Here is a 92,546-nt window from a genome sequence, read left to right as displayed (position 1 = left end):
ACCTCGCCCTGCTCGCCGTGCTCGAGCACTCGAGGCCCAGCCGGCGCCCCGGAGCTCGGCTCGAGGCGGCCTGGGTAGATCCGAGAGTGCACCTTCCGGTCCTTGACGCCCGTTCCCCGCGCTCCCCGTGCTCGCCGAGGCCGCGGCCGCCCGGCGCCTGGCCCCGGCCCGCGACGCGGTCGTCGCTCGGCTGGCCGACCGCGAGCGCTCTGCGTCCGCGCGGGCCCTGCTCTCGGGCACCTTCCCCGAGCTGCTCGGGCGCCTCGGCGAGCTCGGCCACCAAGGCGGCGAGGGCTACCGCAGCCCCGCGCGCGTCCCCCGGAGCCTCGTCTCCCTCGACTCCCAGCGCGCCCCCGAGCCGATCCGCGCCCTGGTTGCGAGCCACCGCGCGGGGACCCGAGCGCAGCGCTTTGGCGCCCTCGCCCAGCTCGGCGCCGCGCCAGCGACCGTCGCCGCCACGGCCCTGCTCGGCAGCTGGGCCGGGCTCGCGGTGCTTCTCGGCGGCCTCTCGGTGCTCGCCGTGCAGCGCCGGCTCCGGGCGCGCTGCGTGGTCGCCATGCCCTTCGGCCCGACCCCCGCGTGGGTCCGCGAGATCGCCGACAGCCCCGACGCGCCCCTGCCCCTCGGCGATCGCTCGGCCCCGCTGAGCCCCGAGGCCCTCGAGCTCTACCTGTGCTGCGTCCGCGCCGAGCAGGCCCTCGCCCGCGCCGAGCTCGACGAGGCCTGGGCGCAGATCGAGTGGTGGTTCGTGCACCGGGACTACCGCAAGCCGCCCAAGCTCTCCCTCGAGCCCGTGGCCTCGGCCCTGCTCCGGGTCGCCGCGCTCAGCAACCACGCCGCCGACGCCCGCGCCCTCGCCGAGGTCCTGCGCGCCCAGCCGCGCCAGGCCAAGCCGCCCCGTCGGCTGACCCGACGCACGGTCCACGGCGACGCGCCCCGGGCCCTCGCCCTGTCGACGGCCATCGTCTACGCCCGCGTGGGCGCGTGGTCCGAGGCCGCCCGCGCCCTCGCCGAGGCCGAGGGCACCCGCGGCATCATCACCTCCGAGCGCGACGACGTCCTCCATGCCCTCGTCGCTCAGCGCGTGCGCGCGATGATGCCGAGCGTCGATCCGCGGCTGTGCGCCATCGCCCCGCGGACCATCGAGCGCGTGCGTCCGTGGCTCGTGCGCGTGTGGCCGCAGCTCGTCCCACGATCTGGCGACTGAGCGGGTGACCGCAGTCCCTCTCTCGGCCAGAGCGGCAACCAGCCCCGCTGGTGCGCGCGGACGCCCCAAACGCGCGGCTGCCGCAAGCTTCAAATCCAGCTCGGTCCGCCCAAAACATGCAGTTCGCTCGTAGCCCGCTCCACCCAGCTTTCAACACGCTCCACGGCGTCGAAAGGATCGCTACCGTAGATGGGTTGTGGACGGTCAGGATGGCAAGCTGAGCGCGGACGTGGGTGCGACCGTCCGCGGGCATCGCATCGTCTTGGTGGCCTGGATCCTCACCGCCGTCGCCCTCGTCGCGCTCGGCTCCCGGGGCGTGCCCGCCGGCATGCTCACCATCGTCCCCGTCGTCGCTACCTCGTGGTTTCTGGGCCTGCGCGCGTCGGCCTACGCCGGCCTCGCCTCCCTGCCCTTCACCGCGGCCATGCTCGCCCTCGGCGGCTACCCCCCGGCCGACTTCCTGTTCGAGCCGTCGACGGTCTTCGGTCACCTCGCCACGGCGGGCATCGGACTGCTGTTCGGCTACTCCAGCGACCTGCGGCGACGCCTCGTGCTCGAGACCCAACGCCGGGCCCAGAGCGAGCGCGCCGCGGTCCAGGCCGAGATGGAGGCCCAGCTGCTGCGCACCAATCGGCTCGCCACCGTGGGCACCCTGGCCGCGGGCGTCGCCCACGAGATCAACAACCCGCTGACCTTCGTGCTCGGCAACCTCGAGCTCGCCAGCGAGGACCTCGACGAGCTCACCCGCAGCGGGCCCAAGGACGCCAACGCCGAGGCCCTCGACGCCGTCGCCGGCTCCCTGCGCGAGGCCATCGAGGGCGCCGAGCGCATCAAGGACATCGTCTCGGAGCTCAAGCTCTTCGTCCGCCAGCCTCGCTCCCAGGACAGCCTCCAGGGCATGCGCCTGAGCCAGGTCCCCGTCGACCTCGCCGAGGTCCTGCGCTCGGCCCTCAAGCTCTCGCGCCACGAGCTCGCCGAGCACCTGACCCTCGAGTGCCGCCTCGACGAGGTCCCGCCGGTGCGCGGCGACGCGGGCAAGCTCGCCCAGGTCTTCGTCAACCTGATCGTCAACGCCGCCCAGGCCATGCCGCCCGAGCGCGGCCCCGGCAACATCACCCTCGAGCTCAGCGCCGAGGGCGATCAGGTGATCGCCAGCGTCATCGACGACGGCCCCGGCATGAGCGAGGCGCTGCGCGCCCAGGTGTTCGAGCCCTTCTTCACCACCAAGGACGTCGGCGTGGGCACGGGCCTGGGCCTGGCGGTGTGCGAGAGCATCACCCGCGAGCACGGCGGGCGCCTCGAGCTCGACACCCGAGAGGGCGAGGGCACGATCTTCCGGTTGGTCCTGCCCGCCGCAGACGACACCTCCCTGCCCTCGACCATGAGCCTCGCCCCGAGCGTCGAGGGCTCCCTGCGCGTGCTCGTCCTCGACGACGACGACGGCGTGCGTCGAACCCTGACCCGCCTGCTCGAGCCCGAGCACGAGATCCTCGCCCACGGCGATCCCCGGGCGGCCCTCGCCGTGCTCACCGACCCCGAGCGCGACTTCGATCTGGTGCTCTGCGACTTGATGATGCCGCAACTCACCGGTGATCAGGTGCACGCCGAGGTCGCCGGAGTTCGCCCCGAGCTGGCCGAGAAATTCTGGTTCGTCACCGGCGGCGCCCTCAACCACGCGACCGAGTCCTTCCTCCGGACCCACCGCCGCCGTCGCATCGACAAGCCCCTGACCCGCGACAGCCTGGCCGTCGCCCTGCGCTGGGCCGAGAGCCACCGCCAGCGCCTCGCCACCAACGCTCGGCTGTCAGCTTGAGCCATCGGAATTGCGGCCCTCCCAACCTCGCGGTGTGGTAGAGCCGATGAATGGCATCGACGACGCGGGCGCTAGCGAGCTGCCCCTCGTTCGTCGCCGCGGGGGTCCTGGTCGCGCTGTGCGGCTGCCCTGCCGGCGGCGGTGAGGGGGGCGGTGACGACGAGATCGGCCAGGACACCAGCTCCGAAGACGAGGACACCGGCGACGAGACCGAGGGCGGCGAGGACGAGGGCGAGGGCGAGCCCTCGGGCAACGCCCTCGACCAGGACCAGCTGTTCACCTGCGTCGACGCCCCGGCCATGTCGCCCGCCGACCTGCGGCTCATCGACCGCTACTCGTGGACGCGCAACGTCGGCAGCTGGCACGGCACCGACCTCGACCGCAACCCGCTCTACGCCCGCCCCGAGCACCGCTACTCGAGCTACGCCGAGGACGAGACCCTCGACCCCAGCGTGCTCTCCCTCTACCTCGACAGCGTCGCCGGCATCGGCCTGCCCTGGGCGCAGACGGCCAGCTGGCAAGAGAACGCGATCACCACCGTCACCGGCGACCCCGAGCTGCACTGCTTCATCGGCGACGCGGCCCCCAGCCCCGAGTGCACCCAGTACTACGTCGAGCGCCTGCTCGAGCGCGGGGCCCACTACCGCCCGCCCACGGACGAGCAGGTCGACCGCCTGGTCGAGTTCGCCCAGGCCGCCCTGGCCATGGAGGCCGACCCCGCGGCGCGGACCGAGACCATCGGCTCCATCGTGACCGCCTCCTACGTCACCGTCGACGCCCTGTTCCGCAGCGAGCTCGGCGACGGCCGGGACAACGCCGCGGGCGACCAGCTCGAGGTCGACGCGCACGGCCGGCTCCGCCTGAGCCCCCACGAGCTCGCCCAAGCCATGGCCTACGCCATCGCCAAGACCGCCCCCAACGCGCCCAGCGTCCGGCGCAAGCACATGTTCCAGTCCAAGGGCGACGTCGACGGCTACCTCGCCGGCTTCACCGACGCGGCCCTCGACGGCTCCCTGTCCGATCCCGCCGTCGTCGACGAGCTCGTCCGCGAGTACCTCGGCGGCGTCGACGAGCTGCGCCAGGACCTCTACCTCGAGCGCGCCGACGATCGCCACTGGGACAACCGCAGCGAGTACTGGATGGGCATGGGCGTGCGCGCCTTCTTCCGCGAGTGGCTCGACTACGGCGATCTCGCCGCCAAGCCGCCCAAGGTCGAGGTCGCCCACACCTCCGCCTACGAGGGCGTTGGTTCCGTCGAGAAGAGCTACCAAAACCAGGTCGACCCCTTCTACGGCTACGAGAACTCCTTCGTCGAGCACCTCGACGACATGATCGCGCGCATCCTCGAGTCCGACACCGCGATCTTCGAGCAGCTGCTGACCTCGCGCATGTTCTATACGCCCGCGACCGCCGGCTACCAGCAGGGCGAGTCGACCATCTGGCAGTCGACGGCGGACATGAACAAGGCCTACAACGTCGCCGGGGTCACCGAGGCCACCCGCGAGGCCCGGTGGATCGAGCTGCCCGCCAACGAGCGCGCCGGCGTGCTCACCCACCCCGCCTGGCTCGGGGCCCACGGCCTGTCCTTCGAGAACGACCCCAACCTGGTCCACCGCGGCAAGTGGATCCGCGAGGAGCTGCTGTGCCAGGACATCCCCGACCTCCCGCTCAACGTCGACGCGGCGCTGAGCGAGGAGTCCAAGGAGCTCTCGGCCCGCGAGCGCATCTCGACGCAGATCGACGCAGACCCCTACTGCTGGAGCTGCCACTCGCTCATGAACCCCCTGGGCTACCCCTTCGAGATCTACAACCACGCGGGCTTTTTGCGCGTCGACGACCACGGCTCGGCGCCCGACGGCTCCAGCGAGCTGACCGCCATGCCCTCCCCCGAGCTCGACGGGCCGGTGAGCTCCGCCATCGACTTCAACGAGCGCCTCGCCGCCTCCCCCTACGCCAAGCGCTGCTTCCTGCGCCAGGTGTTCCGCTACTTCGTCGGCCGCGAAGAGACCCTCGCCGACGCCTGCACCCTGGTCGCCATGGAGCAGGCCTACGTCGACAGCGAGGGCTCCTTCGCCGCCGTGCTCACCGCCCTCTTCACCAGCGACAGCTTCCAGCTGCGCGTCCAGGACTGAACCGACCATGAAGCGACGCGACTTCCTGACCACCTCGAGCCTGCTCGCGGGCACGGCGATCTTCACTGGCGCGACCCTGGGTAAGCGCGGCGGCCCCCGCCGCCAGCCCCACCTCGACGACTGCCCCAAGCGCTTCGTCATCTTCCTCGAGGGCAACGGGACCCGGCCCAAGTGCATGCGCGACCCCGAGACCCTCGCGACCTTGGAGGGCATCGCCGGGACCCCCGTCGAGTCCAACCGCGACTACGCCCACGAGGACCCCGTGCTCGTGCCCGCGGCCCCGCTGAGCGAGGCCATCGCCCTGAGCGCGCTCGCGGGCGACCAGGACGCGGTCTCCCTCGTCGACCGGGCGGCGCTGGTCCTCGGCCTGTCCGCGACCAACCTCGGCGGCGGACACTCCACGGACCACGGGGCCCTGAGCGCGAGCAAGTCCTCGGGCGGCCCCACGGGCCCGACCATCGAGAGCGTGCTCAGCCAGATCCCCGGGGTCCGCGGCGCGACCCCCTTCGACGCCGTGCGCGTGGGCACCGGGGCCGGGACCTCGCCGCTCAACTACTCGAGCTGCGCGTTCGCGGCCGGCAAGCCCGCGCCCGTGCTGCTCGAGCCCTCGGCCTCGTTCAGCACCCTGTTCGGCTCGGTCTCCGCCGGCCAGGCCGCGGCCGACTTCCAGGCCCGCAAGCAGCTCCTGGCCTTCGCCCTCGAGGACGTGCAGGCCGAGCTCGCCGCGGGCGTGCCGTCTTCGCGCGGGCGCGTGAAGCTCGAGACCTACGAGACCTCCGTGCTCGAGCAGATCGCCCGGGATGAGCAGCTCGAGGCCATGCAGGACGCCCTGAGCGCGGCCAAGCCGGCCGAGCCCGGCGAGCTCGACCCCGACCCCTACAGCTCCGACTCGCCCCTGGCCAAGCTCGGCATGCAGGTCGACATCGCCATCGCCTCGCTGCTCGCGGGGCTGACCAACGTCGTCGTCGTGACCATGGGCGCGGGCGCCTACTATTGGAGCCAGGAGTACCCCTCGCTCGTCGACCTCTACCCCGGCGGCCAGATGCTCGCCGGCCACGACCTGCGCCACGGCGAGGGCGAGGCCTACTACCAGGTGCTCTACGCGCTCAGCAACCGCTACGTCGGCGAGATGTGCCGGGTCGCGCGGGCCCTCGAGGCCGTCCCCGAAGAGGGCGGCACCATGCTCGACAACACCCTGCTGCTCTACCTCAGCGACACCGGCGAGAAGCACCACTCCAACGCCGAGGAGTTCGCCATGCTCCTGCTCGGGGGCAACAACATGGGCTTTCAAACCGACGGGCGCAGCGTCAGCTACCCCAAGGCCGGCCACGCCAACAACCGCCAGCTGTCCAACCTCTACAACACCATGTTGCACGCCGCGGGCCAGCCCACCGACGACTTCGGCCACGCCAACCCGGCCTCGCGCGTGGCCGAGGGGCCCCTGAGCGAGCTGTGGCTCGCGCCCTAGTCAGCTAGCCCTCCTTCGCCCGGCGCTCCGCGATGCGCTCGACGCAGTCGCGGGTGAGCGTGAAGCTCCCAGACAGCGGACCCCCGGAGATGGCCATGACCCCCGCGACGCCGTCGAGCTGGCTGCGGAAGACACACGGCAGCCCGAGCACGTCCATGCGGTACTCCGCCCGGGTCGAGCACGGCTCGACGTGGCCCGCGTAGGGTCCGAGGGGTCGGGCGAAGCCCAGGCGCGGCGACCAGTACTGCTGCCCCTCCACCGTCAGGCTTGAGCCGTCCTCACCCAGGTGCATCCGCTCCTCGCTGCGAAACAGGGTCACCCCGGCCTTGGTCATCACCGTCAAGTGCCCGACCGTCGGGGCGTCGTCGTCGTAGTCGACCCGGGTCCACAGCCGCGCGTCGCCGAGCACGGCCTGGCTGACCAACATCCCACGCAGGCGCCACTTGTTGGCCGCGGGCAGCTCAACCGAGCCCAGGTCGCGCGCCTCGAAGTGCACCCGCCAGGTCCACTCGCCCCGGTTTCGATGGAAGTAGCGGCGGTGAGCGGGGCGGTCCATACCCCGAGTCTAGACCCGGAGGTTGGGCTGGGGCACAGTACGGGGAGACATGGCCAACCCCATCGCCGAGAGCACCGCGCAGTTCCTGGCCACGCTCGACGCCGCCGAGCGCGAGCACGCCGAGCACGTCATGCTGCGCGACTCCGTCCGCCCCGAGGGGGTGGCCATGGATCTCGCCGACGAGATCAACCTCGCCAAGGCGATCAAGACCGTCGCCGGCGCGGACGGGCTGAGCCGCGAGGAGCTCACCGGCCTCAAGTTCCTGCTGATCATCTCGGGCCTGCCGCCCTCGGCCCAGCGCCACGTCCTCGACTACGACGCCTCGACATCCCGTGTCGACGACGTCGCGGCGCTGTTCCCCCCCGCCAGCCGCAAGGCCTGCTACGTGCTCTCGGGTACGACCACCGTCGCCGCCCTCGACGGCCTGTCCGAGGACGAGCGGACCACCTGCCTCGAGCTCGGCGCCAGCCTCGGCCTGTCCCCCGCCCTCGTCGAGCTGCTCATCGCCGAGGCCCGCGCCACCGGCCTGGCCATGCACGAGGGCAACCAGGCCATCGTCAACGAGCTCCTGCGCATGCGCGAAGCGCTGTACGATTTCGCGTTCGAGAAATAAGTCGAGCCCGACCTCAGTCTCGGGTTCGCTCGCCCTCACGAGACACCATGTCGGTCAATCCCTACGCCGCCCCGAGCCCCCCGCCCACCTCCGACGACGCCGCGGCCCCGCCCGAGCAGTTCACCGGCCGCCTGAGCGCCTGGGAGGCCATGCGCTTCGGCGTCGGCGAGGTCGGCATGGTCAACCTGCTGATCGCCCTGGTCCTGATGATGATCCCCATCGTCGGCCCCATCGCGCTCATGGGCTGGCTGTCCGACATCCACCGCCGCCTGGCCCGGCGCGAGTCTCCCGCGGTCGAGCGCATCGGCTTTGACGACCCCATGGAGCCCCTGCGCGCGGGCCTGGTGCCCTTCGTCGCGCAGATGGTCGCGAGCATGGTCATCAGCCTGCCCGCCACGGCCCTGACCCTGGCCGTCGTGTTCCCCTTGGCGGCCCTCGACGACCCCGGGGCCGCCGTGCTGATCGTCTTTGGCCTGGCGTTCACCCTGCTCATGGTCGTCGCCTTCATCTTCGGCGCGCTGATCATGAACCCGGTGATGATCATCGCCGAGCTCACCGGCAGCTTCTCAAAGACCTTCGACCTCGACCTGGTGTGGCGCATGGGCAAGGCGACCTGGCTCCCGGCCCTGCTCGCGTCCCTGGTGTTCATGGCCCTGGCGATGGTGCTGATGATGCTGGGCGTGGTCGCCTTCTTCGTCGGCATCTACATCGCGGCCATGATGCTGCAGTTCGCCAGCGCCCACCTGCGCTGGCAGATCTACGAGCTGTGGCTCGCCCAGGGCGGCGAGGCCCTGGACATCGAGCCGGGTAAGGGCGCCTCGCTCTGAGCCCTCCTGACAGCCGCTGACTTCTGACATCGACCGCGCGGGTGTACACTCGCGCGGTGCCGGAGCAGACTCCCGAGCAAGAGCGCTGGGCAGAGGTCTATGAGCGCTTTGATCCGCTCCAGCCAGCCGACAACCCCGGCTGGCGCGTCGAGCGGAAGTACAGCCCCGCGAACGCGATCGTGCGAGAGCTGAATCGGCCGATGGGCGGGCACAAGCGCTTCATGATCCTGGGAGGGATCGGCAGCGGCAAGTCCACGGAGCTGCTCGCCATCGCCGCGCAGCGGAGCAAGCAGGGTCCGGTCGTGTTCATCGACCTGGTCAACCACTTCGAGAAACGAGTCGGCGATGCCGCCGCGCTCGATCGCATCCAGCCATGGGAAGTGGTCCTCCTCGTCGGGCTTGGCATCTACAAAGCGGCACAAGCCCACTTCGGCCACAGCTGGGAGCGACGCGAGACGAAGTCGCTCGAGAAGGCGGCCAAGGCCTTCATCGACGAGGAGGACAGCCCGACCTTCGACCTCGCCAAGCTCGCGTCGACGGTCGCCGTGCTCGCTGGCGGGGCCATCGGTGGGGTTGTCGCTGGACCCGCCGGAGCCTTCGCAGGCGCGAGCCTCGCAGCTGTTGGTGAGACGGGCAAGTCGATCCAGTGGCGCTTTCCGCTCGGCATTCCAGGCCGGGCTCTGCGCAGCGATCAAGATCAGCGAGTTCAGCAACTACTCGGCGCCGTCAACGGGCTCATCGGCACGCTCCAGAGCGAGTACGAGACCAAGCTCAGCGTGTTCATCGACGGCCTCGACCGCATCAAGGACCGCGCCCGCACCAAGGCCTTGTTCGTCGAGTCCTCCCTGCTCGGCAGCCTCGAGTGCGACGTCGTGTCCACGGGCCCCATCGCGCTCCACTGGGGCTCGCTACGCAAGCACGTCCGCAAGTTCACGACCAAGACCCTCGCCAACGCGCCGGTCATCGATCGTACGACACCTGAGAGCTGGGAGCCCGGAGGCCCAGGCATCGATCTATGCATCGAGGTGTTCCGCCGGCGCACAGCCGACCTCGATCCCGGCGGGGCCCTCATCCCCGAACCCGCGCTGCGCAAGCTCGCATACTACTCGGGCGGTCGCATCCGCGAGTTTGTCCGGTTGATCCGTGAGCTCTCCGGGCCCGCGTGGGACGACAGCCTGAGCAGCGCGACCGATGCGATCGTCGATCAAGCCATCGACAGCCTCCGCGCCGAGACCGAGGCCGGGTTGACCCGCGGCCACATCGGGATCTTGCGAGCGCTCATCGAAGAACCAGGCGAGCTCCCAGACGACGAGCTCGTCTCGGAGATGCTCGACGTGTGCCTGATCCTCCCTTACCCCAACGAGAGCGAATGGTTCTTCCCCCACCCTCTGCTCCTGAAGGTCAAGCTCGCGGACGCGATCGCTGGCTGAAGGATATCCGTCGCTGGCTGCACCTCGGGCACGACGGGGTACTGATCGCCGTCCGAGACGCGAAGCTGTGGGGCCTTCGCTCGCTGGCGCGGACGCTCTCCGAGGTCGATCCAGACCGGCGCTTGCTGCTCGACGCGCAGGAGCTCACCACGCTCGAGCCCGGCGCGCTCGCCCTGCTCATCGTCCGCGCCGAGGATCTCGACTGGCTGAACCTGAACCGACCAATCTTTGCCCAGCAGAAGCTACGCGTCGTCCTTTGGGTCGAAGAAGCACTTGGTATCCCCTTCAAATTCCAGAGCCCCGACCTGCACGACTGGGTATCGCACTTCGTCCCCTGCCCCGACGGCGTACCTGACTTCGCGTTAGAGGGGCTTCGGGTCGGGTCGACTTGGTGGCCCGGCGTCGCATGGACTGGCCCTGGGCTAGACCTTGCTCTCACAACCCTTGAAACACAAGCGCAAGTACTCGACCCTGCGCAGAACTACGACAGCCTCGTTCAGCACCTCAAACAAGACGTCCAGGGTACGATCCGCTGGATAAACATAGACTCAGTACGTGCTCTATGGCGTGTCCGTTGGGCAGTTGCAGAGGCCAGGCACCGAGGCCTTGGTGTTCTCGACAACGCAACACTATATACGCCGGGGTGGTTTCCTGTCACTGCCCAACAAGGTCCTCTGCACACCGCTCTCGTACTCACCCGGGGGGACATCGACAGGGCCATCGACGCGGAGTTCGAACGTGCAGCGCTCGCATCCCCGGACTCGACTGTGCTCAGCCACCAGCACCTTCCTCGCGTCGGCCTGTTGCGAGAGCCCGGTCCACATACTCGGAAGTTCCACCACTCCCCAATTATTTGGAACTGGCGAAAGTCTCTCATGCGGAGGATGACGAAAGAACGAGGCACTCTTTGGTCATGGCCAGAACTAGCTCTCTTCGCGTCCCTAGCACGAGATCGAGTCATCTGGCCCTTCAAAAATCTTCAGACGGCAATCTATTTCAACAATGAGCACGGCCTGCGGACCATCGCACCCGACAATTATCCCGACGTGCTTGGTGTTGCCGCTGCATATCTTGGCGACACGGAGCTGGTTGACCGTTGGGGTTTCCCTGATGCTCAGGGTGACTTGACTCCCGAATCGATCATCAGTCATCTTTTCGGCTCCCAAGATGAAGACTACTGGCAGGGCGTTACAATCGAACATGTAATAGAGACCGGAAGCAACTTTGGATGGCACACGCCATACATAATTCGCGCGGCCTCCCGAGCAGTCCTCAACGCACCAGATGTAGCCTGGGACAACAACAGTCCAGCCTGGAAGATTGTCAGTCGGGCCGAACTCGACCTTGGACGTGACCACTCAAACGTGGTCCAACTACACTCGATTGCGGCGAGTGCCATGGCGCTAACCCACAGTTCATTCGAAGCACGCACTCACTATCTTTACTTGACATCAACCGCCTTGGGAGAAACACATAACCACCTTCAACATGAACTCGCAGCCATCGATCTTCTATGTAGTCTTTTCGGATCCGCAGCGGAAATTTTCCAACGCTCCCCTGTCGAGCGAGAATCCCCTGAGTTCCACCTCTACATCGCCGCCCTCCGAGCCGCTGGCGAGCACGCCAAAGTCAAAGAAGTCCTCGGCGACGACGCCGAGGACTTCCCCATCGAAGACCCGCAGGACCTCGCCCGCGAGTACCTCATCGAGCGCCTGCGCGCCCGTTAGCCAACCACCGTGCCGGGCGTCCCGCCCAGGCAGGTCCACCGGAAGTTGTCCAACAACACCGCCGAATCCACGATGTTGTCCTGGATGTCGAAGATCGCAAAGATCACCTCGATGGTCTCCCCAGAGGTCACGCCCACGTTGGTCTCGAGCCACTTCGTCGCGCCGCGGCCCTCGAGCCCGGTGCCCTGGAGCTCGGGCGCGTCGCAGGGCAGCGGGCAGTCGATGAAGTTCGGCGCGTCCTTGTAGTCGAGGAAGCCGGCGTTGAGGGACAGGGGCTTGCCCTGCTCGTCGAAGGTGATGTTGCCGGTCCAGTTCTCGGACTGCAGCCAGGCGACGTACATGTCGTTGTAGTCCCAGCCGTAGAAGTCCGGGTACTCGAAGGACATGAACGCGACGTTGTAGGCCATGCCGCTGACGGCGATGGGGACCTCGATGCTAAAGCGCATCTCGGCGTAGTCGAAGGCGCCGGAGGTGCCCTCGAACTGGGCCTGGATGGTGTTCGAGCAGTCGCCCATGCCGATCAGGGCGGGGTTCATCTCGCAGTCCTCGGTGTCCGAGACGTTGTCCGAGCTCATCGGCGCGGGCAGGTTGCCCGGGTCGTTGCCTGGCAGCGAGGTGTCGCCGTCGCCGTTGCCCGGGGCGACGACGTCGAAGGCGTCGCCGGTCGAGAGGATCACCATCTTCTCGCCCTCGAGCACGGGGTAGGTCGGCGGGTCGTAGGTGCCCAGCTGCCCCTCCTGGACCATGAGCGCGAGGTAGTGGCCGTTGTAGTCGATGTCGGCCTGGAACTCGCCGGGGCAGTTGAGGCCGAGGGCGCGCCAGGCCTCCTGCTCCTCGTTGGGGTAGTCGAGGTGGTCGCAGGGGACGTGGTCCGGGACGACGCAGATGTCCGGCGAGTCGGGCATGGTCGCGACGTCGAACTTGGGATCGGGGATCGGGCCCTCGTCGTCGCCCTCGGTGGTCGACTCGCCCTCGCCCGAGGTCGACTCGCCGTCCTCGGTGGTGTCGTCCATGGACTCGGTGGTGGCCTCGTCGCCCGAGGTCGACTCGGGGATGCCCTCGCCGCCCACGTCCGTGTCTCGACCGCTGCCGTCGTCGGAGCACGCCGCGGTGCCGAGGGAGGTCGCGGCCAACAGGCCCATCAACAGGGGAGCCCCGAAGGAACCCAGGGGGGTGCGAAGGTCAGCAAGAGTAAGGCGCATGGGCTCGGCGATCGTCACGTGATCCGCGGGTCAAATTCAAGCGCTCAGGCAACTTTCTCTCGCGCCAGACCCGCATCGTGCCCGCGGAGTGAAGCGCTCCGGCGCGCGCCTTGGACCCAGGCGCGGTGACGACCAGGCTACACTCCAGCTCCCTTCCCTCGCCCCACCGGGCGACGGGCTCCGACGGCCATGAAGTACCGCACCCTCCCCGGCACGGATCTCCAGCTCTCCGCCATCGGCATGGGCTGCTGGGCGATCGGCGGCAAGTGGTGGGGCAAGGTCGACGATCGCCAGTCCCTCGCGGCGATCCACGCCGCCCTCGACCACGGCATCAACTGGTTCGACACCGCGCCCCTGTACGGCCACGGCCACGCGGACGAGCTCCTGGTCGAGGCCCTGGGCAACCGGCGCCACGACGTGATCATCGCAACCAAGGTCGGTGTGCGCTGGCGTGGGCTCGAGGGGCACGCTTACAGCGATCTGACCCCGGACCACATCATCGAGGACTGCGAGGCCAGCTTGCGCCGTCTTCGCCTCGACACCATCCCCCTGCTCCAGGTCCACTGGCCGTGCGAGCGCGACACCCCCCTCGAGGCGACCCTCGAGGCGCTCATGGCCCTGCGCGATGGCGGGAAGATCCGCCACTTCGGGCTGTGCAACTACGGCAGCCAGCCCCTGCTCCAGGCCCTCGCCTACGCCCCCGAGCTGGCCAGCTTGCAGACGCCCTACTCGATGCTGCGCCGGGAATTCGAGTACGCGCTGCGCCAGGTCACCGCCCCGGACGAGGTCCCGCGGCTGGGCGTGCTGGTCTACGAGACCCTGTGTCGGGGGCTGCTGACCGGCAAATTCCCCAGCCTGCCCCGCTTCCCCGAGTCCGACCTGCGCCACCGCGACGACCGCTTCCGCGAGCCAGGCTTCTCCCGCTCCAAGCCCCTCGTCGACGCCCTGCGCGTGGTCGGCAACAAGCTCAACGTGCCCCCAGCCGCCCTGGCCGCCGCGTGGGCCCTGCGCCAGCCCGGGGTCAGCGTGGCCATCGTCGGCGCCAAGCGACCCGAGCAGATCGCGGACAACGTCCAGGCTCTGGACGTATTGTTCCGCGAGAAGGTGTGGAAGGCCCTCGCGCCCCACATCGCCCGCGTGCGGCTATAGTCAGGCCGTGTCCCCGCCCCTGCGCATCGCCCTGATCGGGCACTCGAGCGTCGACGAGGACTTCACCTACGCCTTCGGCCTGTACCGCATCCAGGCCTACCTGCTGAGCCTCGAGGGCGTGCGCGAAGCCGGGCATCGCGTCGAGATCCTCGATCGCAAGGTCACCTCGGACGAAGCCGAAGATCTCGAGCTCGTGCTGGCGACCCAGGCCGACATCGTCGGGCTCTCGGCCTACCTGTGGAACCTGCCCCGGGTCGTCCGCCTGGTCAGCGCGCTCCGAGCCCGGCGCCCCGAGCTGCTCATCGTCGTCGGGGGGCCCAGCTCCAAGGGCTACGAGGACCTCGCCGTCGACGACAGCCGCCCGGACTTTTTGGTCGTCGGCCCGGGCGAGCAGACCTTCGCCAACATCGTCGAGCGCTTCGCCGCCGGGACCCTCGACGCGCACATCCCCGAGCTGGGCAACCTGCTCAGCTACCGCGGCGTCGAGCCCGGGGAGCCGCCAACCACGCACACGCCCACGACCCGGCCCAAGTCCCTCGACTTCCTGCCCTCGCCCTACCTCATGGGTCTGGTCGAGGTCGACACCAAGACCCTCTACGTCGAGACCGACCGGGGCTGCCCCTACTCGTGCGCCTTTTGTGTCGAGAGCACGGCCCCCAACAAGGTCGCCGAGTTCTCCATGGACCGGGTCGAGGCCGAGCTGCGCTGGGCCCTCGCGCGAGACTTCGAGCACATCGAGATGTGCAGCGCGATCTTCAACCGCGACACGGCGTGGATGGAGCAGTTCATCGAGCTCGTCGAGCGCCTCGACCCCGACAAGACCCTGAGCTTCTCGGCGGCGCTCTACAGCACCTACATCAACGAGCGCCAGGCCGCCCTGCTCGCCCGCTTGAACCTGCGCTCGGCCCTGTTTGGGCTCAACTCGGTCAACAGCGAGACCTTCAAGTCGGTGCGCCGGGTCGTCCGCCTCGAGCGCTTCAAGCAGCGCATGGAGCTGCTCAAGGAGGTCCTGCGCCCGGAGGTCTCGCTGATCATGGGCCTGCCCGGGGACACGCCCGCGGGCTTCGCCAAGACCCTGGACTACGTCGCGACCTTGGACGTCAACGTGATGGTGTTCCGGTTCATGGTCCTGCCGGCGACCATCTACTACGAGCAGCGCGAGCGCTACCAGCTCGAGATCGACTTCGCCAACGACAACCGCATCCTGAGCACGCACAGCTACTCCGCCGAGGACTTCGCCCAGATGGAGGCCATCGCCGAGGCCGCGGGCTACGTGCAGGTCAACCCGGGGCAGTGGTCCAAGCGCCGGGACGAGGGCTTCGTCGCCCCCAAGATGGACCAGCGGACCTGGAACTTCCTGTACCTGAGCCTGCGCGAGATCGGCCTCGACAGCCTCGCGCTCCCGGCCAGCTGGCGCTTCGACAAGGTCGTGCTCGAGCTGCGCTCCCACGTCCAGCTAGTGTTCCTCGACAACGACAACGACAGCGACAGCCCAGGCGCCGAGCGCCCCTCGGGCCTCGACGTGTTCGTGTCGATCCGCGACGACGACAGCCCGCGCTTTTCCCACTCGCGCTACTTCAACGTCGCCTACCGCGAGCACGAGCGCCGCAGCGCAGACGAAGACGCCAGCGCCAAGGCGCGGCGCTCCGAGGGCTACCGGCCCCTGCTCGAGCAGATCACCGCGGCCCTCGCCGCCGCCGAGCGCAGCGTCTTGACCCGGCGCAAGCGCGGCGGGGCAGGAAGCGCCAAAGCTTCGCCTTGACCTCGGCGAGGTCCGGGCGACAATCCAAGCCATGACCGTGACCGCGCCGAGCCCGATCACGCCCCGGGAGCAGCTCTCCTTGCCCTACCGCTTCGAGTTCGCCGCCGACGAGCACGGGGCCATCCTCGACTGCTTCCGCGAGCACGGCTTTGCGCTCATCCGCCAGATGGCCCCGCCCGAGGTCGTCGCCGACCTGCGCGACGCCGTGTGGGAGGTGCTCGGCGCCGACGATCCGCCGGCCCACGGCCACAACCGCACCTCCCCGGAGTTCGTCGAGCACAGCCCCAAGGCCATCCGCCTGCTCGACGCGAGCGCCTACGTCGAGCTCAACCGGACCCTGTTCGGCACCGACGCCCTGACCATCCACCGCTCCTTCGCCGTGCTCAAGAACGCCGGCTCGCCCCCGGTGGGCTGGCACCGCGACTACCACCACACCGTCTACGACGCGCCGAGCGAGCCCGACGAGTTCCTCGACGCGGGCGACCACGGCTTCCGGGCGCTGTGGTACCTCGACGGCTCCTACCCCGACAACGGCGGCCTGTGGCTGATCCCCGACTCGCACCGGGACGACTGGGCGGGCCTCGAGGGCTTCGTCTTCACCGAGGGGCGCAAGTCCTTCCACCGCGTCGGCGAGCCCGTGGGCGACTACGAGGGCTTCGACGACCCCCAGATGCTGCCCCTCTACGTCGACCCCGGCGATCTGGTGCTCTACGACCTCAAGACCTACCACGCGGCCGCGGCCCAGACCCACAGCCTGCGCCGGGCCTGCGCCCTCATCCTGCGCCCGAGCGAGCCGGCCATCGCCGTGCCGTGGGCGCAGACCGAGACCACCCGCCGCTTCCTCGAGCGGACCCCGGAGCGCTTCGCCTCCTTCCTGCGCAACTACGTGGGCATCGACTACGGGTGGGAGATCGACGCCGCGGGCGAGCGCATCGCTCCTGGGCCCGGCCCGGCGGGCGGCCAGCGGGGCACCCCGCTGCGCGGCAGCTGACGAGCGCGAGCGGAGAAGCGCGAGCGGGCGGGGTGGGCGACCCAGGGCGACCCACATGGTCATCTGCTCCCGTATGTCCCGGCTCGCCAGCCAGCGCCCAGCGATTTCGCGCCCACGCACCCACCTCGGACCCCGTCCGCGCCAAGGCGAGCTTGGGGACGACCAGCCGGGGAGGTCGCGTGATTGTGGCGATTTTGCCTGAGCCTCTGTACCCTGGTTCCCGTCCGCGCCGCGACGGAACTCCATGGCTCAAGTCAATCTGCACCAGCTTCTCAAGGCCATGCTCGAGCAGGGAGCGACCGACCTGCACGTCACGATGAACTCGCCGCCGATGCTGCGCCTCGACGGCCGCCTCGTCCCGCTGCGCACGCCCCCGTTCAGCGCCGACGACTCCCGCACGCTCTGCTACTCCATCCTCTCGGACAAGCAAAAGCACCGCTTCGAGGAGAGCCTCGAGCTCGACCTCTCGTTTGGTGTCAAGGGTCTGGCCCGCTTCCGCGCCAACCTCTACATGCAAAAGGGCGCCGTCGCGGGCGCGTTCCGGTTGATCCCCTACGAGATTCGGACCTTCGAGACCCTCGGCCTGCCCGAGATCGTCCGCGAGCTCGCCCGCAAGCCCCGCGGGCTCGTGCTGGTCACCGGGCCCACGGGCTCGGGCAAGAGCACGACCCTCGCGGCCATGCTCGACATGATCAACAAGACGCGGCGCGAGCACATCATCACCCTCGAAGACCCGATCGAGTACATCCACAACCACCAAAAGTGCCTCGTCAACCAGCGCGAGATCGGGGCCGACTCGGACAGCTTCTCCAACGCGCTCAAGTCGATCCTGCGTCAGGACCCCGACGTCGTGCTGATCGGCGAGATGCGGGATCCCGAGACCATCTCGGCGGCGCTGACCGTGGCCGAGACGGGCCACCTGACCTTCGGCACGCTGCACACCAACAGCGCGCTGCAGACCATCAACCGCATCATCGACGTGTTCCCGCCGCACCAGCAGAGCCAGATCCGCGCCCAGCTGAGCTTCGTGCTCGAGGGCGTGCTGTGTCAGGCCCTGCTGCCCAAAAAGGGCGGCGGTCGAGCCCTCTCCCTCGAGGTCATGGTGCCCACCCCGGCCATCCGCAACCTCATGCGCGAGGACAAGGTCCACCAGATCTACTCGCAGATGCAGGTCGGCCAGGGCGAGCACGGCATGCAGACCTTCAACCAGTCCCTCGCCGAGCTGGTGCTCAACGGCACCATCGAGCGGGACATCGCGCTCAAGCGCTCCAGCCAGCCCCAAGAGCTCATCTCGATGCTCAAGTCGGGCAAGGGGCTGTCTCAAGTCCAACGCAAGAAGCGCGACTACTAGCGGCCTCCAGGACCACCAAGGACCACCAACATGGCAGCATACATCTGGGAAGCGACGACCCGAGGCGGCGAGCACCGCTCGGGCACCATGGAAGCCGACAACGAGGCCGCCGTCCGCGACCGCCTCACGGCTCAGGGCCTGGTCGTCAACAACGTCAAGAAGAAGCCCATGGAGCTCCGGCTGCCGACCATCGGCTCCGGGGTGGCGCTCAAGGACCTGGTCGTGTTCACGCGGACCTTCTCGACCATGGTCGACGCGGGCCTGCCCCTGGTCCAGTGCCTCGACATGCTCAGCTCCCAGGCGGAGAACCCCCGCTTCGGCGAGATGCTGGGCAAGATCAAGGCCGAGGTCGAGACCGGCAAGTCCCTGTCGGAGGCCATGGGCCTGTACCCCAAGGTCTTCGACGACCTGTTCCGCAACCTGGTCGCCGCCGGCGAGGCCGGCGGTATCCTCGACCTCATCTTCCGGCGCATGGCGACTTACCTCGAGAAGTCGGCCAAGCTGCGCCGCCAGGTCAAGGGCGCGCTGGTCTACCCCGTGGCCATCATCGTGGTCGGCCTGCTCGTCATGGTCATCATGATGACCTTCGTGCTCCCGACCTTCGAGGACATGTTCAAGGATCTGGGCGCCGGCTCCCTGCCCGGCCCGACCCGGATCGTGCTGGCCATCAGCCACTTCATCACGGGCCACTTCCTGCTCCTGACCATCGTCGGCATCGCCCTCGGCGTGGGCTTCTCGGCGGCCATCAAGACGCCCCAAGGCCTGCTGATCTTCGACACGATCAAGCTCAAGCTGCCCGTGATCGGCAACGTGGTCCGCAAGGGCTCGGTCGCCCGCTTCACCCGGACCCTGGGCACCCTGCTCGCCTCGGGCGTGCCCATCCTCGACGCCATGGACATCGTGGCCAAGACCTCGGGCAACGTCGTGATCCAAAACGGCATCCTCTACGCCCGCGAGAAGGTCGCCGAGGGCAAGGACATCGCCTCGCCCCTGCTCGAGACCGGCATCTTCCCGCCCATGGTCGTGCAGATGATCGGCGTCGGTGAGCAGACCGGCGCGATGGACGACATGCTCCAGAAGATCGCCGACTTCTACGAAGAAGAGGTCGACGCGGCCGTCGCGGCCATGAGCGCCATGCTCGAGCCGCTGATCCTCGTGTTCCTCGGCGTCGGCGTCGGCGGCATGCTGATCGCCATGTACCTGCCCATCTTCGACGTCGCCGGCGGCATCAAGTAGGGGCTCTCCCCACCCCAACGCGAGGGCTGCAGCCATGGCCGAGACGGAGCAGCCCCCCTCGCTCGGCGGAGACCTCAGCGTCGACATGCTGCGGCCCGCAGGGGTGCGCACGCGCCTGCCCGACCCCAACGTCGAGGCGCACCGACGGCGCATCAGCTACTTCATGCTGCTGCGCTTGTTGCTGCTGGCGGCCTTCTTGCTGTTCACGGTGACGACGGTGTGGTTCGACGCCGAGCACGACATCGCCGTCCGCGACACGGTCATCTGGGTCATCATCGGCGGCGGCTTTTTGTTGACCATCACCTCGGGCTGGATGCTGCGTCAGCGCGAGGGGGTCCCGCTGCGCCGCAAGCAGCTCGACCGCATCGCGGCCCTCCAGAGCGCCGCCGACGTCGTCTTCGTCTCGACCGCGGTGTGGCTGACCGGGGGCGTGCTCTCGGGGCTCGTGTTCCTGTTCCCGATCGCCGTGCTGGGCGCGGCGATGATGGGCGACCGCCGCCAGATCTGGCTGACCGCCGCGACCTGCGGCGCCTTCTTCGGCCTCGTCAGCCTGGCCCAGTTCCTCGACTGGATCCACCTGGGCCTCGGCGCGGGCGAGGCCGTCACGCCCCAGACCCTGCTCATCGCCCTCCTGCGCGCGACCGGGGCCATCGGCGCCATCGCCCTGCTGTCCTCCCGGCTCAACACCCAGCTGCTCGTGTCCGAGTCCCACGTCGAGGGCCTGCTGACCCTCAACGAGAACATCGTGCGCTCTTTGACCTCGGGGCTGCTGACCGTGGACCACACCGGCCGGGTGCTGTTCATCAACCCCACGGGCCGCGAGCTGCTGCTGCGCAACGACGTCCTCGCCGGCCTCGACTGCGAGGAGGTCCTCCCGGGCCTGGCCAAGCACCTCGCCGACTCCGGCGTCCACGACCACCGCTTCGAGCTCAGCCACGAGCGCCCCGACGGCCGGACCATCAACATCGGCCTCAGCTGCAGCCCCCTGCTCGACGAGGAGGGCAGCTTCCTGGGCCACGTCGTGAACTTCCGCGACGTCACCGAGCTGCGCGAGATGGAGCGGGTCCTGCGTCGAAGCGAGCGCCTCGCCGCCCTCGGGGGCCTGGCCGCGTCCGTCGCCCACGAGGTCCGCAACCCCCTCGCCGCGATCTCCGGCTGCGCCGAGCTCCTCGACACCCTCGACGCCAACGACGAGGACCGCCGGCTGATCCGGGTGATCCGCCGCGAGTCCGTGCGCCTCAACGAGATCGTCACCGAGCTCCTCGACTACACCCGCCCGCGCAAGCTCGAGCGAGCCCCCGTGGACCTGTGCCAGGCCCTGCGCGAGCTCGCCGAGGCCTTCGAGGCCGACCCCCAAAACGCCGCCATCGACCTGGCCCTCGAGCTGCCCCCGACCCCCGTCCACGCCGAGCTCGACAGCTCGCAGATCACCCAGGTGCTGTGGAACCTGGTCCGCAACGGCGCCCAGGCCATGGCCCACGAGGGCCGGCTCGAGCTCGGCGTCGTCGCCAGCCTCGAGTTCGTCCACATCCACGTCCGCGACCAGGGCCGGGGCATCCCCGACAAGGACCTCGAGCACATCTTCGAGCCCTTCTTCTCCACCAAGGACGGCGGCTCGGGCATCGGCCTGGCCCTGGTTCAGCGCATCGTCGAGGACCACGGGGGGGACATCGAGGTCTACTCCAGGGTCGGCGAGGGGACGCGCTTCATGGTCAACCTGCCGAAGTTGGGGTGAGATCCCCCCGGGCAGCTCACTCGCACTCCCCCAAGTAGACCCGCCAATAGCTCTCCCCGAGCTCGGTCTGACTGTCACAGTCACCGGTCACGACGAGATCGACGAGGCCGTCCCCGTCCAGGTCCCTCACCCCATAGATGTAGGGGTCGCAGGTGGACCCCGCGATCGATCCCGCGTGGACTACGGCTGGCGTCGACCAGATGGTCGGGGGGTTGGCGAAGCCGGATCCCGTGTTGTCGTAGACCCACCACTCTCCGTCGCCGAGGGGGCTTTGGGTGTCGCAGTCGCCGGTGACCACGAGCTCAAGCTCTCCGTCGCCGTCGATGTCGAGGACCGCGTCGGTGTAGGGATCGCAGTAGCCGCTGTTCAACGCTCCCACGTCCGCGGGGGTCGACCAGGCCGAGGCCAACGGCGCGAAGCCGCTGCCCGTATTTTTGTAGCTCCACCACTCGCCCTCACCGAGCGGGGCAGGCTCATCGCAGTCGCTGACCGCCACGAGGTCGAGCAGGCCGTCGCCGTCGAGGTCCATGAGCGTGTCGGCGTAGGGGTCGCAGTAGCCGATGTTGAGCGCTCCGACGTTCGGGGGGGTGGGCCAGCTCATGGGGCTCGGAGCGAAGCCAGTGCCAGTGTTTTCGTAGATCCACCACTCCCCCTCGCCGAGGGCTTCGGGGCCGCCACAGTCGGTCACGGCGACGAGTTCGGGCAGCTCGTCGCCGTTCATGTCCATGACCATGTCGGCGTAGGGATCGCAATAGCCGAGGTTGAGCGCCCCAGCGCTCGTGGGGGTCGTCCAGATCGTGGGGGTCGGCGCGAAGCCCTCGCCGGTGTTCTCCCACACCAGCCACTGACCCGCCCCCATCATTGTCCCGTTCACGCAATCGTCCACAGCGGCGAGGTCGAGCAGACCGTCTCCGTTGAGGTCGAGGAGCACGTCGGCGTAGGGGGTGCAGTAGCCGACGTTTGGCGTGCCCGTGCTCGGGGGCGTCGCCCAGATCGTCGGGATCGGTGCGAAGCCGTCGCCGGTGTTCTCGTAGACCCACCATTGGCCCTCTCCCAGCGAGGTCTGGTCATCGCAGTTGTCGGTCGCCACGAGCTCGATCGAGCCATCTCCGTCGAGATCTAGGGTCATGTAGCTGTAGGGAGCGCACAGTCCACTGCCGAAGGAGGCCGGTTTGACCGAAGGGGGGATGTCCCAGATCACGGGCAGGGCAGCAAAGCCCGTCGCAGTACAGGCGGGCTCGCCGGTGCTCTCATCGCCCTCGCTGCTCCCATCCTCGCTCGTGCTCCCGTCGCCGCTCGTGCTCCCGTCGCCGCTCGTGCTCCCGTCGCCGCTCGTGCTCCCGTCGCCGCTCGTGCTCCCGTCGCCGCTCGTGCTCCCGTCGCCGCTCGTGCTCCCGTCGCCGCTCGTGCTCCCGTCGCCGCTCGTGCTCCCGTCGCCGCTCGTGCTCCCCGTGTCGCCAAGTTCGTCGGCGCCGTCGCCATCTGCTTCGGTGCAAGCGACTCCCAGAGCGATCAACATGAGCCAGGGAGCTACTCTATGGGGAACGAGGGGTACCGGCTTGGTGTTCATGCTCGGAGTCTACAAGAGACCTCTCCCCTCGGCCGCCCTAGCGAGCTCTAGAGACCCCCTAGCAAAGCGGGGCAATTGACTCGGCGGGAATGAAGTCGCCCTCACCCCCGCCGAACAGCCCCAAAGGGGCGACTCCAGGATCCCTAGAAGGTGATCGCCGGGCCCAGGTTGATGTCGAACAGCAAGCTCGACGAGTTGGGGAAGTAGCCCCCGACGTGCAGCTCGCCGAACAGGGCGAAGTTCTTGTGCAGCTGGTAGTTGAAGCCGACCAGCGCGCCGAGGAAGCCGGGGCCGATGCGCACGACGTCGATGCGGTTGGCCGCGCCGTCGGCCCCCTGCGCGACCTGGAGCGCGAGCACGTTGTCGCCCTCGGTCGGGCCCTGGTCGCAGGCCGAGTTGTAGGGCCACACGGGGAAGCAGCCCTGCCCGTTGAGGTCGGTGTCCTGGCCGATCTCGACGTCGTCCGGGATGCTGTTGCCGTTGCGGTCGTTGGCGAAGCCCATGTCCACGCGCAGGCGCGCGTTGCCGTAGCCCGCGAAGGCGCCGACGTAGGGGCGCAGCTTCCACTGCTCCTTGCCCAGGAAGTACTGGAACTTGGCCCCGACCGTCCACGAGAACGCGATCTTTTGCTGCACGCCGCTCGGGGTCGCCGAGCGGATGTCCTCGTTGAAGGAGGTCGCCACGTCCTTGTTGGGATCGTCGCGGAACACCTGGGCGCCGGTCACGACCTGCAGCCGGGAGAACACGCCCAGAGAGATCCGCTCGCCCAGGCGGAAGGAGAACTCCGGGGCGATGTGGAAGGGCGCGGGGGCCAGGCCCGTGGACACGGGGTGGCGCTCGGAGCAGGCGTTGACGTTGTAGGCGTTCTTCATCGCCTCGGTCTGGCCGGCGGGGCCGAACTGCATGAACGCCGCCTCGAGCTCGTCCGCGCCGACCTCGCTGACGTCGCGGTTGCCGGCGACCCAGCGGGCGATGGCGCAGCCGGCCTCGGCCGCGCCGTAGGCCTGGGAGCCGCGGGGGAAGAACTGGCGGTAGGTGTTCTCGGCCGAGCCGCTGGCGATGCCAAAGCCCGTGCCGAGGCCGACCTTGATCCAGCCCTTGGGCAGCAAGGTCGTGGGCTTGGGCGGCTCCTCGATCACCTCCTCGACCACCTCCTCCTCGGGCTCGCAGCTTTGCTCGAACACCTGGGGCTGTTCTTGGAGGCCGAGGTTGGCGACGGGGTTTTGGGCCGCGTCGAAGCCGTAGATGAAGAACTCGATGTTGGCGTCGCCGTGCTCGGCCGCCGGGATGTCGACCTCGGCGACGTTCGAGAAGGCCGGCATGTCCGCGCCGGTGAACTCGCCCTCGTCGCCTTGCTTGCGCCAATAAAGCGCCGCCGCGCCGCCGTCGGGCACGCTCAGCAGCACCTCGAAGTGCAGGTCAGCCCCGCACGCGGGCTCCGGGTCGCGCAGGGTGATCGGCTGCGGCGCCGACATCCCCGAGTTCGCCCGCGCCTCTTGCATGTAGGCCGCGAGCTCGTCGGAGCGCATCTCCACGGGCACGACGACGTAGTAGTTGAGGATGACCGCGCCCTTGAGGTCCGCGATGATCCGGTCCTTGGCGGCGTCGCCCTCGGCGGAGAAGGTCAGCGCGGCGCGCAGCATGTACAGCGACGCGAGCACCGGGTCGTCCCCGCGCTCGGCGTTGATCGCCGCGGTGATGGCGTTGTTGATGGTGGACAGCGCCGCGTCGTACTCGAGGTTGTTGAACTGCTCGAGCGCCTGGGCGTAGGCGGTCTTCATGTCGTCGCGAGGACCGGCCCACGCCTGCGAGGGCGCGAGGCTGATCAGCGTCGCTAGAGCGCCCGCCGACAGGAGGCCGGCGGTGCGGAACCGAGCCTTTTGAACGATCAGAGAAAGCATGGGGAAACGTTGCGCTCCTCTCGGAGCTGGAGCTCCGCGGATTCCCCGCTCTTCCTCTTGGGGGGGCAATGGAGGGGGGAAGGTGATGCAGACCGGGCGCCGACCGAAGCGGGCGCCCGGGCGGGTCACTTCTGGTTGTTGCACTCGGGGTTGTCGGTCCGGAGAATTTCCACGCGGCGGTTGTTCTCGCGGCCTTCCTTCGTGCGGTTGGTGTCGACGGGGACGTCCTCACCGTAACCCTTGAAGGTGATCCGGGACCCATCGATGCCCTTGTCGACCAGGTACTCGCGCACGCTCTTGACGCGGTTCTCGGACAGCCGCTGGTTGCTCCGGCTCGAGCCCTTGCTGTCGGTGTGGCCGCCGATCTCGATGGTGATGTCCGGGTTGGTGTTGAGCACCGTGTAGACGTCGTCGAGCAGCTTGGAGTTCGAGTCGGCGAACTTGCGGCTCTTGAGGTCGTACTTGCCCGAGTCGAACATGATCTTGCCGTCGAGCTTGATGGCGCAGGGATCGACCTTGACGGCCAGGTCCGGGCAGCCGTCCTCGTCCTCTTCGCCGTCGATGTCCTCGGGGTCGAGGGGGCACTGGTCGTCGACGTCGAGGATGCCGTCCTTGTCGTTGTCGAGCTCGGGGCAGCCGTCCTCGTCCTCGAACTGATCGATGTCCTCGGGGTCGATCGGGCACTTGTCGTCGACGTCGAGGATGCCGTCCTGATCGTTGTCCGGATCCGGGCAGCCGTCCTCGTCCTCGAACTCGTCGATGTCCTCGGGGTCGTTGCGGCAGTCGACGCCGTCTTTTTGGTCGTTGTTGGTCCAGACGCCGTTCTCGAACTCGGCGGCGTCGAGGACACCGTCCTTGTCGTTGTCGCGGTCCGGGCAGCCGTCCTCGTCCTCGAAGGCGTCGAAGTCCTCGGCCTCGTCGGGGCAGCTGTCGACGTCGTCGTCGTAGCCGTCACCGTCGCGGTCGCCGGCCTTGGGCTCGGCGGCGGCGACGACCTGGCCGGGCGCGTGGCAGCGCACCGGGTCGGTCTTGAGCTCGGCGATCTCGGTGTACTTGGCCGCGAGCTGGACGTGCTCCTTGCCGCGGTAGTACTCGCCCATGCGCAGGGCTTCCTCGGCGAACTTGACGTTGGCCTCGGCGAGCGCCGTCTCCTTGGGCGCGCAGCCGATGGTCTTGGAGCCGTCGGCGATCGCGTCTTGCAGGCGGGTCTGGGTGCCGAGGACGTCGCCCTCGAGCTTTTGACCGGCGCACGAGGGCAGGAGCAGGAGCAGCGCCAGCGAGGGCACCGCCAGGTTGGCAAAGCGCTCGCGCATCACTTGTCTCCTCCGACCTTGAGGCTGCCGCCGACGGAGCCCTCGGCTTTACCGTCTCCGGCGTCGCCTTCGGCCTTGGCGTCCTTCTCGGCCTTGGTGTCGGCCTCGTCGGTGGCCTCGTCCAAGGTCTCGGCCTTGTTGCCTTCGGAGTCGATCATGTCCGTGGGCGCGGCGACGTCTTCGTCACGGACGACGGAGCCGCCCTTCTTGACGCGCTGGGCCTTGACCTTGGCCTCGTTGGCGAGGTCCTTGGCGCGTTGACCGAAGTCGAACGAGCGCTCGTACTCGCTGTAGCCCATGAGCACTTTCGCCTGCTCGAGATAAGCGACCGCTCCCCAGTATTCGTAGGGGGCGTACTCCTCGGCTCCGGCCGCTTCGGCTTCGGCGACGGCGCGGGTCGCATCCGTCGCCACCTTCTTGAGGTATCCAAAGGGGCCGCAACCCGCGCAAGCGACGACGGCCACGAGCGCGATGAGTCGGGAACTGAGTCGGGCAGTGGAACGGGGCACCGATGACTCCTTCGTGCCGGGTTGCTTGGCTCAATCACCGCGCAACCTGGCGAATTCGGCGGCGAAGATACCAGGGCCGCGCGCGCAGGGTCAACAACTCGGCGCAGCTGGCAACATGCGGATGTGTGACGAGATCCTGGACAAACGGCTTTCCGGCTCCACGCGCCCACCGCGCTGGTGGTGCCCTGCGGGGCCTGATAGGGTGCGAGGGTGACGGTCCACGGGCGGATCTTCGAGCGGAAGGCTCGACCCCTCGAAGGGGTCCAAGGGCCCCCTGGGACCCGGTCTCAGCGTCGGCAACGCCGACTTCGCCGCCGCGCGCCGAGCCGTCTCGCGCTGTTCACGCTGAGTTTCGTGGCCGCGATCTCGGGGGCCTGCGCGGAGCTCGGAGACGAGGTCCGCTTCGAGCCGAGCGCGGAACCCGTGGAGATCACTTCCTCGGTCCCGGCGGCCGGCTCCCTGGCCGTCGACCCCGGGGCGCGCTTCGACTTGTGCCTCTCGACGGAGATCGATCCCCAGATCCCGGACGACTTCGACCTGAACCTGCGCTCGTCGACGCTGACTTTTGACACCGAGCTCTCAGTTCAAATGTTCAGCTGGCGCGCCCCCGGCCAGCAGGACGCGATCGCCGCCGAGCGCTGGTGCCCCGGCTCGGTGCTCTCGATCACGCCAAAGTCTCCCCTGCAGCCGGGCATCACCTACCGGGCCCGCCTGCGCGCCATCGACGGGCTCGGCTGGCGCGGACAGGGCATGGACCTGAGCGCGCCCGGGTGGACCGCCGACGAGGAGGGCAACGTCACCCGATGGTTCGACTTCACCGTCGCCGGGGACATCGGCGACCCCGCCCCCGAGGAGGTCCCGACCCTCGAGCCCGGGCCGACCCTCGCCGAGCTGTTCACCGACGACGCCGTGTTCGACCCCGAGCGCGGCGCGTGCAGCTGCCACCAGGGCAGCGACGAGCTCGCCCTCGCCCGCCTCGACCTGCGCACCGCCGAGCTCGCCTTCGAGTCCCTCGTGCTCCGCGACGGCCTCGAGCCCACCGGCGTGCCCATGGTCACCCCCGGGCGTCCGAGCGAGAGCTACCTGCTGCACAAGCTCCACCGCACGGCGAGCGGCGAGGCCCTGCACGGCATCGCGGGCGCGGCCATGCCTCCGGGGGAGCCCCTGCCCTTCGCGGACTGGGTGGCCGTAGCTCGCTGGATCGCCGACGGCGCTCAGCCGTGAATGGGCACTCGCTGAACGAAGAGCGCTCCGCCCGTCCAAAAGGTGGCGAAGTCCTCGATGGAGATCGTCAGGGGCTGGTGCTCGCGGGCCGACCAGGGGTCCAGGAATTCAAAGCCGCGACCTGTCCGGCCAACGAGGCAGATGGCGTGATAGGGCAAGGGGCCTGGGGACAGCTCTCCGTGCGGAGACCGTGCTTCGAGCCGACGCAGCGCTGCTCCGAAGGGACCCGACATGCACTCGACGATCGCCCATCGATCATCCGAGACCTCGGCAGCGAGCAGCTCCGAGCTGTCGGGGTCGTCCACGGAAAAGTACCGCCACTGGCCCACGCGCCCGTCGAGGGCTCTCAGTGAGCACAGGCCGTTGGAGGCGAACTTCGAGAACAGCTGCTCTTGCCGTCGATCCGTGTCGACGCTCGAGGCTCCTCGCCAGCGCTCGACCATGACGATGCAGGCCGGCACACAATAGCTGTGCCTCAGCTGCGAGACATGTCGCTCCACTCGGCGACGACTCCTCAGGCAGACACCAGCTCAAAGCCGGCAGAGACTTCGACGTCGCGCTGAACCACCGAGGAGCCTCGCCGCCCCTCGATGGTCACCGTCCACCCTGCCGGGGTCTTCATGGCGCTGACGGACCGGCACGAACCCATCCCAAGGGTCCAGCCGTGCGCCTCGGCGCGGGCGCGCGCGAGGCTCTCGGGCTCGAGCAGCGCGGCACCGCGGGCTCCCAACGCCGCGATCTCCTCGGACATGGGCACGCGGAGGATCGAGCGTGCTTGCACCGTGTCGAGCACCCCCACCTCGACGGCCTCGACGACCCGTCGGCTCAGGAACTCCCCAGGCAAGCCCGGCGAGAGCGCGGCGTCTGGGTGCGGCCTGACATCGGGGCTGCGGCTCCACGTCTCGAGCAGCTCGGCCTTGTCCTGCTCGGACAACCCAAACTCGTGGCCCAAGCGGTGCACTGCCATCGTCCTGCCGACGCCGAAGACACGACAAACTTCATCAACGATGGTGCCCGTCACGGCGTTCGCTCCCACGAGGGCCCTCAGCGACTGACGCGGGACGAGGAAGTAGGCCGCGAACGCGTTCGCCCGACTCTCGAGCTCCGCGAAACGCTCGACCAGCGACCAGTCCCCGCGGTCCTTGAGGCTGCCCTCGGGGCTCAACAGATAGGGCCGAGCGCGCGTGTCGAACAAGACGTGGCACATCTCGTGGGCCAAGCTCGCGCGCGTCCGCCACCAGCTCTCGCGCCCGCCCACGAGGTTGATGAGCAGCCCGGGTCCAGGCGCCGCCGTCGAGGCGCCCTCCACCGTCGAGGACAGCTCGTCGGGGGTCACGAAAAACACCGACCACCCCAGGCGCTCTCGGAGCAGCGCGAGCATGGAGGGGATCGGCGCGTCGCCAAGCCCGAGCTCCCGCCGAACGTACTCGGCGCACGCTCGGCCGCGGACCCAGGGAAGCTCTTCGCCGCGGGAGGGGTCGTCGAGCTCCAGCTTGGGGCGGCCTCGACCCATCGCCACCTCGAGCTCATGGGCATCCGCGACGCACGAGAGGAAGCGGCCGAGCACCCGAAGGTCCGACGGACCCAACGCCTGGGACAAGTCTCCGCCCTGCTCGAACGCGGAGCGAAACAGCAAGGCAGACGGCGCATTCACCGCCCCGTCGCGCAAGAAGCGTTCGACTCGACTGCCGAAGACCGTCGCGTAGGCACGCACGGTGGATGTCGGCGGCCAGCGAGCCTCCTCCTCAAAGCTCCGAATCGCATCTGCAGGCACACCTACGAGGGCCCCCATGGCCTCCAGGCTCAAACCCGCCTCTGCGCGGGCCTCTCGCAGTCGCTGTGCGATGACCGACATCCATGGCAGTCTAACACTCGCGTCGAGACCCCCTGTGCACGCCATGCCGCGTCGCCGACGCCCCGAGCTCATCCCATGCGTCGCCCTCTCCCCTGGACTCGCCTCGCCCCTGCCCTCCTCGCCCTCGCGCTGACCAGCGCCTGCATGGAGAACGGCAACGACTACTACGCCGAGGGCCTGCGCTTGCTCGGCGAGGCCGAGCGGGGCGCCTGCGACCTGGGCTTCGACGCCGCCTCGGGCCAGGCGGTGATCAACGCGAGCCGCATCTCGACCTGCCTCGAGAAGACCAAGGAGGGCCTGGCCCAGCTCGAGAAGGCCAAGGAGCTCGGCGTGGACCACCGCGAGTCCAACGAGCTGCTCGAGAAGACCCGGGCAGAGGTCGCGCAGATGGAGTCCATGCTCAAGATGGTCTCGCGCATGGAGAACACCCAGCACCTCGACTGACGCGCGCCGCCCAAACGCGAACGAGCGAGCTCATGGCGTCGCATGCATTGGCGATCGAGTGCGCTGAACCGAACGGAATCGATCCAAACCCCATCGCGCGTCACAGCTTCGCCTGCGCCCGAGCCTCGCACTCGCCGTCGCCCTGGGCCTGACACACCTGCAGCAGGCGCGACCAGTTCGAGCGCTTGTCGGCCGCGAGCTCGACGGCCAGCTCGGCCAGCTCGCGCGCCTGTTCGAGGCCGCCCTCGTCGCGCGACAGATAGAGCGCCAAGTTGGCGGCGGCCGTCGAGCGCTCGGGGTCGAGCTCGAGGGCCCGGCGGGTGAGCTCGATGGCGCGGCGGGTCTCGCCAAAGCGATCCTCGGCGGCGGCCAGGCCGATCAGCGAGCGCGGGTGGTCGGGGTCGACCTCGTCGAGGATCAGCCCGTAGCCGTCCCGGGCCTCGAGCCAGCGCACGGGCGAGTCCGGCGAGCGGGCGAAGCGACCGTGGACGGCGAGGGCGAGGGCGTCGGCGAGGCGCTGGCGATCGACGGGGTTGTCGAGGCGCCCCGACCAGCGCGCGAGGGTGGCCCGCAGGGGCGCGAGGGGGTCCTCGCCGGGGGCCCGCGCGGTGGCCGGGAGGGCGTCGCGCGGCGGCGGGAGCAGGCTGACGGCCAGAGGCAAGCGCGCCGCGTCGCCCGGCAAGGCGGGCAGGGCCACGCCCCCGAGCGCGCCGGTGGTCGGGGACTCGAGGACCACGTAGCCCTGCCACGCGTCGAAGGCCGCGAGCACCCGGCCGCGCTCGCCCTGGCCCTGCCAGCGGCTCGACTCGACCTGCTCGGCGGCCATCCACACCGAGGCGCGGCGAGGCTCGGCGAGCTGCCAGGGCGTGGGCTCGCGGTAGAGGTGCTGGGCCGGCGCGGTGACCAGATCGGGGCGCGCCCCCTCGAGGGCCCGGGCCGCCGCCAGGCCAGCGCTCAGATCGTCGCTCTGGCTGAGCAGCAGGGCGTCCTGGGGCGCGTCGGCCAGGGCCGCGCGGGTCCAGGCGTGGGGCGCCCACGAGCGCGTGACGAGCAGGTCCGAGGCGCTCTCGTAGGCCGGCGGCAGCCACAAAAACAGCGCGAGGACGCCGAGACCAAACAGCCGGCGCTTGCGGGGGCCGGGCGCCTCGCTGGCCCGGGGACCGCGGGCGCCGTGCTCGAGCCAGCGGTGCAGCGCCAGGCCCAGGGCGACGGTCAGCACCACGGCGAGGGCCAGCCCGGTCTGGCGATCGCGCCCGCCCATGGGGTTGATGGCCACGGCGTAGACGAGCTCGACGAGGGCCAGCCAGCCGAGCCAGCGCGCGAGGCCGTGGTCGGCGTCGAGGAACTCGCGCAGCGGCCGAGCGTCGCGGCTCTCGGCCTTGGCCAGCTCGCGCTCGCGGGCGTGGGCGGACAGCGGGCGGGTCAAGCCCAGGGCCAGGGCGCCCACGGACGCGAGCAGGCCGACCGGGCCCAGGTCCTCGGTCAGGCGCAGCAAGCTCTGGCGCGCGTGCAGGCCCCAGGCGCGCGAGCCCATGCCGGCGAGCTTGACCGCGAAGCTGTCGCGGATCGCCGTGGCCTGGACGTGGGCCCAGACCGAGGCCGCGTCGACCGGGTGCCCCCAGTCCGCCGCGGGGCCGCGGGCCGCCGCGAAGGGCAAGGTCAGGACCACCGTCGACGCCAACGCCACGACCAGCGGGGCCCAGCGCGTCCACGCCTCGCCCCGGCGCCACGCGAGGATCCACGCGAGCACCACGGCCGGCACCAGGGCCAGGCGCAGGTCGCCAAAGCCCCAGGTCGCGACCACGGCCGCGAGCACGCCCACGCTCCTTCGCGCGTCCCGGCGCGCGTCGGCGACCGCCGGGTCGAAGCCCCACAGCGCCGCAGCCAGGAGCAGGGCCGCGAAGGCGTAGATCTCGACGACCCGCGCGTTGCGGGCCAGGGTCAGGCCCAGCGGCATCCACAGGCCGAGGGCCCACACGAGGCCCCAGTGCGCGCCGCGGCGCTCGAAGATCGCCAGCACCAGGGCGATCGCGCCGGCCATGCACAGGCTCGAGCACAGGGCCATGCGAAAGCCGAGGCTGCCGACGGGCAGCGCGGTGGCCACGTGCAGCAGCGGGATGTAGCCGGGCACGCCCGTGGGGTGCATGACGCCGAGCTCGGCCCCGGCGGCGGCGATCTCTCCGGAGTCCAACCAAAAGTGCGCGGGGGAAGCCCCGATCATCAGGAAGACGAAGGCGATCCACGCCACCGCGAGCACGTGCCGCACCGGCGGAGCATAGCCTGGGCGCCCGCGCGGGCCGCCGACCAGCGCCAAGAGCGCGGCCCGTCGAGGCCGCCGCCCCGGGCGATCGGCCCATCTAGGCGCTGCCCGAGGCGCCTGCTAGGTTGCGCCTGCCTCAGCCGCATGCGCGTCCTCGACCTCTCGTCCGCCCCCACGCCGCCGGACTCCCCGACCCCGCCCACGCCCGGAGCCCTCCCGGCCGACACCGCCGTGTGCCTGGGCACCTTCGACGGCATGCACCGCGGGCACCAGGGCCTGATCGCTCGGGCGCGCAGCCTCGCCGGTCGCGTCGCCGTGGTCACCTTCGAGCCCCGCCCCGCCGACGTGCTCGCCCCCGGCAAGGCCGCGCCCCGGCTCCAGACCCCCGCGCAGCGCGTCCGCGTGTGCCGTGAGCTCGGCGTGGACGAGCTGGTGATGCTGCGCTTCGATCCCTCGGTCTCGACCATGAGCCCCCAGGCCTTCGTCCAGGCCTTCCTGCTCGACGGCCTCGCCCCCGCGGCGGTGATCGTCGGCTACGACTTTCGCTTCGGCGCTCGCCGGGCCGGCGGGCCCGAGGAGCTCCGCGCCCTGCTCGAGCCGGCGGGCGTGCGCGTGTCCGTGGTCGAGAAGATCGAAGGCCGCGGCGAGCTGGCCGGCGAGAAGCTCGGATCCACGGCGATCCGCCGCTACGTCAGCGAGGGCCAGGTCGAGCGCGCCGCTCGGGTGCTCGGGCGCCTCTACGCCGTGGAGGGCGAGGTGGTCCACGGAGACGCCCGCGGCCGCGGGCTCGGCTTCCCCACCGCCAACGTCGCCGCCGCGTCCTTGCTGCCGAGCTCCGGGGTCTACGCCTGCTTCCTGACCGACCTGAGCGATGGCGACGCCGGGGACAGCTGGGCCGCCGTCGCCAACCTCGGCACCAACCCGACCTTCACCGGCGCGCGCGAGGACGCCCCGCTGCGCCTCGAGGTCCACGCCCTCGACGTCGACCTGGGCGCGCGCCTCTACGGCCGGCGCGTCGAGGTGGCCTTCGTCGACTACATCCGGGGTGAGCAGCGCTTCGACGGGCCCCAGGCCCTGCGCGAGGCCATCGCCGCCGACATCGCCCGCGCCCGCCCCCTCCTCGACGCCGCCGCCGAGGCCCGCCGCCACGCTCGGCCCGTGGCCGCCGACGCGGCCCTTCCCCCCTTCGAACAGGCCGAACGCAGCGAGGTCCAGCCGTGAGTGAGCCCCTGGCCAGCCCCACCCTTGCGCTCCTCTACCTCGCCCAGGGCCACCCCGAGCGCGCCCGCGCGACCCTCGACGAGGTGCTCGCTGGCGACCCCACCAACGGCCACGCCCTCGCCCTCGTCGAGCGCCTGCGCGTGCGGCCGCAAGCTCGGTTCAGCGCCCGCTTCGTCGCCGGCGCGGTCGCCAGCGCTGGCGAGATCGAGCTGCGCTGGGAGGTCCCCGAGGCCCTGCTCGACGAGCTCTCCCCCCTCGACGACGAGGCCAGCCCGCTCCGCCTCCACGCGATCCTCGGGACGACCCGGCTCCACGACCCGCGGGTCAGCGCGGGGCTGCGCTACAGCTCCGTGCGCTGCGAGGCCCTCGCCGGCTCGCGGCGCATCAGCGCGCCCCTGGGCCCGGCGTCGGCGGCCGTCGCCCTGGTCCACTCCGTGCCGCGCGGCCCTTTGAGCCTGATCGCCGTCGCCGAGGCGCTGAGCTGGTAAAGCCGCCCGCGTTTGAGCCGTCCTCGACCGTGAGTTAGTGTCCCGCAACGATGTCGGACACGGCCAAGATCTTCCGCGGCGTCTTCACGGCCCTGATCACCCCCATGGACGCGGAGGGCCGCGTCGACGACGACGCCCTCGCCAAGCTGGTCGAGGCTCAGATCGCCGGCGGCATCCACGGCCTGGTCCCCTGCGGGACCACGGGCGAGGCCGCGACCTTGTCCCACGCCGAGCACATCCACGTCGTCGAGGTCGTCAACCGCGTCGCGGACGGGCGCGTGCCCGTGCTCGCCGGCGCCGGCTCCAACTCCACCCGCGAGGCCATCGAGCTGGCCCGGGCGTGCAAGGAGCTCGGGGTCACCGCGACCATGCAGGTCGTCCCCTACTACAACAAGCCCCCGCAGTCCGGCATGGTCCGCCACTTCACGGCGATCGCCGACGCCGTCGACCTGCCGATGGTCGTCTACAACGTGCCCGGGCGGACCGTCGCCGACATCCAGGCCGAGACCCTCGGCGAGCTCGCCCGCCACCCCAACATCGTGGGCGTCAAGGAAGCCACGGCGGACATGTACCGCGCGGCCCAGGTCCGCGAGCAGTGCGGCGAGGCCTTTTGCCTGATGTCCGGCGACGACTTCACCATGCTGCCCTTCTTCGCCGTGGGCGGCGACGGGGTCATCTCGGTGGTCTCCAACGTCGCGCCCAAGCTCATCGTCGACCTCTACGAGGCCTTCGCCGCTGGCCGCCTCGACGCGGCCCGGAGCCTCCACTACCAGCAGCTGCGGCTGACCCGCCTGCTGTTCGCCACGGCCAACCCGATCCCGGCCAAGGCCGCCCTCCACCAGCTCGGGCTGTCGAGCCTCACGCTCCGCTCGCCCCTCCACGACATGTCCGTGGACGACCCCCTCTACGCTCAGCTCGGCGCGTGCATGCGCGAGCTCGGACTGCTCGGCTGAGCCCCATCCGTCCCCGCTTTCCACAGGATTGCCACCATGAACACCCGCATGATCTCGATTCTCGTCGTCGGCGCCCGCGGCCGCATGGGCACCGCCCTCATCCGCGAAGTGATGGACTCCGAGGACCTCACCCTCGGCGCCTGCGTCGACCGCTCGGGCGGCCCCGGCATCGGTCAGGACGCCGGCCGCCTCGTCAACCGCCCGGAGCTCGGCGTGCTCGTCAACGACGAGCTCCGCCCCCGCCGGGGCAGCGTGGTCGTCGACTTCTCCCTGCCCAAGGCGACGGAGACCAACGTCAACCGCTGCGTCGAGGCGGGCGTGCCCCTGGTCATCGGGACCACCGGGCTGAGCGGAGAGCAAGAGCAGCTGCTGATCGACGCCGGCACCAAGATCCCCGTGGTCTACGCCGCCAACTTCTCCGTGGGCGTGACCTTGATGCAGCGCCTCGCGGCCGTCGCCGCCCAGGCCCTCGGGCCCCACTGGGAGGCCGAGATCGTCGAGCTGCACCACCGCCACAAGCGCGACGCGCCCTCGGGCACGGCCCTGCGCATCGCCCAGGCCGTGGCCAAGTCCCGGGAGCAGGTGTTCTCCGACGTGGCGATCACCGATCGCTCGAGCCGTCGGGAGGTTCGCCAGGAGGAAGAGATCGGCGTCTACGGCATGCGCGGCGGCGACTCGGCCGGCGAGCACACCTTGATGTTCTTCGGCGAGGGCGAGCGCATCGAGCTCATCCACCGCGCCGGCGACCGGGCCATCTTCGCCCGCGGGGCCCTGCGGGCCGCTCGCTGGGCCGCCAACGCCGAGCCCGGCGTCTACGACATGTTCGACGTCCTCGGGCTGTGATGCGCGCGCGCCAGTGCCTGTGCGCGGCGGGCCTCGTGCTCCTGGCCGGCTGCGCCCATGGAAGCTCGAGCTCGGCCAAGGCCAGCGCGCGCCAGGCCGTGGTCGAGGCCAAGTTGCCCGAGCTGCAGAGCTGCTGGTCCGAGCTCCCCGCCGACCAGCGCACCCGCGCGGGCTCGCTGCTGTTCGCCGTCGACATCCGCCGCAACGGCGCCGTCGACTGGGTCACCCTCGAGGTCGACGAGCTCGGCGTGCCGGCCCTGTCGGCCTGCGCGGTGCGTCGAATCAAGCGCTGGCGCTTCCCCGAGGATCGCCGCCAGACCATCCAGTTCGGCGTCGGCTTCGCGCCCTGACGACTACCCTGGCGACTGCCCCGGGGACTGGCTCCGCAGCCAGGCCGCGCAGCGACCCGAGCGCGCCTCGAAGGCGGCGGACAGCGCGATGTCGAAGGCGCGCACCCTCGCCGGCATGTAGCGGCGGCTCGGGAACAGGGCGTGGATCGGCATGGGCCCGCTCGAGTACGCCGGCAACACGCGGACGAGGCGGCCCGACTCGAGGTCGTCGATCACGTCGAACAAGCTCTTGAGCGCGACGCCTCGCCCCTCGCTCGCCCACCGACGGGTCAGGTAGCCGTCGCCGCACAGGTTGCTCTCGATCTCGAGCTGGCGCGGCCCCGCCTCCGAGCGCAGCGACCAGCTTCGGTTGGGGATGCTCGAGAGCTGAAGGGTGAGCAGTCGGTGGTCGGCGAGCTGTTCGGGCCGCTCGGGCTGTCCGTGCTGCTCGAGGTAGGCGGGAGACGCCACCAGGACGCCCGGCCACTGCGCGAGCTTTCGCGCCGTCAGGGCGCTGTCTTGCAGGGGGCCGTAGCGGATCGCCATGTCGATGGCGTCTCGGTGGAGGTGGTGCACCGCGTCGCTGGAGTGGACGACGATGTCGAGCTTGGGGTGGGCCGCGGCCACCTCGACGGCGACCGGCGCGAGGACCTGGTAGCTCGTGTCCGCGGGCGCCGAGACGTGGATGCTGCCCGCGAGCTCCCGCTCGGCGCCGCGGATGCCTTCGAGGGCCTGCTGCCACCGCTCGACGACGTCCTGGCAGCCTTCGAGCACGAGCAGCCCCTCGTCCGTGGGCTGCACGGAGCGGGTCGTGCGATCGAAGACCCGAACCCCGAGCTCGGCCTCGAGCCGCTTCACGGAGGCGCTGACCGCCGCGGGGGTTCGGTTCATCTGGCGGGCCGCCAGGGTCATGGACCCCGTCTCGGCGACGCGCAGGAGGAGCTCCATCTCGTCTAGCCTCATAGATTGTCAATCAAAAATTGAAAGTGATGTGAACGTTCTTTGTTTCTCAGGCGCCGGGAGCGACTCCATCATGCCTTCGGAGGCCGCACAGAGCAACACTGTCCAGTCGGCGCCCCGTCACCTGTAACCTAGATTTGTCGAACCGAGGAAGTCCCCATGTCCGTCGCCAGGCCCACCCGAGCCCCAGCCGAGCCGAGCGCCTTCGACCGCATCAATCGCGGCTACGCCTCGGTGTTCCAGCCCGAGCGCCTGACCCTCGGCCTGGTCGTGCCCATCGAGCGCTACGCCCAGGGCCCCGTGCCGACCATGGCCGACCACCTCGAGCGGGTGCGTCTGGCCGAGGCCCTCGGCTTCGCGGCGGTCTGGCTGCGGGACGTCCCCTTCAACGTGCCGAGCTTTGGTGACGCGGGCCAGCTCTTCGACCCCTTCGTCTACCTGGGCCTGCTCGCGGGCGCGACCGAGTCCATCGCCCTCGGCGTGGCCAGCGTGGTGCTCCCCCTTCGCCACCCCGCGCACGTCGCAAAGGCGGCGGCGAGCGCCGACGTGCTCAGCGGCGGTCGCGTCCTGCTCGGGGTGGCCTCCGGTGACCGGCCCGAGGAGTACCCGGCGCTCAACCTGCCCTACAACGATCGAGGCGAGCGCTTCCGGGACAGCTTCGAGTACATCCGGCAGATGGGCGACGCCCGGGCCGCGTTTCAGAGCGCCCACGGCAGCCCGGGCGGGGGCCTCGACATGCTCCCGAAGCCCTCGGGCGGCAAGCTCCCCCTGCTGCTCACCGGCGGGAGTCAGCAGGGGCCCGAGTGGCACGCCCGGCACGGCGACGGGTGGATGATCTACCCGCGCTCGGCGAGCGCTCAGGCGAGGATCGTCGGCGACTGGCGTCGGCGAAGGCTCGAGGCCGGGCGCGCGCAAAAGCCCGCCATGCAGCCGCTCTACGTCGACCTGCTCGAGGACCCCGACGCCCCGCCGAGCCCCATCCACCTCGGGCTCCGAGTCGGCGTGAAGGGCCTGCAGCGCTACCTCGAGTCCCTGCGCCACGCCGGCCTCAACCACGTCGCGCTCAACCTCCGCTTCAACGCCGCCGAGATCCCCCCCACCCTCGAACGGCTCTCCCGCGAGCTCCTGCCCGCATTCCACGACTGAAACGACCCGACCATGTCCAAGACCATTCTCATCACGGGGGCGACCTCCGGCATCGGCTTCGAAACCGCCAAGGCCCTGGCGGCGCGGGGGCATCACCTCCTCGTACACGGGCGCAGCCGCGCCAAGCTCGACGAGCTCGAGGCCCTGCTCCGGGTCCTGCCCGGCGCCGGACCGGTCCAGGGCTACGTCGCCGACCTGTCCCGCTTCGACGCCGTCGAGGCCTTCGCGGCCGCCGTCGTGAGCGACCACGCGCGGCTGGACGTGCTCATCAACAACGCGGGGGTGTTCAAGACCTCCCGGCCCATCACCGACAGCGGCCACGACCTGCGCTTCGTCGTCAACACCCTCGCGCCGCTGCACCTGACCCAGCGGCTGCTGCCCCTCCTCCCCCCGAGCGGACGGATCGTCAACCTCTCGTCGGCGGCGCAAAACCCCGTCAGCCTCGACGCGCTCGCCGGGCGCAGGCGGCTCGCGGAGTTCGACGCCTACGCCCAGAGCAAGCTGGCGATCACGGCCTGGTCGCGGTGGCTGGCGAAGTCCCTGCCCGAGGGGCCGGTCGTGGTCGCGGTCAACCCGGGCTCGCTGCTCGCGACCAACATGGTCCGCGAGGGCTTTGGGGTCGCGGGCAACGACGTGCGCGTCGGCGCCGACATCTTGATGCGGGCGGCGCTGAGCGAGGCCTTCGCGGACGCCTCGGGCAAGTACTTCGACAACGACGCCCACCGCTTTGGGCCGCCGCACCCCGACGCCCTCGACGACGCGAAGGTCCAACGCATCGTCGACGCGCTCGAGCGCGAGCTCGACAACTGGGGCCGACCCTCTGCGCCCCTCGGGTAGACTCGCCTCGCTTTGATCGACCAGATCATCGACGAGGCCGCGCAGCTCGACGAGGCCAGCGTGTTCGCCGACGAGCTCCTCGCCCGCGGCGACCCCCGCGGGGAGCTCCTCGCCCTCGAGCTCGCCTCGGTCCGCGCCGCGACCCCCGAGCAGGCCCGGGAGCTCAACGAGCAAGCGCGCGAGCTGGCGACCGAGAGCCAGTTTTGGCCCTCGTCCTTCGCCCCCGCCCTGGCCAAGATGCGGGCGGGCTTCGTGGTCGACTATTCGGGCGCCGCCGAGGGCCAGCTCAAGGCCTGCGCGCCCATGCCGGCGCTGCGCGGGCTGTGGAAGCTGGAGGGCTCGCGCATGGACGAGCTCGAGCACGAGTTCGCCCGGGTCAACCCGGCGTGCGTGTCGACGACGCTCAACCGCACCACCGCCGACTGGGACGACCTCGGCGTGTTGATGAAGCTGCGCCGGCTCGTGCACCTGAAGCTGCAGGTCCACGGCGGGGTCCACCTCGACGCGGCCCTCGAGCAGCTCCTCACCCTCCCCCAGCTGCGCGGCCTCAGCCTCCCGCACCACACCCAGCCTGGGCTCGAGCGGCTCCGGGGCGCGCCCTTGACCCACCTCCAGCTCGGCTCGCTCCAGATCCGGGAGCTCCCCGCCCTCGCCGAGCTGCCCCAGCTGCGCCACCTCCACGCGTGGTTCAGGACCGCCGAGGCCCTGGGCACGCTGACCAAGCTCCGGCTCGACTCGCTCAGCCTTCAGCTCGAGGCCGGGCCCCAGGAGTGGGCCGAGGTCCTGTCCGAGCTGAGCCTGCGCCACCTCCAGGTCGAGCCCATGGGGATCCGCGCAGCCCCCGTCATGCGCTGGCGAGAGGCCCACGCCCAGCTCGACGATCGCCTCGAGAGCCTCGAGATCCCGCTGCGCCACCTCGACGTCGCGGACACCTTCGCCTGGCCGGCGCTGCGTCGGCTCGTGCTGTGGGGTGAGGGCCCCGTCGAGGCCCTGCCCCGCCTCGAGCACCTGGGCCTGAGCGCGACCACCCTCGCGAGCCTGCGCGAGCTGCCGAGCCCCTCGCTGGCCGTCCTCGACGACGGCCTCGACATCGTCGACTGGCAGCACCTCGCGTCGATCCAGCGCGCCGTCCCCCTGCGCGTCCTCGACCTGCGGCTCCTCGGCCTCGAGCCCGAGCCCCCCGACGCGGCCCTGCGCGCCCTCGAGCAGCTCGAGCACTTGCTCCTCCCGGAGGTCCCCAACTCGGCTCAGGTTCGGCTCCTCGAGGCGCTCCCCTGCCTGCGCCGGCTGACCGTGATGGACATGCGCCCTGGCCACCACCGCGAGCTCCGCGGCCGCTTGCGCGAGGTCCTGGTCGAGTCCACGCCCCACTGGCCGCGCATCCCCGCCGCCGCTTCGACGAGCTGACCCTCCCGGTCAGCAGATCCGCGGGAGCTGCTCAGACGAGAGCAGGTCGAGGATCCGCCGCCCGCCCAGGGCTGACTCGGCGAACACCAGCGGGTCCGCGCTCGCGGGCCCGAGCGCGCCGATGTGCGCGGCCTGTTCGCAGCCGCTGCGGCGCAGACACGCGAGCGCGTCGTCCACCTGGGCCGCGGGCACGAAGGCCACGAAGCGGCCCTCGCAGGCGACGTAGAGGGGGTCGAGGCCGAGCAGCTCGCAGGTGTCGGCGACGGCCGGGCGCACGGGAACATCAGCCTCGCGGATGTGCATGCTCGAGCCGCTCGCCGTGGCCAGCTCGGCGAGCACCGAGGCCAGGCCCCCGCGGGTCGGATCGCGCAGGCAGTGGACCTCGCAGGCCTCGACCAGGGCGAGGGCCGCCGCGTGGACCGGGCCCGCGTCGCTGACCAGGGGCGGCTCGAGGCTCAGGCCCTCGCGCGCGGCGAGGACCGCCACGCCGTGCTCGCCGATCGGTCCGCTGACCACGATCGCGTCCCCGGGGGCGAGGCGCTCTGGCCCCGGGGGCGGGTCGACGAGCAGCTCGCCCACCCCCGTGGTCGTGATGAACACCCCGTCTCCCTTGCCGCGCTCGACGACCTTGGTGTCGCCGGTCACGACCTCGACCCCGCAGCTGCGCGCGGCCGCGGCCATGTGCTCGACGAGGGTCGCCAGCTCGCGCAGCTCGAGGCCCTCTTCCAGGATGAAGCTGGCCGTGAGCGCCAGCGGCCGGGCGCCGCACATCGCCAGGTCGTTGACCGTGCCGTGGACCGCGAGGCTGCCCAGGTCGCCGCCGGGGAAGGTGCGCGGGCTGACGGTGAAAGCGTCGGTGGTCACCGCGATGGGCCCGCGCGGCCGCAGCACCGCCCCGTCGTGGCCGCGCTCGAGCGCCGCCCCGCCAAAGGCCGCGACGAACAGGTCGCGGATCAGCCGCTGCATCACCCGCCCGCCGCCGCCGTGGGCGAGCACGACCCGCTCGTAGTCGGAGAAGGGCAAGGGGCAGGACGGGCCCTCCTCAATATCGGTATCAGGCATGACGCGCTCGGTGGCGGTAGTAGGCGGCGCAGGCTCCCTCGCTCGAGACCATGGGCGCGCCCAGGGGTCGTTCGGGGGTGCAGCCGCGGCCAAACTCGGGGCAGGCCAGGGGTTTGAGGCGACCGCGGAGGACATCGGCCGCGCGGCAGCTCCCCTGCCCACCTTCGGCCGCCACACCCCGCTCATCCGGGCGCAGCTCGAAGCGCCGCAGGGCGTCGTGGGCCGCGAACTCCGGGCGGATCGCCAGGCCCCCCTGGGGCACCTCGCCCAGGCCGCGCCAGGGCGCGTCGACGACCTCGAACACCCGCTCGAGGGCCGCTCGCGCGACCGGATTGCCCTCGGGACGGACCGCCCGGCGGTACTGCACCTCCAGCCTCGGCCGCCCGGCTTCGAGGGCACGCACGCAGCGGAGCACGCCCGCGAGCAGGTCGAGGGGCTCGAAGCCCGTGACCACGATCGGCGCCCCGTAGCGCTCGACCAGGGGCGGATAGTCCTCGGTCCCGACCACGGCGCACACGTGACCCGCGGCCAAGAAGCCCTGCACGCGGTTGTCCTCGCCTGCGAGGATCATCGCCATCGCCGGAGCCACGCGCACGTGGCTGGCGAGCACCGAGAAGTTGGCGACGCCGCCCCGCGCGGCCGCCTCGATCGCCGCCGCGCTCGCGGGCGCGGTGGTCTCGAAGCCCACGGCGAGCATGACGACCTCGCGCTCGGGGTGGGCCTGCGCCAGGCGCAGGGCGTCGAGGGGCGAGGCGACGGCGCGCACGTCCGCCCCTGCGGCCCGAGCCGCGAGCAGGTCCCCGGTGCGCCGCTGCCCCGGCACGCGCAGCATGTCGGCGTAGGTCGCCAGGATCACCCCGCCCTCGACGGCCAGGTCGCGCGCGGCGTCGAGGACCTCCCCCGGGGTCACGCACACCGGACAGCCCGGGCCGTGGACGAGCTCGAGCTCCGGCGGCAGGAGCTCGTGCAGGGACCAGCGCACGATCGCGTGGGTCTGCCCGCCGCAGACCTCCATGATCGTCCACGGCTGGGTGATCGCCTCGGCGATCGCCGCGCTCGCGGCCCGGATCGCCGCCGGATCCCGGAACTCCTCGACCCACTTCACGACTCGCCGCCCTCCTGCTCGGCCATCTCCAACCCGATCTCCAACCAGTAGCCGAGGGCCTCGCGGGCCGCCGCCTCGTCGAGGATCTGGATCGCAAAGCCAACGTGCACGATGAGGAAGTCGCCGACCTGGGCCTCGGGCGTATAGGCCAGGCACACCTCGCGGCGGACCGCGCCAAAGGCCACGCGCCCATGGGCCAGACCCGTCGCGTCCGACCAGCGCTCGAGCAGGCGACCGGGGACCGCTAGGCACATGCGCCGACCTCCTCCGATCGAGTGGCGACCCAGGCTTGTCCCAGGGCGAGGCCGCCGTCACCCGGGGGCAGGCGCTCGGGGCTGAGCACCTCGACCCCCCCGCCGCGCAGGGCCTCGCTCGCGCCCGCGAGCAGCAGCGCGTTGGCGAAGCAGCCCCCCGACAGCGCGACGGTGCGCGGGCGGTGGCGGGCGACGACGGCCAGGATCATCGAAATCAAGGTCGCGTGGACCCGGGCGGCGACCAGGCCAGGGCGCGCGCGCTCATCGATGGCGCCGACCAGCGCGGGCCGCCAGTCCAGGCGCGCGCCGTCGAAGCCAAAGGGGTAGGCCGGCGCGGGGCCGTGGGCGGCCGCGGCGTGCTCGAGGGCGCAGGCGGCCTCGGCCTGATAGCGGCTGCGGCGACGCAGGCCCACGAGCGCCGCGAAGGCGTCGAAGAGCCGACCGACCGCGCTGCTCGACGGGCTCAAGCGAGGGCGACGCGCGATGGACAGGAAGCGGGCGAGGGCCTCGTCCTGCTCGCCGCCCAAACGCGGCGCGGGCAACTCGGCGGCCGCGAGCATGCCCGCGAGCACGCGCAGGCCGTCGCGGGCGGCCGCGTCTGCGCCGGGCAGCGGGAAGGGGCGAAGGTGGGCCAGCCGTCGGAAGCGGGCGCCCTCGACGAGCAAGAACTCGCCGCCCCAGCTGCTGCGATCCGTGCCCAGCCCCGCGCCGTCCCAGCTCACCCCGAGGGCCGCCGCCCGACCGTGCTCGGCGAGCACCGCCGCGACGTGGGCGTGGTGGTGCCAGACCCGATCCACGCGCAAGCTCGGGTCGCGGCGCTGGGCGGCCTCGGCCCAGCGCGTGGTCGCGTAGTCCGGGTGGGCGTCGCAGACCACCCGGGTCGGCGCGCGCCCGATCGTCGCGCACAAGTCCGCGAGGCCCTCGCCCATGGCGACGCGGGTCTCGGCCTCGTCGAGGTCGCCGACGTAGGGCCAGACCAGCGCCAGGCCCTCGCCCGCGTAGGCCGGGGTGTGCTGCAGGTGTCCGCCCAGGGCCAGGAGCGACGCGTCGGCGCTGCCCGGGAGCTCGAAGCGCGCCGGGGCCAGGCCGCGGCCGAGGCGGAGCGCTCGCGGCCGGCCCTCGACGACCTGCACCACGGAGTCGTCGCAGCGCCGGAGGATCGCCCGGTCGTGGACCAGCAGAGCGTCCGCGACCCCGGTCAGCTGCGCCCGCGCCTCGTCGAGGGTCCGAGCCATGGGCCGCCCGTGCACGTTGCCCGAGGTCGCCACGATCGGACCGCCAAAGGCAGCGAGCAAGCGCGCGTGCGCGGCCGTGGTCGGGAGCATGAGGCCCAGCCGGGGCTGCCCGGGCGCGACCCCTTCCGCGGCTTGGGGGCCCCTCCGCGGGAGCAGCACGATCGGCCCCGCCGGGCTGTCCAGAGCCGCTGCCGCGGGCCCCGTGAGGTCGACCAGCTCCGCCGCCGCCCGCAAGTCCGCGACCATCACCGCGAGCGCCTTGTGCGGTCGACGCTTGCGCGCGCGCAGGGTCTCGACCGCCGCCTCCGAGCGCGCGTCGACGAGGAGCTGAAAGCCTCCGACGCCCTTCAACCCGAGGACCTGCCCGCGCCGCAGGAGCTCCGCCGCAGACTCGATCGCCCCCTCGGGACCGGCCAGGCCTCGACCGTCGAGGGCCTCGAGGCGCAGGCGCGGGCCACAGTCGGGGCACGCGATGGCCTCGGCGTGCCAGCGGCGATCTTCGGGATCCTCGAACTCCCCCTGGCAGGCGGGGCAGGCAGGAAAGCTGGCCATCGCGCTGTCGGCCCGGGCCCAGGGCGAGCGCGCCGTGATCGTCAGCCGCGGGCCGCAGGCCGTGCACGCGTTGAGCCCGTAGCCAAAGCGGCGATCCTCGGGGTCGCCGACCTCGGCCAGGCAAGCCTCGCACACGCGCAGGTCGGGGCCGATCGCCAGCACGCCTTCGCCCCGAGCCTCGCTCGCCCGAATCACGAAGCCGTCGCCGAGCCCTCCCTCGACCTCCATCCAACGCGCCGCCTCGATCTGCGCCGCTTCGGGGGCCTCCTCGGGCAGGCGCGCCGCGAAGGCGTCGAGGGCCGCCGCGCTGCCTTCGATGGCCACGATCACCTCGCCCCCACGGTTCTCGACGTGACCGCGCAGGCCGAGCCCACGAGCCAACCCCGCGACGAAGGGCCGAAAGCCCACGCCCTGAACGATGCCCCGAATCTGCCCGCGCCGCGCCGCCATGGTTCAACCCAGCCGCAGCTCAGGGCGCGGACTTTGCCAAGGGCCGCAGCGACAACCCGGTGATCTCGATACCGCCGGGGTAGTCGGGCTCGGCGCGGATGTCGAGCTCGACCCCCGCGAGCCCCCGCCGCGCGCACTCGTGCTCGAAGTGCTCGCGCAGGTGCGCCGGCGAGCCCCCAGCGAGGACCCCCAGGCGCAGCTCGATGCCGACGAGCTGCGCCCGCCGGGTCGCGGCCTCGGCCTCGGCGGTGTCGATGAGCGCTTGGATCAGACCCGATTCGTGCATGACGCTCTCTCCTGCTCGAGCTGCTCGAGGGCATCGCTGGCCGCGGCTGCAAAGCGGACACAGGCCGCGCGCATCGCCGGCGAGGGCTCGGCCCCGAGCTCGAAGCGCTCGCCCTCGAGGCCCACGAAGGTCCCCCGCGGCAGGACGCGACCCAGGACCCGACCGAGCTCGAGGGCCTCCCCCGGGCCAAAGCCATGAGACGAGACCTGCTCCTCGGCCAGGCTCCGCGACTCGAGCTCGGCGAGCGGAACTCGATGGACCGTCCCCGGCGACGCGGCGCTGCGGACCACGTCGAGGAGCAGCACCGGCGCCGCCGTCTCGAGCAGGTCGAGCAGGCCCGGCCCCGGGCGCCCGGCCAGGCGCAGCTCGACGCGCTCGCCGTAGCGCTCGCCCAAGCTGGCCCCGAGCTCGAGGGCCAGGGCATCGTCCCCGCCGTGGGGGCTGCCGAGGGCGATGACGCGGACGGCCATCAGCCCCGCTCGATCTCCAGCTTCAGGAAGTGGGTCGCGCACGAGATGCACGGGTCGTAGGCGCGGATCAGCTGCTCGCAGCGCCGGGTCGCGGCGCCGTGGTCCATGGCCAGCAGCTGCGGCGCCAGGCCGACCAGGTCGCGCTCGATCCGGGCCTGGTTTTGCGAGGTCGGCGGGACGATGCGCGCGTCGACGATCAGCCCCTCGGCGTCGGTCTCGTAGCGGTGCCAGCACAGCCCCCGGGGCGCCTCGGTGCCCCCGCTGGCCCGCCCTGCGCGCGCCCCCGCGGGCGGCAGCTCGACGAAGGCCGGCTCGACGCGGCGGGTGTAGTTCGTGACGATGTCCAGGGCCGTGGCGAAGGCGTGCACGACCTCGACGGCGCGCACGATGATCGACTGGTAGGGGTTGCGCACGGGCAGGGCCAGGCCGCTGCGCTCGAGGGCCCGCGCGGCCCGGGGGTGGAGGCGATCGGCGAACAGGTTGAGCCGCGCCATGGGCCCGACCAGGTAGGGCGTGCCGTCGCGCAGCCGGCACTGCAGGGCGTTGGAGTGGGCGACGTGGTCCTCGACGAAGTGGTCGAGAAATTCATCGACGTCGACCCGCTCGTCCCGGCCGCGCCCGCGCACGAGCACCTCGTCGCCGAACTCGATGGGGTAGTCCTCGCTGGCCAGGGACACGAACACATAGTCGAGCTCGAGCGCCGGCATGGGCAGGCCCGCGCTCCACTCGACGACCGCCTCGGCCTCCTCGAGCGCGGCCTCGAGGCGCGGGCGCAGGGCCGCGAGCTCGGCCACCGTCGGCGTGCGGCTAAAGCCACCCACCTTCGGCGAGACCGGGTGGATGGCCCGGCCGCCGAGGACCTCGATGATCGCGTTGCCGACCTTCTTGAGGCGCAGGCCCTGCTCGACCCGGGCGCGGTGGTCGGCGGCCATCTCGATGGCGCTCTCGTAGCCGAGGAAGTCCGGGGCGTGGAGCATGAACACGTGCAGCACGTGGCTCTCGATCCACTCGCCGCAGTAGAGCAGGCGCCGCAGGCTGCGGATCCCGGGGCTCGGCGGATCCACGCCCAAGATCCGCTCGAGGGCCCGCACGGCGCCCATCTGGTAGGCCACGGGGCAGATCCCGCAGATCCGCGCGACGATGTCGGGGACCTCCTCGAGGTCTCGGCCGCGCAGGAAAGCCTCGAAAAAGCGCGGCGCCTCGAAGATCGCCAGCTTGGCGTCGGCGACCTCCCCGGCGGCGTCGAGGCGCAGCCAAAAGCGCCCCTCGCCCTCGACCCGCGCGAGCATCTCGACCTTGTAGACGCGCTCGTCCGCGCCGAGCTCGACCGCGCTCGGGGGCTGCTTGTGGTCGCGCTCCTCCTCAGTCGTCATGGCGCTCGCTCTCCGCTCGAAAGGCCTCGGACCAGCCCGTGAACAGCCGAAAGCGACGCACCAGCGAAGCCGCGCTCACGCCCTCGGCCTGCATGTGGTCGGCGAGGGCCTCGGTGTTGGCCCGCTCCCTGGGCCCGTAGCAGCCAAAGCAGCCCCGGGAAAAACGTGGACACAGGGCCCCGCAGCCCGCGTGGGTCACGGGCCCGAGGCAGGGCTGGCCGTGGGCCACGGTCACGCACACCTGACCCGCGCGCTTGCAGGCCATGCACACGCTCTCGTCGGCGATGTCCGGGCGGCGCCCGACGAGCGTCGCCGAGATCAGCTCGAGCAGCTGGCCCTTGTCGATGGGGCAGCCGCGCAGCTCGAAGTCCACGCGCACGTGGGCGGCGATCGGCGTCACCTGGGCCAGGGTCTCGATGTAGGCCGGCGTGGCGTAGACCGCCCGGACGTACTCGCGGTGATCGGCGAAGTTGCGCAGGGCCTGGACCCCGCCCGCGGTCGCGCACGCCCCGATCGCCACGAGGGTCCGCGACTGGGCGCGGATCGCCCGGAGCTCGTCGAGCTGCGCGGGCGTCGAGACCGAGCCCTCGACGAGGGTCAGGTCGAAGCGCCCGTGGGGGTCCATGTCCGAGCTGGCCTCGGGGAAGTGGACGATGTCGACGGCCGCGGCGATGGCCAGCAGCTCGTCCTCGAGGTCGAGGAGGGTCAGCTGGCAGCCGTCGCAGGACGCCAGCTTGAACACGCCCAGGCGCGGTCGGGCGGCCATCAAAAGCCCTCCCGGCCGAGCAGCCCCGCGATCGCGTCCCAGCGGAACACCGGCCCGTCCTTGCAGATGAAGTGCGGCCCGTACTGGCAGCGCCCGCACATGCCCACGGCGCACTTCATGTTGCGCTCCATGGACAGCCACACCTGGTCCTGGGCCACGCCGATGGTCTCGAGCTCGCGGAGCACGAAGCGTATCATGATCTCGGGGCCGCAGACCAGGTAGCGGGCGTGGGCGGACAAGGGCTTGCGGCGCATGAGCTTGGTGACCACGCCGACGTGGCCGGTCCAGCCCGGGGCCGCGCCGTCGACGGTCACGTGGACCTTGACGTGGCCGGACTCGAGCACCGCCGGGGCGGTCGTGGGCGCGAAGCGGATGCTGCGATCCCAGCTGAGGATCTCGTCGGCGAACAACAGCTCCTCCGGGGACCGGGCGCCGTAGAGCAGGCGCACCGAGGGGTAGCGCTCGGGGTGGGCGACCATCTCGCGCAGCGCCCCGCGCAGGGGCGCCAGGCCCAGGCCGCCCGCGATGACCACGACGTTGTGCCCGCGCAGCTCGGCCAGCGGCCACGCGCTGCCGAAGGGCCCGCGCAGGGTCAGCCGGTCCCCAGCCTCGAGCGCGACGAGGGCCCGGGAGGCCGCCCCGACGGCGCGGATCGTGTGCAGCAGCTCGCCCCCCGCCTGGCCCGAGATCGAGATCGGGACCTCGCCGACGTCCGGGAGGCCGAGCATGTTGAACTGCCCGGGCGCGTGGCTGAACACGCCGACGGGCTCGACCGCCAGGGTCACGACCTCGCGCAGCTCCTCGCGCACGGACACGACCCGGGCCAGCTGCGGGTGCATGGGGTCGCCGGCGAGGGCGGGGACGGTGGTGGCGGGGGGGAGCGCGACCGGCTCGGCGTCGTCGGGGGCCACCGGCGCGGCCCGGATCGCCGCGACCTCCTCGGTGATGTCGATGCCCACGGGGCACCAGGCGATGCAGCGCCCGCAGCCCACGCAGCCGCTGGTCCCGAACTGGCTGACCCAGGCCCCGAGCTTGTGGGTCATCCACTGCCGGTAGCGCTCGCGGATCTGCGGACGAAACTGGGCCCCGTGAATGCGCGAGTGCTCGTCGGTGAAGCACGAGTCCCAGTGGCGCACCCGCTCGCTCGTCGGCGCGTCGAGGGGCGCGCGCTCCTCGACGCGGTGGCAAAAGCAGGTCGGGCACACCAACGTGCAGCTGCCGCAGCTGAGGCAGCGCGCCGCCAGCTCGTCCCAGCGCGGGTGGTCGAGGTTGGCGAACAGCAGCTCGGGCAGGCCGTCGAGGTCGAGCTGGCGTTCGCGCCCGTGCAGCTCCATGGCCGCCGCGAGCACGCCCTGGGTGCGGGCCGCGAACAGCTGCGCGGTCGAGGGCTCGGCCAGCTCGCCCAGGCCATCGATCAGCGCCTGGCCGCGCTCGCTGCCGACCTCGACCAAAAATTCCTCGCCGAGCTCGGTCAGGCGCAGGTCGAAGCTCGCGCCCGCCTCGACCCCCGGGCCCGTGTTCGTGGACACGCAAAAGCACAGCTCGCCCGGCTCGAGGCAGTCCACCGCGATGATCAGCGCCCGCTCGCGCCGTCGGGCGTAGCGGGGATCCACGAAGGGGCCGCCGGTCCACACGGCGTCCTGCACCGCCATCGCCGCGAGCTCGCAGGCCCGCAGCCCGATCAGCGCCAGCGGCTCGCCGTCCTCGTCCGCGGCCTCGACCCCCTCGGGCGTACGCGGCCCCTGCTCCCGGCGCGGGCCCAGGCGGATGCGCACGAGGGTCTCGACGGGGGGCGTGAGCTGGCGGCGCGGACCCTGGGGCCCGAGGACGTAGCCAAAGTGCGCCCGGTCCCCGCGCTCGCGCAGGCGGTAGCGCCCGGGGGCCTGCTCGTCGGTCCACCCGATCGGCAGGTCGTCGGCGCCGGCGATCGGCCCGTAGACGATCGCCCCGTCGGAGATCGTCGGGCCGACCAGGGCGTAGCCCGCCTCGCGGACCTGCTCGAGCAGGCGGCGGAAGCCGTCGTGGGTCAGGCGCGCGCTCACGGATCAGCAACCCTGGCCGTACATGTCCACCAGGCGCACCCGGCAGTCCGACAGGTCCCTGGCGACCCGATCGAAGGCGTGGCTCATGACCCGGTAGCCCAGCTCGTGGTCGAGCTCGCAAAGCTCGCGCAGCGCCGCGCCCGAGCAGCGCAGGCACTGCGTCGCCTTGCTCGCCACCGCCGTGATGTCCCGGCGCGAGTCCACGCGCAGCGCCTCCCAGCCAAACAGGTCGCCGCGGCTGAGCGAGGCGACGATGGTCGGCGCCCGGCCGGGCACCTGCAAGGTCAGGCTGACCCGGCCCGAGACCACGGCGTAGAACCACTGGGCCTCGTCGCCGGGGCGAAACAGGGTCGTCTCGGCGGCGTAGTCCTCCTGGCTGGCGATCTGCGCGAGCAGCTCGAGGTGGCTGGGCTCGAACACCTCTGCGAGGGGCAGCTGCTCGAGCTTCGCGAGATGCGGGGACTTGCCCGGCGGCGGCGCGACCATGTTGGCGAAGCTAGCAGCCTCGCTCCGAGCGCTCCGCGAAAAATCTGCTCACCGCTGTCGTTCACCGATCCCTGCGGTCGTTCACCGAAGCGAGCTGGGCCCGACCCCGAGCCGACACCACACTCGGCCCATGACCCGACTCTTGCCCGCGCTCCTCGTGGCCTCCCCCTCCCTCCTGGCCTGCGTCAGCCCGGCGCCGCAGGCCGCCTCCGACGTCGAGCACTGGCGCTCCCAGGGCTACGGCTACGTCCTCGAGGTCGAGGACGGCGCGGCCTCGGTGCTGCACGTGACGGCGCAGACTTGCGTCCGCGACGAGGCCCTCGCCGGCGCGGACGTGTCCCTCGCCGAGCTGGGCGTCACCCCCCAGGCGGACGCGCTGATCTACACGGACTCGACCACGCAGATCACCTTCGAGCGCGCGCCGGAGCTGCCGCCCCCGTGCGCCCCCGACCGCATCCTCGACGGCGCCGCCGATCCGCGGGCCACCTTCGACCTCGTGTGGCACACCGTCGACGAGCACTTCCCCTACTTCGACGTGGTCGGCGTGGACTGGGACGAGGCCCGCGACGCCCGGGCGCAGGTCACCGACGCGGGCAGCTTGTACGCGACCCTCGTCGAGCTCCTCGCGCCGCTGCGCGACGGACACATGCTGCTCAGCGACGGGGTCGAGTCCTTCGACGGCGCGAGCGCGACCCTGCGCGCGCGCCTGGGCCCGCAGTTCGAGGCCCAGAGTCACACCCAGGACTTTGGCGAGTACGTCGAGCTCGCGGCCCAGCTCAACGCCGAGCTCGTGTTCGCGGACTACGTCACGCCCCTGGGCGTCGGGGCCAACGACCAGATCTACTGGGGGACGATCGACGGCGAGGTCGGCTACGTGCTCATCCTGGGGATGATCGGCCTGTCCGCGGACATCGACCTCGAGACCCTGCTCGCGGGCGGCGGGGGCTGGACCCACGGCGACGAGCTCGTCGCCGCCGAGATCGCCGCGGCCGAGGCGGCCATCGACGCGGCCATCGACGAGCTCGGGGACGCCCAGGCCCTCGTCGTCGACGTGCGCTTCAACGGCGGCGGCCTCGACTCGGTGTCCCGCGCCATCGCGGCGCGCTTCGCCGATCAGGCCCGCGTCGGCTACCGCAAGGCCGCCGTCCACGAGGGCGCGCTCCTGCCCCCTCGGGAGTACGTGATCACCCCCGTCGCCGAGCCGTGGTCGGGCCCCGTGCGCGTGCTGTCCAGCCCCCTGAGCGCGAGCGGTGCCGAGGTCTTCCTGATGACCATGCGCGAGTTCCAGCACGTCCAGCTCGTGGGTCAGCCCAGCCTCGGGGCGCTCTCGGACTCGCTGAGCAAGCCCCTGCCCCTGCCCGGCTGGTCGTTCAGCCTGAGCAACGAGGTCTACACCACCCCCGCCGGGGAGCGCTTCGAGTTCGTCGGCGTGCCCGTCGACACCGAGGTCCCCGTGCTCGTCCTCGACGAGCTGTCTGGCCCGGACCCCCGCGACGCCGCCCTCGAGGCGGCGCTCGCCGAGCTGCACGAGGCCCTGGGCTAAGATCGCCGCGCCCCGACATGCCCGCGCCCGCCCACCACGCCTCCGCCGAGCCCCTCGAGCCTCCCCGGTCGAGCCTGGACCGGGGCATCGAGCACCTGCCCGCGCTCGCGCACCTCGGCTTTTGGGCCCTGGCCTCGGCGACCATCGCCGCCCTCGCGGCCCTGTCCGCCGACGGCGAGCCCTGGCGCCTGGCCCTCGGCGGCGCGGCCCTGGGCGCCCTCGGCTTCGCCCTGTCGACCGTCGCCATGCGCCTGCTCCAGCCTCCGAGCCCGGCGCGTGTGCTCGCCGTGATCGCGGGCCTGAGCCTCGCGTGGACGGGCTCGATCCTCGCGTTCGACGACGACCCCGGCGCGCCCATCGATCACCTGGGCACCGCGGTGTTCGTCCTCGTTTTGTCGGCCTTTTGGACCTCGGTCATCCTCGCGGCCCGCCACGCCGTGGCCCTGCACCACGAGCAGCGCAGCCACGCCCTCGCCCGGGCCGAGCGCCGAGAGGCCCTGCTCCAGGCCCTCCAGTCCCAGCTCGAGCCCCACTTCCTGTTCAACGCCCTCAACACCCTGGCGGTCAAGATCGACGAAGACCCGCCCCAGGCCCAGCGCATGCTCGAGCTCCTCGCGCAGCTCCTCCGCGACGCCTTCGACGAGGGCGCCGGGGCGACCATGGCCGACGAGTTCGCCCGCCTCGAGACCTACCTCGAGTTCCAGCGCCAGCGCTTCGAGGACACCCTCGACGCCGAGCTGAGCCTCGACCCCGCCCTCGCCGGGCATCACTGCCCGCCCTTCCTCCTCCAGCCCCTGGTCGAGAACGCGATCCGCCACGGCACCCGCGACGCCCAGGGGATCCAGCGGGTCCGCGTGAGCGCGCGGGCGGCCGGGGCCGAGGCCTGCTGCGAGGTCCGCAACTCGGGCGCGCTCGCGGGCGAGCTCGAGCTGGGCACCGGCCTGGACAACACCCGGCGCAGGCTCGCCACCTCCTACGGCGAGCGCGGGGTCCTGCGCCTCGACGCCGCCGACGGCCAGGTCCAGACCACGCTCCGCTTCCCCCTGCGCAGCCCCCCGGGCGAGGTCCCGAGCCCGTGAGCGCCGCCCTGACCGCCCTCATCGTCGACGACGAGCCCCCCGCGCGCCGCCGCTTGCGGGCGCTGCTGGGCCAGCTGGGCGTCGCGGTCGTCGGGGAGGCGGGGAGCGCCCGGGCGGCCGAGGCCCTGCTCGCGCGTCACCGCCCCGACGTCGTCTTGCTCGACATCGAGATGCGCGGCGAGCACGGCATCGACATCGCCCGCTCGTGGGCCGGCCGGGTCGGCGTGGTGTTCGTGACCGCCCACGCCCAGCACGCGGTCGCGGCCTTTGGCGTCGACGCGATCGACTACGTGCTCAAGCCCGTGTCCGCGCCGCGCCTGCTCGAGGCCCTCGAGCGCGCCGCGGCGAGGCTCCCCCGACGCGGGCAGGCTCCCCCGCGCCTGGTCGTGCGAAGCACCGAGGGCATCGCGTGGCTCGACACCGACTCGGTGCTGCGCATCGAGAGCGCCGGCGACTACGTCGAGTTTCACCTCGCGGGGCCGCAGCCCTCGCTGCTGTCCCCGACCACCCTGGGCCACTGGGAGGCGACCTTGCCCGAGCCCTTCGTCCGGGTGCACCGCCGCCACATCGTGCGTTGGACCGCCATCCAAGCCCTCGTGACCGGGCGCGAGGGTCGACGCCTCGAGCTCGCGGGCGGCGGCTCGATCCCCGTCGGCCGGCGCTACTTCGAGGCCGTCAAGGCCCGCGCCTCCCGGTTGCCTCGGGGGCTGTGAACGAGCGCGTCGAGGACGACGCCCCGCCCTCCGCAACGACTTCACGCCCCCTCGAGACACGACCCCCATTGCCCCACGGCCCAAGCGGAGGAGCGGACAGCGACGAAGCGCCCCCGGCTCGAGCCCTCTGCGGGGGCAAAGTCAAAACCAGTGCGGCATGGAGCCGTGGGGTGCCCGGAAGTAGCGGTTCGGGCTCACGAACAAGAAGTTGCTCACCCGGCTCGTATACAGGCACGCGTAGTTGACCAGCTGCTCGCCGAAGAAGCTCGCGTCGTAGCGCTCCGTAAACACCGAGCCCCAGTAGTGGTTGAAGGCGCGATCCACCTGGACGCTGCGTCGCTTGACCGCCTCGGCGACCTCGTCCTCGTGCTCGCGCAAGCGCTCGAAGCGAGCCTTGGCCTCGGCCCGGAGCTCCCCGAGCATGACCTCGGCGTTCGCCTCGCTCAGCACCTCTCCGCGCGCGGCGTAGGTCTGCGCGACCAGGGCCGCGTCGAGCTGGCGCAGGCCTCGCTGGAGGTAGCGCTGCTCCGAGACCGCCTCGCTGAGCACCTCCCACAGGTCGGACTGCGAGCGGATCTCGTCGAGGGCCGGCTGGTAGTCCGCGCGCACCCTCAGCTCGCGCTCGAGCTCCTCGACGATCAGCACCGTCCGCCAGCCCGAGGTCTTCTTGCTGTGCACGATGTCGCCGTAGATGTGGTCGCCGACGTAGATGACCTGGTCGGGGCGGCAGCCCATGACCGCCTGCAGCCCGGCCTGGTTGCCGCCCTGGAAGACCCGGTTGCGCTGCGGCTGCGCGCGCGGGCCTCCGTGGACCTCGCCCGTGACCCGATCGATCTCGAGGAAGGGCTCGGCGTCGGAGAAGAAGCTGGGCTTGCGGCTGCCGACGATCATCCAGTCGAAGTACTGCGTCCAGTCGCCGTAGGCCTCGAGCGCGCCGTCGAGCAGGTAGGCCATCACCGCCTGGGTGTAGGGGTAGTAGCTGTTGGTCAGCAAAAACAGCTTCTTCCCGGCCGAGCGCAGCTTGTGCAGGGTCGGGGCCAGGTCCGGGTCGCGGTCGAAGTAGGCCGCGACGTCGGCCTTGATCCGCGACTTGATGCTGTCGTCTTGGTGGGCCAGATCGATGGCCTTGCGGACCGCGTCCCAGGCCTCCGCGTAGCTCGGCGCCCCCGCCCCCCACAGCTCGGGCTGGGCGTCGATGAGATCGACGACGGCGGCGTAGAGGGTGACCTCCGGGAGCGCGAACAGGGTGTCGACGTAGGCAAAGCGCGAGCGCTCCCGGCCGACCCGCTGCGAGCTGTACAGCGCCTTGCGCTCGGGCCGGCTCAACATCCTGCGCCCGTGATAGACGCGGCCGACGTAGCCGTGGCGATCCATCTTGAGCAAGTTCCCGTTTCGGGTGTCGACGACGAGGCCGCGGATCGCAAACTCCGGATCGGGCTGGACCCCGCGCAGCTGCTCGGGCCAGCCCCGGTCGATCAGCTTGGCGACGGTCGCCTCGAGGGACAGGGCCTCGAGGGGGTGCTGGCGGTAGCGCGCCAGGGTGTAGTCCATGTCGAAGCCGACGACCGGGATGCTCTCGAAGTCGAGGTCGCGGTTCGTGAAGACCCGCCGGGTCCGCGGGCTGTCGTGCTGGTGGCCGACCTGATGCAGCAGGTGGCGAATGGGCTCGGGCAGATCCTGCGCGCCGGACATCGCGCCGATCTTAGCAGGCGCGGCGCTCGACGGCTCAGCCCGGCGGCGGCAAGGGCCGGTCGCCGGGCGGCGGCATCGCGCCTGGTGGCCGCTTCCCAGGGCCTCCAGGACCGGCCGTGGGCGCCCCTGGCCGCGCTGAGGGCACCGGCATGGCCGGACCGCCCACGGGGCGCGGAGGCGGCTCGGAGATGGTGCTGGGCGGGCGCTGGAAGTCCTCGACGGACGGGCCGTCCTCGCGCTCCTTCCCGGCCACCGAGCGCTCCGCGGGGCCGGGCTGCGCCGCGACGGGCGGCGGGGGTGGGGCCCCGGCCTCGGCGCCAGACTCGACCGCCGGCTCGGGCGCGTGCTGCTTGTCGATGGGGATGCGCCAGTCGGCGTCGGCCGGGTCGAAGGCCTCCTCGGCCTGGCCTCCCAAGTCCGGGTCGAGCTCGGGCGCGAGCGCGACGGCCTCCTCGCCCGCGTCGAGCTCGGCCGCCTCGCGCTCGGCCGCCGTCACGTCCGGCGCTCCGCGGATGGCCGTGTAGGCCGCGTCCCGGTTGCACCCCGTCGAGGACAGGCTCGAGAGGGCCAAGAGCGCGACCCACAGGCCCGCGCTGTGGGCTCGAAGCGAAGGGCTCACAGCGGAATCTCGAGGGGCGAGAAGCCGTCGAGCTCGGACGAGCCCGTGACCACCGAGGTCACGCCACCGACCGGCGGCGCGGCGACGTTGGGGTCGCAGGGCGAGGTGCTCGGGGCACGCAGGATCGCGCCGCAGTTGCCGTCCTCGCAGCCGTGACCGACCTGCGAGACCGAGACCTGCGAGAGCGCGCCGCCGGTCCCGAAGCCGTCGTTGGGATCGTTGGGCAGGGTGTAGTCGGTCTGGAAGTCGAAGGCTTGGCCGCCCTCGACCGCGAGCCGGAAGGTCAGCTCGTAGGTCGCGCCCTGGTCGAAGATCCACTCCTTGGTCTCGGGGTCGAACCACCGCGAGTCGCAGCTGGAGTCGCCGGGCTCGTAGACCGTGTAGGTGATGTAGAAGACCTCGGCGTTGACCTGCTGCACGCCGTCGGACACGCCGGTGACGCGAATCATCGGCGCGCGCAGGGGGCGGGCGCGCTTGGAGAACACGCGGGTCTGCGACTCCTCCGAGCCGTCCGGGTACTGGATGTGACGCGTGCGCTCGATCTGGCTGAGCGGCAGGCGCATGAAGTGGGCGTGGCCCCCAGGCTCGGTGACCGCGGCGTTGCCGGGGATGTCGAAGCCCTTGTTGGGATCGTCGCGGTGGTCGTCGGCGATCAGGTAGATGCTCGAGTGGAACGCGTTGTCCTCGTCGCCGCCGTCGATGGCGTCGTCGTTGGCGTTGCCGCTGACCAGCGCGAGCAGGAACATGTCCCGCTGCCCGGCATCGAGCGCGCCGCCGTTGCCGTTGATGGGATCGATGCGGTTGTTGGCGACCACCGCGGGCGAGAAGGTGAAGGGCTCGCCCTTGTTGCCGCTGGCGCTGATCGCCCCGACGGTGCAGCTGAACTCGCCGGCGCCCTCGCAGGCCGGGAAGCGGAAGGCCTCCTTGCCCACGTAGTAGCCCTGGCTGTTCTTGGTCCAGGTCCCGCCGCTGTCCGCGACGTGGGGGAAGGACTCGACGTCGGAGCCCGCCGTGGCGAGGTCCCAGCGGAACAGGCGGCCGGCCGGGTCGACCCAGTAGGCCTCTTGCATCTCGCCCCAGTAGCGCGACAGGCAGTGCGAGGTCACGGCGACGTCGCCGGCCTGGGTCACGTCGGCCTTGACGTCGTAGGTGGTGTCTTGGTTGACGTTCTTGATGATGGCGCGCTGGGTGACGGTCTCGCCGGTGGCCGCGTCGACCATCCAGACCACGCGCCCGCGCTTGCCCCAGCCGGCGCCCTCGCGGTAGCCGCTGCCGAACACCAGGTAGGCCTTGGGCTCGACGCCCATGGTGTCGTTGGGCACGGCGTAGGTGATCGCCGGGCGCGACCAGGTCTCGCCGAGGGTCTGGTCGTAGAGCCCCGAGATGCTCGCCGTGTCGCTGGTCCACAGCACCTCGACGGGGTCGTCGTCGGCGAGCCGAGCCATGTGCGAGACGTCCAGGGCCACGATCTCGTCGCCGCCCGGGCCGAAGCCGAACACCGCGAGGTGGCGCCAGGTCTGCTCCTCGTCGTCGTAGATCCAGCCGGCGTTGACCGTCGACGCGATGCCGTAGACGTGGCCCTCGAGGCCCTCGCCCTGACCGAAGTTGGTCGCGCCGTTGATCGACAGCACGCGCGAGTTGTTGATCAGCGCCCGCGGCAGGAAGGCGAACAGCTCGTTGCCGCTGTCATAGTGGAAGGCGTGCAGCAGGCCGGCGTCGTCGCCGATCAGCACGGCCTCGGCGTACTCGTAGTGGTCGCCGTAGCCCGCGCCTGAGCTGAGGCTCCAGGCCTTGCCCGCGTAGGCTTGCAGCGAGCTGGGGACGTCCTCGCCGAGGACGTTGCGCCGGCCCGCGCAGTGCGGGTCGCGGATGCCCACGCCGGGCAGGAAGTTCGAGTCGTACTGCGGCACGCGGCGGATCAGGATCGGCGCCGAGTTGGCGATGCCCGCGAGCTTCCAGCCCTCGTTCCCCGCGGCCCCGGCCAGGTACTGCGCCATGGCCCGGATCTCGTTGCCCTCGTTGCCGGGGGTCAGGGGCGGATCGATGAGCCCCTTTTGGTTCATCTCCATCACGATCTCGGCGAAGCCCGACGTGGCCTCCCCCTCGTCGAGGATGCGCACGAGCTCGTTGTCGTCGTTGTGGGTGTAGAGCCGGCGGTCCTTCCAGTTGGTCGCGACCAGGCACTCGCCAGCGTCCCACACGCGGCCGATCGGACAGGGGCCGAAGCTCTCGTCCTCCTCGGTCTCGATGGGCAAGGTCGCGGCGTTCTTGCAGTAGTCCGCGAGCTCGCCGGGGTTGTCCGGGTCCTCGTCGAGGCAGGCCTCGCGGGCCACGTGGCCGCGCCACGAGGGCGCCTCCGTGTAGGCCCGGATCGCGGTCTGGACCGAGGTGTCGTCGGCGTTGGGGTCCTCGACGTCCGAGCTCTGGAAGTCGTTGGCGAGCGTCGGCGCCCCCGAGGGCATCTCGCTCTCGATGGTCTCCTCGATGATCGTCCGCAGCGCCTTGGCGAGCTCCTCGTCGTTGGCGGCCAGCCACGCGCACCCGTCCTGGGGATCGTCCGGGTTGGCGCAGGTGTCCCAGTCGTAGTCGTTGCTGCCGTTGCAGGGGTAGTAGACGTCGTTGGCGCCCGAGGCAGCGCACGCGATGTGGTGCATGCGCTCCCACTTGAGCGGGTCGCTCCACGAGCCCTGGGAAAAGCCCACCATGTAGGTCTTCACGCCCAGCACCTGCCGCAGCTTGCGGAGGCGGTCGTAGAGCTTGGTGCCGCCCTGCTTCCACCACGGGTCCGGCTGGCCGTCGGTCACGAGGATCGCGGCCGTCGGGCGGCACACGTCGTCCTCGTTGTGGACGGTCATGAAGGACAGGTAGGAGGCGACGGTGGTGTGCGAGAAGGCGGCGTTGCTCTGGGTCAGCGCGGCCTTGGCCTCGAGCTCGCCCTGGGCGTTCTCCTTGACCATGTAGCCCACGTCGCCGATCGCCACGGCCCAGGGCGTGCCGCCGCTGAGGTCGATGCCGCCGGCGAAGGCCTTGGAGGTCAGGCCCTCGATGGTGGTCAGGCCCTCGCCGACGCTGAGCGGGCCCTTGGCGCTGGCCGGGATGTCCGGGTCGTTGAGCACGGCCTCGGAGTAAAAGGGCGCGTAGAGGGTCGCGCCCTCGTACTGGTTGCGGCGGTTGGTGCCCAGGCGGTGCGACGCGCTGTTGGTCGACCAGCACTCGCCGTTGTCGTCGCACTCGACGTGCCACATGTCGTCGAAGCTGTAGCCCGAGTAGAAGGAGTAGCCGGGGTTCCCGTCGACGTAGGGCCAGTAGTAGAAGTCGCGGCCGCAGATGTTGGACTCGCGGGCGCTGTCCGACTCGCCCCAGTCGCCGTGGGAGCCGTTGACGATCGCCTTTTTGTTCGGGTCGCCGCAGTCGAGGTTGAAGCGCCGGCCGAGGTAGCGCGGGAAGAACTGGACCCGGCGGGTGAAGTTGGCCCCGTCGTAAAAGGCGTTGATGTCCGCGTGGGTCTTGACCAACGGCTCGGTGTCCGACAGCGCCTCGGTGCTGTTGTTGGGCATCGAGAAGCCGCCCAGGTCGTCGTGGCGCAGGTAGGGGAAGGGCCGGTTGTCGCCGCACAGCGTCCACGAGCCCTGGGTCCCGAAGGCGTTGGTCAGCGGCTTCCACACGTTGCCGTAGGGCTGGTTGGCGTAGCTCACCCAGGTGAAGCGCATCCACTTGCCGTGGTCCCACGAGTAGCACTCGTAGGGGACCTCGCTGGCGCTCGCCGGCGGCTTGGCCATGCCGAAGCTCATCAGGCCGAACTCGGCGGTGCCCTCGTTGGCCTCGACGATCGAGCGGATGACGTTGCGGGCGGCGTGCATGCGGCTTTGCAGCAGGCCGGCGTCGCCGTCCTCGCAGTTGTCCCAGCTGCACTTTTTGTCGGGCCAGGGCTGCTCGAAGCCCATCGAGCCCGAGGTGTCGAGGACAAAGAGGATGCGCGGGACCACGGCCCCGTAGCTCTGCCCGTGGACGATATAGAAGGGATCGACGCGGGCCTCGGTGGAGCCCGAGTAGCCGACGACCCCGGCGACCAAGAGCAGGGCGCCCGCGAGTTGGACCAGCCAGCGACGCACGCGGTGCGCACGAGACAGCTTCGAGTTCGAACGAGTATCCATTGCTAGCCCTCGTGCCCGGCGAAGTTCGAGAGACACACGTCAGCCATGACGTTGTCGTTGTTGTGGCCGCCGCCGTAGCCGATGTCCGGGGACGTCATCGACCACGCCTGCTTCTCGGAGCCCGGCGCGAGCACGTACTCTTGCTCGACCGCGACGGTGGTGTTGCGCAGGGTGGCCATGGCGGTCAGCACCACGCGGCCGTCGCCGTCGGCCGTCCAGCTGCCCCCGCCGTTGTTGGTGTCGATCGCGTCGGAGGCGTTGTTGCGGATCCACAAGGTCACGCGGGCCTCGGGGTCCGCGTTCTCGAGCAGGTCGCGGAGCGGAACCTGGACCCAGTCGGTCGGGTTCCCGTTGGCGTCCGGCAGCCGCGCGATGGCCCCCTGACGCATGCAGGGTCGACCGGCGCAGTCCGACTTGCCCGTGATCCAGCGGTTCTTTTGCCCGGTCACCGGCACGTCCGGATCGCCGCCGCCGCCGGGGATGCAGTCTTGGTAGATCGTCTCGCAGATGGCCGGGTCGCCGCTGGGGTTGTAGCCAGTCAACGCGCTGCCGAGCACCGTCTCGACGCCCGCGTTGTCGATCGCCACGCGGAGCTGCGCCGCGCCGAGGTCGACCGCGGCCTGCGCGGCCATCAGCGCACGCTCGCGGGACACCTGCGCGTTGGCCTGAGACACCTCTCGGTTCGCTGACCGAATCACCAGTGCAGAGATGGTCAACATCGAAACCGTCAGCAGCATGACGCTCACCATGGTGGCGCCGCGTTCACGCCGCCGCTTGGACAGGCGTGAATCGAAAGCAGCTTCGGGCTCCCGGTATCCTTTATGTTTGGCGAAAGGCATATTCATCCACCAGCGTCGACGCACCACAGTACTGTCTGACTAACAGATTTTTTTGTGAGCGGCATTTCGTTTTGTGCAAAAAATTTATGTGAGTCATGATGGCGTTCGCAGCGCGATCGAGTGCCCAATTTGGTCACCTGTCCCCCGACAGAGTCCGATAACTGCAATGCGCAACAAGCGCCACCCTGTCCTCGAGATGTGGCCGCTCGAGCCCATATGCTCTATGGGCATAAATGCGAACATGGCACGATTAAAAATATGCACAGTCACGAATGGCGATTTCGCTCGCGTCGGAATTGGACACTCCGCGACCCCCTTCCAAACTCCCATAATCACGCTTTTGAATGCTTCTCACCAACCAGACCATTGTCCTTTTGACCACCCAATGCTGTTGCTCGATCAAGCACCATGGAATTTTTATGGTGTCAGTGTTTGCCCGCGCGCACGGATCGCAGCCCTACCTGTTTTCGCGCATCGACCTCGCCGCGCGCCAACGCCCGCGCTCATGGCCTGATCGGAATCGCCCACCGCCCATTCTCGGCGGTCCATGAGATCCCCCGTGCCCAAAAGCGTCACCCCCAGCGCAGGAGCCTGCGCTGGGGGCGTGGACGCTTGGACCGATCCTGCGCGGCAATCGCAGGCTCGGAGTAGCTCGCTCAGAACAAGTTCGGGTCGCGCCAGCGGCTGTTCCGGACTTTGAAGCGCTCGGTCAGCGTCTGGTACTCGCGGCGGCCCACGACCGAGTCCATCGTCGCGCGATCTTCGATGGCCACGAGCTCGTTGAAGAAGGGATCGACGACGGAGTCGGTCCCGCCCGCGATCACGTCGTGCTTGGCCAGCAAGGTCACGCGCACGACCTGGGGGCTCATGCGAAAGCCTGGAGCGTCGGCGGTCTCCGAGGCCGGGCCCGAGGTCGCCCACTCGGCCGCGTTGCGCTCGCCCGTGCCCCACGACACGCAGTCGGGCGCCCAGGTCTCGTTGACCGCGTTGCCGATCCACTCGTCGTTCTCGCGGTCGTCCGTGCTCGCGCGGTCGTCGACGCGGCGGTTGGCCTGGTTGGCCTGGCCGCCATCGCCGGGGCCCTTCTCCTCGAAGCCTGGGTCGGGCGCGGGGATGGTGCCCTCGGTCACGGGAGCCGAGTTCGGGTCCCAGCCGTCGCAGCCCACGGCGATCTGCATGTCCTCGATCATCGGGCCGATGGCGACGCGGGGCGGCTGGTCGGCGACGCTCGGGAGGTAGAGCGTGGGCATGCGGCACACGCCGCCGGTGCAGCCCGGGTAGTCGCCGGCGACGTTGACGGTGGGGTCGCCGTCGCGCCAGCCGATGATGTCGGAGCGGACCAACATCGGGCGGTCGGGGAAGGTGAAGTCGATCTCGTAGCGAGACCAGCGGACGCGGCCGAGGGGGATGAGCTCGAGGTTTCCGCTGAAGGTCGCCGGCTCCCAGTCGGCCCCCCACTCGGCGCCGTTCTTGGACGTCACCGTGCTCTTGTCGGCGTCGGTGGGCGTGGCCGAGCCGGCCCCGCCCGCGATCAGATCGAGGTCGAGGAGGGTCTCGAGGCTCGCGTTGAACTGCGAGGTGTTGGCGATGGGCAAGCTCCAGCTGGTCACGCCGCCGCCCGGCTCGACCTCGCCGGTGACCTGGACCAGCGCGCACTGGTACTGGCGCTCGGGCACGTAGCTCTCCTTGCCCGTCGCTCGCGGCACGACCAGCACGAAGGAGCCGGGCGCGAACAGCTGGCGCACGGCCTGGAGCTGCGTGGCGTTGGCGTTGTCGAGCAAGCTGCTGCTCTCGAAGGTCAGCGCGACCCCGGCCCCGCTGTTCGCCGGCAAGTTCTGGACCTCGAACAGGCCCGAGCCGGGGACCGCGTTGAGCTCACCGCGGAACACGTCGAGGCTGTCGGCGGCGCTCGTGGGCGAGGCCGAGGTCGCCTCGGAGCCGTCGATGCTGCCCACGCCGGTGCTGCGCCAGTGCGCCTGCACGCCGTCGCGCAGCACCCAGTAGGGCTCCTCGGTGACGCCGTCGATGTAGACGTTGGCGACGTCCGTGGCGTCGACGGCCCCCGGGTTGATCAGCCGGTTTTGGTTGGCCGAGAACACCCGCACCTCGCTGCACACGCGGCCGAAGCCGAGGCTGGCCATGCGCAGGTCCGTGCCGATGGAGTGCATCGAGCCCTCGAGGGCCTGCTGGACCACGACCTGGCGCTGCTGCAAGCGCGCCGTGTCTTTTTGGATCGTCGCAAAGGCGAACACGCCGACGAGCACGATGGACGAGACCAAGATCGCGACCATGAGCTCGATGAGGGTGAAGCCGCGGGCGCGCTGGGCCCTCGTCAGTCGCTCGAACAAAGCAGGTTCGATGGTCATCTCAGCTATCCTGGACGCGAACGGTGCGCAGCTGGACGCCGCGGACCCAAGGCAAGTAATCGGGCGACGCGGGGTCGAGGTTGTCGGGGGTGAGGTCCTCGGTGTCGATGTCGGCCGGCGGAGGGAAGGCCGGGTTGGTGAAGTCGATCCACAACACGGTGACCTCGAGCTGCACGGCCTCGGGGGTGCCGACGCCGTTGGTCGGCCAGCGATCGACCTCGCGGCCGACCCAAAAGAAGTCGGTGCGCAGGCCCGGCGGGCGCTCGCCCGTGGCGTTGGGCACCTCGCCGTAGTCGCGCATCACCCAGGTCCCCAGGCTCAGGTCGTCGTAGGGCAGCGCCGGCGTGGGGTTGCCGTCGAAGTCGAACTCGACGAGCTCGGAGAAGTTCGTGGCCAGGAGCTCGGCCATGACCTCCTGGGCCAGGCGCTCGCCCTCGCGGGTCTCCATGGACGCGCGCTGGGCCTCGATGCCGCGCTTCTCCATGGCCACCAGCCCGACGACGGCGACGATGAACACGATCAGCGCGACCATGACCTCGGCCATGGTGAAGCCAGCTTGGCTTCGCCGTCGCCGAGCGAGTTGTTGAGTGTCGATGACGCGTGCGTTCATGGGGGTGTCTGTCCGTCGAACTTGCGGATCAAGCCGCCAGGGAAGATCTCGATGATGGAGTACTCGACGGCGTCCGAGTCGGTGTCTCGAATCACCAGCGTGATGCCAGCGTCGTCGAAGGGGTTGGTGGGATCGATGAAGCTCCCGTCGGGCTGGAACACGATGCTCTGCGGGTTGAGCAGGCACGCCGTCGGCAGCACGGCGTTGTTGTCGTTGATCTCGCTGGGCGCCGAGATGCCAGCGGAGAAGCCAGTGATGCACGCGCTGTCGCCGATCAAGCCGCCGTCGATGCGGTCGCGGTAGTTGCCCCACAAGAACTCCTCTTGCTTGGTGTCCGGGTTCGTCCACCACACCTCGAGCTGATCTTGCTGAGCCTCGACGCGGACCGTGGTCTGATCGTCGATGGCCCGGTTGCGCGACTGCACCAGGGTCCCGAGCAGGTCATCGGTGAAGCGCAGGTAGGCGCCCTCGTACTGGTTTCCGCGGATGCCGATGAACGCGACGACCGCCACGATGCCGATCACCAGGACCACGACCATCAGCTCGGTCAGCGTGAAGCCACGCTCGCCCTCGCGGGTCGCGAGATCGCCTCGAGACCGGGCTTCGACGGGGTCGAAGGGGTTCGAGGCGAGTCCAGACTGCCCTATGAAACTTTTACGTAGGCCCTGAAAAGTGTTGGGATTCGTTGACACCGAGACACACTCCAGCGTTGCCCGTTGCGTTGGCGAAGAGCTTGGAATTACACCAATTTCCCGCCTCACGCGCACGCCGCTGGGGTCGTCCCCGCGACATGGATGAGTAGGCTCCATCACATCGAGTTTCCTCTGCAAAGTCAATGCCGCGAATCGCTCATCGGGTTCGACAGTTCGATTTCGCCCAGTGATGAACTGCCAGTCGTCAGCGAGCTAACAATCTTGCCCGCTTTCGTAACCATCAGTACCATCGAGGGCGAATGAGCGGGCGCAAGAAGTCACAGGACCGGGGCCAGGACGAGAAGCGAGTTCTGTGGCACCTGCGCAAAATTCCCCTGCTGTCGCAGGTGACGCCAGCCAAACTCCAAGAACTGGTCTCGCAAGTGGAGCTGCGCGAGATTCCCCGACGCCAGGTCATCTACTTGCCCGGCGATCCCGGCGAGCAAATCTTCTTCATCAACGGCGGTCGCGTGAAGACCAGCAAGGTCACCCGCGACGGCAAGGAGCTGACCTTGGCCTACCGCGGCGCCGGTCAGATCTTTGGTGAGCTCGCGGTCATCGACGGCTCGCCTCGGGAAGAGATGGCCGAGGCGATGAAGAACGCGATCATCACCGAGCTGCCCATCGAGGTGTTCCGCGAGCTGCTCATGGAAGACACCAAGCTGTGCTTCGCGTTCATGAGCGAGGTCGGCCGCCGCCGCAAGCAGCTCGAGACCAAGCTCGAGCACCTCGTGTTCAAGGACGTGCAGGCCAAGCTCGCGGCGCTGCTGCTCGAGCTCGGCGACGAGTACGGCCAGGAGACCGAAGACGGCCTGCAGATCGGCCTCAAGATCACCCACCAGGAGATGGCCAACCTGATCGGCTCGACGCGCGAGACCATCTCCTTGACCCTGGCCCAGTTCAAGAAAAAGAAGCTCTTGAACATGAACGGCCGGACCGTGGTGCTCCTCGATCAAGAGGGCCTGCGCGCCGCGACCTGAGCGTCGCAAACCCCATCATCGAACCGATGCGGCCCCATCACGGGGTCGGCAAAGAGGGCGTGTCATGCAGCTCGACTTCCACTACGCGGTCACCTACATCGTCGCTCGCTGCGCGGGCTTTGACCCGGGCGCGGCCAAGATCATCGCCCACTCGGCGCAGTACGTCGACGACGCGACCAACTCCGGCACGGTCCACTTCGACAACGGGGCGATGTACGAGCGCACCAGCTCGGCGCACAAGACCTTCGACTATCGCAACTTCAAGGAGCTCGCCAACCACAAGGTGTGGATCCCCTTCCACTTCTTGCCTGGCAACGGCGGCTCCCCCCCGGGCGAAGATCCCGACGGCAGCTTCATCGAGAAGCTGGTGTGCCGACCGGCGACCGACAACCATGTCGCCGACGACATGATCCGCAGCGCGATCGCGGACCGCCACAAGGCCTACGGGCTGCACCGCTTCGGGATCACCATGCACGTCTACGTGGACACCTGGGCGCACCAGGGCTTCGCGGGGGTCAACCATCCCATCAACTCTGTCCGCGAGTTCACGACCGGCGACATCCAAAACGCGGACCTGCGCTCGCGCCTCGATCGCTTCAAGGATCGCCTGGCCCGCTTCACCGGCGGCGCCGCGCCGCCGCTGGGTCACGGCGAGGCCCTGAGCGCCCCCGACAAGCCGTGGCTGGTGTGGTCCTACGTCAACGGCCTCGGCCAGCTCGTCGAGCGCGACAACCCCCGGGACTTTGCGACCGCGGCCCACCGCATGTGCATGGCGATGCAGCGCTACCTCGCCGGCGACGCCGAGGCCGCGGTCACCGGGCTGACGCCCGAGGACGCCAAGCAGATCGCCAACATGCTGGAGATCCTGACCGGCGATCAGGAGGAGCGGACCCGGGCGTGGGGCGAGGCCCTGGCCAACGGCATGTTCTCGTGCGGCGCCGAGGCCCTGCCCGCCTACATCGCCAAGGGCGCGGGCTCGTGGAAACACCTCGCCCTCGGCACGGAGGCCGAGCACGACCGCGGCAACGAGGTCTTCCCCTACCGCCCGGAGTTCCTGCGCTCCGACTGGAAGCTCTTTCACGATGGCCTCCAGGCGCACCGCTTCGACATCCTCCACGACGTGCTCCCGCCCTACGGCATCTGCGCGGCCTGAGCGTGCCCTGAGCCCCGATCTCAGAAAAATCTCTGGGGGCCGCTAACACTTTGCTGGGCCGCTCGTCTGGACCGTCCGAAGATGGGGGCGGTGGCCAAGACCCAGACCGAGGACGCGCCGAGCGGGCGCGGGCTCGATGCCCGCGACACGGTCGCGCTGGTGAGCCGAGCTCGGGCCGGCGACCGGCGGGCCTTCGCCGCGCTCTACCGCCGGCACGGCCGCATGGTCCACGGCGTGCTCCTGGCCCGGCTGCCGCGGACGGAGCTGCGCGACGCGATGCAGGAGGTGTTCACCTCGGCCCTCGCCAAGCTCGACGGGCTCCGCGACCCGAGCCGCTTTGGCCCGTGGCTGGCGACCATCGCCCGCAACTGCGCGCGCGACTGGTTCAAGCGCCACGCCAACACCCGCGAGCTCGCCCATGAGCCCGGCGCCCTCGACGACCGCCGAGCCGCCCACCCGGGGGCCGACCTCGCCGACACCCTGACCTTGCTCGCCGGCCTGCGCGAGCTGCCCGAGGACTACCGCGAGCTGCTCTCGCTGCGCTTCGCCGAGGGCATGACCGGGCCCGAGATCGCCGCCCAGCTCGGCATGACCCCGGGCTCGGTCCGCGTGAAGCTGCACCGCGGCGTGGCCCTGCTGCGCGCCCAAGTCGAAGCGGCCGACACGGAGGACAGCCATGACTGACGAGTACCTGTGGGACGGCAGCGGCGAGCCCGAGGCCTTCGTCGACCGCCTCGAGCGCGGCCTCTCGCCCCTCGGCGACGAGCTCGACGCCGTGCTCGATGAACTCGATGCGCTCGGCGAGTTCGGCGAGCTCGGCGAGCTCCAAGACGGACGCGCGCGCGCGGACCTCGACGAGCCCCCGGCGCTCGAGGACGAGGCCGTGGTCCTGCAGCTCCCGGTTGCGAACGCGACCGAGCCCCGACGCACCCGCCCTCGCTCCTCGTGGCTGTGGATGAGCGCCGCCGCGGTCTTGCTCCTGAGCTTCAGCACCTTCGCGCTCTCGGGGCGAGGGCAGCGCAGGGGCCCCAGCCCGGCCGCGCAGGTCGTGGGTGAAGGCGCCGAGACGGCGCGGCTGACCCTCGCCGTCACGGCGGTCGAGACCGACGCGGGCGCCTCTTCCTTCGACGCGCTGCGCGAGCTCCGAGCCGTCCACGACTCCCTCGCCCGCTGCTCGCTCGCGCTCGAAGCCGGCGCGCAGCTCGAGCTGCACGTGGAGCTTCGCGCCGAGACGATCGAGCTGCGTCGAGCGACCTCCCGCCACGGCGAGCTCGACCGAACGACGCGGCGCTGCCTGGACCGGGCGCTCGCCCGCTGGCAACCCGAAGGCCTCGGCCTTGGCGAGCTCGGCGTGCGCATTGAAATCAAATGACGACGACCACCGCCCCCTCGAGCGGGCAGTGGAACTGGTACTGGAACTGGAGATGGAGCAGAGTAGATGGACAAGAACGAAGTAGCGCAGTTGGGTCTCGCCTTTGCCGTCGGCGTGTCGCTGTCGGCGGGCTATGTATTCCTGGGGGCTCAGGTCCAAGGTGACGATCCGGCGGTGGTCGTGGTCCAAGAGCGGTGCCCCGAGGTCGACGAGGGCGAGGGCGCAGCCCGGACCCCAGCCGGCGCCCTCGAGCTCGCGTCCTTGCCCGGCGAGCAGCCGGTGCCCGAGGGCGTCTCGATCTGGGTCGGCCTCGACGGGCTGTGGCTCGACCGCGGCCCCGAACAGGGCGAGCCCCTGCTCGAGCTCGACCGCGGCCGCTTCGCGCTGCGCGACGTCGAGCGCGGCCGAGTCCCGGCCCTCGTCGACGCCATCGCCGAGCCGAGCTCGAAGACCGCGGTGCTGTGGATCGACCACCGCGTCCCCGGCCAGACCCTGATCGAGCTGCTCGCTAGCCTCGCGCGCCTCGGCTTCGGCGACTACGCCTTCGCCGTCGAGGGCAACGGCGCCGGACCCCGGGCCTACGCCTTCGTCCCCGCCCGCTACGGCGATCCCAAAGGCAGCGACGAGCAGTGGTCCCTCGGGCTGTCCCTGCGCGCGAGCGAGTACGGCGGGGTCGCGGCCTGGGCCCACCCGCAGATCGCGGGCCAGGTCCGCCGGGGAGCAGCCGCCGCCCTGCCCCTCGACCTGGGCGAGGGCGAGTGCATGCTCGCCGAGCGCGACCTGCCCTCGTCCGCCGCCGTCGCCGAGCTCGAGCGCGAGCTGTGCCAGTTCAACACCCGCACCCGCGAGGCCGAGCTCGGCGTCGAGTTCGTGGTCGCGCGCAAGCGCAGCGTCGGCGAGTTCCTGCGCCTGCGCGACAGGGACGCGCGCGTCGGCGAGTGCGCGGGCCCGAGCTACATCTCCGGCCCCTACGAGCGCCCGGCCAACGAGTGCGCCGCCGCCCTGCCCTTCGACGCCATGCTCACCCACTTCGACGAGGCCGAGCCCGGCAACGCCTTCCGGGCCCCGAAGGCCGAGATCATCGGCCAGCTGGAGAAGGACCAGATCCGAACGGTCGTGCGCGCCAACATCGACGGCGTCCGCCGCTGCTACAACGACGCGCTCCGGTCCGAGCCGGGCCTCGCCGGGACGGTCGTCGTCGAGTTCGTGATCGACGAAGACGGGGCCGTCCGCGACTCCATCGTGGGCTCGGGCACCGATCTGGGCGCCATCAAGACCGAGCAGTGCATCGCCGAGGCGGCCAAGGACTGGGTGTTCCCCAAGCCGAGCAAGGGCACGGTCAAGGTCACCTACCCCTTCAACCTGTCCCCAGGCTAGGCACCCAGGCCGAAGCGGCGGCGCCAGGCCGCGGGCGTGACCCCCGCGACCTTGAGGAAGGTCCGGCGCAAGGTCTTTTCGTGGCCAAAGCCGCAGGCCTCGGCGATAGCGGGCAGCGGGGCGTCGCTGTGGGCGAGGGCCCGCTGCGCCGCCTCGACCCGCGCCCGGGCGACGTAGGCCCCCGGCGTCTGCCCGGTCTGGTCGCGGAACACCCGGGCGAAGTTCCGCGGGCTCATCCCGGCCCGGCGCGCCAGGCAGGACACGCTGTGGTCGCCCGCGGGTCGCTCGTGGATGCCCGCGATCAGGTCGTGCAGGCGCTGGCCGGTGCCCGAGCGCACCCGCACGGCGCTGCCAAACTGGGACTGCCCGCCGGGGCGCATCGCAAACACGACCAGGCTGCGGGCGACCATCAGCGCCATCCGGGGCCCGCAGTCCCGGCGGATCAGGTGCAGGGCCAGGTCGATGCCCGCGCTCGCACCCGCCGAGGTGAACACGCCCTCGTCCTCGGTGAACAGCGCGTCGGTCTGGACCTCGGCCGTGGGGAAGCGCGCGCGCAGGTTGTCGAGGTCCATCCAGTGGCAGGTGCAGCGGCGGCCCTCGAGCCAGCCCAGCTCCCCGAGCACGAAGGCCCCGCCGCAGATCGCGACGACGCGATCGGCCCGGTCGGCGAGGCGGGCGACCTGGCGGCGCAGCTCGGGCTCACGGTCGACCTGGCTCGACGACAGCGCGCCCCCGACGACGAGGGTGTCGACCCTGCGCACGCGCGCGGCTGGGCGCGTGGCCAGGCCGAGCCCGGTCACCGAAGCGGTCTGCTCGTCGAGGCCGCAGACCAGGACCTCGTAGACCGGCGGCCGACCCTGGTGGACGCGCAGGCGGTTGACGGCGTCGAAGGCCTCGATGAAGCCGATGATCCCGATCAGCTGGGCCCCCGGCGGCACGAACATGACCACGCGCTGGGGCTTTGGCAGGATCTGTCCAGACTTCGTCATTTCAGACAGGGTAGGTCGCGGCTAGCTTCGAGTCCAGATCGAAGCCCGCCCGATTGGAGCTCGATCGAAACGAGATCACCGATGACCGAACGCTGGACCCTCTACGCCGCCCCCATGACCTGCGCCATGGCCGTTCACGCCGCCTTGCTCGAAGCCGGCCTCGAGCCCGAGCGCGACTTCGAGGTCCGCTGGGTCCACCGGGGGCCGGGCCGACAGATCGCCGAGGCCGAGTTCGCCGCGCTCAACGCCAAGCGCCGCGTGCCCTGCCTGGTGACCCCCGACGGCGAGCTGCTGACCGAGATCGTCGGCGTCCTCGCCCACCTCGACACCCTCCACGGCCCGCCGCGGAGTCCGGCCGAGCGCCGTCGGCTGATCGAGTGGCTGGCCTTCGTGGCCACGGAGTTCCACCAGGCGATCCTCGGGCCGATGTTCGACCCCCAGTCCCCCGAGGCGGCCAAGGCCGACGGGGCCCAGCGCCTGCTCCCGCCCCTGCTCGAGGTCGTCGCCGCGCACCTCGAGACCCGAGACTTCGCCGTGGGGGCGAGCCCCTCCGGCGCCGACTACTACCTGGGCTGGGCCCTGGCCCTCGCCCGCTTCGGCGCGCGCGAGGCCGTCGCGCACCCGGCCCTGCTGGCCTACCTCGAGCGCCTGAGCGCGATCGAGGGCTTCCAAAAAGCCCAGGCGATCAACCTCGAGCGCTACCGGGCGCTGGCCGTCGCCTGACGTCGACGCGCGCGCAGCAGCCCGGCGAACACGAGCAGCGCCAGGGGCAGGGAGCCCGAGCCGCCGCCCGTGCTCGCGCACCCGCAGCCGGCCTCGCCGTCGGCCCCCGCGTCCTCGCCGCTGTCCGTGCCGCCATCTGAGCCGGCTTCGTCGCCGCCGTCCGAGCCGGCTTCGTCGCCGCCCGAGTCCGACCCGCCGCCGCCGTCGTCCGGGGGCTCCTCGGGCGGCGGCTCCGTCGTGTACTCGTAGGCGCCCACGTCCGGGGCCGCGGCGTCGCGCTCGACCCCGTCGCGGTCCTGGCTGCTCCAGTCCGTCGCCGGGACCCCGGCGCCCACGGCCTGGGAGTCCTCGAGCAGGTGGAAGTCGCCGCCCTCGGGGTCGACGAAGCCCAGCTCCGCGATGGGCACGCCGGTGATGTTGCCCTGCGCGTCCCAGTCGACGTCGTTGGCCGCCGCGATGTCGGCCTCGCCGGACTCGAGCACGAGGTTGTTCCAGCCGAGGTTGTCGGCGAGGGTCGGGCCGAACACGGCGATGCCCCACTTGCCCGAGCGCAGCACCGTGTTGTGCACGAACACGTAGCTCGAGCCGTCGAACTCCGGGGCGTCGTTGAGGTTGGCGTAGATGCCCGTCTGGGCGAAGTCGACGATGAGGTTGTCGTGGACGACGGTGTCCGGGGAGATCTGGATGAAGATGCCGTTGGTCGGCCCGCGCTCGAGGCGGTTGGCGTAGATCTCACAGCTCGACGCGCCGATCTGCATGCCCTGCTGCTGCCACATCACCCCCTCGAGGCCCACGTCGCGGATGGTGTTGGCCCACACCGCGCAGTCGACGGGCGAGACCCCGACCTGCATGCCGTCCCAGCCCGTGTCCTCGATGAGGTTGTGGTGGATGTCGACGCCGTGGTGCTCGTGGGGGTAGAGGGTGACGGTCTCGCCGTCGCAGTCGTAGTCGCGGCCGCCGTAGCCCGTGCTCCCGAAGTAGATGCCCTCGCCGCGGGGGTCGTGGATCCAGTTGTGGTGGACGCGGGTGTCGTACTGGACGAAGTTGCCGAGGTTGGCCGAGCCGTCACAGCGCGGCTCGGTCTTGAGGTTGAAGCCGGCGAAGCCGCTGTCGAGGACCTCGAAGTGGTCGAGCTCGTAGTCGCTGCTCAGCCCCGACACGACCACGCCGCTGGCCGAGTAGTCCGGGCCCGTGCGCGTGGCTCGGACGCGGATGCCGTACTCGTGGTCCGGGTCGCCGCTGCCCGTGATCCGGAAGTAGCGCGAGCCCTCGGCGGTCAGGCCGTAGCCGCGGTCGTCGTTGTCGATCTCGACCACGCCCTCGCAGTTGCGGATCTCGATCCACGCGTCGGAGCTGCCCACGAAGTCGTAGAGACGCAGGAACTCCCGCTCCCCGCCGCGCACGCACACGCTCTGCCCCGGCGTGACGCCGAGCTCGGCCCCGTTGGCCGTGGCCGCGTCGGGTTCGATGACGTGGTCGCAGTCGCACTCGCCTGCGGCGTCAGCCGGACGCGGTGTGAACACGAGCGCCACGCAAAGCGCGGCACCCAAGGACAGGCCCAAGGTCGATTCGCCCACAATAGACATGGATACGCGAACATTTTAGCAGGGCCGCCGGTCTCACAGGACGCGGGCGAGCCATCGGCCTGTGACGCTCTCGGGACAGGCGGCGATCGCCTCTGGGCGACCCGCGGCCACGACCTGCCCGCCCCCGGAGCCGCCCTCGGGGCCGATGTCCACCACCCAGTCGGCGCACTTGATCACCTCGAGGTCGTGCTCGATGACCACCACGGTGTTGCCCTCGTCGACGAGGCGCTCGAGCACCTCGAGCAGCTTGCGGACGTCGTCGAAGTGCAGCCCGGTGGTGGGCTCGTCGAGGACGAAGAGGGTGTTGCCGGTGCTCTTGCGGGCCAGCTCCCGGGCCAGCTTGATGCGCTGGGCCTCACCGCCAGATAGGGTCGTCGCGCTCTGGCCGAGGCTGATGTAGCCCAGGCCGACGTCGCGCAGGACCTCGAGCTTGTGGCGCAGGTTGGGCTGGTGGATGAAGAAGTCGCAGGCCTCGGCGACGGGCATGGCCAGGACCTGGGCGATGTTCTTGCCCCGGAAGGTCACCGCGAGGGTCTCCCGCTCGTAGCGCTGGCCCTTGCACACCCGGCAGGTCACCCACAGGTCCGGGAGGAAGTGCATCTCGACCCGGCGCTGGCCCTCGCCGCGGCAGTGCTCGCAGCGCCCGCCCTTGACGTTGAAGCTAAAGCGCGAGGCCGTGAACCCCCGGACCTTGGCCTCGGCGGTCTGGGCGAAGAGGTTGCGCAGGTCCGTGAACAGCCCGGTGTAGGTCGCGGGGTTGGACCGGGGCGAGCGGCCGATCGGCGCCTGGTCGACGGCGACGACGCGGTCGCAGCGGTCGAGGCCGTGGATGGCGTCGTGCCCGAGGCCCCAGGCGTTGGCGCCGTTGAGCCGGCGCTGGGCCTCGGGCAAGAGGGTGTCGACGACGAGGCTGGACTTGCCCGAGCCGCTGACCCCGGTGACGCAGGTCAGCTGACCCACGGGGAAGTCCACGTCGACGCCGCGCAGGTTGTGGCCGCGGGCGTTGAGCACCTCGATCCACGCGCCCTCGTCGGGTGCCTTGCGCGGGGTCGGCCGCTCGATGCGGCGACGGCCCGACAGGTAGGCCGCGGTCGTCGAGCGGCGATCCTCGAGCAGGGCCTCGACGCTTCCCGTGAACACGATCTCGCCGCCGAGCACCCCCGCCCCCGGGCCCACGTCGACGACGTGGTCGGCCGCGCGGATCGTGTCGGCGTCGTGCTCGACGACCAGGACCGTGTTGCCCAGGTCGCGCAGGCGCTCGAGCATGGCGATGAGCCGGTGGTTGTCGCGCTGGTGCAGGCCGACGCTGGGCTCGTCGAGGACGTAGGTGACCCCGGCCAGGGCCGAGCCGATCTGCGTGGCCAGGCGGATGCGCTGGGCCTCGCCCCCGGACAGGGTCATGGTCGGGCGATCGAGGTCGAGGTAGGCCAGGCCGAGCTCGATCATCGCCGCGAGCCGGGCGAGGGCCTGGGCGAGGATGGCCTCGGCGATCTCGCCGCGCTCGACGTCGAGGGACTCGCGGTCGAGGCCGGCCAGGAAAGCGTGGAGCTCGGCGATGGGCAGGGTCGCCAGCTCGTGGATGGTCTTGCCCTCGATCTTCACGTGCCGGCCCTCGATGCGCAGGCGCTGGCCGTCGCAGGCGCTGCACCGGACCTGGCTCATGAAGGGCTCGAGCTCGGACCCCGCCGGGGCGTCCTCCCCCTCGGCCCGGCTCTCGACCTCGCGCAGGCGCTGCTCGAGCATGGGGATGAGCCCCGGGAAGGGCTCGGCCTCCGCCTCGAGCTTGGACCGCGCGCGGCCGGTCTTCTTGGCGCGACCCTTGCTCTTGCCCTTGCCATCGTCTGGCGCCGGCGGGATGGCCTCGTCGCCGCTGCCCTGGAGGATGGTCATGCGGTGGAGCGCGTCGAGGCTGTCCCAGGGCGCGTAGAGGTCGAAGCCGCAGTGCGCCGCCAGATCGACGAGGCGGCGCTCGATGGCCTTGCCCGCCTTGCCCGAGAGCACAGCCAGGGCGCCCTCTTTGATCGAGAGCTTGGGGTTGGGGACCAGGCGCCCGGGGTCGAAGACCCGGCGGTGGCCCAGGCCCCCGCAGGTCTCGCAGGCGCCCTCGGGGGAGTTGAAGGAGAACAACCCGGGGGTGACCTCGGGGTAGCTCAGGTCGTGCTCGAAGTCGGTGTAGCGCTCGGCGAAGTCGAGGGGCTCGCCGCGCAGGGGCAGGATCCGGACCTTGCCGTGGGCCAGGCGCAGCGCGACCTCGATGGAGTCGGCCAGGCGCGAGCGGATCCCGTCCTTGAGCACGAGGCGGTCGACGTAGACCTCGACGTCGTGGCGGGTGTCGGGGTCGAGGACGATGTCCTCGTCGAGGTCGCGCAGCTCGTCGTCGACGGCCACGCGCACGAAGCCGGCCCGGCGCAGGTCCTCGAACAGCTCGCGGTGATCGCCCGGGGCCCCGCGGACCACCGGGGCGACGACGGAGAACTTGCTGCGCTCGGGCAGCGCGAGCACGGCGTCGACCATCTCGTCGACGCCGTGGCGGACCATGGGCGCGCCGCTGCGCCAGCTGTAGACCACGCCGATGCGCGCGAACAACAGGCGCAGGAAGTCGTAGACCTCCGTGCTCGTGCCCACCGTCGAGCGCGGGTTTCGGCCGCGGTTTTCCTGGGACAGGGCGACGGTCGGGCTCAGGCCCTCGATGAGGTCGACGTCGGGCTTGGGCAGCTGGGCGAGGAACTGCCGGGCCGAGGCCGAGAGGCTCTCGACGTAGCGGCGCTGGCCCTCGGCGAAGATCGTGTCGAAGGCCAGGCTCGACTTGCCCGAGCCCGAGGGACCGGTGATCACCACCAGCGCGTCCCGGGGCAGGTCGAGGTCGACCTCCCGCAGGTTGTGGGTCCGCGCCCCGCGGACGCGGATGACCCGGGGCGCCCGCGTGGGCCCGAGTCCGGCGGAGGGGGGAGCGCTCGCCATCGACGAAGACTCTGGCTCAGCGGAGGGTCTGGGTCTGGGCCCGCGCGCGGCTCATCGCCCGCGCGAGCTCGATGGCCGCGCGCATGCTCGAGGCGTCGGCGACCCCGCGCCCGGCGATGTCCTTGGCCGTGCCGTGGTCGGGCGAGGTGCGCACGAAGGGCAGGCCGAGGGTCACGTTCACCCCGTCGCTGAAGTGGGCGAGCTTGAAGGGGCCGAGGCCCTGGTCGTGGTACATCGCGACCAGGCCGTGCACCCGGCCGCCGCGGTTGTGGTGAAAGGCCGTGTCCGCGGGCAGCGGACCGACGAAGCGCGCGGGGATCTGCGCCTGCGCGGCCCAGGCCCCGAGGGCCTCGATGGCCGGCGCGATCAGGGTCTGCTCCTCGTCGCCGAGCAGCCCCCCCTCGCCGGCGTGGGGGTTGAGCCCGAGCACCCCGACCACGGGCTCGGCGACGCCGTAGTCCTGGACCAGCGAGCGCGCGAGCAAGCTGCCCGCGCGGACGATCGCGGCCTGATCGAGGGCGTTGACTACCGCGCGCAGGGGCAGGTGGATCGTCGCCAGGACCACGCGGATCGTCGAGCCCGCCATGAGCATGGCGAAGTCTTCGACCCCGGCCCGCTCGGCGAGGTACTCGGTGTGCCCGGGGTGGCGCAGGCCCTCTCGGCTGGCCACCGCCTTGTCGATGGGCGCGGTCACCAGGGCCGCCGGAGCACCTTTGCGCACATCTTCGAGGACACGGTCGACCCCGCGCTCGAGGGCCTCGAACTGGCCGAGGGGGGCGCTCGGATCCCGCTCGGCGAGGCTCGGATCCAAGAGCGGCTCCAGCTTCGCCCAGCCCGGGGCCGCCCACTCGGCGGTCAGCGACTCGGCGAGCCCGCGCAGCTTCGCGCGACCCGCGAACACGCGATCTTCGGGGAGCAGGACGCCCTCGGCCGCCATGCGCAGGAGCAATTCGGGGCCGACGCCGTCGGGATCCCCCTGGGTGATGACGAGCTGTGTCACAGGCTGACCCCCGACGGTGCAGCTTCTCTTCGCCGCTGCGGGACGAGCATCCTACCATTGAGGGGCATGACCGCTGCCCGCCCCGACCCCCGCGACGCCCGTGCCCCCCGCAGCTCCCGCGACGCCCGCGGGACCGGGGGGCGCCTGGCACGAGCGAGCGCGACCCTCGGAGCCGTGGCTGGCCTCGCCCTGTTGATGGGCGCGGGCTCTCCCCCGCGCCCCAACGGCCCCGGGCCCGAGTCCAAGGACGACGGCCGCGACCAGACCCACATCGCCCGGCAATCGGTCGCCGAGGCCCGTGAGCACGCCGCGCGGGCCCAGACCGGCGCCGGCCAACAGCAGGCTCGGACCCGAGCGAGCCGCGACGCGAGTCGCCTTCCGCGCATGCACAGCCCGACCGTGCAGGTCCGCGAGGAGCAGGCCGACCAGGCCCCCGTGGGCTGGAGCGCCAGCCTCGACGCGCCGGAGTTCAACGACCGCCGCCGCCGCTTCCCGCCCACGCGCATTCCCGAGCCCTACGTGCACGCGGTGCGCGTGGGCGAGCGCTTCGTCTTCGACGTGTTCATCGCGGGCAACCCCGCCGGCATGGCCGAGGCCGGCGTCACCGAGTACATCCCCGACCCGCGCGGCGACTACCCCCAGGGCAGCGGCCGCTACCGCATCGAGGGGCGCGCGGTGACCTCCGGCGTGGTCTCCCTGCTCAGCTCGATGGAGGACCGCATCAACACCACCATCGACGAGCACACCGGGGCCGTGGTCAGCTCCACGAACACCCTGGTACGCAGCGGCCTGGGCACCAGCAAGTACAAGCGCCGGGTCGTCGAGACCGACTTCGAGGGCCGCGGGCACATCCGCATCGTCGACACCCGAGACGACAAATCTGCCACGCTGACCCGGGATGTTCCCCGCGACACCTTCGACGCGATGTCGGCCATGGCGTGGGTCCGCTCCCTCGATCTCGACGAGGGCGAACAGATCTCCTCCCACGTGCTGGACGGACGCACCCTGATGCGCGTGGACGTCGTCGGCCGGGGCAAGGCCAAGCTCGACCCCATGCCCAGCGTGGCCACGGGGCTCGGGGTGACCAACGACGACGTCTACCTGCTCGAGGGGACCCTGTCCCGGGTCGACCGCCATGGCGTCGTGCGCGAGGACAAGCGCAAGTACACCTTCCGCGCGTACGTGACCCGAGGCGAGCGCCGCCTGCTCCTGTCCATCGAGACGGACATGTGGATTGGCGTGCTGCGCCTGGTGCTCAACCGCTACGACCCGCCCGCGGCCGGCTGAGCGCCTCGGCTCCGCCCAAATCCCCGCCAAAATTGTTCCAAGCCGGGGATCCAGGCGTACAATCACGGCCACCGCCCCATGGCGCAGAACTACACACCGCTCTACCGTCTGGCCGCTGGCGGCATGGCCGAGGTCTGGGTCTCCCAGTCCGTGTCCGTCGCCGGGTTCAAAAAGAAGGTTGCGATCAAGCGCATCCTCCCCGGGCTCCTGAAGGACGAGCGCTTCGTCCGGATGTTCCTGGACGAGGCTCGCCTCAGCCTGCACTTCAACCACGCCAACGTCGTCTCCGTCTTCGACCTCGGCAAATCCGACGAGACCTACTTCATCGTCATGGAGTACGTCGAGGGCACGACCCTCAAGCGCGTGCTCGAGTTCCTGCAAGAGCAGGGGCGCCGCGTCCCGCTCCCGCTGGTCATCTGGATCCTCAACGAGACCCTCAAGGGCCTCGACTACGCCCACAACCTCCCGGACCCCGAGACCGGCGAGCACCTCAACGTCGTCCACCGCGACATCTCCCCGCCCAACCTGCTGATCTCGTGGAACGGCGAGGTCAAGCTGACGGACTTCGGCCTGGCCAAGGCGACCTCCCAGCTCGAGTCCACGGACCAGGGCGTGGTCAAGGGCAAGTTCAGCTACCTCTCCCCCGAGGCCGCCCACGGCCGGGCCGTGGACGGGCGCACCGACGTGTTCGCCGTCGGCATCCTCGCCTACGAGATGCTGACCATGAAGCGCCTGTTCCTGGGCGAGACGGACTACCAGACCGTCGAGATGGTCCGCGCGGCCAAGATCCCGAGCATCCGCCGGCAAAACCCCGAGGTCCCGGCCGAGCTCGAGCGCATCATCCTCAAGTCCCTCGCGCGCCACGAGGACGATCGCTACGCGACCGCGGCCGACTTCGCCGACGACCTGCTCAGCTTCCTGTTCTCGCACCGCCTCAAGGTCTCGACCCGCGATCTCCAGCGCCTGCTCGCCGAGCTGCGCCAGATCGAGGAGGCCAAGCTCGCGGCCAAGCGCGACAAGGAGGGCCCGGCCAACCTGATCATGCAGCTGATGGCGGAGGAGATGGCCAACTTCCGGTCCATCGACGACGACAGCGACGGCGGCAAGGCGCCAGCCGGCTCGGGTTCGCTGCTCGACGACGAGGATCTGGGGGGCTTCGACGCGACGGCGCCCCTGGTCGACGGCCTCGACGACCTGCTCGGCGCTCCGCCGCCGCCCGCTCCAGGCCCGCCGCCCAGCCCCAGCCCCAGCCCGCCCGTGAAGTCCAGCGGCGGTCCGGCGCGCGCCGTCCAGCCTCCGCAGAGCGCGGCCCCGGCCGACCTCCCCGACCCAGACCCGAGCGGCATCACGGAGCACTCCATCGCGCACACGCGCCTGCCGAGCCCCGCGCCCAAGCAGGAGCCGAGGAGCAACGCGATGGTCTGGATCCTGATCGGTCTGACCGCCATCGGCGGCGGCGTGGCGGCCTACTACTTCCTCGTGCTCGCGGCCTGAAACCATGGCCGAGCCCACAGACCCTCCGGTGACCCTGGCGACGCTGGAGGGGACTGGCGGGGCCATGGGTAAGAGCTCCGGAGAGGGGCTCGCGGCCCTGGCCCAGAGGCTGCTGCGCGCCTACCCCGGCCGCCGCGACGAGGCCCTGGGCGCGCTCAACGGGGCCGTCGGCGATCGCCTCGCAACCCACGGCTCGCGCCTGGCCGTGCCCATGCGCCTGTACGAGCTGCCCGAGCCGACCCGCGACGATCCCTCGCCGCTGCCGCGGCTGCTCGAGAGTCCACCAGTGGCGGTGCCCGGGGCGGGCCCGGCCGCGTGCCTGTTCGTCCACGGGCTGATGGGCTCGCAGCTGGCGTGGCGCTTTGGGGTCGGCCGCGACCGAGGCGACGAGCGCGTCGACATCCCCGCGTCCATGGCCCGCGACCACGGGCTGACCCCGATCCTCGTCGGCTACAACACCGGCCGACACATCTCCGAGAACGGCCGCGAGCTCGCCCACTTGCTCGAGCACCTGTTCGCCGCCTACCCCTTCGAGTCCCTGTCGATCGTCGCCCACAGCATGGGCGGGCTGGTCACCCGCAGCGCCTGCCACTACGCCCTCGAGGCCGGGCTGACTTGGCCCCGTCGGGTGTCGCAGGTCTTCCTGCTCGGCGTGCCCTCGCGCGGGGCCGACCTCGAGCGCCTGGCCAACATCACGGCCTTCACCCTGCGCGCGCTCTGGAACCCGTGGACCATGCTGATCGGGGCCGCGATCTCGCTGCGCTCGGCGGGCATCAAGGACCTGCGCCACGGCTTCGTGCTCGACGAGGACTGGCGCCACCTCGACCTCGACCGCCCCGCCGCGTCCGTGCCCAGCCCCGCGCGCTTCCCCGAGCAGGCCGAGTGCTACGTGCTCTACGGGACCCTGAGCGACGCCCAGCCGACCGCCGAGGAGGCGCCCGAAGGCGAGCGAGGGCGCCGCGCCGACGAACCCACGCGCCTCGCCGACACCCTCGGCGCGGCCTTTGGCGACGGCCTCGTGCGACCCGCGAGCGCCAAGGGCCAGAGCCTCGACCCGCGCGCGCGCCAACGCATCGATCCGACCGGCGTCGCCCACTTCCCGCGCACCGGCCACCTCGCGCTGATGACCGACCCCGGGGTGCTGCGCCAGCTGTCGAGCTGGTGGCGCTGACGCAGCGCTAGTTGCTCTCGCCCGAGCCCTCGCCCCCCTCGCCTCCCTCGCCCCCCTCGCCCCAGTCGCGCAGCAACACCTTCACGACCTCGAGGACGATGCGCAGCTCCTTCTCGTCGCGACCGCTGAGCAGGTCGGCGAGCTCGCGCTCCACCGGCAACATGCCGATCTCGTAGCTCGCGAGGATCGTCGACAAGCGCAGCTCGAGTCCCCGAGACAATCGGACGAGGGTGGTCAGGCTCGGCGAAAAAGTCCCGCCCTCGAGGCGCCGAATCGTGTCCCCAGACAGGCCTGCCTTGCGCGCCAGCGCCTCTTGGGTGAGCCCGCGGGTCTTGCGCAGACTCCGGACATGGCGCCCAAAGCGCCGCCCTTCGACCTCGTAGACGTCCGTCATCGGAGTTAAAGCAGGGCCCGCACATGAAGCGTTCAAAAAAATCCCATCCGGCAGGCGGGCCGGGTGTCGCCAGGCGGTTGTTCGTAAACGAGCCAACAGAGCGCAGATACGGCGTTCTGGCAGTTTCGAGCTTTGATCAGTCCCAACCCCCAGGTTGGGGTGACCCAAGTAAGATCTCTCCATGACCAACAAACTCGCCCTCTCCAGCGCCCTCGCGCTCACCGTCACCACCCTTGCAGCCCTTGCGGCGTCGGGCTCCGCGCGGGCCAACGTCCCCGTGGGTGATCCGTCGAACGTCCAGCTCCGCGACCTCTGCGACAGCACGCGGGCGGTCTGCGAATACACCGGCCCGAACGCGCCCGTCCTCGACGCGGCGGTGTGCCTCGACGGCATGGGTACCGTGCGGCTGCAAACCACCGGCGGCTGCCCCCTCGGCTCCGTCGCCTTCCACGCTCGCTACGGCGAAGTCTACGACCCCGGTCAGAACCTCGTGGTCGCCTACATCCCCCTCGCCAACGCCTGTAGCCAAGCGGGGCTGTGCGAGACCGCCGAGATCACGCCCGGCGCCTCCGCCATGCCGATCTGCTGCTGGGGCGCCATCTGCTGGCCCGGCTCGGACTGCGACGGCACCTTGTTCTGGTGCCACGACGGCGTGTGCAACGAGGACGGGACCGTCACCTGCTTCGACGGCCAAGAGGTCTTTGATTGAAGCTTGCGCGACGTGTCGCCAAGCGGCGACGCAGCGACGAGGTCCCCTCGCGCTGCGTCCCTTCGGGACGAGGCGAGCCTAGCTCTCGCCTCGCTCCGGCTCGCGGGTGCGGCCGCCCAGCTGCAACGCCAAGCGCAGCAGCGACTCGCGGTCTTCGGCGCCCGTCTTGGTGAAGATGTTGTGGAGGTGCCACTTCACGGTGGCGCCGCTGATGTTCAAGTCCTTCGCGACCTGGCCATTGCGCCAGCCCGCGAGCACGCCCTGAAGCACGTCGCGCTCCCGCGGCGTCAGCTGGTAGCGATTGCACAATCGGTTGACCGCCCAGCGCAGGCGGGCGGGGCCATCGCCGTCGCCGAGCTCGCGCAAGACCGTGAAGCCGAGGGCCTCGAGCAGGGCCTCGATCTTGGCGGCGTCCTCGTCCGACTCGACCCAGATGCGAACCTCGCGACTGTCCGACTTCTCGCCTTCGTCGCTCGAATCGCTACTGGTCACCCAGACGCCTCCCAGTCCCGCGCGCTCGGCGAGGGCTGCTGTCGGTAACGCGATCGCAACTCGGCGGCGCACTTCGCAAGGCTGGCTGAAATTGCATCGTCGCACCCTCAGAGCCGAGTTTGGCTGCGGTCCTGGACCCCTTCGGGTGACCCGCTACCCGTCTCACTCCAAGCTCATACCGACCGCCGAAGGCGGTGTGTACTAACCTCAAAGCGGGTTCTGACCCCGACTAGAGTCGGGCCCGGTCACACGCGGGCCGGCCTTCGGAAGAGCCCCTACCCCGCCCTGCGATTGGCGATTCTGCCAGTGGCGGCGCGATTGCAGCCGAACAGTCGCCGCGGGCCCCCGTTCGCGTGCACGGCCAACGGCGGGCCTGCCTCCAACCCCGCCCGGCCCCGTGGACGGCCCCCTCGGAGGGTAGCGATCCGCTGGTGCAAGCCGAGATCCGAGCCCGCGGCCTCGCTCAGCGGCGCTCGCCGGCGGCCAATCCCACCGGTCGAGGCGCCGGTCGAGGCGCCCCGCCGGGCCGCATCTGCCCCTCGATCCCGGCTTGGGCGCGGGCCTCGAGGGCCCCGTCGTCGACTTCCTGGGCGAACAACAGGGCGATGTGCCAGCCGAGCAGCGCGACCTCGCGGGCGCTCGGGCGCGCGCTGGCCTCGAGGCTGCTGGCGACGTGGACCGCGACGCCGACGAACTCGGCCTCGCGCCCCTCCGCCGCCGCGACCGAGACCCCGCGCACCAGCGCCTGGTAGACGACGTCATCGTCTCCGCGGTCGAGGCCGTCGAGGGCCGCGCGCATGGCTTCTTCGGTCTCGAGGGCCCCAGCCGCGCGGCCTTGCGCCGCGTCCCGCACGGGCGTCGGCGTGCTCTCGCCCGGGCTGGGCGCGATCGCGACGAGCAGGGACACGGTCACGGTCACGCAGGCCAGCGCGGCGCCGTAGGTCCGGGCGTGACGCCGCAGCGGCCCGCCCTCGCGCAGCTCTTCCAGCAGCCGCGCCATGGTCGGCCAGCGATCGCCGGGCAGCGCGGCCATCCCCCGACGCAGCGCGGCACGCAGGCGCCTCGGGATCCGCTCGCTCCCGCGGACGGGCCCGGCCTCGATGGCGCGGGCGCGCTGGACCATGGCGCGCTCGAAGTCCGTGTCCAACTCCTCGGGGCGCACGGGGCCGAAGGGGTTCTCCCCGCTCAGCGCTTCCCACAGCGAAACGCAAAACGCGAACTGATCCCCGCGCTCCGTCCCCGCCCGACCCCGCAGACATTCGGGGGCCAAGTACGCAACCGTGCCGCACACGACCGTGGATCGACCATCGCCGAGGCTCGACGGCTCGTCGCCCGCGAGGGATTCGCCGTGTCGGGCCAGCCCAAAGTCCAACACGACCGCCGACCCAGCGTGGTTGAGGCGCACGTTGTCGGCCTTGAAGTCGCGGTGGACCAGGCCGCGGCGGTGCGCCGCGTCCAGACCCTCGCCGGCCTCGAGGTAGCGGGCCACGACCGTCGCGGGGTCTTGGTCCATCGCCCATTGGCGCAGGGTCGGGCCGTCGAGGAGCTCCAGCACGAGCCAGCGGTAGTCGTCGCGCGCGCCATGGTCGTAGATGCGGACCACGTTGGGGTGCTCGAGGGCCGCGAGCATCTTGCCCTCGCGCTCGGCGACCTCTGGATCGTCGAGGGGCATGACCTTGACGGCGACCTCGCGATCGAGCTCCGTGTCGTGCGCGAGGAAGACCGTCCCGAAGCTGCCCTCGCCGATGCGATCACGCAGCACGAAGCGATCGGCGATGCAGACCTCGCGCACGAATTGATCGATGCCCGCGGATCGATAGATTCGCGCGCGCTCGAAGGCGAGAGAGATCGAGAGCTCGAGCATGGACATCTTCACGGTCGAACCCCACCATGGTAAACGACCATGCACCCATGCAGGGATGTGATCAGCTCGGATGCGCTGTTGTCCCATCGGACGCAGATCTCCTGCGAGCGCTGCGATCCGGAGATCAGCGCGCCGCGGCGCAATTGATCGATCGCTATCACGCCTGGGCCCTGGAGTACGCGCGTAAAAAGGGTGCCGGCCAGGACGCTCGGGACATCGCCCACGACGTCCTGGTCGCCCTGCTCGAAAACCCGCCAGAGGACCTCCACAGCGGCTCACTGCACGCTCTGCTCGGCGCACGGCTCCGCTTTCGGGTGCTCGACTCGCAGCAAGGTCGGCGCGAAGGCGCGCGCGAACTGTCTTCAAAGCTGCGCGCCAACGAGACCGCCCCCAGCGACCGCGCCCGCCGACGCCGGGCCGCTCGCCAGGCCGTCGAGGCCCTCGACCAGCTGTGCAGCACCGAGCGGAGGCTCCTGCGGATGCGCTACATCGACGACATGCGGGCCGTTGACATCGCCGAGTCCACGGGGCAGAGCGCGGCGGCGGTCCGCTCCGCGCTGTTCCGCGCGCGGGCGTCGTTGCGGTTGTTGTTGGGCCTCGGGGCCTAGTACCGCGTGTCTTTGGAGCGGCACTGGAACCCGAATGGCTGTGTCGCCGCTCCTCGCAGTGGGGTCGACCACAGCGTCGTCGCGGCTCCTTGCCCTCGGGTCCCAGCGATGCCCCAAACCCGGCACGGACTTCAGACACGCGGTACTAGCTGTCGCGAACAGGCCCGTTCTGGGCCGCCCATTTCGAGCTCAAGCGGACAGGCCCGCGTCGGCGAGGGCCCGCTGGAGGCAGGGCTCGCACAGACCGTGGCTGTAGATCGCCCCGGCGGGCACGAGCTCCTCGGCGGCCTCGAAGGGAAACCACTGGTCGTCCGCCGACGCGACCTTTCGACAGGCGCTGCACATCTTGACCACCGGGCGCCGCCCGGTCTGGACCTCGGTGTGGAATTGAATGAACTCGGGGATCTGGGCGCGGACCGGCTCGGGCAGACGCTCGAGCGCGGGCTCGTCCGCGGGCGTCAGGCCAAAGCGCTCGGAGGCCGCACGGACCACGCGGCTCGCCTCGGCGAGGTGGATGACCGCGGTGTACTCCTCGGGCGAGCACAGCCCGCGCAGCAGGTGGCGCGCGACCGCGTCGTGGGGTCCGCCGTTGGTGACCAACCACGCCAGCTTCAACACCCGGCTCCAGTAGTCGTGGCGCGGGACGTGGTCCGGGAACTCGAACACCGCGCCGATCTCCCGGCCGTCGATGCGCTCGAGCCGGGAGCTGTAGATGGTGAAGCAGTAGGGCACCGAGCAGCGCAGCGCGAAGGCGGCGAGCATGCCGAACATGATCTCGCCGCCGAGCACCTGGGCCCCGGCGAGCATGTTCCGGATCGCCGGCCAGTGCTCCTCGAGTTCGCCCTTCGCGTGCATGCGCGCGAGCACCGTCGGCACCCCGCCAATGATGGAGCGGACCTCTTCCAAGAGCGGATCAGACACCGCACTCGAGTCTACCAGGGACGCGTCGCCGCGGGCTGCACCCACCTTCCGGCTGGGGCGAGGCCTGCTACCCTGCGCCGGTGATCGAGCCCTTCGACGGCAAATCTCCCCGCATTCACCCCGAAGCCTTCGTGCACGCCGCCGCCGTGCTCATCGGCGACATCGACGTCGGGGCCCAATCGAGCATCTGGCCCAACGTCACCCTCCGCGGAGACGACGGGCCGATCGTGATCGGCAGCCAGACCTCGATCCAGGACAACTCGTGCATCCACGCGACCGAGGGGCTGTCGCGGACCACCGTCGGCAGCCGCGTGACCGTGGGCCACAACGTCGTGCTGCACGGCTGCACCATCGGCGACGACGTGCTCATCGGCATGGGCTCGGTGATCCTCGACAACGCCGTGGTCGAGTCCGGGGCCATGGTCGCCGCGGGCACCCTCGTGACGCCGGGCAAGGTCGTCAAGGCCGGGACGATGGTCGCCGGCAACCCCATGCGCGTGCTCCGGGAGCAGCTGCGGCCCAAGGACACGATGATGATCGACTTCTCGTGGCGGGCCTACGTCAAGCGGGCGGCCCAGTACCTCGCCGCGCGCGGGTCCTGCTAGCGCGTCAGCAACCCGAGCATCACCCGACGGACCCGGGCGTCGAGCTCGCGGACCCGGGCCTCCTCGTCGCCCGCGTCCGCGCCCAGCGGCCACTCGGGCGGGGCCACCTGCTGGACCAGCTTGACCGGGAAGGCGAGCAGGCCCACGCCCACGGGCAAGGGCAGCGGCAGCGGGCGGTTCAGACCGAGCAAGCGGCCGACGCGTCGGCCCGCGCCCGTGCCGAACTCCCAGCCGTCGTTGGCGATCCAAAACAGGTCGTCGGCGGCGGGGCAGCAGGTCGGGATCACCGGGACCTTGGCGCGGACGGCCATGCGGGCGTAGCCGCGGTGCTCCCCCCAGCGCAGGGTCCGACGCTGCCGAGACGAGCGCGACCACTCGAGCGCGCCGCCGGGCATGCACACGGCGAGCTCCCCCGCGGCGAGCAAGCGCGAGGCGTTGTCGCGGGTCCCGTCGACCACCCCGAGGGTCGCCCAGATGTCGCGCACGCCGGGGACCGACCAGACCAGGTGATCGGTCAGCCCGCGGACCACTCGCCCGTCCCGCTCGAGCACCCGCTTCATCAGCAAGATCGTGCCCAGGGGGTAGAAGGGGTGGAAGCCGACGAGCAGCCCCGCGCCGACGCGCGGGACGTGCTCGAAGCCGCGAATCTCGAAGCGGTGCAGGCGCTCGGACACGGCCAGCGGGCCGAGCAAGGCCCTCGCCCGGGCGGGATCGGGGGGCTCGACGCGGTGCTCGTCACCGGGGACGTAGGCGCGGACGCTGTCGATCCAGGCGACCTCGGAGCGGGGCGGCACGGCGAAATCCTATCAGCTCGTCGCGGACCCGAGCTCGAAGCGCGCGAGGGCCTCGACGGCGTCGGCCCGGGCGCGCCACTGCGGACCAAAGCGCGCCTTCAGGGTCGGGCTCGTCGCCAGCACCAGCGCCGCGGGCTCGTAGGCGCGCCCGGCATCCCGAAGCCCAGACCCCTCAGGCTCGAGCACCCGGCCGTCCTCGACGGCGCGGCTGGCCTCGTCGATGGGCAGCTCGCCCGCGGCGGCGCGCAGCGCCCGGAAGCGGCCCTCCGCGAGCGGATCCAAAAAGCGCATGCGCCCGTGCCAGCGCGCGGCGACGTGGAAGTGCGAGGGCACGACCACGATGCCGTCGAGGCCCAGGCGCTCGCAGATCATGACCATCAACAGCGAGCTCTCCTCGAACAGGCCCAGGCCCGGGTGGGCCTGGCCGGGCAGCGCCACCCGCCCGCCCTGCCAGCTCGCGCGCGGGTTCTGGAGCAGCAGCCACTCGATGCGCAGCAGCTCGAAGCCCGGGGCGGTCCGTCGATCCCGGCTGAGCCGGGCCTCGACGAGCAGGTGCTCCGCCGCGCTCCCCTCGCGAGTCTGCGCCCGCCCCCACACGCGCACCGTGTCGCCGGCGCTGTCTCGCCGCCCCCCGTCGACGACCATCTCGACCCGCGGCTCGTAGCCCAGGTCGCGCAGGCGCGCGAGCAGGCCGTAGCGCTCGAGGCCCAGCTCCACCCCAGACAAGGTGTAGTAGCCCAAAAAACGCGCCGGGCCCGGGTCGGGCGGGGCCACGCCGAGCAGGTCCGACTCGTCGAACACCAGCTCGCCCGGGGCCGTGCCCGAGAGCTCGCTGGGGTCGAGGACGCCGGCGAGGTCGCGGTAGCGGCTGAGGGTGATCGCCTCGGTCGAGGGCAGCCGCGGCTTCGCGGGCCCGCCCAGACCCGCGATCAGCCCGCGCGCCGAGTGCCGCCACGCCCCGCTCCCGTAGCCGCCGGCGAGGAGCCAGACCACCGACTCGACGCCCCGAGCCCGGAGCGCGTCGAGCACGAAGCGATCGCGAGCGAGCATGGCCTCGGCGCTGATGTGCCAGTTGCCGAGCGGGTCGTCGTCGGCGGGGTCGCAGCCCGCGAGGTAGAACACCAGGCTCGGCCGGTGGGCGTCGAGGGCCCGGGGCAGGTGGCTGCGCAGCGCCCCGAGGTAGTCGCGGTCGCCCACGTCGTCGCCGAGGGCGATGGCCGTGGAGCTGACGGCCTGGGTCGGGGCCCAGTGGCGGTTGTGGATCGAGAAGGTCCACACCGAGGGATCGTCGGCGAACATCAAGCGCGTGCCGTCGCCGTCGTGCAGGTCGAGGTCGACGACGCTGATCGGCCCGGTGAAGCCCGAAGCGCGCAGCTCGGCGATGGCCACGGCGACGTCGTTGAGTAGGCAAAAACCTCCGGCCCGGTCGCGGCGCGCGTGGTGAAAGCCGCCGCCGAGGTTGACCGCCAGCTTGTGCCGACGCCACGCGGCCCGGGCCGCGAGCATGGTGCCGCCGACCATGGCCCGCTGCAGCTCGACGATGGCCGTCGCCGGACCTGGAGGCACGACCTCCCCGAAGGCCTGCTCCATGACCGCCGCCGACTCGAGGCGCTCGAGGTAGGCCTGGTCGTGGACGCGGGCGAGCTTGACGAAGGCCGCAGGGGTCGGCCGCACGACGCACTCGGGGCCGACGAGGCCCTCGCGGACCAGCGCGCTGAGGATCCGCTCGCCCCGCATGCCGTCGACGGGCACGCTGGGGAACTCGTGGCGGTAGTGGTGCCCGTGCACGACGACGACGCGCTCGCCCCACACCCGCGCCGCCGCGCGCTGGACTCGCCGTCGCCACGCCAAGGGGACGGTCGAGAGCTCGCCGAGGGCGGGCACGCCGGGGACCCACGCCCGCCAGCTGCTCTCCTGTTTCGCGGGTCCTTGCCCCGCGCGCCGTGTCGACCAATCCAAAAGCTCGCTCTACTCTCGAGTTAATCTAGCCCGAAAGAACAGCGTTTCCAGCGCACGTTGGTGGCATTGTCTCGCACCCTCTGCGGCCCCGAGCACACGCCGGAGCCAGCGCCCCAGCGCAGCGAACGCAGAGCCTCCCCGTGCTATCGTCGAAGCCGAGCGCGCCGTGACCGGGGGATCGTCCATGGGTGCAGGGCCAGGCCCCTGCTCGAGCGGGAGGTCGCCGCGATGAACCGCGCCCTGCCCCTGGTCGAGCTGCGCGTGCCCAAGGCCAAGGGTCCCGGCGAGGCCCTGCGCGTCGCGCTGATCAACCCGCCGACGATCACCGCCCCGCGCAGCTTCAGCTACTACGGCGCCGTGCCGCCCCTGGGCCTGGCCTACGTCGCCGCCGTCGCCCGCGAGGCCGGCCACGAGGTCCAGGTCATCGACGCGACCGGCGAGGCCCTCGGCTCGACCCTGACCCGGCAGACCGCCGCCGGGCCCCTCGACGTCACCGGGCTGAGCATCCCGCAGATCGTCGGCGCCGTGGATCCGCAGACCCGGGTCATCGGCATCTCGCACATGTTCCTGCACCAGTGGCCGCTGCTCAAAGACCTCGCCGAGGCCCTGAAGCACCGCTACCCCCACGCGACCATCGTGCTCGGGGGCGAGAACGCGTCGTCTTTTTGGGCGCACATCCTCGACCACTGCCCGCAGATCGAGGCCTGCGTCCTGGGCGAGGGCGAGCACACCTTCCTGCGCCTGCTCGACGCGCTGGCGCGGGGCGAGGCGCTGACCGGCGTCCCCGGCCTGGCGATCCGCGCCCCTCATGACCACCCTGACACGGGCCGCAGCGGCGCGCCCATGAAGACCGCCCCGGCCGCGCGCATCGCCGAGCTCGACGCCCTCCCCCGCCCCGCCTGGGACCTGTTCCCCGTCGACGCCTACCTCGACCTGCGCCGCAGCGGCGGGGTCGACCGCGGCCGCTCCATGCCCCTGCTGACCAGCCGCGGCTGCCCCTACAAGTGCAGCTTCTGCTCCTCGCCGCAGATGTGGACGACCCGCTACCAGCGGCGCAGCCCCGAGCGGGTCGTCGACGAGATCGAGGGCTACGTCGAGCGCTACGCCATCACCAACGTCGACCTCAACGACCTGACGGCGATGCTGACCAAGGACTGGATGATCGAGTTCGCCAAGGCGATGATCGATCGCGGCGTCGAGGTCAGCATCCAGCTGCCCAGCGGGACCCGCTCCGAGGCCGTCGACGCCGAGGCGGCGCAGTGGCTGTACCGGGCCGGCGTGCGCAACTTTTGTTACGCGCCCGAGAGCGGCTCGGCCCAGACCCTCGAGCGCATCCACAAGAAGGTCAAGCTCCCGCGCCTGCGCGCCTCCCTGGACGCGGCCATCGAGGCCGGCCTGACCACCCACGCGAGCATCATCATCGGCTTCCCCCACGAGGGCCCGCGGGAGCTCCTCGACACCTACGGCTTCGTGCTCCGGCTCGCCCTCGACGGCCTCGACACCGTCGCGGTCATGGTCTTCGCGCCCTACCCCGGCAGCGAGGAGTACGAGCGGCTGCTGGCCGAGGGCAAGATCATCCACGACGAGCTCTACTTCTACTCCTCGCTGCTGCGCTCGGCCGGAGCGACCCGCAGCGTCCACCCGCGCTGGACCGCCGAGCAGCTCGCCCGGCTGCAGCTGGGCTTTTTGCTCAGCTTCTACGGCCTCGCCTACGCCCGCCGACCCCAGCGGCTCGTGGCCGTGGGCAAGCGCGTGCTCGCGGGGCGCCAAGAGAGCGTGATGGACCAGTTCCTGAGCACCAAGCTCGCCCAGCTCAACCCCTTCGCGCGCAAGCCCAAGGCCGCCTCCAAGGGCGCGCCTCGTGCCCGCCCGAAGGCCGCGAGCCCCGCCTGAACGTCCCCCACCGTCCATGGCCTCCACCCCCCGCCGCGTCCTGTGCGTGCTCGGCACGCGCCCCGAAGCCATCAAGTTCGCCCCCCTCGTCCGCGAGCTCGACTCCCGCGGGGCCAGCTTCGCCGTGGGCGTGTGCAGCACGGGGCAGCACGCCGAGCTCTTCGACGTCGCCGCGCGCTGCTTTGGCCTGCGCACGGACTGGCGCCTGGACCTGATGGAGCCGGGCCAGAGCCCGAGCGAGTTCCTGGCCCGGGCCCTGCGCGCCCTCGACCCGGTCATCGCCGAGTTCAGCCCCGACATCGTGCTCGTCCAGGGCGACACCACCAGCACCCTCGCCGGCGCCCTCGCGGCCTACTACGGCCGGCGCCCCGTGGGCCACGTCGAGGCCGGCCTGCGCAGCGGCGACCCCTGGGCCCCCTTCCCCGAGGAGCAGCACCGGCGCATGGTCGACCAGCTCGCGCGCTGGCTGTTCGCGCCCACGGCCAGCGCCCGCCAGAACCTGCTGCGCGAGGGCCACCCGCCCGAGCACATCCACGTCACCGGCAACACCGGCGTCGACGCCCTGCGCTGGCTCGAGCGCCGCGTCGCCGAGCCCGAGCGCGTCGCCGAGCTCGACGCCACCCTCAGCCAGCTCGGCCTCCCGAGCACCGCCGCGCTGCAGACCAGCGAGCGGAGCCTGGTGCTCGCCACCGTCCACCGCCGCGAGCACGGGCCCGAGGCCCTCGCCGGCATCTGCGAGGCCCTGCGCGCCGTCGCGGCCTTCCCCGAGGTCGACCTGCTGCTGCCCGTGCACCCCAACCCGCGCGTGCACGCGGCCATCGCCAGCGCCCTCGAGGGCAGCGCCGTGCGCCGCGTCCCCGCCCTCGACCCCGAGCGCTTCGTCGGCCTGCTCCGCCACGCCCGCCTGGTCATCACCGACAGCGGCGGCGTCCAGGAAGAGGCCGCCACCCTCGGCGTCCCCGCGCTCATCGTCCGCTCGCGCAGCGACCGACCCGAGTCCGTCGCCAGCGGGGGCAGCCGCGTGGTCGGGCACGAGGCCGCGTCGATCATCGCCGCGGCCGCGCGGGTGTTGGACCGGGAGCCGCGGGGCGCTCACGAGCTGCGCGAGCCCTTCGGCGACGGACAGGCGGCCGTGCGCATCGCCGACGTGTTGGCGCTTTAGTTACGTTCCTCGAGCAGCGCTTCCACTTCGCGGCGCAACATCGACTCCGGCACCAACCCGATGTGCTGGTGGCGAATCACCCCCTCGCCATCGACGAGCACCAGGTGGGGAATCCCGCTGACCCCGAAGGCCCGGCCCACGGAGCCGTCGTCGTAGACCTGCGGAAAGCCCACGCCCAGCTCCCGGGTCATGGCGATGACCTGGG

At 71.0% G+C, this 92,546-nt stretch carries 79 protein-coding genes (1 of these 79 running past the window's edge); 41 read left to right on the top strand and 38 right to left on the bottom strand.

Going from position 1 to position 92,546, the window contains the following annotated elements; all coding sequences use genetic code 11:
* The first annotated feature begins 127 nt into the window (after positions 1-127).
* From PPSIR1_RS02960 to PPSIR1_RS02945, 4 genes are all read left to right on the top strand, one after another.
* Positions 128-1,207: a hypothetical protein gene (locus tag PPSIR1_RS02960; RefSeq protein WP_006969495.1), complete on the top strand. Its 1,080-nt coding sequence runs from the start codon at positions 128-130 to the stop codon at positions 1,205-1,207.
* A gap of 196 nt (positions 1,208-1,403) precedes the next feature.
* Entirely contained in the window at positions 1,404-3,020 is a 1,617-nt protein-coding gene (locus tag PPSIR1_RS02955; protein ID WP_006969494.1) for a hybrid sensor histidine kinase/response regulator, read from the top strand.
* Between the two features lie 50 nt (positions 3,021-3,070).
* Positions 3,071-5,152, top strand: a complete 2,082-nt coding sequence (locus PPSIR1_RS02950) for a DUF1588 domain-containing protein (RefSeq protein ID WP_006969493.1) — start codon at positions 3,071-3,073, stop codon at positions 5,150-5,152.
* Between the two features lie 7 nt (positions 5,153-5,159).
* On the top strand, positions 5,160-6,620 hold the full coding sequence (locus PPSIR1_RS02945; RefSeq protein WP_006969492.1) for a DUF1552 domain-containing protein: 1,461 nt from the start codon (positions 5,160-5,162) through the stop codon (positions 6,618-6,620).
* Between the two features lie 4 nt (positions 6,621-6,624).
* Here the strand turns inward: PPSIR1_RS02945 and PPSIR1_RS02940 are convergent, their stop codons facing one another.
* The gene (locus PPSIR1_RS02940) at positions 6,625-7,176 is read right to left on the bottom strand and encodes a hypothetical protein (RefSeq protein WP_006969491.1); all 552 of its coding nucleotides are present in this window, start codon (positions 7,174-7,176) and stop codon (positions 6,625-6,627) included.
* A gap of 49 nt (positions 7,177-7,225) precedes the next feature.
* On the opposite strand from PPSIR1_RS02940, the gene PPSIR1_RS47315 reads away from it, so the two are divergent.
* The 4 genes from PPSIR1_RS47315 (at position 7,226) to PPSIR1_RS47305 (ending at position 11,773) form a co-directional block, all read left to right on the top strand.
* The gene (locus PPSIR1_RS47315) at positions 7,226-7,789 is read left to right on the top strand and encodes a hypothetical protein (protein ID WP_006969490.1); all 564 of its coding nucleotides are present in this window, start codon (positions 7,226-7,228) and stop codon (positions 7,787-7,789) included.
* Between the two features lie 47 nt (positions 7,790-7,836).
* The gene (locus PPSIR1_RS47310) at positions 7,837-8,616 is read left to right on the top strand and encodes a DUF4013 domain-containing protein (RefSeq protein WP_006969489.1); all 780 of its coding nucleotides are present in this window, start codon (positions 7,837-7,839) and stop codon (positions 8,614-8,616) included.
* A 56-nt stretch (positions 8,617-8,672) separates the two neighbouring features.
* A complete protein-coding gene (locus tag PPSIR1_RS02925) occupies positions 8,673-10,046 on the top strand; it encodes a hypothetical protein (protein WP_157595145.1) in 1,374 nt (457 codons plus the stop codon).
* Positions 10,047-10,168: 122 nt separating this feature from the next.
* Positions 10,169-11,773: a hypothetical protein gene (locus tag PPSIR1_RS47305; protein ID WP_157595144.1), complete on the top strand. Its 1,605-nt coding sequence runs from the start codon at positions 10,169-10,171 to the stop codon at positions 11,771-11,773.
* Here PPSIR1_RS47305 and PPSIR1_RS02915 read toward each other — a convergent pair.
* Positions 11,770-12,915, bottom strand: a complete 1,146-nt coding sequence (locus tag PPSIR1_RS02915) for a choice-of-anchor L domain-containing protein (protein WP_006969486.1) — start codon at positions 12,913-12,915, stop codon at positions 11,770-11,772. The genes PPSIR1_RS47305 and PPSIR1_RS02915 overlap by 4 nt on opposite strands.
* Before the next feature lie 249 nt (positions 12,916-13,164).
* Between PPSIR1_RS02915 and PPSIR1_RS02910 the strand changes: the two genes are divergently transcribed.
* The 6 genes from PPSIR1_RS02910 to PPSIR1_RS02885 all read left to right on the top strand — a co-directional run bounded on the left by PPSIR1_RS02910 (position 13,165) and on the right by PPSIR1_RS02885 (position 21,199).
* Positions 13,165-14,124, top strand: coding sequence for an aldo/keto reductase (locus PPSIR1_RS02910; RefSeq protein ID WP_006969485.1), 960 nt, complete (start codon positions 13,165-13,167; stop codon positions 14,122-14,124).
* A 7-nt stretch (positions 14,125-14,131) separates the two neighbouring features.
* Positions 14,132-15,886 carry a B12-binding domain-containing radical SAM protein gene (locus PPSIR1_RS02905; RefSeq protein ID WP_006969484.1) on the top strand — a complete coding sequence of 585 codons (1,755 nt, stop codon included), beginning with the start codon at positions 14,132-14,134 and terminating at the stop codon, positions 15,884-15,886.
* Positions 15,887-15,917: 31 nt separating this feature from the next.
* A complete protein-coding gene (locus PPSIR1_RS02900) occupies positions 15,918-16,877 on the top strand; it encodes a phytanoyl-CoA dioxygenase family protein (protein WP_006969483.1) in 960 nt (319 codons plus the stop codon).
* 244 nt (positions 16,878-17,121) lie between these two features.
* Complete coding sequence (locus PPSIR1_RS02895; protein WP_006969482.1) at positions 17,122-18,228, top strand: type IV pilus twitching motility protein PilT; 1,107 nt, start codon at positions 17,122-17,124, stop codon at positions 18,226-18,228.
* A gap of 30 nt (positions 18,229-18,258) precedes the next feature.
* Positions 18,259-19,464, top strand: coding sequence for a type II secretion system F family protein (locus PPSIR1_RS02890; RefSeq protein ID WP_045115240.1), 1,206 nt, complete (start codon positions 18,259-18,261; stop codon positions 19,462-19,464).
* A 34-nt stretch (positions 19,465-19,498) separates the two neighbouring features.
* Entirely contained in the window at positions 19,499-21,199 is a 1,701-nt protein-coding gene (locus tag PPSIR1_RS02885) for a two-component system sensor histidine kinase NtrB (RefSeq protein ID WP_006969480.1), read from the top strand.
* Between the two features lie 16 nt (positions 21,200-21,215).
* Here PPSIR1_RS02885 and PPSIR1_RS02880 read toward each other — a convergent pair whose 3' ends face one another.
* The 4 genes from PPSIR1_RS02880 to PPSIR1_RS41665 all read right to left on the bottom strand — a co-directional run bounded on the left by PPSIR1_RS02880 (position 21,216) and on the right by PPSIR1_RS41665 (position 26,447).
* Complete coding sequence (locus PPSIR1_RS02880) at positions 21,216-22,718, bottom strand: FG-GAP repeat domain-containing protein (RefSeq protein WP_006969479.1); 1,503 nt, start codon at positions 22,716-22,718, stop codon at positions 21,216-21,218.
* 194 nt (positions 22,719-22,912) lie between these two features.
* A complete protein-coding gene (locus PPSIR1_RS02870; protein WP_006969478.1) occupies positions 22,913-24,670 on the bottom strand; it encodes a hypothetical protein in 1,758 nt (585 codons plus the stop codon).
* 125 nt (positions 24,671-24,795) lie between these two features.
* Positions 24,796-25,983: an OmpA family protein gene (locus PPSIR1_RS02865; RefSeq protein ID WP_006969477.1), complete on the bottom strand. Its 1,188-nt coding sequence runs from the start codon at positions 25,981-25,983 to the stop codon at positions 24,796-24,798.
* Positions 25,983-26,447 carry a DUF4398 domain-containing protein gene (locus tag PPSIR1_RS41665; RefSeq protein WP_006969476.1) on the bottom strand — a complete coding sequence of 155 codons (465 nt, stop codon included), beginning with the start codon at positions 26,445-26,447 and terminating at the stop codon, positions 25,983-25,985. Before PPSIR1_RS41665 ends, PPSIR1_RS02865 begins: the two co-directional genes overlap by 1 nt.
* Before the next feature lie 399 nt (positions 26,448-26,846).
* On the opposite strand from PPSIR1_RS41665, the gene PPSIR1_RS02855 reads away from it, so the two are divergent.
* Positions 26,847-27,716, top strand: coding sequence for an Ig-like domain-containing domain (locus PPSIR1_RS02855; protein WP_006969475.1), 870 nt, complete (start codon positions 26,847-26,849; stop codon positions 27,714-27,716).
* Here PPSIR1_RS02855 and PPSIR1_RS02850 read toward each other — a convergent pair.
* Entirely contained in the window at positions 27,707-28,177 is a 471-nt protein-coding gene (locus PPSIR1_RS02850) for a hypothetical protein (protein WP_006969474.1), read from the bottom strand. The two genes, PPSIR1_RS02855 and PPSIR1_RS02850, sit on opposite strands and share 10 nt — an antisense overlap.
* 53 nt (positions 28,178-28,230) lie before the next feature.
* Entirely contained in the window at positions 28,231-29,643 is a 1,413-nt protein-coding gene (locus PPSIR1_RS02845; RefSeq protein WP_086000956.1) for a helix-turn-helix domain-containing protein, read from the bottom strand.
* A 3-nt stretch (positions 29,644-29,646) separates the two neighbouring features.
* Here PPSIR1_RS02845 and PPSIR1_RS02840 point away from each other — a divergent pair, with 3 nt between their 5' ends.
* Complete coding sequence (locus PPSIR1_RS02840; protein ID WP_006969472.1) at positions 29,647-30,015, top strand: hypothetical protein; 369 nt, start codon at positions 29,647-29,649, stop codon at positions 30,013-30,015.
* Between the two features lie 100 nt (positions 30,016-30,115).
* Here the strand turns inward: PPSIR1_RS02840 and PPSIR1_RS02835 are convergent, their stop codons facing one another.
* On the bottom strand, positions 30,116-32,281 hold the full coding sequence (locus PPSIR1_RS02835; RefSeq protein WP_157595143.1) for a protein O-mannosyl-transferase family: 2,166 nt from the start codon (positions 32,279-32,281) through the stop codon (positions 30,116-30,118).
* Positions 32,282-32,419: 138 nt separating this feature from the next.
* On the opposite strand from PPSIR1_RS02835, the gene ribF reads away from it, so the two are divergent.
* Genes ribF through PPSIR1_RS02810 form a run of 5 tightly spaced genes read left to right on the top strand, consistent with a single transcriptional unit; the run spans position 32,420 to position 36,130 of the window.
* The gene (ribF, locus tag PPSIR1_RS02830) at positions 32,420-33,496 is read left to right on the top strand and encodes a riboflavin biosynthesis protein RibF (protein WP_006969470.1); all 1,077 of its coding nucleotides are present in this window, start codon (positions 32,420-32,422) and stop codon (positions 33,494-33,496) included.
* Positions 33,493-33,984: a hypothetical protein gene (locus PPSIR1_RS02825; RefSeq protein ID WP_006969469.1), complete on the top strand. Its 492-nt coding sequence runs from the start codon at positions 33,493-33,495 to the stop codon at positions 33,982-33,984. Before ribF ends, PPSIR1_RS02825 begins: the two co-directional genes overlap by 4 nt.
* Before the next feature lie 50 nt (positions 33,985-34,034).
* A complete protein-coding gene (dapA, locus tag PPSIR1_RS02820) occupies positions 34,035-34,937 on the top strand; it encodes a 4-hydroxy-tetrahydrodipicolinate synthase (protein WP_006969468.1) in 903 nt (300 codons plus the stop codon).
* Between the two features lie 36 nt (positions 34,938-34,973).
* Entirely contained in the window at positions 34,974-35,780 is an 807-nt protein-coding gene (gene dapB, locus PPSIR1_RS02815; RefSeq protein WP_006969467.1) for a 4-hydroxy-tetrahydrodipicolinate reductase, read from the top strand.
* Positions 35,780-36,130: an AgmX/PglI C-terminal domain-containing protein gene (locus PPSIR1_RS02810; protein ID WP_006969466.1), complete on the top strand. Its 351-nt coding sequence runs from the start codon at positions 35,780-35,782 to the stop codon at positions 36,128-36,130. The genes dapB and PPSIR1_RS02810 overlap by 1 nt, the downstream gene beginning before the upstream one ends.
* A 3-nt stretch (positions 36,131-36,133) precedes the next feature.
* Here the strand turns inward: PPSIR1_RS02810 and PPSIR1_RS02805 are convergent, their stop codons facing one another.
* On the bottom strand, positions 36,134-37,057 hold the full coding sequence (locus tag PPSIR1_RS02805) for a LysR family transcriptional regulator (RefSeq protein ID WP_006969465.1): 924 nt from the start codon (positions 37,055-37,057) through the stop codon (positions 36,134-36,136).
* 171 nt (positions 37,058-37,228) lie between these two features.
* On the opposite strand from PPSIR1_RS02805, the gene PPSIR1_RS02800 reads away from it, so the two are divergent.
* Genes PPSIR1_RS02800 through PPSIR1_RS02790 form a run of 3 tightly spaced genes read left to right on the top strand, consistent with a single transcriptional unit; the run spans position 37,229 to position 40,459 of the window.
* Positions 37,229-38,215, top strand: coding sequence for a TIGR03571 family LLM class oxidoreductase (locus tag PPSIR1_RS02800; RefSeq protein ID WP_006969464.1), 987 nt, complete (start codon positions 37,229-37,231; stop codon positions 38,213-38,215).
* A gap of 12 nt (positions 38,216-38,227) precedes the next feature.
* A complete protein-coding gene (locus PPSIR1_RS02795; protein ID WP_006969463.1) occupies positions 38,228-39,052 on the top strand; it encodes an SDR family NAD(P)-dependent oxidoreductase in 825 nt (274 codons plus the stop codon).
* 12 nt (positions 39,053-39,064) lie between these two features.
* The gene (locus PPSIR1_RS02790; RefSeq protein ID WP_006969462.1) at positions 39,065-40,459 is read left to right on the top strand and encodes a leucine-rich repeat domain-containing protein; all 1,395 of its coding nucleotides are present in this window, start codon (positions 39,065-39,067) and stop codon (positions 40,457-40,459) included.
* Between the two features lie 9 nt (positions 40,460-40,468).
* On the opposite strand, the gene hypE is transcribed toward PPSIR1_RS02790, so the two are convergent.
* Genes hypE through PPSIR1_RS02740 form a run of 10 tightly spaced genes read right to left on the bottom strand, consistent with a single transcriptional unit; the run spans position 40,469 to position 50,540 of the window.
* Positions 40,469-41,521: a hydrogenase expression/formation protein HypE gene (gene hypE, locus PPSIR1_RS02785; protein ID WP_045115234.1), complete on the bottom strand. Its 1,053-nt coding sequence runs from the start codon at positions 41,519-41,521 to the stop codon at positions 40,469-40,471.
* Positions 41,514-42,626 (bottom strand): hydrogenase formation protein HypD, encoded by a 1,113-nt coding sequence (hypD, locus tag PPSIR1_RS02780; RefSeq protein WP_006969460.1) that lies wholly within the window; start codon positions 42,624-42,626, stop codon positions 41,514-41,516. The genes hypE and hypD overlap by 8 nt, the downstream gene beginning before the upstream one ends.
* The gene (locus PPSIR1_RS02775) at positions 42,623-42,880 is read right to left on the bottom strand and encodes a HypC/HybG/HupF family hydrogenase formation chaperone (RefSeq protein WP_006969459.1); all 258 of its coding nucleotides are present in this window, start codon (positions 42,878-42,880) and stop codon (positions 42,623-42,625) included. Before PPSIR1_RS02775 ends, hypD begins: the two co-directional genes overlap by 4 nt.
* Positions 42,871-45,117 (bottom strand): carbamoyltransferase HypF, encoded by a 2,247-nt coding sequence (hypF, locus tag PPSIR1_RS02770; RefSeq protein ID WP_045115233.1) that lies wholly within the window; start codon positions 45,115-45,117, stop codon positions 42,871-42,873. Before hypF ends, PPSIR1_RS02775 begins: the two co-directional genes overlap by 10 nt.
* Positions 45,118-45,136: 19 nt before the next feature.
* Positions 45,137-45,403, bottom strand: a complete 267-nt coding sequence (locus tag PPSIR1_RS02765; RefSeq protein ID WP_006969457.1) for a hydrogenase/urease maturation nickel metallochaperone HypA — start codon at positions 45,401-45,403, stop codon at positions 45,137-45,139.
* Complete coding sequence (locus tag PPSIR1_RS02760) at positions 45,385-45,873, bottom strand: hydrogenase maturation protease (RefSeq protein WP_006969456.1); 489 nt, start codon at positions 45,871-45,873, stop codon at positions 45,385-45,387. Before PPSIR1_RS02760 ends, PPSIR1_RS02765 begins: the two co-directional genes overlap by 19 nt.
* The gene (locus PPSIR1_RS02755) at positions 45,873-47,246 is read right to left on the bottom strand and encodes a Ni/Fe hydrogenase subunit alpha (RefSeq protein WP_006969455.1); all 1,374 of its coding nucleotides are present in this window, start codon (positions 47,244-47,246) and stop codon (positions 45,873-45,875) included. The genes PPSIR1_RS02760 and PPSIR1_RS02755 overlap by 1 nt, the downstream gene beginning before the upstream one ends.
* Complete coding sequence (locus PPSIR1_RS02750; protein WP_006969454.1) at positions 47,236-48,012, bottom strand: NADH-quinone oxidoreductase subunit B family protein; 777 nt, start codon at positions 48,010-48,012, stop codon at positions 47,236-47,238. The genes PPSIR1_RS02755 and PPSIR1_RS02750 overlap by 11 nt, the downstream gene beginning before the upstream one ends.
* Entirely contained in the window at positions 48,012-50,054 is a 2,043-nt protein-coding gene (locus tag PPSIR1_RS49945; protein WP_006969453.1) for a 4Fe-4S dicluster domain-containing protein, read from the bottom strand. Before PPSIR1_RS49945 ends, PPSIR1_RS02750 begins: the two co-directional genes overlap by 1 nt.
* Positions 50,055-50,057: 3 nt before the next feature.
* A complete protein-coding gene (locus PPSIR1_RS02740; RefSeq protein ID WP_006969452.1) occupies positions 50,058-50,540 on the bottom strand; it encodes a cyclic nucleotide-binding domain-containing protein in 483 nt (160 codons plus the stop codon).
* Positions 50,541-50,670: 130 nt separating this feature from the next.
* Here PPSIR1_RS02740 and PPSIR1_RS02735 point away from each other — a divergent pair, with 130 nt between their 5' ends.
* From PPSIR1_RS02735 to PPSIR1_RS49050, 3 genes are read left to right on the top strand one after another with little or no spacing between them, the layout of a single operon-like run.
* The gene (locus PPSIR1_RS02735; RefSeq protein WP_006969451.1) at positions 50,671-52,083 is read left to right on the top strand and encodes a S41 family peptidase; all 1,413 of its coding nucleotides are present in this window, start codon (positions 50,671-50,673) and stop codon (positions 52,081-52,083) included.
* Positions 52,084-52,100: 17 nt separating this feature from the next.
* The gene (locus PPSIR1_RS41660; protein ID WP_006969450.1) at positions 52,101-53,162 is read left to right on the top strand and encodes a sensor histidine kinase; all 1,062 of its coding nucleotides are present in this window, start codon (positions 52,101-52,103) and stop codon (positions 53,160-53,162) included.
* On the top strand, positions 53,159-53,875 hold the full coding sequence (locus PPSIR1_RS49050) for a LytR/AlgR family response regulator transcription factor (protein ID WP_006969449.1): 717 nt from the start codon (positions 53,159-53,161) through the stop codon (positions 53,873-53,875). The genes PPSIR1_RS41660 and PPSIR1_RS49050 overlap by 4 nt, the downstream gene beginning before the upstream one ends.
* Positions 53,876-54,016: 141 nt before the next feature.
* Here PPSIR1_RS49050 and PPSIR1_RS02720 read toward each other — a convergent pair whose 3' ends face one another.
* From PPSIR1_RS02720 to PPSIR1_RS02690, 7 genes are all read right to left on the bottom strand, one after another.
* Positions 54,017-55,567, bottom strand: a complete 1,551-nt coding sequence (locus tag PPSIR1_RS02720; RefSeq protein WP_006969448.1) for an HAD-IG family 5'-nucleotidase — start codon at positions 55,565-55,567, stop codon at positions 54,017-54,019.
* Between the two features lie 34 nt (positions 55,568-55,601).
* Positions 55,602-56,186, bottom strand: coding sequence for a hypothetical protein (locus tag PPSIR1_RS02715; RefSeq protein ID WP_006969447.1), 585 nt, complete (start codon positions 56,184-56,186; stop codon positions 55,602-55,604).
* Entirely contained in the window at positions 56,183-60,298 is a 4,116-nt protein-coding gene (locus PPSIR1_RS02710) for a pilus assembly protein (protein ID WP_006969446.1), read from the bottom strand. The genes PPSIR1_RS02715 and PPSIR1_RS02710 overlap by 4 nt, the downstream gene beginning before the upstream one ends.
* Before the next feature lie 44 nt (positions 60,299-60,342).
* On the bottom strand, positions 60,343-60,972 hold the full coding sequence (locus PPSIR1_RS02705; protein WP_232296422.1) for a hypothetical protein: 630 nt from the start codon (positions 60,970-60,972) through the stop codon (positions 60,343-60,345).
* A gap of 863 nt (positions 60,973-61,835) precedes the next feature.
* On the bottom strand, positions 61,836-63,545 hold the full coding sequence (locus PPSIR1_RS02700) for a PilW family protein (protein ID WP_045115231.1): 1,710 nt from the start codon (positions 63,543-63,545) through the stop codon (positions 61,836-61,838).
* Between the two features lies 1 nt (position 63,546).
* Positions 63,547-64,155 carry a type IV pilus modification PilV family protein gene (locus PPSIR1_RS02695; RefSeq protein WP_157595140.1) on the bottom strand — a complete coding sequence of 203 codons (609 nt, stop codon included), beginning with the start codon at positions 64,153-64,155 and terminating at the stop codon, positions 63,547-63,549.
* Complete coding sequence (locus tag PPSIR1_RS02690) at positions 64,152-64,964, bottom strand: pilus assembly FimT family protein (protein ID WP_086000952.1); 813 nt, start codon at positions 64,962-64,964, stop codon at positions 64,152-64,154. The genes PPSIR1_RS02695 and PPSIR1_RS02690 overlap by 4 nt, the downstream gene beginning before the upstream one ends.
* A 143-nt stretch (positions 64,965-65,107) precedes the next feature.
* Here PPSIR1_RS02690 and PPSIR1_RS02685 point away from each other — a divergent pair, with 143 nt between their 5' ends.
* The 5 genes from PPSIR1_RS02685 to PPSIR1_RS02665 all read left to right on the top strand — a co-directional run bounded on the left by PPSIR1_RS02685 (position 65,108) and on the right by PPSIR1_RS02665 (position 69,729).
* Entirely contained in the window at positions 65,108-65,827 is a 720-nt protein-coding gene (locus PPSIR1_RS02685; protein WP_086000951.1) for a Crp/Fnr family transcriptional regulator, read from the top strand.
* Positions 65,828-65,891: 64 nt separating this feature from the next.
* Positions 65,892-66,980, top strand: a complete 1,089-nt coding sequence (locus PPSIR1_RS02680; RefSeq protein ID WP_006969440.1) for a DUF6765 family protein — start codon at positions 65,892-65,894, stop codon at positions 66,978-66,980.
* Between the two features lie 90 nt (positions 66,981-67,070).
* A complete protein-coding gene (locus PPSIR1_RS02675) occupies positions 67,071-67,664 on the top strand; it encodes an RNA polymerase sigma factor (protein WP_198154440.1) in 594 nt (197 codons plus the stop codon).
* Positions 67,657-68,352 carry a hypothetical protein gene (locus PPSIR1_RS02670; protein WP_006969438.1) on the top strand — a complete coding sequence of 232 codons (696 nt, stop codon included), beginning with the start codon at positions 67,657-67,659 and terminating at the stop codon, positions 68,350-68,352. The genes PPSIR1_RS02675 and PPSIR1_RS02670 overlap by 8 nt, the downstream gene beginning before the upstream one ends.
* Positions 68,353-68,442: 90 nt before the next feature.
* Positions 68,443-69,729: an AgmX/PglI C-terminal domain-containing protein gene (locus PPSIR1_RS02665; protein WP_157595139.1), complete on the top strand. Its 1,287-nt coding sequence runs from the start codon at positions 68,443-68,445 to the stop codon at positions 69,727-69,729.
* On the opposite strand, the gene PPSIR1_RS02660 is transcribed toward PPSIR1_RS02665, so the two are convergent.
* Positions 69,726-70,718, bottom strand: a complete 993-nt coding sequence (locus PPSIR1_RS02660; RefSeq protein ID WP_006969436.1) for a GlxA family transcriptional regulator — start codon at positions 70,716-70,718, stop codon at positions 69,726-69,728. The genes PPSIR1_RS02665 and PPSIR1_RS02660 overlap by 4 nt on opposite strands.
* A gap of 81 nt (positions 70,719-70,799) precedes the next feature.
* Here PPSIR1_RS02660 and PPSIR1_RS02655 point away from each other — a divergent pair, with 81 nt between their 5' ends.
* Positions 70,800-71,441 (top strand): glutathione S-transferase family protein, encoded by a 642-nt coding sequence (locus PPSIR1_RS02655; protein WP_006969435.1) that lies wholly within the window; start codon positions 70,800-70,802, stop codon positions 71,439-71,441.
* Here the strand turns inward: PPSIR1_RS02655 and PPSIR1_RS02650 are convergent.
* From PPSIR1_RS02650 to pdxA, 3 genes are all read right to left on the bottom strand, one after another.
* The gene (locus tag PPSIR1_RS02650) at positions 71,417-72,964 is read right to left on the bottom strand and encodes a right-handed parallel beta-helix repeat-containing protein (RefSeq protein ID WP_198154439.1); all 1,548 of its coding nucleotides are present in this window, start codon (positions 72,962-72,964) and stop codon (positions 71,417-71,419) included. The genes PPSIR1_RS02655 and PPSIR1_RS02650 overlap by 25 nt on opposite strands.
* 96 nt (positions 72,965-73,060) lie before the next feature.
* A complete protein-coding gene (uvrA, locus tag PPSIR1_RS02645; RefSeq protein WP_006969433.1) occupies positions 73,061-75,988 on the bottom strand; it encodes an excinuclease ABC subunit UvrA in 2,928 nt (975 codons plus the stop codon).
* A gap of 16 nt (positions 75,989-76,004) precedes the next feature.
* On the bottom strand, positions 76,005-76,988 hold the full coding sequence (gene pdxA, locus PPSIR1_RS02640) for a 4-hydroxythreonine-4-phosphate dehydrogenase PdxA (RefSeq protein WP_006969432.1): 984 nt from the start codon (positions 76,986-76,988) through the stop codon (positions 76,005-76,007).
* 66 nt (positions 76,989-77,054) lie between these two features.
* Here pdxA and PPSIR1_RS02635 point away from each other — a divergent pair, with 66 nt between their 5' ends.
* The 3 genes from PPSIR1_RS02635 to PPSIR1_RS41655 all read left to right on the top strand — a co-directional run bounded on the left by PPSIR1_RS02635 (position 77,055) and on the right by PPSIR1_RS41655 (position 80,940).
* The gene (locus PPSIR1_RS02635) at positions 77,055-78,275 is read left to right on the top strand and encodes a DUF3108 domain-containing protein (RefSeq protein WP_006969431.1); all 1,221 of its coding nucleotides are present in this window, start codon (positions 77,055-77,057) and stop codon (positions 78,273-78,275) included.
* A 78-nt stretch (positions 78,276-78,353) separates the two neighbouring features.
* Positions 78,354-79,769: a serine/threonine protein kinase gene (locus PPSIR1_RS02630; RefSeq protein WP_086000949.1), complete on the top strand. Its 1,416-nt coding sequence runs from the start codon at positions 78,354-78,356 to the stop codon at positions 79,767-79,769.
* A 4-nt stretch (positions 79,770-79,773) separates the two neighbouring features.
* Positions 79,774-80,940, top strand: coding sequence for an esterase/lipase family protein (locus tag PPSIR1_RS41655; RefSeq protein WP_006969429.1), 1,167 nt, complete (start codon positions 79,774-79,776; stop codon positions 80,938-80,940).
* Positions 80,941-80,947: 7 nt separating this feature from the next.
* On the opposite strand, the gene PPSIR1_RS02620 is transcribed toward PPSIR1_RS41655, so the two are convergent.
* Complete coding sequence (locus tag PPSIR1_RS02620; RefSeq protein ID WP_006969428.1) at positions 80,948-81,334, bottom strand: helix-turn-helix domain-containing protein; 387 nt, start codon at positions 81,332-81,334, stop codon at positions 80,948-80,950.
* A 181-nt stretch (positions 81,335-81,515) separates the two neighbouring features.
* Here PPSIR1_RS02620 and PPSIR1_RS02615 point away from each other — a divergent pair, with 181 nt between their 5' ends.
* Positions 81,516-82,043 carry a hypothetical protein gene (locus PPSIR1_RS02615; RefSeq protein ID WP_006969427.1) on the top strand — a complete coding sequence of 176 codons (528 nt, stop codon included), beginning with the start codon at positions 81,516-81,518 and terminating at the stop codon, positions 82,041-82,043.
* A gap of 78 nt (positions 82,044-82,121) precedes the next feature.
* Here the strand turns inward: PPSIR1_RS02615 and PPSIR1_RS02610 are convergent, their stop codons facing one another.
* Positions 82,122-82,535: a helix-turn-helix domain-containing protein gene (locus PPSIR1_RS02610; protein WP_006969426.1), complete on the bottom strand. Its 414-nt coding sequence runs from the start codon at positions 82,533-82,535 to the stop codon at positions 82,122-82,124.
* A gap of 463 nt (positions 82,536-82,998) precedes the next feature.
* Positions 82,999-84,405, bottom strand: coding sequence for a serine/threonine protein kinase (locus PPSIR1_RS02605; RefSeq protein WP_232296423.1), 1,407 nt, complete (start codon positions 84,403-84,405; stop codon positions 82,999-83,001).
* Positions 84,406-84,542: 137 nt separating this feature from the next.
* Between PPSIR1_RS02605 and PPSIR1_RS02600 the strand changes: the two genes are divergently transcribed.
* Positions 84,543-85,007, top strand: a complete 465-nt coding sequence (locus tag PPSIR1_RS02600) for a sigma-70 family RNA polymerase sigma factor (protein ID WP_006969424.1) — start codon at positions 84,543-84,545, stop codon at positions 85,005-85,007.
* A gap of 189 nt (positions 85,008-85,196) precedes the next feature.
* Here the strand turns inward: PPSIR1_RS02600 and PPSIR1_RS02595 are convergent, their stop codons facing one another.
* Positions 85,197-85,928, bottom strand: a complete 732-nt coding sequence (locus PPSIR1_RS02595; protein WP_157595138.1) for a hypothetical protein — start codon at positions 85,926-85,928, stop codon at positions 85,197-85,199.
* 80 nt (positions 85,929-86,008) lie between these two features.
* On the opposite strand from PPSIR1_RS02595, the gene PPSIR1_RS02590 reads away from it, so the two are divergent.
* Positions 86,009-86,533 (top strand): gamma carbonic anhydrase family protein, encoded by a 525-nt coding sequence (locus PPSIR1_RS02590; protein WP_006969422.1) that lies wholly within the window; start codon positions 86,009-86,011, stop codon positions 86,531-86,533.
* Here PPSIR1_RS02590 and PPSIR1_RS41650 read toward each other — a convergent pair.
* Together PPSIR1_RS41650 and PPSIR1_RS02580 are read right to left on the bottom strand one after the other, a co-directional pair.
* Positions 86,530-87,327 carry a lysophospholipid acyltransferase family protein gene (locus tag PPSIR1_RS41650; RefSeq protein WP_006969421.1) on the bottom strand — a complete coding sequence of 266 codons (798 nt, stop codon included), beginning with the start codon at positions 87,325-87,327 and terminating at the stop codon, positions 86,530-86,532. The two genes, PPSIR1_RS02590 and PPSIR1_RS41650, sit on opposite strands and share 4 nt — an antisense overlap.
* A 12-nt stretch (positions 87,328-87,339) precedes the next feature.
* Positions 87,340-89,211: a histone deacetylase family protein gene (locus PPSIR1_RS02580; RefSeq protein WP_006969420.1), complete on the bottom strand. Its 1,872-nt coding sequence runs from the start codon at positions 89,209-89,211 to the stop codon at positions 87,340-87,342.
* Between the two features lie 303 nt (positions 89,212-89,514).
* Here PPSIR1_RS02580 and PPSIR1_RS02575 point away from each other — a divergent pair, with 303 nt between their 5' ends.
* Together PPSIR1_RS02575 and wecB are read left to right on the top strand one after the other, a co-directional pair.
* The gene (locus PPSIR1_RS02575) at positions 89,515-91,179 is read left to right on the top strand and encodes a B12-binding domain-containing radical SAM protein (protein ID WP_006969419.1); all 1,665 of its coding nucleotides are present in this window, start codon (positions 89,515-89,517) and stop codon (positions 91,177-91,179) included.
* A 16-nt stretch (positions 91,180-91,195) separates the two neighbouring features.
* Entirely contained in the window at positions 91,196-92,341 is a 1,146-nt protein-coding gene (gene wecB, locus PPSIR1_RS02570) for a non-hydrolyzing UDP-N-acetylglucosamine 2-epimerase (RefSeq protein ID WP_006969418.1), read from the top strand.
* Here wecB and PPSIR1_RS02565 read toward each other — a convergent pair.
* Positions 92,338-92,546, bottom strand: the 3' end of a protein-coding gene (locus tag PPSIR1_RS02565; RefSeq protein ID WP_006969417.1) for a TlpA family protein disulfide reductase. The gene runs 352 nt beyond the window's last position; only the last 209 of its 561 coding nucleotides appear in the window; its start codon lies off the right edge, out of view — the gene reads right to left on this strand; the stop codon is at positions 92,338-92,340. The genes wecB and PPSIR1_RS02565 overlap by 4 nt on opposite strands.

The sequence above is a fragment of the Plesiocystis pacifica SIR-1 genome (assembly GCF_000170895.1).
In the GTDB taxonomy this organism is placed as follows: Bacteria; Myxococcota_A; Polyangia; order Nannocystales; family Nannocystaceae; genus Plesiocystis; species Plesiocystis pacifica.
The sequence above is the reverse complement of the archived record's forward strand: the minus strand, read 5'-3'. Positions and strand labels throughout refer to the sequence as shown.

Coding starts and splice junctions, on each gene's coding strand:
- PPSIR1_RS02945 (WP_006969492.1), top strand. CDS start 5,160: ATGAAGCGACGCGACTTCCTGACCACCTCGAGCCTGCTCGCGGGCACG.
- dapA (WP_006969468.1), top strand. CDS start 34,035: ATGTCGGACACGGCCAAGATCTTCCGCGGCGTCTTCACGGCCCTGATC.
- PPSIR1_RS02685 (WP_086000951.1), top strand. CDS start 65,108: ATGAGCGGGCGCAAGAAGTCACAGGACCGGGGCCAGGACGAGAAGCGA.
- PPSIR1_RS02680 (WP_006969440.1), top strand. CDS start 65,892: ATGCAGCTCGACTTCCACTACGCGGTCACCTACATCGTCGCTCGCTGC.
- PPSIR1_RS02900 (WP_006969483.1), top strand. CDS start 15,918: ATGACCGTGACCGCGCCGAGCCCGATCACGCCCCGGGAGCAGCTCTCC.
- PPSIR1_RS02890 (WP_045115240.1), top strand. CDS start 18,259: ATGGCAGCATACATCTGGGAAGCGACGACCCGAGGCGGCGAGCACCGC.
- dapB (WP_006969467.1), top strand. CDS start 34,974: ATGAACACCCGCATGATCTCGATTCTCGTCGTCGGCGCCCGCGGCCGC.
- PPSIR1_RS02605 (WP_232296423.1), bottom strand. CDS start 84,405: ATGTCCATGCTCGAGCTCTCGATCTCTCTCGCCTTCGAGCGCGCGCGA.
- hypF (WP_045115233.1), bottom strand. CDS start 45,117: ATGGCGGCGCGGCGCGGGCAGATTCGGGGCATCGTTCAGGGCGTGGGC.
- PPSIR1_RS02735 (WP_006969451.1), top strand. CDS start 50,671: ATGACCCGACTCTTGCCCGCGCTCCTCGTGGCCTCCCCCTCCCTCCTG.
- PPSIR1_RS41660 (WP_006969450.1), top strand. CDS start 52,101: ATGCCCGCGCCCGCCCACCACGCCTCCGCCGAGCCCCTCGAGCCTCCC.
- PPSIR1_RS02800 (WP_006969464.1), top strand. CDS start 37,229: ATGTCCGTCGCCAGGCCCACCCGAGCCCCAGCCGAGCCGAGCGCCTTC.
- PPSIR1_RS02765 (WP_006969457.1), bottom strand. CDS start 45,403: ATGCACGAATCGGGTCTGATCCAAGCGCTCATCGACACCGCCGAGGCC.
- PPSIR1_RS47310 (WP_006969489.1), top strand. CDS start 7,837: ATGTCGGTCAATCCCTACGCCGCCCCGAGCCCCCCGCCCACCTCCGAC.
- PPSIR1_RS02740 (WP_006969452.1), bottom strand. CDS start 50,540: ATGGTCGCGCCGCCGCCGGGCAAGTCCCCGCATCTCGCGAAGCTCGAG.
- PPSIR1_RS02870 (WP_006969478.1), bottom strand. CDS start 24,670: ATGCTTTCTCTGATCGTTCAAAAGGCTCGGTTCCGCACCGCCGGCCTC.
- PPSIR1_RS02950 (WP_006969493.1), top strand. CDS start 3,071: ATGGCATCGACGACGCGGGCGCTAGCGAGCTGCCCCTCGTTCGTCGCC.
- PPSIR1_RS02840 (WP_006969472.1), top strand. CDS start 29,647: ATGCGTCGCCCTCTCCCCTGGACTCGCCTCGCCCCTGCCCTCCTCGCC.
- PPSIR1_RS02755 (WP_006969455.1), bottom strand. CDS start 47,246: ATGACGACTGAGGAGGAGCGCGACCACAAGCAGCCCCCGAGCGCGGTC.
- PPSIR1_RS02940 (WP_006969491.1), bottom strand. CDS start 7,176: ATGGACCGCCCCGCTCACCGCCGCTACTTCCATCGAAACCGGGGCGAG.
- PPSIR1_RS02750 (WP_006969454.1), bottom strand. CDS start 48,012: ATGGCCGCCCGACCGCGCCTGGGCGTGTTCAAGCTGGCGTCCTGCGAC.
- PPSIR1_RS02630 (WP_086000949.1), top strand. CDS start 78,354: ATGGCGCAGAACTACACACCGCTCTACCGTCTGGCCGCTGGCGGCATG.
- PPSIR1_RS02775 (WP_006969459.1), bottom strand. CDS start 42,880: ATGTGCCTAGCGGTCCCCGGTCGCCTGCTCGAGCGCTGGTCGGACGCG.
- PPSIR1_RS02845 (WP_086000956.1), bottom strand. CDS start 29,643: ATGAGCTCGGGGCGTCGGCGACGCGGCATGGCGTGCACAGGGGGTCTC.
- PPSIR1_RS02885 (WP_006969480.1), top strand. CDS start 19,499: ATGGCCGAGACGGAGCAGCCCCCCTCGCTCGGCGGAGACCTCAGCGTC.
- PPSIR1_RS47315 (WP_006969490.1), top strand. CDS start 7,226: ATGGCCAACCCCATCGCCGAGAGCACCGCGCAGTTCCTGGCCACGCTC.
- PPSIR1_RS02910 (WP_006969485.1), top strand. CDS start 13,165: ATGAAGTACCGCACCCTCCCCGGCACGGATCTCCAGCTCTCCGCCATC.
- uvrA (WP_006969433.1), bottom strand. CDS start 75,988: ATGGCGAGCGCTCCCCCCTCCGCCGGACTCGGGCCCACGCGGGCGCCC.
- PPSIR1_RS02810 (WP_006969466.1), top strand. CDS start 35,780: ATGCGCGCGCGCCAGTGCCTGTGCGCGGCGGGCCTCGTGCTCCTGGCC.
- PPSIR1_RS02635 (WP_006969431.1), top strand. CDS start 77,055: ATGACCGCTGCCCGCCCCGACCCCCGCGACGCCCGTGCCCCCCGCAGC.
- hypE (WP_045115234.1), bottom strand. CDS start 41,521: ATGCCTGATACCGATATTGAGGAGGGCCCGTCCTGCCCCTTGCCCTTC.
- PPSIR1_RS02575 (WP_006969419.1), top strand. CDS start 89,515: ATGAACCGCGCCCTGCCCCTGGTCGAGCTGCGCGTGCCCAAGGCCAAG.
- ribF (WP_006969470.1), top strand. CDS start 32,420: ATGCGCGTCCTCGACCTCTCGTCCGCCCCCACGCCGCCGGACTCCCCG.
- PPSIR1_RS02660 (WP_006969436.1), bottom strand. CDS start 70,718: ATGACGAAGTCTGGACAGATCCTGCCAAAGCCCCAGCGCGTGGTCATG.
- PPSIR1_RS02700 (WP_045115231.1), bottom strand. CDS start 63,545: ATGACCATCGAACCTGCTTTGTTCGAGCGACTGACGAGGGCCCAGCGC.
- PPSIR1_RS41655 (WP_006969429.1), top strand. CDS start 79,774: ATGGCCGAGCCCACAGACCCTCCGGTGACCCTGGCGACGCTGGAGGGG.
- PPSIR1_RS02880 (WP_006969479.1), bottom strand. CDS start 22,718: ATGTTGATCGCTCTGGGAGTCGCTTGCACCGAAGCAGATGGCGACGGC.
- wecB (WP_006969418.1), top strand. CDS start 91,196: ATGGCCTCCACCCCCCGCCGCGTCCTGTGCGTGCTCGGCACGCGCCCC.
- PPSIR1_RS02795 (WP_006969463.1), top strand. CDS start 38,228: ATGTCCAAGACCATTCTCATCACGGGGGCGACCTCCGGCATCGGCTTC.
- PPSIR1_RS02895 (WP_006969482.1), top strand. CDS start 17,122: ATGGCTCAAGTCAATCTGCACCAGCTTCTCAAGGCCATGCTCGAGCAG.
- PPSIR1_RS02690 (WP_086000952.1), bottom strand. CDS start 64,964: ATGGAGCCTACTCATCCATGTCGCGGGGACGACCCCAGCGGCGTGCGC.
- PPSIR1_RS02655 (WP_006969435.1), top strand. CDS start 70,800: ATGACCGAACGCTGGACCCTCTACGCCGCCCCCATGACCTGCGCCATG.
- PPSIR1_RS02695 (WP_157595140.1), bottom strand. CDS start 64,155: ATGAACGCACGCGTCATCGACACTCAACAACTCGCTCGGCGACGGCGA.
- PPSIR1_RS02705 (WP_232296422.1), bottom strand. CDS start 60,972: ATGGCCGCGCAGGCCGCGGTCGACCTCGGCGCGGCGCAGCTCCGCGTG.
- PPSIR1_RS02760 (WP_006969456.1), bottom strand. CDS start 45,873: ATGGCCGTCCGCGTCATCGCCCTCGGCAGCCCCCACGGCGGGGACGAT.
- PPSIR1_RS02615 (WP_006969427.1), top strand. CDS start 81,516: ATGACCAACAAACTCGCCCTCTCCAGCGCCCTCGCGCTCACCGTCACC.
- PPSIR1_RS02915 (WP_006969486.1), bottom strand. CDS start 12,915: ATGGGCCTGTTGGCCGCGACCTCCCTCGGCACCGCGGCGTGCTCCGAC.
- PPSIR1_RS02720 (WP_006969448.1), bottom strand. CDS start 55,567: ATGTCCGGCGCGCAGGATCTGCCCGAGCCCATTCGCCACCTGCTGCAT.
- PPSIR1_RS02620 (WP_006969428.1), bottom strand. CDS start 81,334: ATGACGGACGTCTACGAGGTCGAAGGGCGGCGCTTTGGGCGCCATGTC.
- PPSIR1_RS02670 (WP_006969438.1), top strand. CDS start 67,657: ATGACTGACGAGTACCTGTGGGACGGCAGCGGCGAGCCCGAGGCCTTC.
- PPSIR1_RS02805 (WP_006969465.1), bottom strand. CDS start 37,057: ATGGAGCTCCTCCTGCGCGTCGCCGAGACGGGGTCCATGACCCTGGCG.
- PPSIR1_RS02865 (WP_006969477.1), bottom strand. CDS start 25,983: ATGCGCGAGCGCTTTGCCAACCTGGCGGTGCCCTCGCTGGCGCTGCTC.